The sequence below is a fragment of the Sphingobium sp. 3R8 genome (assembly GCF_020166615.1).
Classification (GTDB): domain Bacteria; phylum Pseudomonadota; class Alphaproteobacteria; order Sphingomonadales; family Sphingomonadaceae; genus Sphingobium; species Sphingobium bisphenolicum.
Genome location: NZ_JAIQXR010000002.1, coordinates 1 through 109,072, shown reverse-complemented (window position 1 = coordinate 109,072; position 109,072 = coordinate 1). Strand labels below are relative to the sequence as shown.

The following is a 109,072-nucleotide window of genomic DNA, read 5'->3' as shown; positions in this document are numbered from 1 at the left end:
GCCCTCGGGCGTTTCGCCGGGTTCGACCGGCAGCAGCATCCAGTCGGGACGGGCGGCCAGGAAGCGTTCGACCTGTTCTTCGCCCTCGGCCCGCTCCAGCGAACAGGTGGCGTAGATGAGCCGGCCGCCCGGCTTCAGCCAGTCGGCGGCGCGGGCGAGCAGTGCGCCCTGCACCTCGGCCATCTCCGCAATCTGGCGCGGGCCGATGCGGTGCAGCACGTCGGGATGGCGGCGATAGATGCCGGTCGCGGTGCAGGGCGCGTCGAGCAGGATCGCGTCCACCGGTGCATCCGGCTCCCATGTCCGCAGATCGGCGGTCGTAACCTCGGCGGTCAGGCTGGTGCGCGCGAGATTTTCGGTCAGCCGCTCCAGCCGCTTCTTTGACTGGTCGATCGCGGTAACGCGCCAGCCGGCCGCGGCCAGCTGCATCGTCTTGCCGCCCGGCGCGGCGCACAGGTCCAGCACGGCACGGTCGTCGCCCGGCCCCAGCAGGCGCGCGGCGCAGGCGGCGGCGATATCCTGCACCCACCAGGCGCCTTCCGCGAAGCCGGGCAAGGCGGGTATGGCCGCGCTTTCGGACAGGCGCACATGGCCGGGGGCGAAGGACGTGCCATTGAGTTGGGCTGTCCATGTCGCTGTCTCGGCCGGATCGCGCAGGCTGATGTCGACCGGCGGCCGGATCGCATAGGCGTGGGCGGCGGCCTGCGGCATAGCCTCGCCCCATTGAGCGCTCCAGCGTTCGGCGACCTGCGCGGGCAGGGTCGGGGGCGAGGGCAGGGCGGGGTCGCCGCGCGTCACCGTGCCGAACACGCCATGGACCAGCTTGCGCGGCCCGCCATCGACCAGCGGCAGCGCCGTGGCGATGGCGGCATGGGCCGGGGTGTCGAGCACCAGCGTCTGGACGAGCGCGATGCGCAGCACCATCCGCGCCTTCGCATCAGGCGGCAAAATCTGCTTGGTCGCGCCGTCGATCAGCGCGTCGAGATCGGGCAGGTGCCGCAGCGTTTCGGCCGCGATCGCATGGACCAGCGCGCGATCGGCAGGCGGCAAGCCCTGCGCCGCGCCATGCAGCGCCAGTTCCAGCGGATCGCCCCGGCGTAGCACCGCATCGAGCAGCTTGAGCGCCGCGCGGCGGGCGGGCAGGCCGGGGACATCTTCGGGGCGGATTGCGGGACGGCGGGACATGGGCGGCCCCTACGCGCTTTCGCCATCAAAGAAAATGGGAGACGCCAAAGCCCAGCCCCAGGAACAGCGCGATCCAGGACAATATGCCGACCCAGAGCGCCAGCCAGTCCGACCGGCGCGGGCGTGCGGACACGCCCTTGGGCACGGTTCGCAGTGAGGAAGGAATGCGGCAGCGCCCGACCGTCACCACCGCGATCAGCCGCCGGCCCACGCCATGGAAGAAGCGTGCGGTGTGACGGGAAAAGACATGATCGACGGTCAGATCGACGACAAAGCCACCGGCATGGCGCAGGACCGCGCCCGCCACATCGACGACGACCTCGCCGATTTCGTCGACCATATTAGCGCCCGTGCGGGTCGAGCGCGCTGCGGCGGCGTGGGGGCGGCGCTATCGGGGAAAGCGCGGAGGCGCGCGGCGCGGGCTTCATCGCGGGCGCGCCCATCTCCGCCGCCATATCCTGCAGCGCGGCGATGCGTTTTTCCGTGGCAGGGTGGGTGGAGAAGAGTTCGCTGACATGGGTCGGCACGATATAAAGCTGCGCCGCGGCCGGATTGCGCTCCGCCACCGGATTGGGGATGCGTTGCGCCTGCCCGGCAATCTTGGCGAGGGCGGAGGCGAGGGCACGGGGATTGCCACTGATTTCCGCCCCGGCCCGGTCGGCGCCATATTCGCGGGTGCGGCTGATCGCCATCTGCACGATCATCGCGGCGAAGGGGGCGACGATTACCGCCATCAGGCTGGCGATCATATTGCCATGGCCCTCTTCCCGGCCGCCGCCGCGGAAGAGCAGGCCGAAATTGGCCAGCATCGATATCGCGCCCGCGATCGTCGCGACCATCGTCATGATGAGGGTGTCGCGATTCTGCACATGGCCCAGTTCATGCGCCATCACGCCCGCCACCTCGTCGCGGCTCAGCGTCGCCAGCAGGCCGCTGGTGGCGGCGACGGCGGCGTTTTGCGGGTTGCGCCCGGTTGCGAAGGCGTTGGGCGCGTCCTGGTCGATGATATAGACGCGCGGCATGGGGAGTTGCGCCCGCTGCGCCAGGTCGCGCACCAGATTGTAGAAATCGGGGGCGCTTTGCGCATCGACCTCGCGCGCGTCATGCATCCGCAACACGATCTTGTCGGCGTTCCAGAAGGTGAAGAGGTTCATGCCCGCCGCTGCCAGCAGCGCGATCACCGCGCCCCCGCTGCCACCCAGCGTATAGCCCAGCGCCATGAATAGCGCGGTCAGCGCCGCCAGCAGCATGGTCGTCTTCATGCCATTCACTTGCACTTGCCTCCTTGTCGGCCCAGATAGCCTGTCAGTCCTGAATATGGGGGTGATATCGCCCCGTCGCAATCGAAAGGCCGCCACCATGGGAACCTTCAACGGCCAGCGCCCCGCGCATGTGAAGCCGCCCGCCCATCTGTCCAAGAATCCGCCCGTACCCCAGCCCGATCCGCTGGACCGTCCCACGCCGCATGACGAGGCGATGAGCCCGGTGCGCTATGGCGATTGGGAGCGCAAGGGCATCGCGATCGATTTCTGACGACCGGCACCCGGCGAAACCGCCTGTCGCCCGCCTGTCGCCCGCCTGTCGATCGCCCCGGTCGTGCGGCTCTAAACCCTTGATCCCGCTGGCCCGACTCGGCTCGCCGTCGATTTTGCACGGCTGCCGATGGCCCGTGCCGCCGCTGCGGGGAGCCAACGCCATCCCTCTGGTCTTTTGCCCCGCAAACCCGGAAGGCTTGGGCCAAGAGGAGATATCGGGGCGTGGGCGTACAATTGGTTTCTGACGTGAATGTGAAGGCGGTTTCGGATTATGCGCCGGAGGATGCGGCGCTGCTCTGCGCGGTCGGGCGTCTGGTGTGCGCCTGGACGATGCTGGAACAGAGTCTGGAGGCGAAGATCGGCCTGCTGCGCGACGCCATGGGCGACGTGCGCACCGTAGGCGCCCGGACCCGGCCGAGCATGGCCAAGCTGATGACCGAATTGCGCACGATGGTGGCGATGCGCGACCGGCGCAACGCCAGCGCGCTGACCGAAATTTCCGCGATCGAGCGCGACATGCAGCGGATCGATCGCTTTCGGGCGCTGATCATCCAGGGTTTTCACCAGCCAGAACCGGGCGGTTTCACCTGTCGCGACAGCCGCAACAATATCCAGCATGTCGCGTTTGATTATCTCGATGGCGAAATCGCGGCGCTGGAAGGCGTCGCCAGCCGTCTCCTCGCCGTATAGGGCGGTGATCGATCGATCTTGATCGGTCGCGGCCTTTCTTGTCTTTGTCTTTCCATCCTGCACGCTTCGACTGTTCAGTCGGCGTCAGAAAGCTCTAACATATGCGCGGCGCTTGACCTTTTTTGCACGGGCGGCAATCCAAGGCCCGATCGCGTCCGCGTGAAGGGGATTCCAACTTGACCAAGCCGATTCGTAAAGCCGTTTTTCCTGTCGCCGGCCTTGGCACGCGCTTCCTGCCCGCCACCAAGGCGGTGCCCAAGGAATTGCTGCCGGTGGTCGATCGCCCGCTGATCCAATATGCGGTGGACGAGGCGCGCGAAGCGGGGATCGAGCAGTTCATCTTCGTGACCGGTCGCGGCAAGGGCGCGATCGAGGATTATTTCGACATCGCGTTCGAATGCGAGACCTTGCAACGCGAGCGCGGCAAGGATCTGTCGGCGCTGGAGGGGACGCGGCTCGATCCGGGCAATGCCGTCTTCCTGCGCCAGCAGGAATCGCTGGGCCTGGGCCACGCCATCTGGGTGGCGCGCGACATCATCGGCGACGAACCCTTCGCCATCCTGCTGCCCGACGAGTTCATGAAGGGCGCGCCGGGCCATGGCTGCATGAAGCAGATGGTCGACGCCTATGACAAGGTCGGCGGCAATCTGGTCTGCGCGCTGGAAATCCCGATGGACCAGACGCCCAGCTATGGCGTGATCGATCCGGGCGCGCGCGACGGCGTGCTGACCGAGGTGAAGGGCCTGGTCGAAAAGCCCAAGCTGGGTACTGCGCCGTCCAACCTGATCCTGCCGGGCCGCTATATCCTCCAGCCCGAAGTCATGAAGATCCTGGAAACGCAGGAAAAGGGCGCGGGCGGCGAAATCCAGCTGACCGATGCGATGGCGTCGCTGATCGGCAGCCAGCCCTTCCACGGCGTGACCTTCGACGGCCGCCGCTTCGACTGCGGGTCGAAGGCGGGCTATATCGAGGCCAATCTGGCGCTGGCGCTGGAGCGGGACGATCTGGGCGACCATATCCGCGCCTTCGCGACGGAAGAACTGGCGCGCTGACCGACGCAGGACAGGCCATGAAAAAGGGCGGCTTCCCATGGGAAGCCGCCCTTTTTCATGGCTATAGGCGATGCGCTCAGAACGGCACTTCATCGTCCAGATCATTGTCGAAATTGGGGCTGCCCGCCCGGCCGCCGCCAGCCGCGCCGCCGCCCTGCGAGCGTCCGCCACCAAAGCCGCCGCCCTGGCCACCACCGGCGCCGCCGCCGAAATCGTCATAGTCGCCGCCGCCAAAGCCGCTCGACCCGCCCTGCCAGTCGCTCACGCCCTGCTGCGACCGGCCACCGCCACCGCCGCCCTGGCTGCCGCCCGGCGCGCCGTCCAGCATGGTCAGCACCGCGCCCGGACCCGACAGCGCCACCTCGGTCGTGTAGCGGTCGTTGCCCGACTGGTCCTGCCATTTGCGGGTACGCAACTGGCCCTCGACATAGATTTTGCTGCCCTTGCGCAGGAAGCGCTCGGCCACGCCGACCAGGCCTTCGCCGTTGATCACGACATTATGCCATTCGGTGCGCTCCTTGCGCTCCCCGGTCATGCGGTCCTTCCAGCTTTCGGACGTCGCAATGCGCAGATTGCATATCTTGCCGCCATTCTGGAAGCTCTTGACCTCCGGGTCGGCGCCCAGATTGCCGACCAGAATGACCTTGTTGACAGACCCTGCCATGATTCCTCCGAAAGCTAATAAAGCCGCTCTTATAGACCCGCCGCTTTCGCCGTCTAGGCGGAAGAAGCTATCCCAAACCCAACGCCGTCGCGGTCCAGTAGGTTATGCCCGCTGCGACATAGGCCAGCGCGAACAGATAGCCGACCATGAACAACGGCCATTTCCAGCCGTTCGTCTCGCGCCGGGTCACGGCGATGGTGGATATGCACTGGGGCGCGAAGATGAACCAGGCGAGGAAGGCGAGCGCGGTGGGCAGCGGCCACTGGTCCTTCAGCCGGTCGCCGAGACTCCGTTCCAGCAGCGCCTCGTCATCGCCCGCGTCGATCGAATAGACGGTGGCCAGCGCCGACACCGCGACCTCGCGCGCTGCCATCGCCGGGATCAGCGCCAGCGAAATGTCGCGGTTGAAGCCGATCGGCTCCAGTATGACGTTGAGGCCGCTGGCGATCCGGCCGGCGATCGAATGGTCGACCTGGCTGGTGGGATCGCCGTCGGGCACGCGCGGGAAGCTCAGGAGCAGCCACAAGATCACGGTCGAGGTGAAGATGATCGTGCCGGCGCGCTTAAGGAAGATCACCGCGCGCTGCCACAGGCCAAGCAGGATATCCTGCGGCCGGGGCCATTGATATTTGGGCATTTCCATCAGGAAGCCGCCGCTTGCGCCCTTGGTCACGGTGAGGCGAAGCACCAGCGCCACCAGCATCGCGCCGACGATACCGGCGAGATAGAGGCAGAAGAGGACGAAGCCCTGCAGGCCGACGCCCGGAAACACGTCGCGCGCGGGGATGAAGGCGCCGATGATGACGGCATAGACCGGCAGTCGCGCCGAACAGGTCATCAGCGGCGCGATCAGGATCGTGGTCAGCCGGTCCCTGGGGTCGGCGATGGTCCGCGTCGCCATGATGCCGGGAATGGCGCAGGCGAAGGAGGACAAGAGCGGGATGAAGGCGCGGCCGGACAGGCCGACCCTGGCCATCAATCCGTCCATCAGGAAGGCGGCGCGGACCATATAGCCGGTCGCTTCCAGCATCAGGATGAAGAAGAAGAGGATCAGGATCTGCGGCAGGAACACCACCACCGATCCGACGCCGTTGATGACGCCATCGACCAGGAAGGAGCGGAAGATGCCGTCGGGCAGGGCGCCGCGCACCATATTGGCCATGGCTTCGGCCACGCCCTCGATCATCGCGATCGGCGCTTCGGACCAGCTATAGACGGCCTGGAACATGACGAACAACAGGCCGAGCAGCAGCAGCAGCCCGAAAACGGGATGCAGCGCCACCCGGTCGACTGCGGCGGTCAGCCGGCGCGAGGGCGTTTCGCGCACGATGGCGGCGCGGGCGATGCGGCCGGCCTCCTTGCGCACCGCGTCGAAGCCCCGTTCGGGTCCGGTCGGATAGGTCGGCGGCGCGCCGTTCAGCACCCCTTCCAATTCCTGGCGCAGATGGTCGAGGCCACGCTTGCGCACCGCCACGGTCGATATCACCGGCACGCCCAGTTCGCGCGACAGCACGGTGGCGTCCAGTTCCAGCCCGTCGCGGGTGGCAAGGTCGACCATGTTCAGGGCGACGACGGTCGGCAGGCCGAGCGCCAGCAATTCCAGCGTGAAGCGCAGATGATTGTCGAGATTGGCGGCGTCGACCACGATCACCAGGGCGTCCGGCCGCTTTTCGCCCGCCTGCTTGCCCATCACGACGTCGCGCGTGACCTGTTCGTCCGGGCTGTTGGGGTCGAGGCTGTAGGTGCCGGGCAGGTCCACCAGTTCGACCGGGCGGCCGTCGGGCAGGGCCAGCCGCCCCGCCTTGCGCTCGACGGTGACGCCGGGATAATTGCCCAGCTTTTGCCGGGCGCCGGTCAGGGCGTTGAACAGCGCGCTCTTGCCGGCATTCGGATTGCCGACCAGCGCGACGAGCGGCAGCGCGCTCATGCGGCCTTCTCCGGCCCAATAGCCTCCGGTCCGGTGCGTACCGTCACCGCGGCGGCATGGCTGCGCCGCATGGCGATGGTCATGCGGCCGATGCGGCAGGCGATCGGGCCTTTCAGGATCATGCCGCCATGGTGCAGCGCCTCCACGCTCGCCCCTTCGCACAGACCGAATTCGCGCAGGCGCTGGCCTTCGGACGGGGTGATGGCGGACCAGTCGATCAGGTCGACATAGGCGGGCTGGCGCAACGGCAGGTCGGTCAAACGCAAGGGGATGATACTCGCAGGCTATTTCTGCGAGTGACTATCAATACCTTTACCAAATGACCAGCGCGAATCGCCTGCGGCCACGGCAGATCACACCGCGGGATAACGCAGCCGGCCGATGAAGCGCGACAGGCTCAGCCGCTCGCCACCGCCCGCGCCCTTGACCTTCGCCTTGAACTTTTCGAAGCGCATCACATCCTCGATCCGGCGGGCCAGGAAGGCGCGGCTGTCCGCATGGTCCTCGCTCTCGTCATCCACGAACACCAGCAGGGTGGCGGCATAGACGGCGGTCAAGGTCGTGCGCTTGCTGTAATGGGCCAGATCGGTGGCGCTATCGCCCACCGCGCGCCACATGACGTCGGCCGCGCGCCAGCCCAGTTTTCCAGCGCGGACCGCGTTGGTCGGCAGCGCCAGGATCGCGATCGCGCGGCGCAGCGCCTCCCGATCGGGCGCCAGCAGCGCCAGTCGCGCTTCGACCAGCGCCATTATCTTTTTGCGGATCGACAGCGCCGCCAGCGCATCTGCCGGCAGCGCCTCGACCATGCGCGCATCGATGCCGGCGAACCAGGCGTCGATCATGTCGATCGCGCCATCGGCGAAGGCGAGGGCGGCGATGTCCGCATCGATGCCCTGTTCCGCCGCGGCCATCGCCACCGCCGGAGGCCGCCAGCCATCGAAGGCGGCGTGGCGCGGCAGGGCCGGAGCCAGAAGCGCGCGGATTTCGTCGAGGGTGCGGTCCGATGTTTCGCTCATAAAGCGTATCTAGGCCCGCGACGGCAGGCGCACAAGCACCAGCGCCGCCGCGACCGCCGCCGTGCCGACCATGTCGATCGGGCTGAGCCATTCGCCAAACAGCAGCCAGCCCAGCGCCGCCGCCACCGCCGGTTGCAGCAGCAGGCTGACGCCCAGCACCAGCGGGGAGAACCAGCCGATCGCATAGGTCAGCAGCCCCTGGCCGATCAGCTGGCTCGACAGCGCCAGCACAATCAACGGCGTCCAGTCGCCCGGCATCACCGTTTCACCCAGCGCCAGCGCGCATAGCAGCAGCGCCGGCGCGCTCACCACGCTCGACACCGTCAGCACCGACCAGCTGTCCAGCCGCCCGCGCACCCGCTGCACGATCAGCAGATAGGCGGTGTAGAGGATGCCTGCGACCAGGCAGAGCAGGTCGCCTTTCAGATTGCCGATCGACAGCTCATAGCTGCCGCCCATCATGACCAGCGCCCCGGCGCCCGCCAGCGCCAGCGCGGCCGCTTGCAGGCCGCGGGGTTTCTGGCGCAGCACCAGCATGCCCCAGGCGGGCAGGAACAGCCCGCTCATATTGCCGAAGATCGTGGCATTGGCGACCTTGGTATAGAGAATGCCGACATGCCAGGCGGCGAGGTCGGCGGCGAAGACCAGGCCCGCCAGCACCAAAGCCATCCATTCGCCCCGCGTCGGCGGCGTGCGCCGGATGCCTGGTCGCGCCAGCAGCAGCAGGAAGGGCAGGGCCAGCGCGAGCCGCCAGAAGGCCGCCGCCACCGGTCCGACATCGGACAGGCGCACCAGCACCGGACCCAGCGGCAAAATCAGATTGGCCAGCACCAGCGCCGGAAAGGCGAGGCGCGGCATATCGATCCGCGCGACGGGGGTTGAACTCGACATGCCGGCTCCCTAGCTGGCTTTACGCATCAAGTCCCGTTGCAAATTGCAACTATGATGGAGGAGATTTTCATGACGACCCTGTTCGATCCCGTCCAGATCGGCGCCGTCGATGCGCCCAACCGCATCCTGATGGCTCCGCTGACCCGCGGCCGCGCCACCCGCGACCATGTGCCCACCCCGATCATGGTGGACTATTATCGCCAGCGCGCCTCGGCGGGCCTGATCATCAGCGAAGCGACCGGCATTTCGCGCCAGGGACTGGGCTGGCCCTATGCGCCGGGCATCTGGTCCGACGAGCAGGTTGCCGCATGGCGGCCGGTGACGCAAGCCGTCCATGATGCGGGCGGACGGATCATCGTCCAGCTCTGGCATATGGGGCGTCAGGTTCATAGCAGCGTGACGGGCGAACAGCCGGTATCGTCCAGCGCGACTGCAACCGCCGGCGACGCGCATAGCTATGAGGGCAAGAAGCCGTTCGAAACCGCACGGCCGCTCGGCCTGGACGAAATTCCCGGCCTGATTGACGCTTATGTCCGCGCCGCGCACAACGCGATCGCTGCCGGGTTCGACGGGATCCAGATACATGCCGCGAACGGCTATCTGATCGACCAGTTCCTGCGCGACAACGCCAATTTCCGCACCGACCAATATGGCGGCGGCGTCGAAAATCGCGTGCGGCTGCTGGCGGAAGTGACCCAGGCGGTGGTGGATGCGATCGGCACCGATCGGGTATCGGTGCGCCTGTCCCCCAATGGCGAGAGCCAGGGCGTGAACGACAGCGACCCCGCCAGTCTGTTCGCCCATGCCGCCGCTGTGCTGGACGCGATCGGCATCGCCTCGCTGGAATTGCGGGAGCCGGGGCCGGACGGCACCTTCGGCCGGACCGACGTGCCGCGCCAGTCGCCGCTCATCCGCCAGCATTTCAAGGGGCCGCTGATCCTGAACAGCGATTATGATAGCGACCGGGCGCAGGCGGATCTGGCCAGCGGCCTCGCCGACGCGATCAGCTTTGGCCGCCCGCTGATGGCCAATCCCGATCTGGTCGAACGGTTCCGCATCGGCGCCCCGCTCAACCCGACGCAGCCGATGGCGACATGGTACGGGCAGGGCGAGGCAGGCTATACCGACTATCCGACGCTGGCGCAGGAAAAGGCGGACGCCTGAACCCCGCACGCCTACCGAAGAAAAAAAGGGGGCTCGTTAAGGAGTCCCCTTTTTTGTCACATGCCGAAGCGTTCGCGCAAGGCCAGCATGGCGATCGCCGCCTTGGCCGCTTCGCCGCCCTTGTCCTTTTCGGTCGGCTTCGCGCGGGTCAGCGCCTGCGCTTCATTCTCGACCGTCAAAATGCCGTTGCCGATCGCGATCGCATCCATGCTCAGCGCCATCAGGCCGCGCGCGCTTTCGTTCGACACCACTTCGAAATGATAGGTTTCGCCGCGGATCACCACGCCGATCGCGACGAAGCCGTCATAACGGCCGCTTTCCGCAGCCAGCGCGATCGCGCCGGGGATTTCCAGCGCGCCCGGCACCGTCACCACATCATATTTATGGCCTGCCTCGTCCAGCGCGGCTTTAGCGCCTTCGATCAACAGGTCGTTCAGATGGTCGTAGAAGCGGGCTTCGACGATCAGGAATTTTGCCATGGCGATATATCCTTTTACAGCTCGATCGGGCGCTGGCCAACCACGGCCAGGTCATAGCCGTCAAGCGCGATCAGGCTGTGATGGCTGTTGGTCAACAGGATCATGTCGTGCACGCCCAGATCCGCCAGGATCTGCGCGCCCGCGCCATAGTTGCGCAATTCATCCATGTCGCCCTGCACGATGCCGGCATTATGCTGTAGCATCCGGGTCAGCATGTCGGGTTCGTCGCCGCGCAGGATGACGATGATGCCCGCGCCTTCCTCACCGATGATTTCCATGCATCGGGGCAGCAGGCCGGCGCGCGCGCCCAGCTTGCCGAACGTGTCGCTCAGCGGCGACATCTGATGCATCCGCACCAGCGTCGGCTTGTCGGGATCGACATGGCCCTTCTGCAGCACCAGCTGCTCGGTCTGGGTCGCCTTGTTATAGAAGCTGATCGCCTTCCAGTCGCCGCCCCAGCGGCTGTCGAAGCTGGTTTCGGCGCGCCGCTCGATCATATGGTCGTGGCGGCGGCGATAGGCGATCAGGTCGCGGATCGTGCCGATCTTCATCTTGTGTTTCTGGGCGAAGGGGATGAGGTCGTCGAGACGCGCCATCGTGCCGTCGTCCTTCATCACTTCGCAGATCACGCCCGACGGGTTGAGGCCCGCCAGCCGCGCGACGTCCACCGCCGCCTCGGTATGGCCGGTGCGCACCAGCACGCCGCCATCCTTGGCGATCAATGGGAAGACATGGCCGGGCGTGACGATATCGACCTTGCCCTTGGACCCGTCGATCGCCACGGACACGGTGCGGGCGCGGTCGGCCGCGCTGATGCCGGTCGTCACGCCTTCGCGCGCCTCGATCGACACGGTGAAGGCGGTTTCATGCCGGGTGCCGTTGTTGCGGCTCATCAGGTCCAGGCCCAGTTCCTCGGTCCGGCTCTTGGTCAGCGCCAGGCAGATGAGGCCGCGGCCGTGCGTGGCCATGAAATTGATCGCGTCGGGCGTCGCCATCTGCGCGGGGATCACCAGGTCCCCCTCATTCTCGCGATCCTCGTCGTCGACCAGGATGAACATGCGGCCGTTGCGGGCTTCGTTGATGATTTCTTCCGGGCTGGCGAGCGCGGTGCCGCCCTCGCGCTTGAGCAGGTAGGATTCCAGCTTGCCCAGCGTGTCGGCAGTCGGGTTCCAGTCGCTTTCGCCCAGCTTGCGCAGCGAATTGGCGTGCAGCCCGGCGGCGCGCGCCAGACCGGAACGGGACATGCCGCCGTCGGTGACGAGATTGCGGACGGTATCGATAAGGGCAGAGGACATGGAACGACTCCTTCCCACAAGCGGGATGGCGTCGCATATCACACTGTAGTGTGATTAATTCAAGCTATAATCACATGCTGCGGTTGCAAAGGCTTTGCATCCGGTCCAGATACCGCGCCAGCACGTCGATCTCCAGATTGAAGGTGCGACCCTCCGGCAGCGCATCCAGCGTGGTCGCGGCGGCGGTGTGCGGGATGATGTTCAATCCGAAATGCACGCTGCCGTCGGCCTGGTCGTCGACGCTGTTGACCGTCAGCGAAATGCCGTCCAGCGTGATCGATCCCTTGGCGGCGAGCGCGGCGGCGAGGTCGGCGGGCGCCTTGATCGTCAGCCGGGTCGAATCGCCTTCGCGCACCGCCGACACCAGATGGCCGATGCCGTCGACATGGCCGGTCACGATATGCCCGCCCAGTTCGTCACCGACCTTGAGCGCTCGTTCCAGGTTCAGCCGGCCGCCCTCGTCCCACAGGCCGGGCGCGGTGCGCGCGACCGTTTCGGCCGACAGGTCCACCGCGAACCAGTCCGCACCCTTTTCCACCACCGTCAGGCAGGCGCCCGAACAGGCGATCGACGCGCCGATGGCGACGCCGTCCATATCATAGGCGCTGCCGATGACGAGTCGCAGGTCGCCGCGCTGTTCATGGCTGCGGATGGTCCCGATGTCGGTGATGATGCCGGTGAACATGTTGCCCCAATCCAATCTTCCGTTCGCCTTGAGCGAAGTCGAAGGGTGCGGCCGACCATGGGAGGCCACTTCGCTTCGCTCAGTGATAGGCTTCGACTTCGCTCAGCCCGAACGGGTGAGTTTGGGGCTGATCTAAGCGCTCCGAACCGCCTCGTAAACCTCCAGCCGATCGACCCCCAGCGCACGGCTGTCGGTCATGCGCCAGCGGCCATGCGCATCGGCCAGATCGAACAGCCCGATGTCGCCGATCCCGGCCAGCCCCGACCCGATGACGATCGGCGCGCGATAGAGCAGCAGCCTGTCGACCAGCCCGGCGCGCAGGAAGGCGGCGGCCGTCTCCGCCCCGCCCTCCACCAGCAGATGATCGACCCGCTCCAGCGCCGCAATCTCCTCCGGCGCGCCGATCCGCGTCCAGCCATCCGGCGCATCGCCCCGGCTCATCAGCACGCGGCGCGGCGACCGCGCTTCCAGCCCCGCCAGCCGTACGTCCAGCTTCGGGGCATCCGCCCTTAAGGTGCCGCCGCCTACCAATATGGCGTCGTGCCGCGCCCGCTCCATATGGGCATGGGCGCGCGCGTCCGGCCCGGTGATCCATCGGCTCGATCCGTCCGCCAGCGCGATTCGCCCGTCGAGCGAGAGGCCGAGCTTAAGCGTAACATGCGGCCGCCCCAGCGTCTGGCGCAGCACGAAACCGGCCATGGCGCGCGCGGCGTCGTCCGCCATCAGGCCCATCTCCACCTTGACGCCCCGGTCGCGCAGCCAGGCCGCGCCCTGTCCGTCGGTGCGCGGATCGGGATCGCGCAGGGCGATCACCATGCGGGCGATGCCGGCGCGCGCCATCAGGTCGGCGCAGCGCGGCCCACGCGGAGACAGGTGGAAACACGGCTCCAGCGTCACATAGGCGGTCGCGCCGGCGGCCCGGTCCATCGCCTGGTCCAGCGCCTGCGCCTCGGCATGGGGGCGGCCGCCCTTCTGGGTCCAGCCGCGCCCCACGATCCTGTCGTCGTGGACGATCAGGCAGCCGACATTGGGATTGGGGGTGGAAAGGCCGCGCCCGCGCCCCGACAGAGCGATGGCGGCGCTCATATAGCGCCGATCCTGAGCGGGCGTTACCTGTGGGTGTGGGGACGCGTCGTTCAGGGCCGGGCGGCTCCCGCCGGCGCAACGACCGGCGTCTTCTCGGTCGCTTCGGCCTTGGCCAGCCGCTCGTCCAGCAGCGCGTCGATCTGCTTGACCGCTTCCTTGCGGCGGGCGGTGTTGCGGGCTTCCTCGTCGCGCCATTCGATGCCGAAGGCGTCGGCGAAGCCCTGCATCTTCTTCTGCTGCTTCTGCAGCGCGGCCTCCCGCTTGGCGAAGTCGATCTTCTGCTGCAGGATGATCGCGGCGTCGGACCGGTTCGCGTCCCAGCTCTGGACATAGATGATCTTGTTGCGCGTCGGCATCGTGTTGGTGTTCGCATCGACCACGAACGTCCAGATGATGACATAGGTCAGCGCAACGGACACGCCCAGCAACGGCCATTTATGCTGCCGCTGCTGCTTGAAATAGCCCCAGAAATCGCCAAGCGCATTTTTGGGGGAAACGGGACGGGGAAAGATCGCCATGCCGCCCTTATAGGACAGGGCGGGCGCAGATGCAAAATGGTCCATGATGCGTCCCTTCATTGAGCGGAGAAGCGTAATGTCGAGAGGTTGCGTTCAGCAGAAATCGACGGTCATAAGCGTGGGGTGTGCGGATTTGCGCGCGATCTGGTTTGCCTGATCCCGGTCGATCCGGGAAAAGGCGGTGATCGTCACAAGCTTGACACCGCGTCCTTTTCGCTGGCCGGTGCCAGCGATCCGCCACAGCGACAGGCCGCATCTACCTTGCGCGACCGCCTGCCAACTTTTCCTTGCGAAGTTCCGATAAGTATCCGGCCCATCCTCGACCATAGCCCAGTCCGTGAACCGGGCATCGGCCGAGAAGACGCCGACGCGGCCGACTTGCGCCAGATAGCCACTGACCGGCACCGTGGATGTTCCACAGCCTGCCACGGCGCAGGAAAGGGGAAGAAGAAGGTAGCGCATATCTTCCCCTTTACGGTACTGGCCCATCAGCTATGGGCTTATCGCGGCGGCCTTCCCCTATCGCTCCGTCAGGGTGAACCGCACCGTTAATATCTTGGTCGAACCGATCGCCACGCCGTCGCGGGTCGCAGGGCGGAAGCGCCATTTGCGCAGGGCGTGGCGCTGGGTCGCCACCCAGAAGCTCTCGTCCGTGGCGGAGACTTTCTCGATCGCGGTGACGCGGCCCTCGGGGCTGATGGTGACGCGCACCGTGACCGTGCCTTCCAGCCCTTGCCGGATCATCGCGCCGGGATAGTCGGGCTGGAACGCGCCCATTGAACGGGGATCGATCGCCGGTTCGGTCAGCACCGGCGGGCGGGGTGGATCGATCGGAGGCAGGATGATCGGCTTGACCGGATCGAGCCCGCTGTCGGTGCTGCCGATAACCACCGGATCGCCCTTAGGCAGGATGATTTCGGGATCGGTGGCGGTGGGCCGTTGCGGCTGGGGCTGGGTCGGAAGCTTGGCATCGACCTGCGATTCCGGCGTCTGTTCGGGTGGCGGGGGATCTTCCGTCACCGGATAGGTGATGATCGGTGGCGTGGGCGTGACGAACTGGATCACCTCCTTGGGAATCAACAGGAAGGCGCCGATCAGCAGCGCATGGACCGCCACCGTGCCGCCCAATCCCAGCGGCGATTTGCGCCCGGCGCCATAGCGCGATGGCCCGCCCGCGTCCGTCGTCCGATTCGCTATAGTCTGTCCCATTGCCGATAGGGTCATGAGTCGCATCGTCTCGCTCCTCGTCTGTCGCATCCTCTCGCCGATGCCGGCTCTTCTTGCCCGAACCAGTCTTCGTCGATGACATGATACAACATCATTTAATGATATGTTGCAACATCATTTTTTACGGTCTGCAACATTGCCGCTGCATCGCGACATATGGCGGCAAAGCGCAGGTGCGAGGAGAAGGGGAATCCCGCTTCCAGGAGCCTCCATGCCTTTGCGTCATTGCCTTTCTACTGTCTCGCTCGCTGTCTCGCTTCTGGCCTCTGCGCCGCTTCCGGCGCAGCCGCCCGCTGCTCCCGAAACCGGTCCCTGGGCCGCCGATGCCGATGGCGACGGCCGGATCACCCGCGACGAGATGCGCGCCTATATGGAGCGCCGCTTCGGCCTGATGGACCAGGACAGCGACGGGCTGGTGCCGGTTCAGGCGATGCAGCGGATGTTGGGCCATGAGCGGCAGGCGCGCGCCCCTGCAGAGGACAGCACCGGGAAAGAAGGCGGGCCCGGCAAGAGGCATGGCGGTCCCGGTGGTGGTCGAGAAGGCCCTGGTGGCGCAGGCGGTCCGCCGCCCGGTGGCCGTCCGCCTCGCGGCGATCGCGCCGATGCGGCACCGCCGCCGCCAGGCCGCGCCATGCCCTGGCCCGAGGACAGCAATGACGATGGCCAGATCGATCGCGCCGAATTTCTCGCCCCCGCGCTTGCCCTGTTCGCCGATCAGGACCGCAGCGGCGATGGCGTGCTGACCGCAGACGAACTGCCCCCGCCGCCCGGTGGCGAGGCGCGTCGCGAAGACTGAGTTTGCCAGTCAGGAATCGGCCGCCTCTCTCTCCTCTGCGCGGCCGGTTCCGCCGGGGCGTGTCGTTTGGCCCGACGCGCCCCGGCACATCGGCCGAAGCGCATGCCAGGACGGTACGGCTCTCCTAAAAAAACCGATCGACCGTATGGATCGCCAGGCCGACCAGCCCGCCGACCAGCGTGCCGTTGACGCGGATATATTGCAGGTCGCGCCCGACCGCATTTTCCAGCCGGCTGGTGACCGTGCCCGCATCCCATCCGCGCACCGTGTCGCTGACCAGCCGCACGATCGCGTCGCCATAGGTGGCGGTCGCGCCGACCGCGGCGCGGCGCACGAAGCGGTTGATGACCAGCCGCAACCGCGCTTCCTGCTGCAACGTGCCGCCGAGCTGGCGCAGGGCTTCGCCCAGTCGCCCTGCCATCGCCTTGCCCGGATCGCGCACCGCGCGCAGCAGGCCGGCGCGCGCCTGTTCCCACATCCCCTCGATCCAACGCTGCATCGCCGGATTATCGACGATCTCGTCGCGGATCTTGGCGACCTTGGCCTGCATCTCCAGGTCGAACTGCAGGTCGAAGGCCAGCTTGGCCATGCCTTCTTCCGCCTTCAGGCGCAGGCTGTGGCCCGGATCGGCGGCCATCTCCGCCAGCATCTTGCGCAGGCCCGACAGGATGGCGTTGGCCAGATTCTCGTCCAGACCGGTCCAGCGCAGCACCTTGCCCGCCCTTTCCTGCACCATCTGGCGGATCAGATGCTCGTTCGCTTCCAGCGTGCGGTCGGCCCAATGGATGATGCCGTCCATCACCGGGGCATGGCGACCGTCGCGCATCGCCGCCTCGATCGCCTGCCCCGCCAGCGGGCCGACGTTGATCGCGCGCAGCCGCTGGCCGATCGCGCCCTTGACCATGCCGCCCAGCCGTTCCTGGTCCAGCGCTTCCAATATGTCGGCGATCAGGCGCGATGCGCCCTCGCGCAATCGCCCGTCGCCTTCGGACGGACTGGCCAGGAAGCGGCCGGCGGCGGCGGCGACGTCCATGCCGCGCATCCGCCGCGCGACGACTGCGGGGGTCAGGAAATTGTCGCGCAGGAACAGGGCCAGCGTGTCGCCGATCCGGTCCTTGTTGCGCGGGATGATGGCGGTATGCGGGATGGGCAGGCCCATCGGGTGCCGGAACAGGGCGGTGACCGCAAACCAGTCGGCCAGCCCGCCGACCATCGCCGCCTCGGCAAAGGCCTGGACGAAGCCGATGGCGGGGTGGAGGTGGACGGTGGCGCGCGCGGTGATGAACACCACCGCCATCGCCACCAGCATCCCCGTCGCCACCAGCCGCATCCGCCGCGCGGGGTGCGGTGCGAATTCGCCTCTGGGCCGGGGGATGCGAAGCAGCGTCATGGCCGTCCAACGGTTACGCCGCCGTTTCGTTCAGGCAAAGCCTTCTTTTACCGGCCTCACTCGGCGGGGTGCGGATGCCCCGGCCGGTCCTTGTCGTCGCCCGCCTTGTAGGTCAGCAGGCCCCGGCCCAGCCGCGGTCCGATCCAGCTTTCGATCCCGACCGCCAGGCTGAAGGTCGCCGGTACGATCACCAGCGTCAGCACCGTCGACAGCAGCAGGCCGCCGATCACGGTGATGCCCATCGGCGCGCGCCAGGCACCGTCGCCCGACAAAGCGAGCGCAGTCGGCACCATGCCCGCGACCATCGCCACCGTGGTCATGACGATCGGCTGGGCGCGCTTGTGCCCGGCATCGACGATGGCGTCGAACTTGGGCACGCCCTTCTCCATCTCCTCCAGTGCGAAGTCGATGACGAGGATCGAGTTCTTGGCGACGATACCCAGCAGCATCAGCAGGCCAATCAGCACCGGCATGGAAATGGGTTCTCCGGCGATATGCAGCGCCAGCGCGCCGCCCAGCGGAGCGAGCAGCAACGAGCCCAGATTGACGAAGGGCGGCATGATCCGCTTGTACAGCAGCACCAGCACCGCCAGCACCAGCAGAATGCCGGATGCGACCGCGATCATGAAATTGGTCAGCATTTCCGCCTGGAACTTGCTGTCGCCGGCATTGATCTTCTGGATGCCCTGGATCTTGCCCTCATTGATCGCCTTCATCAGCGGCAGTGCGTTGATCTTTTGCGTCGCCTGGCTGGTGACGATGCCCGGCGCCAGGTCCGCGCCCACGACGATGCGGCGGATCTGGTTGTAGCGGCGGATCTGCGTCGGCCCTGCGCCGAAATGGATGTCGGCTACGACCTTGAGCGGCACCGATCCGCCGCTGACGGTCGGCACCGGCATGTTCTGGATCGTCGCGATATCCTTCCGACTATCCTCGGCGATCGACACGCGGATGGGGATCTGGCGGTCGGACAGCGAGAATTTGGCGCTGTTCTGGTCGATGTCGCCGATCGTCGCGATGCGGATGGACTGGCTGAGCGCGGCCGTGGTCACGCCCAGGCTGGCGGCCAGGTCGAGGCGCGGCGTAATGATGATTTCGGGCCGCTGCATGTCGCCCTGCACGCGCGGCGCGCGCAGTTCTGGGATGCGCGCCATCTCCGCGACGAGCTGGTTGGCCGTGCGTTCCAGCTTTTCCGGGTCGTCCGACCCGAACATCATGATGATGTCGCGGCCAAAGCCGCCGCCCGACTGCGACTGGAAATTGACCCGCGCGTCGGCGATGGTCTGGAATTGCGGCGCGATCTTGCGTTCCCAGTCGACCGAACTGATCGGTCGCGTCTTCTTGAGCGTCAGGAAGATGTCGGCGGTGGTCGGCTCGATATCAGCGAAAGCGGCTTCCACGACGTCGCTATCCGCCGCCAGCATGTCCGCGACCTTGCGGGTGATGGCGGTAGTCTGCGCCAGCGTGCTGCCCGGCACCGTTTCGATCTTCACCTGGCTGAAATCGGTGTTGGTGGTCGGCTGGAACGTCATCGGCAGTGTCGCGAAGGCGGCGATGGTGGCGATGAACGCCAGGAAGCCGATTCCCACCGTCCACATCCTGTGATCCAGCAAGATGCCGGTGAAGCGTCGCCAGCCACCCCGCGCGCGATGGGCGATCGCCCGGCGCTCGTCGAGCGACCAGCGCAGCACGCTCATATAGCGGTCCATCATCCAGCCTTCGCCATGGCTTTCCTCGCCATGGGCTTTGAGGAAATAGGCGGCGATCATCGGTGTGATAAGGCGGGCGACCGCCAGGCTCATCAGCACCGACACGACCACGGTCATCCCGAACTGGATGAAGAACTGGCCCGATATGCCGGGCATCAGCGCAACCGGCAGGAATACCGCGACGATCGCCATGGTGGTGGCCAGCACGGCCAGGCCGATCTCGTCCGCCGCGTCGATCGACGCCTGATAGGCGGATTTGCCCATGCGCATGTGGCGTACGATATTCTCGATCTCCACGATGGCGTCGTCGACCAGCACGCCCGCGACCAGGCTGAGCGCCAGCAGCGAAATGCCGTTCAGCGTGAAGCCCATCATCTCCATGAACCAGAAGGTCGGGATCGCCGACAGCGGGATCGCCAGCGCCGAAATCATCGTCGCGCGCCAGTCGCGCAGGAACAGGAAGACGATGACGACCGCCAGCACCGCGCCCTCGATCATCGCGGCCATGGCCGAATGATATTGTTCCTTGGTATAGCCGACGCTGGTGTAGAGTTCTTTGAACTGAACTTTGGGATTTTCGACCTTCAGCTTGTCCAGCACCTTCATCGCATTGTCGTAGACGGTGACGTCGGAAGAGCCCTTGGCCTTTTCCATGCTGAAGCTGGTGACCTGCCGCCCGTTCATCAGCGACAGGTTGCGCTGTTCGGCATACATGTCGCGCACGTCGGCAATGTCGGCCAGCTTGACCGTGCGGCCGCCGCTGATCGCGATCTGGGTCGCGCCCAGGTCGCGGGCGTTGCGGGCGTTGCCCAGCACGCGGATCGACTGTTCGGCGCCGGCGATTTCGGTGCGACCGCCTGCCGCGTTCAGGTTCACCTGTTGCAACTGGGCGTTCACCTGCGCCGCGGTGATGCCGAATGCCTGCAGCTTGGCCGGGTCCAGTATGACCCGGATTTCGCGGCTGACGCCGCCGCCGCGATTGACCGCCGCCATGCCGCTGACCGACAGCAATCGCTTGGCGACCGTATTGTCGACATACCAGGACAGTTCCTCCAGCGTCATGTCGGTGGCCTCGGCGCTGAAATAGGCGATGGGGCCGCCATCGATGTCGATGCGCTGGACCTGCGGTTCCAAAATGCCGTCGGGCAAGTCGCTGCGGATCTGGTCGACGGCGTTCTTGACGTCGTTGACCGCGCGATCGACCGGGGTGCCGATCTGGAACTGGACATTGGTCAGCGACCGGCCTTCGGACGCGAAGGAGGTGATTTCGTCGACGCCGCTGATGCCGCGCACCGCCGCCTCGACCCGCTGGGTGACCTGCGTCTCCAGCTCGGTCGGCGCCGCGCCCGGCTGTAATACGGTGACGCTGACCATCGGGAAGCTGATGTCGGGGTTGTTGTTGACGTCCATGCGCATGAAGCTGACGATGCCCGCCAGCATCAACGCGGCGAACAGCACCAGCGGCGTCACCGGGTTGCGGATCGCCCATGCGGAAATGTTACGAAAATTCATGACGGGCTTCCTTCACCGGACGCGCTGGCGCGTCCGTCCAACCTGTGCTGGACGCAGCAGCGCGTCCCTTCGACCTGTTCGGCGCGTCCATGGCGCGCATTCTGCCGTCCGGGGGACGCGCGCGGCCGGCGTCGGCCGCGCCGTTTCCTAGCGGCCTTTCAACAATTCCGGCTTCACCTTCTGCCCCGGCGCCAGGAAAGCGCCGGCGGAGGTGACGATGCTTTCCGTGCCGTCGATGCCGCTGGTCACGGCAACGCCGGCGTCGGACACCTGGCCGACGCTCACGCTGCGGCGCTCGACCTGATTCTTGGCGTTGACCACATAGACATAGCTGCCTTTGGCGTCGCTCTGCACCGCCGATTCGGGCAGCAGGGGGGCGCTGCCCGATCCGCTGGTGATGGTCGCGGAGGCGAAGCCGCCCGGCCGGATCGCCGGATTATAGGCGATGGCGATGCGGGCGATGCCCTGGCGCATCTGGGGATCGACCACCGGCGATACCTGCCACACGCGTCCGGCGAACTGGTCGCTATGGCCGATCGGCGTCACGGTCGCGCTGTTGCCCGGACGCAGCGTCGCCAGATCACCCTCGGCCACCTGCGCCTGCAACTCCATCTCGCCATCCTTGGCCAAACGGAAGAGCACGCCGCTGCCCGCCTGGACGATCTGGCCCGGCTCGACCGCGCGGGTCAGGACAAGGCCGGATGCCGGAGCGCGAATGTCCAGCCGCCCGGTGCGGGCGCGCTGTTCGGCGAGTTGCGCCGCGGCGACGTTCACGCGTGCCACCGCCGCATCGCGGGTCGCGGTGCGCTGATCGATGTCGGCGGCGCTGATGAAGCCGCGACTGACCAGCGCCTTGGCGCGGTCGAGCTGGGCCTGGGCGAGCTTGGCGTCCGCGCGGGCCACGTCCACCTGCGCGGCGAGCGAGCGCACCTGTTCCACCTGGACCGACCGTTCGATGATCGCCAGCGGCTGGCCAGCGCGTACCCAGTCGCCCGGTTGCACCAAAACCCGCGTGACCATGCCGCCTTCGCCGACAACGCCGACCGGCATGTCGATCCGCGCCGCGAGCGATCCCGTCGCGCTGACGGTGCGCGACACGACCGACTGGCCGGGGCGGATCACGGTCACGACCGGCACCTGCGCCGCAGGAGCGGTGGGGGCGGCGGCGGTGTCGCCGCGCATCGATATCCAGGCGGCCGCGGCGACCAGCAGAACGGTCACGCCGCCGCCGATCAGCAGCAGGCGTTTGCGCCGCCGGCGCGCCTCATCTTCGTCGATGACGACCATCGAGTCGCCCACCAGCTGGGTTTCGTAATTCATGCCGCTTCTCGTCTCTCCGGCGCATCGCCATTTCGGCAACTGTGTTATATGAATATAGCACCGCTCTCAACCCCCAATATCATGGTTCAAAGGCGGACGGCAAAGCGATTATGCGCGATGGAAAGCGCCGGAATGGCGATATGTCGTTGTCATCCCTCCCCTTGGAACACATTGACTTGCCAAAGGCTCAGGATTGTGGCGCAATGATCGCCCGCGCGGCACCCGCCGCCGAGGAGCGCGCCATGGACTTGCTGGGATGGATCGTGGTCGGCCTGCTTGCGGGCGCTATCGCGCGGCTGATAATGCCCGGCCGTGATCCGGGCGGCTGCGTCGTCACCATCTTGCTGGGCATTGCCGGGGCGTTGTTGGCCGGGTTCGTCGGTCGGCTTGCCGGCTTTTATGCGACCGGCGAGCGCGCTGGCTTCTTCGCCGCCATCGTCGGCGCGATCGCGGTGCTGGCGCTCTACCGGTTTTTCGCGGCGCGCCCCTGAGTGGACGCAAAAAAAGGGCCGCGCCGTGGCGCGACCCTTTTGGTTGAGCGGGATTTGCGTTTAACGCATCGACCCGCGGCGAACCAGATTGACGATCGCCAGCAGGATGATCGCGCCGACCAGCGACACCAGGAAGCTGTACAGCGTCAGCCCTTGGTTGATCGATCCGCCGCTGAAGATCAGGCCGCCGATGAAGGCGCCGACGATGCCGACCACGATGTTAAGCAGGATGCCCTGCTGTGCGTCGGTGCGCATGACCATGCTGGCGAGCCAGCCGATGATGCCGCCGACGATAAGCCACAAGATGATGCCCATATTACTCTCCTTGACCACGCCCCCAGCGGGTTGGGTGCTGCATTCAACGGAGGAGAGGGCGTCGCGTTCCATGGACGTAAAAATGATTCCGGACTGGAAACCATCTTGGCTTTGCGCCGTTTGAACGCCCCCGGCGGTCGATTTCCCGCTCGCAGAGCCAAAGGGCCGCCGGATTTGCATCCGGCGGCCCTTTGGCTCCATCCTGACGGCGTGATCGCCGGTCAGTATTTCTGCTGACGCTCGTAGAGCGACTTATAATATTGGATGCGGGTGACGCGCAGGCCATGCATGCCCGACCGGTCGACCGCCCGCTGCCAGCCGGCAAATTCCTCCAGCGTCAGATTGTAGCGCGCACACGCTTCGTCCACGCTCAGCAGGCCTCCATTCACCGCTGCGACGACTTCCGCCTTGCGCCGCACCACCCAGCGTGTGGTGTCGGCCGGCGGCAGGCTGTCCAGGGTCAGGGGTTCCCCAAGTGGCCCGACGACCTGAGCCGGCTTGATTTTCTGGTTCTCGATCATTCTTACCCTCAAAGTGCGGCACTGGCGTTACCGAATTCAACAGTGAAACCCTTATCTGCTTCAGCCCTGAAGAACGGCTAAAGCGCCACGGTAAACACTGCCTTCATCATTCCTGCCCCCTGGCTAAACGGCTCGCGATCAACGGGTTGAAACTTCCCGCGAGGCGCACGGCTTCGATCTTGCCGCCGGAACGTGGCGCGAAAATGCCCGCCAGTTCCTGAATCCAGTCGTCGCTTCCGCCCTGCCCCCGCAGGACGCCCGCCACCGCCTGCGCGGTCGGACTGGCCGCCTGCGCCGCCGCCGTAGCGGCCCGCAGAAACGGCCAGGCCGGCACGCGCGGCCGGCTGAGGGGTCTGGGAGTGCCGGGCTTCAGCCCGCCACCCCGAAGGAAACTCAGATCCATGCCCCCTGTGTAGGGGGTAATGAATAAGGGTCGGTAAACTCGAAGACGCTTTCGTGACTCGTCCGGCCCCCGTTTCGCGTCGATCCGTCCCGATTATGGGCAAAGCGGCGCTACCTTTTGTTAACTTTTGCGCCGCGGCCGTCGCTGCATTATAGGGCCGCCCATGCAGCCTCAGTTTCAGCTCCCCCAATTCCAGCTTTCTGGCCCGCTCGCCGAGCGGCGCATCGTCGTCGCCATGTCGGGCGGCGTGGACAGCAGCGTCGTCGCCGCGCTCGCCGCGAAGACCGGCGCCGAAGTGATCGGCGTCACGCTCCAGCTTTACGACCATGGCGCGGCGGTCGGCCGCACCGGGAGCTGCTGCGCCGGGCAGGATATCCGCGACGCCCGCGCGGTCGCCGACCGGATCGGCATCGCGCACTATGTCTTTGATTATGAAACGGCCTTTCGCGATTCGGTGATCGCCGACTTCGCCGATGAATATATGGCCGGGCGCACGCCCATCCCCTGCGTGAAGTGCAATATGGGGGTGAAGTTCACCGACCTGTTCCAGATCGCGCGCGACCTGGGCGCCGACTGCCTCGCCACCGGCCATTATGTGCAGCGGGTCGAGGGGCCGCATGGTGCGGAACTGCACCGCGCCACCGATCCCGCCCGCGACCAGAGCTATTTCCTGTTCGCCACGACTCAGGCGCAGCTCGACTATCTGCGTTTCCCGCTAGGCGGATTGCCCAAGCCGATGGTGCGCGAGATTGCCGCCGAACTGGGTCTTTCGGTGGCGCTCAAGCCCGACAGCCAGGACATCTGCTTCGTCCCCGACGGCGATTATGCCAAGATCGTGCGCAAACTGCGCCCCGATGCGGACGAGGGCGGCGACATCGTTCATATCGACGGCCGGGTGCTGGGCCGGCACAAGGGGATGATCCATTTCACCGTGGGCCAGCGCAAGGGGCTGGACATCGGCGGCCAGCCCGACCCGCTCTATGTCGTGCGGCTGGATGCGGCGTCGCGTCGCGTAATCGTGGGGCCGCGGGCGGCGCTGGCGGTGTCGGGCGCGGTGTTGAGCGACATCAACTGGCTGGGCGGCGACTTCACCGGGCCGCTGACCGCCAAGGTGCGATCGATGGCCAAGCCGGTGCCGTCGCGGCTGGAGGGCGATCGGCTGCTGTTCGACGCCCCCGAATATGGCGTCGCGCCGGGGCAGGCGGCGGTGTTGTATGCGGGCGAACGCATATTGGGCGGCGGCTGGATCGCCAGCACCCAGGCGGCGATGGCGGAAGCGGCCTGATGCAACAGGATTGGGATCAGCGTCAAAATTGGCTCGTCATTGGAACGGCCTATCGCGTCGCCAGTGATGCGCCAAGCTTTCCAGCCGGATCAGATTTCCGCGCTGGAGAAGCAGTCTGCCTCCAGCATGTTGAGTACGCCCGATATGACGGTTGCCATATCTATCGCTTTCAGGCGGAGAATGAGGTCAAATCCTATTGGCTGAGCGATGATGCGCCGATCGACGATCTGACGAATGTTTTTGTGGAGATGCTCCCTCCAGCCCCTCTCCCTTGAGGAAGAGGGTTGCGCAGCATTGGCGAGCGGAGCGAGCTTAGGCGAAGCTGGGTGGGGGGGGGGCACCGCTCGATCGGTATGGGTTCGCTGCACCCGCGCGCCCTCATCCAACTCCGCCTAACTTCGCTTCGCTCCGTAAGGCTCCATATCCTTCTCCCCAAGGGAGAAGGTTTGTTGAGATTCCCCAAACCTTGCCCTTTCGCGCCCCCGCGCGTAAGGCCCGCGCGTCATGACTCGCCCGCTCACCTTCGCCATCCCCAAGGGCCGCATCCTCGATGAAGCGCTGCCCCTGCTCGCAAAAGCCGGTATCGAACCGGAGGCGGAGTTTCACGACAAGAAGAGCCGGGCGCTGCGCTTCGCCACCAACCGGCCCGACGTGTCGATCATCCGCGTGCGCGCCTTTGACGTTGCGACCTTCGTCGCCCATGGCGCGGCGCAGATCGGCATCGTCGGTTCCGACGTGGTGGAGGAGTTCAGCTATTCCGAACTCTACGCGCCGGTCGACCTCGACATCGGCCATTGCCGCCTGTCGGTGGCCGAGCCGATCGACGCCGCGGACGAGGATCAGGCCGCGATGAGCCATGTCCGCGTCGCCACCAAATATCCGCACCTCACCCGCCGCTATTATGAAGCGCGCGGCCTCCAGGCCGAATGCGTGAAATTGAATGGCGCAATGGAACTCGCCCCTTCGCTTGGCCTGTCGCGCCGCATCGTCGATCTCGTCTCGTCGGGCGCGACGCTGAAAGCCAATGGCTTGGTCGAAACCGACATCATCATGCAGATCAGCGCCCGCCTGATCGTCAACCGCGCCGCCTACAAGATGCGCTCGGCGGAACTCTCGCCGCTGGTCGAGGCGTTTCGCGCCGCCGTGGGGGTGAAAGATGCCGCTTAGGCTCGACAGTCGCGACGCCGGTTTCGCCGCCGCCTTCACCGCCCTGGTCGATGCGCGTCGCGAAGCGGATGAGGATGTCTCGCGGGACGTCACCGCGATCCTGAAAGCCGTACGCGCCGGGGGCGACGCCGCGCTCGCCGATTATACGCAGCGGTTCGACCGCCACGACCTGAACGTCAGTGGCTGGGCCGTGACCCCTGCGGAAACCCGCGCAGCGCTGGACGCTCTCTCCACGGACTTGCGCGACGCGCTCGAACTCGCCGCCGCGCGCATCACCACCTATCACGAAAAGCAGCGCCCGCAGGACAGCGACGGCGTGGACAGCGCTGGCGTGCGCCTCGGCGCACGCTGGAGCGCGGTCGATGCCGCCGGTCTTTATGTGCCGGGCGGGCGCGCCGCCTATCCCAGCTCGCTGCTGATGAACGTCATCCCCGCCAAGGTTGCGGGTGTCCGCCGTATCGCCATGGTGACGCCGACGCCGGGTGGCGAGATCAATCCGCTCGTCCTGGCCGCCGCGCAGATCGCCGGAATCGAGGAAATCTGGCGGGTCGGCGGCGCACAGGCCGTCGCCGCGCTGGCCTATGGCACTGACCGGATCAGGCCGGTGGACGTCATCACTGGCCCCGGCAACGCCTGGGTCGCCGAAGCCAAGCGCCAGCTCTACGGCGTCGTCGGTATCGACATGGTCGCAGGGCCATCGGAAATCGTCGTCGTCGCGGACGGCAAGAACGACCCGGAATGGACCGCCGCCGACCTGCTCAGCCAGTCGGAACATGACCCGACCAGCCAGTCGATCCTCTTCACCGACGACGCGGCCTTCGCCGATGCCGTCGCGCAAGCGGTCGATCGCCAGATTCCGGCGCTCTCCACCAGCGCCGTCGCCCGCACCAGCTGGGACGCCAATGGCGCGATCGTCCTGGTCCGCGACCTGGACGAGGCCATGCCGCTGGTCGACCGGCTCGCGCCGGAACATCTCGAACTCGCGGTGGACGATCCCGATCGCTATTTCGCGCAGGTCCGTCATGCCGGATCGGTTTTCCTCGGCCGCATGACGCCCGAAGCCGTGGGCGATTATGTCGCCGGGCCGAACCATGTGTTGCCCACCGGCCGTCGCGCCCGTTTCTCATCGGGCCTGTCGGTGCTCGATTTCATGAAGCGCACCAGTTTTCTCAGCCTGGACGCCGCCGCAGTTCGTGCGATCGGCCCCGCCGCCGTCGCGCTGGCGCAGGCGGAAGGGCTGCCCGCGCATGCCGCTTCTGTGGCGCTGCGCCTCAAACATCATTAGGAATATCCCATGAACGACCGCTCCAAATCCCGCTCCGCCGCGCGCCTTGCCGCGGTCCAGGCGCTCTACCAGCTCGAAATGGAGGGCACGCCCGTCCATGTGCTGCTGCATGAATTCCACCAGCATCGGCTGGGCGCGACGATCGAGGACGTCACCTACGCCCCGGCGGAGGAGCCGTTCTTCGACGATGTCGTGACCGGCGTGGACAAGCGCCGCGATGAGATCGACGCGCTGATCGCCGCCCGCCTGTCGAGCGGCTGGAGCCTCGATCGGCTCGACAAGCCGATGCGCCAGATCTTGCGCGCGGGCACCTATGAACTGCTGGCGCGGCAGGATGTCGGCACCGGCACCGTCATCAGCGAATATGTCGACGTCGCCCACGCCTTTTACGACAAGCGCGAATCCGGCTTCGTCAACGGCCTGCTCGACGGCGTGTCGAAGGACGTGCGGAAATAAGCGTGGCAGGCTCCTGCGTAGGCAGGAGCAGGCTGATCGGCTAGGCATCGGCCATGTCCGGCGAATCCCGCTTCCTCACCCTGTTGCGCCTCCTGGCGAACGACCCCGCGGCGCAGGGGCTGGCCGACGATGTCGCCATCCTGCCGGTCGGCGACGCCCGCCTGATCCTGACCAGCGACACGATGGTCGAGGGCGTCCACTATCTTCCTGCCGATCCGCCCGCCGACATCGGCTGGAAACTCGCCGCGGTGAATCTGTCCGATCTCGCCGCCAAGGGCGCGAAGCCGGTCGGTTGCCTGCTGAACTACGCCTTGTCCGGCAACGATGCGTGGGATGAGGCCTTCGTTGCGGGGCTGGGCGAGGCGCTCGACCGCCACGCCATGCCGCTGCTGGGCGGGGACACGGTCAAGATGCCCGCCGGATCGGCCCGCAGCTACAGCCTGACCGCGATCGGCGAGGCGACTGGTGCCGTCCCCACCCGCAACGGGGCGCAGCCGGGCGACCGGCTCTATCTCACCGGCCCGGTCGGCGACGCTGGCATTGGCCTCGCCCTCGCCAGCGCCGATCCGGCAGCGACCGGGCCGTTGGTGGAGGCCTATCGCCGCCCGCGCCCGCGCCTGGCCGAAGGCGCGCTGCTCGCGCCCCATGCGACCGCGATGATGGATGTGTCGGACGGCCTGCTGATCGACGCATCGCGCATGGGCCAAGCGAGCGGCGTCGCGATCACCATCGACCACATTCCGCTGTCCCCTGCGCTGGAGCGGGTGCGCGGCGCCAGCACCGCGGTCCAGATCGCCGCGGCGCGCGCGGGCGACGATTATGAACTGCTCTTCACCCTCCCGCCGGGGCTGGCGCCGCCGGTGCGCGCCATCCCGGTCGGCCATGTCGCGACGGGTTCAGGCCTGACCCTCAAGATCGACGGCGCGGTCATCCCGCTGCCCGACAGTCTGGGTTGGGAACATGATTGAGTCTCAGCCGCCGCCCAGCACATTGATGGTGAAGGCCAATATGCCGAGGTTGAACAGGAAGGCCGCCAGGCACTGGAACAACACCGTACGGCGCATCGCGGTCGCCGTGATCGACACGTCGGACGTCTGGAATGTCATGCCCAGCGTGAAGGCGAAATAGAGGAAATCCCAATAGCCCGGCTCGTCCTCGTCCGGGAAATCCAGCCCGCCCCGGTCCTTCCCCACCTTGTCGGGCAGATAGAAGATATGCGCATAATGCATCGCATAGACGAGGTTCGAAAACAGCCAAGCGATCAGCAAAGTCGCCAGCAGCAGCGCGATCATCGCCCCGTTCGGCCCGCCATGCTGGCTGATCGCCACTCCCACCGCGACCAGGATCACCAGGCTGACGATCCCCGTCAGCAACAGCATCAGTTCCCGGTTGGCGTCGTTCGCCGCGGCCTTGCGCCGCATCGACGCGGCATCGGCATCGATCAGCGGCACGACCGAGATCATGAAGGCAAGGGCGGCGAGGTCGAACCCCGCCATCACCGCTTCATGCCAGGGCATCCACAAGGCCAGTGGCGCGGCCGGCGCCAGCAGCACCAGGAACATGCCATAGCGCCAGGGGAAGAGGGACGAGGACCGCATGGCCCGCATCAAAGGCGCAGCCGCGCCATCTGGCAAGCGCTTATAGCACCGCCGCGATCAGCCCCAGCGCCTGCGCCTCGTTCGCCTCCATATACCAGTTTTCCGGCGCCCGCTGGAGCAGTTGCTCCATCGTCACCTGCGACCCCAGGATCAGGTTCGCAAACCCCTCATTCTGGATCGCGATCGACGATTCGATCTCGTTCAGCGTCGCCTTCAGGGTCGCGATGCAGGTGGAGAGCGGCCCGGCGAGCTGGATATTCTTGGTGATGACGCGTTCGTGGATCATCAGCCGCGTGCCGCGCGTCAGATAGCGGTTCTCGGTCGCGAAGAAGCTCATGAAGGTCGCGCCCGCCGAATAGACCGCGGTCCGGCCCAGAAACACCAGCCGCCGGTCGGGATAGAGTTCGGAATGGAAGCGAATATCCTCGCCCATCAGCCGGGCGATCTCCGGATCGCCGCCCAGCGTGGCCAGTTCCACCACCACCAGCCCCTGTTGCGGCGCGGTGGACAGGCAGTTCTTGAAATGCAGATACATGCCATGGTCGACCACGCCCGACAGCATGATCGCAGGAAATTCGAAATCCTTCGGCGAAAGCATCGGGGCCGTCATCAGCATCCATAGGTCCTTAAGTGGGTGAGGTTGCGCTGCTCTACGCACGGGACAGCAAAAGGTGCCGCGCTTTTGACTGGCGCGGGGCGCGACAGGCTGTAAAGAACAGATCATGACCATAGGGCGGGACGCCGAAGGGCAGGGCAGATGATCGCGAAACTCAAGGGCTTGCTGGACAGCACGGGCATCGACCACGCCGTCATCGACGTGGGCGGGGTCGGCTATCTGGTCGGCGCGTCGTCGCGCACGCTGGCGGCCCTGGGGCCGGTCGGCGAGGCGGTGACGATCCACACCGAAATGCTGGTCGCGGCGGATTCGATCCGGCTGGTCGGCTTCGCCCGCGCCGAGGAACGCGACTGGTATCGGCTGCTCACCCATGTGCAAGGCGTGGGATCGCGCGTCGCGCTGGCGATCCTCTCCGCGCTCGAACCGCTGGAGCTGCACCGCGCCGTGGCGATGGGGGACAAGGCGATGATCGCGCGTGCCAACGGCGTCGGCCCGAAACTCGCCCAGCGCATCGTCAATGAATTGAAGGACAAGATCGGCACGGCCCCGGCCGGCAGTCCGATCGGCATCGGCGGCGTAGTGGCGCTCCCGAGCGGCAGCTTCGCCGCCGACGCTTTGTCCGCGCTCCAGAATCTGGGCTTCAAGCCGCATGAGGCCAGCACCGCCGTCGCCGCCGCCGAAGAGGAACTGGATGACAATGCCAGCCTCGACGCGCTGGTCAGATTGGCGTTGCGGAAGGCGGCGAAGTGACGGACGACGACCGCCTCATCACCCCCGCGCGTCGTCCCGAGGATGTCGATGCCGCGCTGCGCCCGAAATCGCTCGACGAATTTATCGGCCAGCAGGCCGCGCGCGAAAATCTGCGTATCTTCATCCAGGCGGCCCGATCGCGTGGCGATGCGCTCGACCATGTGCTGTTCTTCGGGCCGCCGGGCCTGGGCAAGACCACTTTGGCGCAGATCGTCGCCAAGGAAATGGGCGTCGGTTTCCGCGCCACCTCCGGCCCGGTGATCGCCAAGTCGGGCGATCTGGCTGCCTTGCTCACAAATCTGGACGAGGGCGACGTGCTGTTCGTGGACGAAATCCATCGGCTCAATCCCGCGGTCGAGGAAGTTCTCTATCCCGCGATGGAGGATCGCGCGCTCGACCTGATGATCGGGGAGGGGCCGTCCGCCCGCTCGGTCCGCATCGATCTGCCGCCCTTCACCCTGGTCGGGGCGACGACGCGGCAGGGGCTGCTCACCACGCCGCTGCGCGACCGATTCGGCATCCCGGTGCGATTGCAATTCTACACGGTGGACGAACTGGAACTGGTCGTGCGCCGCGCCGCGCGGCTGCTCGACCTTGCCATCACATCCGACGGCGCGGTCGAGATCGCCCGCCGATCGCGCGGCACCCCGCGCATCGCCGGTCGCCTGCTGCGCCGGGTGCGTGATTTCGCCAATGTCGCGGGCGTGGCCGCGGTCGACGCGAAGGTTGCCGACGCCTCGCTGATGCGGCTGGAGGTCGATCATCTCGGCCTCGACCTGATGGACCGCCGTTACCTGATGATGATCGCCGATATCTATCGCGGCGGGCCGGTCGGCGTCGAAACGCTCGCCGCGGGTCTTTCCGAAGCGCGCGACACGATCGAGGAAGTGGTCGAGCCCTATCTGATCCAGCTCGGCCTCATCGCCCGCACGGCGCGCGGCCGCTGTCTCAATGGTCCCGGCTGGAAGCATCTGGGCCTCAATCCGCCGCAGGATGTCCAGAACGGGCTTTTCGACTAGGAAACCCTTCAAACCTCTTGGCCGTTACGGCAAGGCACCGTTATAGCCTTGCCAGGAGCATTTCCGAGCCGGGGCTTCGTCCGGCGACTTTGGAAATGCGGCAAACAATGGACATTCAGGCGCGCATCAGATGCGCCGGAAACCGCAGGAGTCGAGCCTTGAGGGCCATCGAGAAATTTCCCAACCTCGTCACCATGTTCTTCGCCCGCGCCCAGGAAAAGGGCGACGCGCCCTTTCTCTGGCGCAAGAGCGGCGGCACCTGGCACAGCCAGAGCTGGGCAGAGATCGCGCGCCAGGTCGCGTCGCTCGCCGCCGCCTTGAAGGCGCAGGGTCTGAAGCCCGGCGATCCGGTGATGCTGGTCAGCGAAAACCGGCCCGAATTCTGCGTCGCCGACCTGGCGATCATGGCGGCGGGGTGCATCACCGTGCCGACCTACACCACCAACACGACGCGCGATCACCAGCATATATTGACAGACAGCGGCGCCCGCGCGGTGATCGTGTCGACCGCCAAGCTGGCGCAGGCGCTGATGCCCGCGGTCGTCCGGTCGCAGGCCAGCTTCATCATCGGCATGGAGCCGCTCCGCGGCGCGCAGGGGACATGCGCCTGCCATTTGTGGAGCGACTTGCTCGCCGCGCATCCCGCCGACGTGGGCGCGATCGCGGCCGCCCAGAGCGCAACGCGCAACGATCAGGCCTGCATCATCTACACCAGCGGCACCGGCGGCGCCCCGCGCGGCGTGATGCAACATCATGGCGCGATCCTCGCCAATGTGGAGGGCGCAGGCAAGGTCGTGGCGGAGGATTTCGGCTGGGATGACGAGGTGTTCCTGTCCTTCCTGCCGCTGTCCCACGCCTATGAACATAGCGGCGGTCAGTTCCTGCCTATGCTGCTGGGCGGGCAGATCTATTATGCGGAAGGGCTGGAAAAGCTCGCCTCCAATATCGAGGAAGCTCGCCCGACCATCATGGTCGTCGTCCCGCGCCTGTTCGAAGTGCTGCGCACCCGCATCGTCAAGTCGATCGAGAAACAGGGCAAATTCCCGACCTATCTGCTCGGCCAGGCGCTGCGCATCGCGGCAAAGGAGCAGGCGGGCAGGGGATCGATCCTCGATCTGCCGATGAAGGCGCTGCTGTCGCGCACGTTGATCCCCAAAATCCGGGCGCGTTTCGGCGGGCGGATGAAGGCTTTGGTGTCGGGCGGAGCTCCGCTCAATCCAGACGTCGGCCTCTTCTTCCACGCCATGGGGCTGACGCTGTTGCAGGGCTACGGCCAGACCGAGGCCGGCCCGGTGGTCAGTTGCAACCGCCCCGCAGCCGGCATCGCGATGGACACGGTCGGCCCGCCGCTCGACGGGGTGGAGGTAAAGATCGCCGATGACGGCGAAATATTGGTGCGTGGTGAACTGGTCATGCACGGCTATTGGCGCAACCCGGCGGAAACGGAAAAGGCGTTGAAGGACGGCTGGCTCCACACCGGAGACATTGGCGAGTTCGACGCCAAGGGCCGCATCCGCATCACCGACCGCAAGAAGGATCTGATCGTCAACGACAAGGGCGACAATGTCTCGCCGCAGAAGGTCGAGGGGATGCTGACGCTGCAAAGCGAGATCGGCCAGGCGATGGTCCATGGCGACCGCCGCCCCCATCTGGTCGGGCTGATCGTCCCCGACGCCGAATGGACCCGGGAATGGGCCGCGGCGCAGGGCGTGGCCGTGGACGGCGTCGCGTCGAACCCGGCCTATATGGCGGTGCTCCGCGCGGCGGTGGACCGGGTGAATGACGACCTGTCGGTACTGGAACGCGTCCGCCGCTTCATCTTGGCCGACGAACCCTTCACGATCGAAAATGAGGAAATGACGCCGTCGATGAAGATCCGCCGCCATGTGATCCGCAAACGCTATGCGGATAGGCTGGACGCGCTGTATAAGGGATGAGAGGTCAGGCGGCGCGGCGCGTTATGCGGTCTAGGTCATCACCATGGGCGCGCCGCTCTTCCTCCAGATCGTAATCGATCTGAAGGCCAAGGAAAAATCCTTCGCTTACACCGAAATAGCGGGCAAGCCGCAAGTCGATATTGGCGTCGATCGGCGCAATTTCCGCCAAAATTGCTTCTAGCCGGTCATGCGTGATGCCAGCCCCTTTGATGACTTCATCGATAGGGACATCGCTGCCGATCATAAAATCCTCGCGCAAGATGGAGCCGGGATGGATATTGTCCAGCCGGTCATCATCCTCTGTGATAGTCCTCGATCCGGACATTCTCTGCGCCTCCATCTGACCAGCCGAACGTGATGCGCCACTGGTCGTTGATCCGCAGACTATATCGCAAAGGCGTGAAGCCTTTCAACTGCTCGAACCGATTTCCTGTCGGTACGCGCAGATCGTAGAGATTTAGCGTGCGATGGATCTGCCGCAATTTCCGCCGGGCAGTCTGCTGAATGTCAGGCGGCAGCTTGCGGCTGCGCTCGCCCCGCCAGATTTTCTCGGTTTCTGGATCGGCAAAGGAGCGGATCATTTGCCTCGCCCCACTTGTACGGCAAGCAAAGTCAAAGTTGCCACTGCAAGGACGGTGTTGACGATTTCAAATGCAGTCATGGTTGCTCTCCTGTCTGAGCAGCGACCATGTAGGTTTGATGCACGTGTTCCCTCTTGTGGGATTTCCGCCGCTGGATGTTGCATCCGAAAGCGAGCTCAGGAAGGCGGAATTGACCAAGTAGCTATCCCTTCGATTTGAACCTGTCCTGGTGTGACAGGATTACAAACTCAGGTTTATACCCCTCAGCCATATCTCATGGGGCGGTTCCGGTGGTGCCTACCGCCCGAACTTCTTCTGCACCTTCCCGTACCGCAATTTCCGCGTCCCCGGCTTGCCCTCGGTCGCGCGTCCGCGCGGCGCGGCAACCTGCTCATGCGCCGGCAACCCAAGCTCCTCCGCTTCCAGCTTCCTGATCTCGTCGCGAATCCGCCCGGCTTCCTCGAACTCCAGGTCCGCCGCTGCCGCGCGCATCTTCTTTTCCAGATCCTCGATATAGGCGCGCAGATTATGGCCCACCAGATGCGGCCGATCGTCCAGCCCGGTATCGACCGTCACCTGATCGCGGCTCGACACATGGGCGATGATGTCGCCGATATTGCGTTTTATCGTGGTCGGCGTGATGCCGTGCTCCAGATTATAGGCTTCCTGCTTCTCGCGCCGCCGCCCGGTTTCGTTGAGCGCGCGCTCCATGCTGCCGGTGATGCGATCGGCATAGAGGATCACCCGCCCCTCGACATTACGCGCCGCGCGGCCGATCGTCTGGATCAGTGAGGTTTCGGAGCGCAGGAACCCTTCCTTGTCCGCATCCAATATCGCCACCAGCCCGCATTCGGGAATGTCCAGCCCCTCGCGCAGCAGGTTGATGCCGATCAGCACGTCATAGACGCCCAGCCGCAAATCGCGGATCAGTTCGATACGCTCCAGCGTCTCGACGTCGCTATGCATGTAGCGGACCTTGATCCCCGCCTCGTGCATGAACTCGGTCAAATCCTCGGCCATCCGCTTGGTCAGGGTGGTGACGAGCGTGCGATACCCCTGCGCCGCCACCTTGCGGCATTCGTTGATCAGGTCGTCGACCTGGTCCTCGACCGGCTTGATCTCGACCGGCGGGTCGATCAGGCCGGTGGGGCGGATCACCTGTTCGCTGAACACGCCGCCGGTCTGGTTCATCTCCCACGGGCCGGGGGTAGCCGATACGCTGACCGTCTGCGGCCGCATCGCGTCCCATTCGTTGAAGCGCAGCGGCCGGTTGTCGATGCAACTGGGCAAGCGAAACCCATATTCGGCCAACGTGATCTTGCGCCGATGGTCGCCGCGCGCCATCGCGCCGATCTGCGGCACGGTCTGGTGGCTTTCGTCTACGAACAGCAAGGCGTTTTCGGGCAGATATTCGAACAGGGTCGGCGGCGGCTCGCCCGGCAGGCGGCCGGTCAGGAAGCGCGAATAATTCTCGATCCCCGCGCAGCTGCCGGTGGCCGCGATCATCTCCAGGTCGAAATTGGTGCGCTGCTCCAGCCGCTGCGCCTCCAGCAGCTTGCCCTCGGCCTCCAGTTCCTTCAGTCGCTCGGTCAGTTCGTGGCGGATCGCCTCCATCGCCTGCTTGAGCGTCGGGCCGGGCGTCACATGGTGGCTGTTGGGAAAGACCTTCACATAGTCGAGGCTCGCCACCTTCTTGCCGCTCAAGGGATCGAACTCGACAATCTCCTCAATCTCGTTGCCAAAGAAGCTGATGCGCCAGGCGGTATCCTCATAATGGGACGGGAAAATCTCCAGATTGTCGCCCTTCACGCGGAAATTGCCGCGCGCGAAGCCCGCATCGTTGCGCTTATACTGGAGCGCGACCAGCTTGCGGATGATCTCCCGCTGGTCCTCGATCCCGCCCTTTTTCATTGTGAAGGTCATGGCCGAATAGGTTTCGACCGACCCGATGCCATAGAGGCAAGAGACCGACGCGACGATGATGCAATCGTCCCGCTCCAGCAGCGCGCGGGTGGCCGAATGGCGCATCCGGTCGATGCTCTCGTTTACGCTGGACTCCTTTTCGATATAGGTGTCCGACCGCGCGACATAGGCTTCGGGCTGGTAATAGTCGTAATAGCTGACGAAATATTCGACCGCATTGTCGGGGAAGAAGCTCTTGAACTCGCCATAGAGTTGCGCCGCGAGAATCTTGTTCGGCGCCAATATCAGCGCAGGCCGCTGCAACGCCTCGATCACCTTGGCCATGGTGAAGGTCTTGCCGGAACCGGTGACGCCCAGCAGCACCTGATCCTTCTCACCGGCCAGCGCCTGCTCCACCAGTTCGGGGATCGCCGTGCGCTGGTCGCCCGAGGGCTCGTAATCGCTCACCAGGGTGAACGGCCGGCCGCCCTCGCTCTTTTCGGGGCGGGCCGGGCGATGGGGCACGAATCCTTCCCCGGTTTCCGGTTCATCGAGCGTAGTGCGGATCTGAATCGACATGGGAGCAATATGGGGTCTTCGAGCAGCGAAGCAATCCGCGTCGCAAGAGGTCAGGGCTTAAGTTCGAACGCGGTTCTGGGCATAGGCGGATAGACCACCGGCTTGTCGCCGAAACGCGCGAGCAATGCGGCTTGGCGGCGTTCCATGCTGATAGTTTCGACTTTCACCTCATCAGGATATTTGAAGCTGACGTCGAACTTCCCGTCCTTGATCTCATATTCCATGATCGACCAGCGCTTGATACCGCTTTCTTCGGACTCGGCATACCAAGCCTCCCAAAGAAGATCGGACAGTGTTTCATTGTCATTAAGATATCGGATTTGATGCCCTTCGTCCTTGAAGACATTCGGGCTGATCCAGCCTTCACCGATCTCGACGTAAAGAAAAATGCCATCGGGAGTGCCACCGACGATATCGACCAGTTCCCCGCCGATCTCGTTGAAGAGCGGACCAAGAATGTCCAGCTTATCTTTTGCCACTGGCTCTGCCTTTCGCTTGGTTGGGGAATTTTTGGATGGTTCTTTGACCATCGACCTCCCAACTGACATTGATTTGATAGGGCCGTTTCGAAGTTCCTTCATAAAGCGGTTCGATGTCCACGAACACCTTGTGCCCCGCGCGCAATTCCCTGGCCCATCCATCTTCCATTGCTCGATAGCTGCCACGGTTGAAGTTTGCATTCTGGGCGAAATAATTGAAGCTGTCGCTGGGCCCATTGAAGCGAGCAGCGATGAAATGACCCCCATCATCATCGCCAAGCCGGTCGGGCTTGCCAGCCTGTGCCTGAAAGACGTCAGTTCGCCCGGCGAAGTCCGCCGCATCAAAACTCTCCCTAAAGCTCGACGCCGTTGCTGTAGCAGGCCAATAGGAACAAATAAAGAACAAATAACCCTTGCGTCCCGTCATTGAACCTGCGCGTGGCGCTGTTATGATCGGCGTAAGAACACGGAAACAGGGAGGAATGATGATGCGCCGGACATTTTTGACGCTACTGCTGGTGACCGCCAGCGTCGCCGCCTGTAGCGACAAGCCCGGCGACAAACCCGGCGACAAGACGGGCGAGATCGCAGCCACCGACGCCATGAGCAAGCAGGAGGTGAAGGCGCAGGTCGATAAGGTGCAACTCAGGCCCGGCCAGTGGGAGGGCCGCTTCACTGTCAAGGATCTGGACCTTGGCAACATGCCCGGCGCCCCGGCGAACATGAAGGATCAGATGAAGAGCGCGATGAACCAGACATCGCTCAAATATTGCGTCACGCCCGAGCAGGCCGCCAATCCGAGCGGAGAAATGTTCGCCGGACAGGAGAATGAGAACTGCACCTATGGCGGCTTCGAGGCGAAGGGCGGCACGGTGAAGGGGCAGGTGTCGTGCAAGTCGCAGGGCGGCACGATGAACGCGACCATGTCCGGCGCCTATGCGCCTGAAACCTATGCGATGGACATGGATATGAAGATGGTGGGCGGCCCGCAGGGCATGACCATGGCGATGACCGCCCGGTCGGAGGGCAAATGGATCGCGGACCGTTGCACGCAGGGCGAATGAGACGGCGATTGGCGGCTTGCGCGTCCGCCACCTTGTGGCTCGCCGGGCTGGCGTCTGCCGCCGCTTCGGCCCAGCCGGCCCAGGATGGCGACATGATCGTGGTCGAGGGCCAGCGCCTGACCCGCGAGCAAGTCCGCGCCAAGGCCAATGATTTCGTGCGCAAGCTGGGCGTTGTGCAGGGCGACCGCAGCGTCGCCCGCTGGGTGGAAGGCATCTGCCCCAAGGTGATGGGCCTGTCGCCGGATCATGGCCGGATCGTGACCGACCGGCTGCGCGCGACCATCAGGACGATCGGCGCGCCGCTGGCGAAGACGGATTGCGACACCAATTTGCTGGTCGCCTTCGTCAGCGATGGCAAGGATATGGTCGCCATCATCAACGACAGGCGTCCCAGCCGCATGGCGCAGGTGGAGGGGCCGGAACGCCGCGCGCTGCTGGAAAGCGATGCGCCGATCCGCTGGTGGTATACGATCGGTATCGGGTCGGGCGACGGCGCAATGACCGGGGCGACCCCGTCTCCGGTCACGGGCGGCAATAGCGAATCGGGGTCTTCCATGCTGCCCGACGGCGTGCCGATGGGCGGCTCCTTCGCCTCCAGCCTGATCCGTACCCAGGCGGTCCGCATCCTGTCAGCCGCGACCGTCGTCATCGATGTCCATTGCGCGGAGGGCGTGTCGCTCAATGCCGCCGCCGACTATGCCGCCTTCGTCGGATTGGCCGAAGTGCGGGGCAAGGCGCAGCCGCCGGTGCCGTCCGTCCTCAACCTGTTCGCGCTACAGGACCGGGCGCGCAATCTTACCGATTGGGACCGGCGCTTTCTGATCGAACTGTACGACCTGCCGCTCAACCGGTTCGGCCGCAGCCAGCGCGGCCATCTGGTGAAGGCGCTGGTGGACGAGGATGGGACCGGCCCTGCCGACTGAGGCGCCGGCCGCCTGCTGGCTCTGCGCCCGTCCGCTGGGCCGCCGGGTAGAGTGGCACCATCCGCTGCCCAAAAGCCGGGGCGGGCGCGACACGGTGCCGCTCCATCCGATCTGTCATCGCGTCATTCACGCGACCCTGCCCAACGCCGATCTGGCACGCGCCTATGGCGATGCCGCCGCCCTGCGCACGCATCCCGCCATCGCCCGCTTCCTGGCCTGGGTCGCCGACAAGCCAGCCGATTTCCACGCCCCCACCCACCGCCGCCGATAATCGCGCGCAGGCGTCATTTCCGCTTGCGCTTTGGCGTCGGCGGGTAGAGCCTCCTGCCGTTCCGATCAGAGAACGGCGTCAAAAACAGGGGACGAGGATATGCGCATGAAACTGCTGGCGGCGGTGCCGCTCGGATTGACCCTCGGCCTTGGCGCCTGTGGCGGCGATCCGGTCCCCGCGCCCCAGGCGGAGGAAGCGCCGGTGCTGATGCAGGCGGGCGAATGGACGATCACCCGCAAGACCACCGGCTACAACACCCCCACCGTCACGCCCGCCGAATATCAGGCGGCGCTCAAGCAGATCGGCGAGGAGAAATTGTGCATCGCCGTGGACGCAAAGGGCTTGCCCGACGCGAACGCGCTGGCGGGCAAGGAAGGCACGGCCTGCAGCTACAAGGACCAGATGGTGCGCAAGGGGCGGTTGATCGCCACCCTGTCCTGCACCGCCGGGACCGGCACCTCGGAAATCGTGGTGGAGGGCAATTATACCGCCGACACGCTGACCCTGGGCACCACGATGACCAAGATGCAGGGTGGCAGCGCGGTGTTGCGCACGACGCATGACGTCACCGGCAAGCGGGTGGGGGATTGTCCCAAGGCCGGCTGACGGCCCGTTAGGCTTTCGGTAATCGCCCGCCCCCACTGTGCATCGGCCAGATGAGGGGAAGGGCGATGCGGCGGGTCGGATGGACGTTGATGGCAGGGCTGCTGGCGACCGGCGCCCTGACGGACTGCGCGCGCCAGGTGGACGATCCCGACAATCCGCCGCGCCTGGGCCATTGGCGCGACGAGACGCGGGCGATCGGGGTGACGCTGGACGATCGTTCGGTGCCGCTGGAGGATGTGCCGCCAGGCCTGCACGCGCAACTGGCGCAGGCGACCAGGACGGAGGAGCTGTGCGGCGAACCGCGGCTGCGCAATCGGGACGAGGCGACCCGGCTGATCGCGGCGCGCCTGCCCGATTGCAGCCTGGAGGAATGGACCCTGGAAGGGCATAGCGTATCCGGCCTTGCCCGCTGCGCGCCGCGCACTTGGGGCGCGACCGCGGTGACCCCGACCGTCCGGGTCGAAGGCGCGATGGGCGCGACCTATATCCGCCTCGACATCCAGAGCATCGCGCGCATTCCCGAACCGTCGGGCAACACCCATAGCGCCGTCTTCCGCCTGCGCCGCACGATCGAACGCACCGGGGACTGCTGATCCTCATTCCAGCGCCCGGATCGCCCGTTCGTCGCATCGCTTCGGCCCGATCGGCACCGGGCTGACGGTCGGCACCGGCAGCGACTGGCCGATGCGCAGCGGGGCGAAGCGCTTGCGCGCGATCCCCGCGCAGCGCAGCGCCAGTTCCAGCATCCGGGGCGGCGTGTCCCATTGTTCGTAGGACAGGCGGAACGTGCCCCAGTGGATCGGGATCGCGGTCGACGCGCCCAGTCGCCGGAATACGTCCACCGCCTGCAATGGGCCGATATGCGCGTCCGACTGCATCTGCCCCTTCCAGAACCGGAATGCGCCGATCGGGATCAATGCCAGCCGGATCGGGCCATAGCGCCGCGCTTGCATGGGCCAGCCCATGTCGCCCGCGCCGGTGTCGCCGGCGAAGAAGATATTGCCCGCCCGCGTTTCGATCACGAAGCTCGACCAGAGCGCCCGGTTGCGGTCCGTGCCCCAGCGGCTGCCCCAATGATGGTTGCGGGTCACATGCACCTGATAGTCGGGACAATGTTCGTAACTGCCGCACTGGATCACCGCTTGCGGCGCCAGTCCGTTCAAAGCCGCGCCGCTGACCGACTGGCCCCAGTCCAGCGCCGTCGCCGGAATGCCGTGCGCCTTCAGGATCGTGTCATTGCCCAGGCTGGTGACGATCTTGGGCCGGTCCCGCTCCCACAGCCGCTTGAGCGTGGGCAGGTCCATATGGTCGTAATGATTGTGGCTGAGCAGGATCAGGTCGATTTTCGGCAGGTCGTCGAACTTTATGCCCGGCCGCGCGATCCGCTTCGGGCCGAGCGGGGGGAGGGGGCTGGCATAGTCGGACCAGATCGGATCGGTCAGGATGTTGAGCCCCGCCGCCTGCACCAGCACCGTCGCATGGCCGACCCAGGTCGCCACCATGCCCCGCGGCGCGGCGAAGGGGGCGGGACGCGCGGGCTTGACCGCGATCCCCAGCGGCCATTCCGGCCGGTCGTCATGGCCGATCAGCCAGCGCGCGATGAATCCCTGCCGACTGGTGCCGGGCGGGGCGGGGCTTTCGATCGCGCCATCGGGATTGAAGAAATGCGCGCCGTCATAATGGCGGCTCACCGGTCCCTGATAATAGATGCGGTCCAGGAAGGGCGGCAGACATATGATCGCCAGGCACAGGCCGATGACGGCGAACAGCAGCGCGATCCCTACCCCCTGGACGATGCTGACAAGGCGACCCATGGCTGCTCCCGCGTTGATGATTTCCAGCGACATAGCGCAAGGCGAGGATGGGGCAAGGGCGGAAGGTCGCCTATGGGTGGGAAGGGGACGCCCCATCCTTATACCGTCATCCCCGCGCAGGCGGGGGCCATCTCCAGCCTTCGGGTCGTGTCGAGAGGTTGGGAGATGGGTTCCCGCCTGCGCGGGAATGACGAAAACGGGGTGGGTAGCAGCCTGTCCGCTTTAGGAGCATAAAGAGGCGAACCGGATACAAGAGGTCCAATCGCAAATGTTTTGGGAATCAAACCCATGGAAGTCGGGCTTTTTGCGATCTCGTTCTATGAAGAAGGGGTATTGCGAACGCGCAAGCTGGCCACTTACTTGGCGGCGCGCGGGCTTAAACGACTGGCCCGCCATATCTGCACTCGGAGACGACTACGATTGGACGCGAAAGATAGGAACGGGGTTCGTCGCCGAATTTGGAAATGAAGTCTTGTTTTTGATTGATCGGGATTGGTTTGGCTGGCCTGATCCGCCCGAATGGGGACTGGCGTCGTTCGATATGGCTAATGTAAAGTGGAACCTGTGGGGTAACTTTTCAGATTTGCCTTCTGCGTGGACTGTTCCTGAACCCCTATATGGACCGGAACTAAATCCTGCTTAGTTTGGTCCTGGAATTGATTTATTTGCAATTGAACGACCGCTTTGGTCGTTTTCGTCGCCCCCAATACGCTGCAACGCGCGCAACCCTTGCCCGCTGCCTCAGCTCTGGTCCTGATAGGCCATCTGCAATATGCCCCAATGGCGGCCCTTCACATGGATGGACGCGATTACCTGTTTCAACAGGATGACGTCGCCCTGCGCGGTCAGGCGGCGATAGGCCTTGATGCAGAAGGGTTTTGTGATCTTCGCCTGTTCGCGGGTATCGGGGAAATCGAAGATTACGCCCTGGCGCGCATATTCCAGGTTCCAGGTTTCGTCGCCGGGGCGCTGCTGCTGCGCGCGTTCGGGCATGGCGACCGCGCCATAGGCGTTGCGATCGGTGAAGGTCATGCCGAACAGGCCGGGAAAGCCGCGGGCCTTTTCCTGCGCGGCGCGGGCGGCGGGCAACATCGCATCCTGCACCGGATGGGTGAAGAGTGGCGGGTTGGTGCCGGTGATCGGCGCATAATAGTCGCTGAAGATCGCCGCTTCGCTGATCCTGCCTTCGTCGATCGCGCGTTCGATCGCGTCGCTGACCTGCTGCGCGCTCTCCAGGCTGAAGCGGATATAGGGCGAATCGGGAATATCGACACCACTTTCGGCGAGATATTGCAGCAGTTCGTTGGTGTCGTCGCTGGCGGTGGAAACGCGGCCCGACAGGCGCTGGAGCCCGTCGGCATTGTCGGTGGACGTGCTGGCGAGCGCCGCCAGCCCGCCGCGAATCTCGCCCGCGGAACCCACCATCGAGGCAATGCGCTCGGCCACCGCCTCGCTATTGTGCGACAGGCCCTGCATCAGCGTACCCAGCCGATCGACCAGAGTCTCGATATTCTTGGTGTCGTTGAGCGCGGTGCGCGCGGTCTGCGCGCCATGGGTGATGCTGGCCAGTATCCCGCCCGCCTCGCCGGTCAGCGCCGCGATCGACTGTTCGATCGTATGGGTCGCCGCCGCGGTCTCCTGCGCCAGTTTCTTCACTTCGGACGCGACCACGGCGAAACCGCGTCCCGCATCGCCGGCGCGCGCGGCCTCGATCGTGGCGTTGAGCGCGAGCAGATTGGTCTGGCTGGCGATGCCGCTGATGACGCTGGTGACATGGGCCACGGTCTTGAGCGCCTCGCCGAAACCGTCCAGCCGGCTGTGGACCTGCTTCACCTGTTCGATCAGATCGACGAAATTATGGTTGGCCGCGGACAGTTGCCGCCCCGAATCGTCGATGATGCCACGGGCGGCCACCGCCTGCGCGCGCGCTTCCTGGCCTGCCATCGCCACGCTGTCGCCGTCGCGCGACAATTGCGCCGCCGCGCCGCTGATCGCCTCGATCGTGCGGGCCTGATGCGTCACCCGGTCGGCCAGCTCGCTGATGTCCGCTTGCAGATCGAGCGTGCGGATGCCCAGGTCGCCAGACAATTTGGCGACCTTCATCACCGCTCGGGCGACGTTCTCGGAGTGCGCTTCTTTTCCCACATGGGAAGGGCTAGCAGGCCATGGTAAAGGAAAGCTTAGCGCTGGGGCGCGCGGCTCACAGCGCGCCCGCCAGCGCCAGCGCCACGCCGCTCACCACCAGCAGCAGGCCCGCCGCCTCGCTCCGCCGCATCCGCTCCTTCAGGTAGAAATGGCCGAACGCCATGGTGAAGGCGACTTCGACCTGGCCCACGATCCGCACCAGCGCCACCGGTGCGGTGGCGAAGCCGGTGAACCAGCAGGCGCTGCCCAGCGCGGACAGCAGGCCAACCTGACCCGATACCCGCCAGCTTGCAAGCACCCGCCGCATCTCGCCCGGCTCGCGCGCCATCAGCCAGGCGCCCTGCATCAGCGTCTGGACCAGCACCGTAGCGACCAGCACCAGCAGCGCGGCGAGAATGCGGTCGTCCCCGCCCACCGCCTGCGTCGCCCGGCGGATGCCGATCGCGGTCAGCGCGAAGAAGAAGCCCGACGCGATGCCGGCCCGCGCCGCCGGTTGCCCCAGGGCGCGCAGGACATCGCCCGGCCCCATGCGCTTGCCCCCGATGGACAGCAGCATCACGCCGATCACGCCGCAGCCGATCCCGGCCCAGGCCAGCGGGTGCAGCCGTTCCCCCAGCAAAAGGAAGGAGAGGACAGCGCCCTGCACCGCCTCGGTCTTGGAATAGGCAGTGCCGACGACGAAATTGCGATGGTGGAACGCGGCGATCAGCAAGTTCGTGGCGACGATCTGCGCTAGCCCGCCGCCGACGCAGAAGAGCAGGAAATCGGCCTCGATCGCCGGCGGTCGCGCAGCGAAGAGCAGGGCATAGCCGCCCAGCAGCAGCAGGGTGAAGGGGATGCCGTACAGATAGCGCACCAGCCCTGCGGCATTGATCGACAGGCTGTGGCTGACGCGCCGTTGGATCGCGGTGCGCCACGCCTGCACGGCCCCGGCGACCAGCGTCGCGGGCAACCAGATCGGGGATGTGATCATCGCGGGCGCTATAGCGCGTCCCGTCCCCACGTCACCCCATCATCACCAGGAAGGTGAAGAACAGCGACAGCGACACGCAGGCGAAGCCGTAGAGCAGGGGCAATCGCCACAATGCGCCCATGCGCGACAGGGCATAGGCGTCCTTGAACTGGCGATACATGTGCCAGGTGGCGAAGAGCAGCAGCGCCAGCGTCACCAGCCCGCTGGTCGCATGGACGGTCGTGAGGATCATCGACAGCGAAAAGAGCAGCGACATGAAGGCGATCGAATAGGTGATGTAGATCGCATGGTCGTACATCTTGTAGCGGCGGCTGAACGGGAAGAGCAGCCAGATGAAGGGCAGCGAAATCAGGATCAGCGCCCAGGAGAATTTATAGGCATTGGCCTTGAGCTTGTAATAAGCGAATTCAGGATTCTTGGCCACGGCGCTGATGGTCTTGCCCACGGTCTGCGCCACTCCGCCGCTCATGCCTTCGCCCCGCAGCGAATCGGTGATGCCGCTCGCCAGCGTCAGCCCGTCGCGCTCCTCCCGCGCCTCCGCCAGATTTTCGGTCAAGGCCTCCTTGCGGCTGGCCGAAATCCCCGGCTGCGCCAGCTTCGCCTCGATCTTGCGGATGTCGGCGTCGGCTTTGTCCTGTTCCTTGCGCAGCTCGGCCTGCGCTTCCTTGTTCATCCTGACGCCCTGCGCCTTGTCCTCCGGGCCGTGGCTGGTGAAGGAGAAGATCGCGTACATCAGGAAGGCGCTGAACAGGAACAGGGCGAAGGGCGACACGAATTTCGCCCGCTCGCCGTGGATATAGCGCCGCGTCAGATGGCCCGGCCGCAGCGCCAGTTCGGGCAGCGTGGTCCAGATCTTGCCCTCGAAATGCAGCACGCCATGGGCCAGGTCATGGCCGATCGCGGCGAAGCTGCGATGCAGATGCGCCGCCTGCCCGCATTGTGCGCAATAATTGCCGTTAATGGTCGCGCCGCAATTGCGGCAGGCGCCATGGCCGGCCGCATGGGCCTCGCCATGGCCCGGCTCCACCGCGCGCGCCAGCATCCCCCCGGTGATCGCATCACCCGCCGCTTCGATTTCCCCCGTCATGGGACCGGAGGATATCAGGGCTGTGGGGCGGACACCAGACGGCTTGCGTCGATATCAACTCGGCTTGGTGCCCGGCGGCAGGCCATGCGGCAGGCCCTGCCGCCCCATCGTCCAGTTCGCCTCCAGCCGTACCAGCGGATTGGGGGCGCACCAGATTTCGCCCGATTCGCTCAGGCCTGTCACCCAGATCAGATTATGTTCCTGCCCATAATCGATGACCGCCAGGGCATAGCCCTTCCCCTTGCCTTCTACATGGACGGGTAGGGGCGGGTCGAGCTGGGTGAAGGACATGGGACATGCTCCGGCATGAGGGGTGCCGAAAAGAATGCGGCGCACGAACCGGAGTTCCCGGGTCGCGCGCCGTCTTGATCCGCATCAATCAGATAGTTGGACGGTCTGGCCTTGCGCAGCAGCGGGTTCCGATATCCTGTCAGGCGATCGGCCGCGCCATGGTAAAGCCCGGCGGCGCACTGTCTTCCCTATGACGATGATACATGTCCATATAGACTTGCTCGGCCTGGCTGCCGGGGCAGGTCACGCCATAGACATCAACGATATAGCCGAATACGCCCATCCCCACTGATCCGCCGCGCGCGAAAGCAGGGGCCTTGCCATCGGCGCATCGTAGCCGGGACAGATAGGCCCTCTGGCCTTCCGGGCCGTTGGCGCGAACCGGATTGTCCTGGCTGCCCAGCGGAAAAGTGGCCGCCTTGTCGATGGCGGTGCGCAATGCCTTGCCTGACAGGCCCCCACCCAGCGCCTTCATCATGGCGGCCATGTCGTTGGTGTCCTGCGCCATCGCCCCGCCGCTCAGGCAAAGGCCCATGATGGCCAGCGTCAGCCGAAATCCGTTCATCCGCGACATGCGTGTCCCCTTCATGACCCTCCCCATAATGCAATGGGGAGGGTGGGAAAGTCACGCGCCTTCGAGCAGTTTCTCGCGCTTGATCTTTTCCTGCCACACCAGCGGGGCGAGGCGGTGGACATTCTGCCCTTCGCTGTCGACCGCCACGGTCACCGGCATGTCCTGGACATCGAACTCGTAGATCGCCTCCATGCCCAGATCTTCGAAGCCGACGACCTTGGCGCCCTTGATCGCGCGCGCGACCAGATAGGCCGCGCCGCCGACCGCCATCAGATAGGCGCTCTTATGCTTGGCGATGCTTTCCGTCGCCGCCACGCCGCGCTCGGCCTTGCCGACGCAGCCCAGCAGCCCCTGTTCCAGCATCATGTCCATGAAGCTGTCCATGCGGGTCGCGGTGGTCGGGCCGGCCGGGCCGACCACCTCGTCGCGCACCGGATCGACCGGGCCGACATAATAGATGACGCGGCCCTTGAAATCGACCGGCAGGCTCTCGCCCTTGGCCAGCATGTCCTTGATCCGCTTGTGCGCGGCGTCGCGGCCGGTCAGCATCTTGCCGTTCAGCAGCAGCCGGTCGCCATGTTTCCAGCTCTGCACGATTTCGGGCGTCAGCGTGTTGAGGTCGACGCTGATCGCTTCCTTGCTCGGCTTCCAGTCGACCTGCGGCCATTGCGAAATCTTGGGCGCTTCCAGATAGGCCGGGCCGGAGCCGTCCAGCGTGAAATGGGCGTGGCGGGTGGCAGCGCAATTGGGGATCATCGCCACCGGCTTGCCCGCCGCATGGCAGGGATAGTCGTAGATCTTGACGTCCAGGATGGTGGACAGGCCGCCCAGGCCCTGCGCGCCGATGCCCAGCGCATTGACCTTGTCGAAAATCTCGATCCGCATCTCCTCGATCTTGTTCTGCGGCCCGCGGAGCTTGAGTTCGCCCATGTCGATGGGCTCCATCAGGCTTTCCTTGGCCAGCGCCACCGCCTTTTCCGCGGTGCCGCCGATGCCGATGCCCAACATGCCGGGCGGGCACCAGCCCGCGCCCATCTGCGGGATCATCTCCAGCACCCAGTCGACGATCGAATCGCTGGGGTTCATCATCTTGAACTTGGTCTTGTTCTCCGAGCCGCCGCCCTTGGCCGCCACGTCTACCGTCACTGTGTTCCCCGGCACCATTTCCACGTTCAGCACGCAGGGCGTATTGTCCTTGGTATTCTGGCGGGCGAAGGCCGGATCGCGCAGGATGGAGGCGCGCAGGCGGTTTTCGGGGTTCAGATAGGCCTTGCGCACGCCGTCATCGACGATGTCCTGCATGGAACGGCTATTGTCGTCCAGGCGGCAGTCCATACCCCATTTGATGAAGATGTTGACGATGCCGGTGTCCTGGCAGATCGGGCGATGCCCCTCCGCGCACATGCGGCTGTTGGTCAGGATCTGCGCGATCGCGTCCTTGGCCGCCGGATTGGCTTCGGCGTCATAGGCTTTGCCCAGCGCGCGGATATAATCCATCGGATGATAATAGCTGATGAACTGGAGCGCGTCGGCGACGCTCTCGATCAGGTCGGCGGTTTTGATGAGCGTCATCTACCCTGGTCCTTATGTGCGGCCAGCCTCTGCACGGCCGGTCCCTGCAAGGGGCAGCGGCTAGTGCGTAATCGGCCCCAAGTCCAGCATCAGCCGTCCGCAAAGGGGAAGAGGTGCCACCAGGGCTGCTTCTCCTCCAGCACGCGGGCGACGCTCGGTCGCGCCCCCAGCCGCGCCAGATAGGCCGCCAGCCCCGGAAAGTCCGGCGTTAGCGGCACGATCCTGTCGGCGTAGAACAGCGCCGGGGCGGCGGCGCAGTCGGCCAGGGTGAAGGCTTCGCCCACCGCCCAGCGCCGCCCGGCCATTCGCGCCTCGATCAGCGCATAGGCCTTGGCCAGCAAATCGCGTGCCTGCGTCACGCCCAACGAGTCGCGCTGTTCTTCGGGCCGTAGCCGGTCGGCCACGATCGCCTGCATCGGCGCCATCACATAATTGTCGAACAATCGATCCATCAGCCGCACCTCCAGCGCCGCGTCGGGATCGGCGGGGATGGGGCGAAAGGTGCCGGCTTCATGCTGGGCGAGATATTCGATGATGACGCTCGCCTCGCCGATCGTGGCGTTCCTGGCCGGATCGTGCAGCAGCGGGAATTTGCCGATCGGCCACAGCGCCATCCACTCCTGCGCGACCTCTCCATCCTCCAGCATCCGGCCCGCAAAGGGCGCGCCATTTTCGTAGAAGGCGATCAGCACCTTCCAGCAATAGGAGGAGAGGGGGTGGTAATAGAGAATCATCGAACATCCTCCGCACATCCGCAGCATCCTGCGCATCTGGCCATATCCGGCATAGCGCGCCCCGGCCATGACGGGCGGCATTGGCGATCGAGGGTCGCAAGCCTTTAGACCTTCGTCTGAATTTGGCTGACAAGCGAAATTTATTTTTCAGCCTGCATATCCCCCTTGCCTTTTTTGGGGGCAAGGCAAGTCCATGCGTCGCCCGCGTGCCAGGCGGTGAAATGACTCCGATCGGCGACGAACCGAGTCTTTCAATTGTCATTTACCCTCTTGCGCCTGCAACCGGCTATGGCACTATCTGTGGTATCGGGTTAACGGGGGTTACCCAACAGATTGTGATTGCGTCGCTGGCTGATTTTCCGGTGCGGGGGGATTTTTGTCCCTGCGATTGCTCGGTTGGGCCCTTTTCCGTCCCCGGAGTGGTGCGGTTCATGCTAGGATGCGCGGCTTGTCGCGACCCGCTTGACCGAATCGAACGGAACAGGAACATCGGGGGCTCGCATGGATTTTCGGGATAGTGGACAAGGTGCTGGCGACGTGGCGACTGTGATGGACGATCTTTTGGATGATATGAAGGCGCAGGCCTCGGCCGCGCCCGTGGAAACGCGGGCGGAGCCGGAGGTGCTGACCTCCTCGACCGTGCAGGCGCGGCGCTTCGCCGTCACGACCGATCCGTCGCGCGACGCGCTGCTGACGGAGTTCGGCAAGGACACGCTGAACGACCGATATCTGCTGCCTGGCGAATCCTATCAGGACCTCTTCGCCCGCGTCGCCGCCGCTTATGCCGACGACGCCGCGCATGCCCAGCGCGTCTATGATTATATTTCGCGCCTCTGGTTCATGCCCGCGACGCCGGTCCTGTCGAACGGCGGCACCGGGCGCGGCCTGCCGATCAGCTGCTATCTCAACAGCGTGGACGACAGCCTGGAAGGCATCGTCAACACCTGGAACGAGAATGTCTGGCTCGCCTCGCGCGGCGGCGGCATCGGCACCTATTGGGGCAATGTCCGCGGCATCGGCGAACCGGTCGGCCTCAACGGCAAGACCAGCGGCATCATCCCCTTCGTCCGGGTGATGGACAGCCTGACGCTCGCGATTTCGCAGGGGTCGCTGCGTCGTGGCTCCGCCGCCTGCTATCTCGATGTCTCCCATCCGGAGATCGAGGAGTTCCTCGAAATCCGCAAGACCAGCGGCGACTTCAACCGCAAGGCGCTGAACCTGCATCATGGCGTGCTGCTGACCGACGAGTTCATGGAAGCGGTGCGCGACGGTGCGGACTTCCATCTGCGCAGCCCCAAGGATCAGTCGATCCGCGGCACGGTCAATGCCCGCGCCCTGTTCCAGAAGCTTGTCGAGGTACGGCTGGCCACCGGCGAGCCCTATATCGTGTTCAACGACACGGTGAACCGCATGATGCCCAAACATCATCGCGATCTGGGGCTGAAGGTATCGACCTCCAACCTCTGCTCGGAAATCACGCTGCCCACCGGTCGCGACCATCTGGGCAATGATCGCACGGCGGTCTGCTGCCTGTCGTCGATGAACCTGGAAACCTGGGACGAGTGGAAGGATCATCCGACCTTCGCCGAGGATATCATGCGCTTCCTCGACAATGTGTTGCAGGATTATATCGACCGCGCCCCGCCCGAAATGGCGCGCGCCAAATATAGCGCGATGCGCGAACGCTCGGTGGGTCTGGGCGTCATGGGCTTCCACAGCTTCCTCCAGGCGCGTGGGCTTCCCTTCGAAGGCGCCATGGCCAAGTCGTGGAACCTGCGCATCTTCAAGCATATCAACGCTCAGGTGAACGAAGCGTCGATGATGCTGGCGCAGGAACGCGGCCCGTGCCCCGACGCCGCCGATCAGGGCGTGATGGAGCGCTTTTCCTGCAAGATGGCGATCGCGCCGACCGCGTCGATTTCCATCATCTGCGGCGGCACGTCGGCCTGTATCGAACCGATCCCGGCGAACATCTACACCCACAAGACGCTGTCGGGCAGCTTCTCGATCAAAAATCCCTATCTGGAAAAGCTGCTGGTCGCCAAGGCGAAGGACAGCAGCGCGGTGTGGAACTCGATCCTGGAGAAGGGCGGCTCGGTCCAGCATCTCGACTTCCTGAGCCAGGAAGAAAAGGACACGTTCAAGACCAGCTTCGAAATCGACCAGCGCTGGCTGCTCGAACTGGCCGCCGACCGCACGCCCTATATCGACCAGGCGCAGTCGCTGAACCTGTTCATCCCGGCCGATGTGGAAAAATGGGATCTGCTCATGCTCCACTTCCGCGCCTGGGAACTGGGCATCAAGTCGCTCTACTATCTGCGGTCGAAATCGGTCCAGCGCGCGGGCTTCGCCGGCGGCGTGGAGGCCGACAATACGATCGACGCACCCAAGTTCGAAATCGGCGAGACCACCGACTATGACGAGTGCCTCGCCTGTCAATAAGGGTTTGACGCCGGGCGCGACGGCCTATGCCGCCGCGCCCGCGCATTCAGGCTTCTTCTTCGAACGTCACCGCGACGTCGGCATTGGCGGAAAGCCGCACCGTGCCGTCATCCTCGACCGCCGCGATCAGGCCCTGGCTGATATAATGATGATGCCCCTTATGGCTGCCTTCCCCGCTGTCCTTCTTGGTCAGTTTGATCCGGTCACCGTCCATATGGTCGACGGTGCCGACATGGACGCCATCGGCGCCGATCACTTCGGCATGTTCCTGAATGCTGTTGAGGTCGACCATGATATTTCTCCTGTGCGGGGGGTAGCGACGTCTCAACGTCCCGTCCCCGCCCGGGTTGCAACCGCCCTTCATTCGTAACGATTTCGCCCGGAGTTCCGTCCCATGCCTCTTCTTCAAGCCTCCAAGGTGTACAAGCCCTTCGAATATCCCTGGGCCTATGAATATTGGAAGCGCCAGCAGCAGCTCCACTGGTTGCCCGAGGAAGTGCCCTTGGGTGAGGATTGCCGCGACTGGGCGCAGAAGCTGTCCGACCATGAGCGCAACCTGCTGACGCAGATTTTCCGCTTCTTCACCCAGGCCGACGTGGAGGTGCAGGATTGCTACCACGAAAAATATGGCCGCGTGTTCAAGCCGACCGAGGTCAAGATGATGCTGACCGCGTTCAGCAACATGGAAACCGTCCACATCGCCGCCTACTCGCATCTGCTCGACACGATCGGGATGCCCGAAAGCGAATATAGCGCTTTCATGCAGTATAAGGAGATGAAGGACAAACACGACTATCTGCAACAGTTCGGCGTCGACACGGACGAGGATATCGCCCGCACGCTCGCCATGTTCGGCGGCTTTACCGAAGGCTTGCAGCTCTTCGCCTCCTTCGCGATGCTGATGAACTTCCCGCGCTTCAACAAGATGAAGGGGATGGGGCAGATCGTCACCTGGTCGATCCGCGACGAAACGCTCCATTGCGAAGGCATCATCAAGCTGTTCCACGCCTTCTGCGCGGAACGCAATTGCCTGACCCCTGCGGTCAAGGACGATATCATGGACATGTGCCAGAAGACCGTCCGGATCGAGGATGCCTTCGTCGATCTGGTCTTCGAAATGGGTCCGGTGCCCGGCATGACGCCCAAGGACATCAAGAAATATGTCCGCTACATCGCCGACTGGCGTCTGGGACAATTGGGCCTGAAGCCCATCTACATGATCGACGAGCATCCGCTCCCCTGGCTCGCGCCGATGCTGAACGGCGTGGAGCACGCGAACTTCTTCGAAACCCGCGCGACCGAATATTCGAAGGGCGCGACGCGCGGCCAGTGGAACGACGTCTGGGACGCCTTCGACCGCCGCCAGAAGATCAAGGGCAGCGACGCGGCCAACACCGACGACACCGACCCGGACATGTTCAAGGCGGCGGGCATCGCGGCGGAGTGACAATGATCGAAGGTGGCGCCTGCGATGGCGCCACCTTTACGCTTCCAATATGCCTTCGACGGCGGGACCCGTGCTTTGCGTCCATAACGGACCCATCTCGCGCCAAAACGGCGCGAATCGCTTTATGCTCGCCCCATGACCGAGCCAGCCCCACCCCTCACACATCCCGCCATCACAGCTATATCTGCAATGTCTGCGGCAGCGACCATGTCACGCGCGACGCCTGGGCGGCGTGGGACATGGCGGCGCAGCATTGGGTGCTGGAGGTCGTCTTCGACCAGTGCTGGTGTCATCGCTGCATGAGCGCCACGCGGCTCGACCGGGTCGTGCTGACCAGCCCGATCACCTTTGCCCCCCCCGATCCGGCCCCGATCCCGCAAAGGACCGCGTCGCCGGGGTGAAGCTTCCTTAACCCCGCTCGCTTATCATGCGCGCCATGTTCTTCGGCGTCCGCCTCCGCTCGATCTTCACCAGCCGCTGGTTCGCGCTGCTCTGGGCGCTGCTGGTGATCCTGACCGCCATCCAGTTCGTCGGCTCCGGCGACGACAGTCCCGGCGCGCAGGACGACAACGCTGCCGCCGACGGCCTCACCAACGACCAGCGCGCCGCCCTCGCCAACGCGCTCTGACGCCGTTGGCGCCCTAGGCGCATCCGGCCGATCCCGTCCGCGCTGTCCTACATGCCGCCGCTACGCTATGCTCTGCCCGTTCCTTCGCATCGTCAGACCGCATCCCGCCGTGCGAGGGGGAAATCGTCCTGCAAAAAACTTCCCAGGGTCGACAGGCATGAAGTTCCGGAAGTTCCGGTCGCCCGCGCCGCTCCTTACGCCCCTGTCCCCCGACTGAACGACGCGTTTTGTTCCGTTCATGCAACATCCCCTAATCTCGCGGGTTCTACCGCCACGATACCCAGAGGGAAGGAGTCCCACCCGTGAGATTTTCGTTGCACAAGGCCATCGCCGCCCTGTCGCTCGGCGCAATCGCCCTGACCGGCGTCGCCGCCACCCCGGCCTTCGCCCAGCCCGGCCAGCATAATCGGGAGCATCGCCAGGAACGGCGCGAGGATCGCCGCGAATTTCGCCAGGAAAAGCGCGAGGACCGTCGCGATTTCCGCCAGGATCGTCGCGCCGATCGTCGCGATTTCCGGCAGGATCGCCGGGAAGACCGCCGCGATTGGCGCCAGGATCGCCGCGCGGACAATCGTCGCGCCGACTATCGCCGTCCCGGCCGTCCGGTCTACAGCTATGACTGGAACCGTCCCGATCCGCGCTATGGTCGTTCCTATCGGCCCGACCGCTATTATCGCACCGGCTACGCCCCGATCCGGGTCGATCGCCGCACCCGTATCTACCGCGGCTATGACGACCGCTATTATTGCCGCCGGTCGGACGGCACCACCGGTCTGATCGTGGGCGCAGCTCTGGGCGGCCTCCTCGGCAGCCAGATCGACCGTGGCCAGTCCAATGTCGCGGGCATCCTGATCGGCGGCGGCGCCGGCGCGCTGCTGGGTCGCGAGATCGACCGCGGCGGCGTCAACTGCCGCTAAGTCGGCACTAGCACCAGGGGTGGCGGCTGCCATCCCAGCGTCGGGCCAGTCCTTCGGCGACCAGTTGTTCGCCGATCGACTGGCCCCCGCGCGTTACCAACCGCAAGGCCCGGCCATAGCGGTCGCTGTCGCGATCGCCGCTTTCCAGCGAGAAAGCCCCTTCATTCATCAGCGCCTGCAATCGCCGTGTCGCACGCGCGCCCAGTTCGCCCTCCGCCAGGCAGCGCGGGCCATGGGTTTCGGGCGTGTCGATGTCGGCGATGCGATATTTCTCGCCGCGGAACCAGAATGTGTCGCCATCGACAACGCAATTGGTCCCGCCGCCGCTATGGCAGAAGGCGAAATCGGCCCGCAGGCCGTCGGCCGCAACCTCCGGCGCTGGCGCAGCGATCGGAGGCAGGTCGATCCGCGCGATCCAGTCCGGCCCATACCAGCCAAGCAGCAAGCCCAGGCACAGCATATAGAGAAGCGCCGGCCCGCTAAATCCCAACCGGACCTGCCGGCCACGCGCATATTTCTGTCTCGCCATGCCCCGCTCTAGCGAGCGTCCGGCAAACAGGGCGTTAAAGCCGATCCAGCTTTTCACCGATCCGGCGACGATCCGATTTGACGCCGGTCAACGCCATGGACCGGCGCACTATCATCCCGGCCGGGATCATCCGAAACGGCGCTTAAAGGATGAACACCGTCGCCAGCGCCCAGCGCTATTCGTCCTCCTCGGTCGGCCCCATCTCATCTTCCTCATCGTCCATTTGCGGCTCGCCGGCATAGGCGTCCATGTCGATCCGGCCGGACCGGTCCATCTCGGTCATCTTGTCGACCAGATCGGGCACGTCGTCGGGGATGATCTGCGCCGGGTTGGCGCGCCCGCCATGTTCGCTTTCTTCGGCAAGGTCGGTGGAGCGCGCCCGCGCATCATCCGCGACATCCTGCGCCTGGGTGCCGGCCTCGGCCTGTTCCTTATTGTCTTCCAGTTCGCGGTCGGGGGTAGGGCGGTCCATCGCATGTCTCCTTGGGGCCTGATGCCCGATCCTTCCCCAACGGCCTTGCGCGCCCGCCGTTCCGGGGAAATGACTGGCCCGGAAATGACTGGACAGTCTTTCGTCAAGGAGGCAAAGGCCGCTCTGATCCTTTCGCACTGCAGCAGGAATCTCCCATGCCCCGCCAGCTCATTTCCTCCGGCTCGCCCTTCGAGGCGCAGGTCGGCTATTCGCGCGCCGTCGTCCAGGGCGACTGGTGCTTCGTCGCCGGCACCACCGGCACCGATCCCGAAACCAAGACCATGCCGGAATCGGTTGTGGAGCAGGGCCGGAATGCGCTCAAGGTCATCGGCAAGGCACTGGACGACGCGGGCTTTTCCTTCTCCGACGTCGTGCGCGTGACCTATTATATCACCGACGCGGCCTATTGGGATGTGATGGGCGATATCGCCGGCCCTGTGTTCGGCGACATCCGCCCCGCGGCCAGTTGCGTCATCGCCGGCCTCGTCAAGCCGGAGATGAAGATCGAAATCGAAGTCACCGCCTTCAAAGGGTAACAGGAGCACCGCATCATGATTACCATGTATGGCATCAAAAATTGCGACACGATCAAGAAGGCCCGCAACTGGCTGGACAATGAGCGGGTCAGCTACAGCTTCCACGACTATAAGGTCGCCGGCGTCGACAAGGCGAAGCTGGAAGAATGGGTGATGGAACATGGCTGGGAAACCATCCTCAACCGCTCCGGCACCACCTTCAAGGCGCTGGACGCCGGGGACAAGGCGCATATCGATGCGGACAAGGCGATCCTGCTGATGATCACCAACCCTTCGATGATCAAGCGCCCGATCCTCGACACCGGCCGCGAAACTCTCGTCGGGTTCAAGGCGACGACCTATGAAAATGCACTACAGGGCGTGAAGGCATGATCGGGCGGGGGCTGGCGCGCATCGGACTGTATCTGTTGATGAGCCTCATTCCCCTCTCTGCGGTTCATGCCGAACCGATCCTGATCGCCCATCGTGGCGCCAGCGGCGAACGGCCCGAACATACGCTCGCCAGCTATGAGCGGGCGATCGATCAGGGCGCCGACTATATCGAGCCGGACCTGGTGTTGACCAAGGACGGCGTGCTGGTCGCCCGGCATGAAAATGAGATAGCCGGCACCACCGATGTCGCCGAGCATCCTGAATTCGCCGATCGCAAGACGACGAAGACGATCGACGGGGTCGCCATGACGGGTTGGTTCACCGAGGATTTTACCCTCGCCGAACTGCGCACGCTGCATGCGCGCGAACGGCTGCCCGATGTCCGTCCGGCCAATCGGCGTTTCGACGACCTTTATCAAATCCCGACCTTCGAGGAGATATTGAAGCTGGTCCGCGCGAAGGAGGCCGAAACCGGCCGCCGCATCGGCCTCTATCCCGAAACCAAGCATCCCGGCTATTTCGCGGGGCTGGGGCTGCCGCATCAGGCCGCGCTGCTCGATCTGCTCGGCCGCTACGGCTATCAGAGCGAGGCCGACCCGGTCTTCATCCAGTCGTTCGAGGTCGGCAATCTGAAGGCCCTTCGCGCCGCGACCCGGCTGCGCCTGATTCAACTGGTCGATGCGGAGGGCGGCCCGGCCGACCTGCCCGGCACCAGCTATGCGGACATGCTGACGGTCCAGGGCCTGACGGAGATCGCCACTTACGCCGATGGCATCGGGCCTTCGGCGGCGCTGATCATCGCGCCCGAAGGCCCGACCGCGCTGGTTGGCCGCGCCCATGATGCGGGCTTGCAGGTTCATGTCTGGACGCTGCGGATGGAAAACAGCTTCCTGCCGGCCCAATATCAGCGCCCCGACGATCCGCAGGGTCGCGGCGACTTCGCCGGCTGGGTCCGTGCCATCGCCGCCACCGGGGTCGATGGCGTCTTCAGCGACTTTCCCGCGCAGGCGCGCGCGGCTCTGTCCGCCACCGCACCCTGATCGGCGATGGCGCGCCAAGCGAAAACTTCTTTCTCTCTCGCCTCGCTTGACTTGCCAAAGCGGGTGCGCGGGCGAATAACGGACCCATGTTGTCCCAGAAGACCCGTTACGCCATCCGTGCGCTTCAGCATCTCGCCGATCGCTACCGCCAGGGTCCGGTACCCCTCAATGAAATCGCGACGCGCCAGAATATCCCATCCAAATTCCTGACCGTGATCCTGTCCGAACTGTCGCGCGAAGGACTGGTCGCGACGCAGCGGGGCAGGGACGGGGGCTATTGGCTGGCGCTGGCGCCGGTGGACGTCAGCTATGGCGACATCGTCCGGCTGACCCGCGGCTCGCTGGCGCTCACCCCCTGCGCCAGCCGCTTCGCGCATGAAAGCTGCACCAACTGCCTGCCCGAATCGGAATGCCGCCTGCACCGCGTGATGCTGCGCGTCCGCGACGAAACCGCCAAGGTGCTGGACAGCATCAGCCTGGCGGAGCCGTTTGCGGTCGAGGCGGGAGAGTAGATCGTGGTAGGATTGGGGATTGTGTTGGCGCTGGCATCCACACATGGATCTGCTTTAGCGGACGATCGACCATCGGCGCATGCTTGTTGGATTGAACGCGCAGTCATTGAAAATGCCGATATTCGGATTTTCTTCGACAGCGATGCCCCACTTGAACGGTCTGAAATGCATGAGATGGTGGCAAAGGTTGGGTCCATCCTATCCCCTCTTGCGACCCATCATAGCGGGTGCACTATTTCCGTTGAGCGAAGGGATGGAAGTTTAGGTCTGAAGGTGGAAGCATATGACGCACTGCCGGGTCTGCCAGTGCAGCGCTTTGAAGAATGGATTCCAGCGCTTCAGGCCCGTTCGCCCTGAGTCAGTCGAAGGGCTGTTCTTCTGCTTCCAATAAAGGACAGGGCTTCGACAGGCTCAGCCTGAACGGCGGAGGGGTTGCGCATGGTCCACCTGTCCGCCACATCAGCCGCATGACCACGCCGCCGCTCAAAGCCGTCCTGATCCCCGTCACCCCGTTGCAGCAGAATTGCACCCTCTTCTGGTGCACGGCAACGATGCGCGGCGCCTTCGTCGATCCGGGTGGCGACCTGCCGGTGCTCAGGAAGGCGGCCGAGCAACATGGTGTGACGATCGAGAAGATCCTCGTCACCCACGGCCATATCGACCATTGCGGACAGGCTGGCGTGCTGGCGCGCGACCTGAATGTCCCGATCGAGGGGCCGCATGAGGATGATCGTTTCTGGATCGACCGGCTGCCGCAGGATGGGGAGCGCTGGGGCCTGCCCGGCGAGAGCTTCGAACCCGATCGCTGGCTGGTCGACGGCGATCAGGTGACGGTCGGCCAACTGATCTTCGATGTCTATCACTGTCCCGGCCACACGCCTGGCCATGTCGTCTTCCACCATGCGCCCAGCAAGCTGGCGATCGTGGGCGATGTCCTGTTCCAGGGATCGATCGGCCGCACCGACTTTCCGCGCGGCAATCATCAGCATCTGATCGACGCCATTACGGGCAAGCTGTGGCCGCTGGGCGGCGAGACGGCCTTCGTGCCCGGCCATGGCCAGATGAGCAATTTCGCCCATGAGCGGCGGACCAACCCCTTCGTCGCCGATTCGGTGCTGGCGGGATAATTACCCCCGCGCCGCCATTGCCGGCGGCACGGGCATTGCCCGCGTCGCGCTATAGGCGATCGTCAGCGCGGTGATGGCCATCGCGACCATCACGCCCCAGGTCAGCAGCGCGCCGCCCGCGCGCCAGACCGTGGGCTGGTCGGCGTCCATGCCGAACGCATGGGCGACCCGCGCCACCACATAGACCAGTGCGCCGATCCACAGCCAGAGCGACGCGCCCACGGCCAGTTCGACCAGCGCGAAGAGAATCAGCACGATCGGCGTATATTCCACGAAATTGGCATGGGCGCGCATCCGCCGCGCCAGCAGGCTGTTGCCCGCATCGCCATGCATCACCTTGTCGGCGATGCGAATGCGCGCGCAGCGAGTCGCGATCCACAGGTTGAGCAGCGCGCAGGCCGCGGCAAAGGTCAGGGTGATCGGCAGCAGCATGGAATATCCCCTCGTTTCAGGCGCCATATCCTAGACGGCATGGACGACCGGGCAAGGTCAAAGGGAAAGGCCAATGGGAAAGGCCAATGGGAAAGGAAAGCCTTGCACCCCCGACAAAAAGCGCTATAGGCGCAGGGCTTCGCGATCACCCGGGCCGCATGGGTCTGCGGCGCCGTTGGCGTCAGCTTTTCTGTTCGGAACTGGCCGGTCGTACAACTTGATATTATACGGAACAAGGTGCCGACATGGCTGTCCCCAAAAGGAAAACGTCCCCCTCCAAGCGCGGTATGCGCCGTAGCCACGATTCGCTGCGCGTCGAAGCATTTCAGGAATGCTCCAACTGCGGCGAGCTGAAGCGTCCCCACAATCTGTGCGACGCCTGCGGGCATTATAACGGCCGCGAAATCGTCGCCGTCGGGGCGTAAGCCCATCCCCATCTCCGCAAAGGGGTGATCTGAGTGTCCAGTCAGCCGCGAATCGCAATAGACGCGATGGGCGGGGACGAAGGCGTGCGCGTGATGATGGCAGGCGTGGCTTTGGCCCGCCACCGTCATGACGGGCTGCGCTTCACCCTGTTTGGCGACGAGACGCAGATCAAGGCTGCGCTCGATCATCACCCCAACCTGCGCGCGGCGTCGGAAATCGTCCATGCCGACACCGTCGTGGCGGGTTCCGACAAGCCGAGCGTGGCGATCCGCAAGAAGAGCAGCTCGATGAGCATGGCGATCGCCGCCGTGAAATCGGGTCAGGCGGGCGCGGCCGTGTCTGCCGGCAATACCGGCGCGCTGATGGCGATGGCGAAGCTGGCGTTGCGCACCATGCCGGGCGTCGATCGTCCCGCCCTGGCGGCCTTGCTGCCGACGCTGGGCGACAATGACGTCGTCATGCTGGACCTGGGCGCCAATACCGAGTGCGACGCCCGCAACCTCGTCCAGTTCGCGGTAATGGGCGCGGCCTATTCGCGCATCGCCTTCGACCTTGAACGGCCGCGCGTGCGCCTGCTCAACATCGGCACCGAAGACCTCAAGGGCACCGACGAGATTCGCGACGCCGCCGCCGTGCTGCGTAGCGCAAAGACTCTGCCGCTCCAGTTCGACGGATTCACCGAAGGCGACAAGATCGCGCGCGGCGACGCCGACGTGATCGTGTGCGACGGTTTTTCCGGCAATGTGGCGCTCAAGACGGCGGAGGGCACTGCCCGTTTCGTCACCGATGTGCTGCGCAAGGCGTTCACCAGTTCGATCCGCTCGAAGATCGGCTTCCTGATCTCCAAGCCCGCCATGCACCTGCTCAAGCATCATCTCGACCCCAACAACCACAATGGCGCGGTCTTCCTCGGCCTCAACGGCGTGGTCGTGAAGAGCCATGGCAGCGCGAACGACAAGGGCGTGGCCAACGCCGTCCATGTCGCCGCGCGCCTGCTGGAGGAAGACATCACCCGCCGGATCGCCGCCGACATGGCGGGCATCCAGTCGCTGTCGGCCGCCGCGTCCAAGCTGGAGCAGCCCGTCAAGTGATCCGCCGCTCCATCCTGCTCGGCACGGGCTCGGCCCTGCCCGTTCGTGCGGTCAGCAATGCCGAACTGGCGCAGACCGTCGACACCAGCGACGAATGGATCGTCGAGCGCACCGGCATCCGCAACCGCTATATCGCGGGCGAAGGCGAAACTACGGCCAGCCTGGCCGCCGACGCTGCGCGTCAGGCGATCGAAGCGGCGGGCATCGCCGCGCAGGATATCGACCTCATCATCCTGGCGACGGCGACCCCCGACCAGACCTTCCCGGCCGCCGCGACCAAGGTGCAGGCGGCACTGGGCATCGACGATTGCGTGGCGTTCGATGTAGCGGCGGTCTGTTCGGGCTTTCTCTACGCCGTGACCGTGGCCGACAGCATGATCCGATCCGGCGCGGCCAACCGTGCGCTGGTGATCGGGTCGGAAACCTTCAGCCGCATCCTCGACTGGGAAGACCGCACGACCTGCGTCCTGTTCGGCGACGGCGCCGGCGCCGTGGTGCTGGGGGCGGAGGAGAGCGCGGACGGCGCGCGGGGCATCCTCGCCGCCAAGCTCCATGCCGATGGCCGTCACAACCAGCTTCTCTATGTCGACGGCGGCCCGTCCACGACCCAGACGGTGGGCAAGCTGCGGATGCGCGGCCAGGAAGTCTTCCGCCACGCCGTGGTCAATCTCGCCTCGGTACTGCGGGAAGTGATGGACATTGCGGGCCTCACCACCGACGAGATCGACTGGCTGGTGCCGCACCAGGCCAATGCCCGCATCCTCGACGCAACTGCGCGCAAGCTCAAATTGTCGCCCGACCGGGTGGTGGTGACGGTTGATCGGCACGCCAATACTTCCGCCGCGTCCGTGCCGCTGGCGCTCGACCATGCGGTGCGCGACGGCCGGATCAAGGCGGGCGATCTGGTCGTGCTGGAAGCGATGGGCGGCGGCTTCACCTGGGGCGCGTGCGTCCTGCGGCTTTAGGCCTGCACGCAGGATAGGCGGCGCTTGCCAAAGCGCTGCGAATCGATCACATTTCAGACAGATCATCCGCGAAGATGGTCGCTGGGGCCATGAAGTGGGGATGTTCGATGACCGGCAATGCAACCTTGACGCGGGCGGACCTGGCTGAAAGCGTGAACCGCCATGTCGGCCTGTCGCGGGCGGAAGCCGCGGCGCTGGTCGAATCGATCCTCGAACATATGTCCTGCGCGCTCGAACGCGGGGAGAATGTGAAGATTTCCAGCTTCGGCACCTTCGTCCTGCGCGACAAGACGGAACGTATGGGCCGCAATCCCAAGACCGGCGTCGAAGTGCCGATCGAACCGCGCCGGGTGCTCACCTTCCGCGCCAGCCAGACAATGCGCGACCGGGTCGCCGCAGTTTAAAGTGCGGCTGGCCGCTTTTCCAGCATTACCATTGCTTTACCATAGTTGACGTCCGGTCGATTATGGGTGCAACATCGCTGTCATGGAAAAGGCAGAGGGTGCATTTCTGACCATCAGCGAGCTGGCCGGCGAGCTTGGTCTTCCCCAGCATATATTGCGCTATTGGGAAACGCGTTTCCCACAACTGCGTCCGCTACAGCGATCGGGCAACCGCCGCTATTATCGGCCCACCGACGTCGCGCTTGCGCGCCGCATCCACCAATTGCTCAATGTCGAGGGTTTCACCGTCAAGGGCGCGCAAAAGGCGCTGGTGGATGGCAATGGCCATGCGCCCGCCATGCCCGTCGTCAAGGCTGCGCCGCTGGATCCTTCGGACCTTCTGGCCCGCCTTATGGCCGTCCGTACCGCCCTCGCCAGAGCGATCGGCGACTGACCCTGTTTATGGCTTCGGTGCGCGATAGGGTATGAAGTCGCCCAGCGCGCAGGCGCCGGTCGTGATGCCCGTCTGCAAATTGGCGGTGGTGGTGAAGTCGCCCCGGCACATTTGCGATCCATAGCTGCGCACGATCATCGTGTCGCCATAGGTCAGGCCGCTGCAACTGCCGATCAGGTCATTCTTGTACACCAGCTTGCGGTTGACCTTGTAGAGCAGGACATTGTTGCTGATGACCGTCAGGTTGGTCTGCGGTTCGCGATTGATGCAACTGACCTTCTCGCCCGCCACCTTGCCGGCCAGCGCCTTGTCGAGTTTCGTGGCCTGCTTGTCGGTCAGCGGCGTCGGCTTATAGCTGCCGGTGCAGGCCGCCAGCAGCAGCGGCGCCATCCCAATCCATCCGCGCATCGCGATTCTCCATCATCTCCGCATCTAGGACGCCGCCATAGCGCAAAAACCGTCAGGCCGCGTCCTTTGCCGCGCGCCGTTCGGCCAGTTCCGCCACATTGCGCGCGCGCATGAAGATATTCGTGTCCCGCTCCAGCCCGATGCTGGTCGGCACCGTCGCCTCGCCGCGCGACCGCGCCGCCTCCACCGCCGCGACCCGTCGTGCCAGCGCGGCGTTGCCCGGCTCCACGCCCAGCGCAAAGCGGCCGTTGGAGAGCGTATATTCATGCGCGCAATAGACGATCGTGTCGTCCGGCAGCGCGGCGAAGCGCGTCATATTGCTGAACATCTGCGCCGCCGTCCCTTCGAACAGCCGGCCGCAGCCCATGGCGAATAGCGTGTCGCCCACGAACAGGATCTGATCGTCGGCCAGATGATAGGCGATATGCCCCGCCGTATGCGCCGGCACCGCCATCACCGCAGCGACATGGTCGCCGATCCGCACGCTGTCGCCTTCGACCACCGTCCGGTCCAGCGTGCCGATCTTCTCGGCCTCCGCCGCCGGGCCGGTGATGATGCATCCGCCCCATGCCTCTGCTGCCGCCTTGATCGCCGCATTGCCGCCGACATGATCGCCATGCCAATGGGTGTTCCATATCTGGCCGATGGTCCAGCCGCGCGCGGCCGCCGCCTGCAACACCGGTTCCGCCACCGCCGGATCGATGGCGACGGTTTCGTCGCTTGCCCCGTCGTGGAGCAGCCAGACATAATTGTCGTTGAGCACGGGGATGCGGACAACCTCCAGCATGGCGTTCACCAGACGCCGATATTGGGCATCGACGCCCAGGGCTCGGCCGGTTCCAGCCGCCCGTCCTGCAACAGTTCGATCGAAATAGCGTCCGGCGTCCGCACGAACGCCATATGCCCGTCACGCGGCGGCCGGTTGATCGTGACGCCGGCGTCCATCAGGCGCTGGCAGGTGTCGTAGATATTCTCGACCTGATACGCGATATGGCCGAAATTGCGCCCGCCATCATAGGTTTCGGCCGCGCTGCCATCGCTCGGCGGCCAGTTGTAGGTCAGCTCGACCTGCGCGTCCTCGTCGCCCGGCGCGGCGAGATAGACCAGCGTGAAACGCCCTTGCTCGCTGTCGAAGCGTTTGACTTCCTTCAGCCCCAGCAGGTCGAAAAAGGCGATGCTCTTGCCGACGTCACTGACGCGGATCATGCTATGCAGGAATTTGGGCAAATCTGTCTCCGTTCGTCGCTATAAAGCAACGGTTCATCTCGGCGATCGTAGCTATGTTCCCAAGATAAGGTCGCGCATCCCCGGACGGAAGAGGAAAGCATCAAATGGCGTTGGAAATGCGGGACAAGGTTTTGCTGGGCGGCGCGGCGCTGCTGGCGTTCGGTGCGATCGCGGGCGGCTATCTGCTGGGCGACGGGCTGAAACGGGCCAAGGCGGCGGACCGCTCGGTCACGGTGCGGGGCCTGGCAGAAAAGGACGTGACGGCGGACCTCGCCACCTGGTCGATCAGCTATTCCGCGACCGGCTTCGACCTGCCGACCGTTCGCGCCGAAATCGACAATAACACCAAGGAATTGCAGGCCTATTTCACCGGCCTCGGCTTCAAGCCGGGCGAACTGACCCCGACCGGCGCGGGGGTGAACCAATATCTCAACAATGGCGTCAACAATATCACCATCACCCAGCGGATGCTGCTGCGCACGACCGACATCGCCCGCGCGGAAAAGGCGGTGGCGCAGCAATTCGACCTCGTCCGTCGCGGCGTGACGCTGCAGGAAGGGTCGGGCATGAAATACAGCTTCACCAGGCTGAACGACGTGAAGCCCGACATGGTCGCCGCCGCCACGAAGGACGCCCGCGCCGCGGCCGAACAGTTCGCCAAGGATTCGGGGTCCGGGGTAGGGGGTATCAAGAGCGCCACCCAGGGCTATTTCTCGATCGACGCCCGCGATGGCGAAGGCGGCGACGGATCGAGCGACACGCCTTACAAGAAGGTGCGCGTCGTCACGACCGTCGACTTCTACCTCAAATAACGGCCAGCCTCCCCCTCCGTCTCAGCACCGGCCCCGGCGACGATCCCGACGCGAACAGCGATCTTCCTTGTCGCCGATGACCGCGCCGACGGCGCCACCGATCGCCGCGCCTTCCACTGTGCCAAGACCGGTGGCGCTGCCCACGACCGCGCCGCCGGCGCCGCCGATCAGGCCGCCGCGCGTCGCGCCGCGCGAACAGGCGGTGGTCGCCATCGCACCGACCAGCAGCAGGCCGATCGCCGCGCTTTTCTTCCAATAACTGTCCAACTCGCTGTCTCCTTCACGCAATCCCGCTACGGACGAGCGAACGGGGCGAAGGCGAAAGCGGTTCCGTTACAAAGTCTTGCTGGTGATCTTAACGTGCAGGCTGGGCGACCGGGAGCCGCGACAGATTGTCCGCCGCCGCCTTGCCGGACGGCGCGTCCGGGGCCAGCCTCATCGCCCGCGCCCAGGCCGCGCGCGCAATGTCCTCATGATCGGTCAGGACCGCGATATTGCCCTCCTCCAGCGCCACGGAGGCATCGTCGGGCGACAATTGCACCGCGCGCGCTATATGCGCCTGCGCCAAGCTCATCTCGCCCGACCGGCGCGCCAGCGTCGCCGACAACAGCCAGCCCAGCGGGTCTTTGGGCGCCTGTACCAGTGCGATGTCCAGCGAATCGCGCGCCGCATCCGGCTCGTTCAGCGCCACCAGCGCCCGCGCCCGGTCCAGATGGACCTCGCCCTTTTCCAGCCCGTCGGGCAGTCCGCGCGCCAGCGCCGCATCGAAATCGCCCCGCGCCTTGGGCAGGTCGCCGCTCGCCATCGCGGCATTGCCGGCCTGCGCCCATAGCCGCGCCGCCTCCACCATCTCGCCACTGCGCTCGGCTTCCTCGGCCGCCTGCTCGAAGGCGACGATCGCGGGCGTCCAGCGCTCGGCGCGCGCATAGGCGAAGCCCATACAGTGGCGCGCGTAGAAGCCGCCTCCGTCGATCCGCCATTTCTGGGCGAAGGCGATCCCGGCGTCGGGCGATTCGATCGCCTGGTCCAGGCACGCCTGGAAGGGCGCGGCGAATTTGGCGGGAACGGGGATCTTCCCATCCGCCCGCGCCGGGGCCGTCGCCGCAGGAGACGCCGCCGCCGCCGCTGCAGCGGCGCGCTCTTCCTGCTTCTCCTTGCGGCTGCGGTTCATCACCGCCTCGATCTCGGGATCATAGGCCTGGAGCAGGATCGGCAGGAAAAGGAGCATCAATGGGTATCCACAATTTGGGCCAACAGGCTGGCGACGGTGCGGATCAACAGGGCGATGTCGCCGTCGCGCGACAGACGATGGTCGCCGTCCTTAATCAGCAACGTCTGCACATCCGATGAACGCAGCCGCGCCGCCGCCTTCACCGCCACATACCAGGGCACGTCCTTGTCCTGCTGACCGTGGAGCAGCCGCACCGGGCAATCGATCGCGATCTCGCCCTCCAGCAGCCGCAATGCCTGCCCCGACTGCCAGAAGGCCAGCGTCGTGACATAAGGGTCTTCGCTATATGGTGACGGCTCCTCGATCCGCCCCTCGGTCGTCAGCAGCGCCTTGTCCGCGTCGGTAAAGCCCCATTCGGTGAAGTCGGGCGCGGCGGCGATGCCGACCACCCCCACCACGCGGTTCGGCCGTGCAAGTGCCACCAGCAACGCCAGCCACCCACCCATGGACGATCCGACCAGCACCACCGGCCCCTGCGTCAATGCGTCCAGCAGCAACAGCACATCGTCGCGCCAACTCGCTAGCGTCCCGTCGACAAAGCGGCCTTCGCTGGCGCCGCAACCGGCATAGTCCAGCCGCAGCATCGCGCGACCCTGCTCTGTGGCCCACCGCTCCAGCGCGACCGCCTTGCTGCCCTCCATGTCGGACATGTAGCCGGGCAGGAAGACGATCGTCGGTCCGACGCCACCCTGTCGCCGATAGGCCAGGCGCAGCCCGTCAGGCCGGGCAAACAGCGCGGGCGGGGTGGCGGGAATAGCGTTCACGGTTGCATCCTTCATGATCTTGTGACGACGATTCCGCCTTAGACCGGCTTTTTGCGATGGCGAGAAAAATATTGGAGACAATGCGTTGACAGCATTGGGGGACCCGGTTAGAGGCGCCCTCCTACCCCGTGCCCAGATGGCGGAATTGGTAGACGCACCAGCTTCAGGTGCTGGCGATCGCAAGGTCGTGGAGGTTCGAGTCCTCTTCTGGGCACCATTTGTTCTTCCGGGGACATCCGAGGACGTCCGAAAAGTGGCTGATTTCAGCCACTTTTTGTGCTAAGACCGTCCGGTCAAATCCGGGCTGATCCGGCACCAATCGGGAACAAATATGGTATCCTGCATGGTATCGAAGGCCCCTTATGGACGGGCCGATACCATGGGAAAACTCTACGCGACGACCGTTACGAGCGCCAGGCCGAGGGAGCGCGAATACAAGCTCACCGACGGCGCCGGCCTCTATCTCCTCGTCAAGCCGAACGGCCGGAAGCTCTGGCGGCTGAACTATGCCTATCTCGGCAAGCAGCGCACGCTCTCCTTCGGCGCATGGCCCGATGTCGGTCTCGGCGATGCGCGCGAGCGGCGCGACGAAGCGCGCAAGCTGATCGCGGCCGGCCTCGATCCTTCGCACGAGGCCAAGCTCGCCACCGCGCGCGAAATGCTGTCCGAGGAGAACAGCTTCAAGCTGGTCGCCGAGGAATGGGTCGCCAAGCAGGAACGCGAAGGGATGGCCGAGATCACCCTCAGCAAGATTCGCTGGCTGCTCGACAAGGCCTATCCCAGGATCGGCAATCGCCCCGTCGCCAAGATCACGGCGCAGGAGGTGCTTGTTGTCCTCCGCTCGATCGAGGCCACTGGCCGCTACGAAAGCGCACGGCGCATGCGCAGCGTGCTTGGTCGCGTGTTCCGCTATGCCATCGCGACCACGCGGGCCGAAACCGATCCGGCACGCGACCTGCGCGGCGCGCTCACCGTGCCCAAGGCCAAGCATCTCGCCGCCATCACCACGGACAAGGGCGCGGGCGAACTCATGCGCGCGATCGAAGGCTATACCGGCCATGCCATCACCCTGTTCGGGCTCAGGCTGTCGGCGCACCTGTTCGTGCGCCCCGGCGAATTGCGCCAGGCCGAGTGGAGCGAGTTCGACTTCGACCGTTCGGTCTGGAACATTCCCGAGCAGAAGATGAAGATGCGGCGGCCGCACCGGGTGCCGCTGTCCACGCAGGCAACCAAGCTCTTCGAGCAGCTCTGGGAACTGACAGGCACGGGGAAATACTGCTTTCCCTCCTTCCGCTCGCCGCGTCGCCCGATGTCGGAGAATACCATCAATGCGGCGCTCCGGGCGCTCGGCTTCGGCCAGGAGGAGATGACGGCGCACGGTTTTCGGGCGATGGCGGCGACGCTGCTCAACGAAACGGGCAAGTTCAATCCCGACGCCATCGAACGCCAACTCGCCCATATGGAGACCAACGCCATCCGGCGTGCCTACACCCGCGGCGAATATTGGGACGAGCGCGTGCGCATGATGCAGCACTGGTCCGATCATCTCGACCAGTTGCGCGACGGCGCCAAGGTGCTGAAGCCGAACTTTGCTCGCGGCTGAAAGGCCGATCCTGATCAGGTATCGCGATAGGTCCAGTTCGTGACCTTGGCGATCGATTCGAATATCCCGAGCGGGTCCGACTGAAGCGGGTCATGGAGTGACGCGCGCGCCTCCGCCCATTCCAGCCACTCGCCGGCCGGTTTGCCGTCGATGAGCGACGTGGAGTCCGGGATCGCGGCACGAAGCGCGCCGAGAAAGTCTCGGGCAAGCTCGGCTTCGCGCCACTTGCCGGCATGTTCGAGCAAACGCCGAAAGCGGTTCTCCTCGAGCTTCCGTTGCTGCTGCAGCTCATATCGGCGGCGCTCCTCGATTTGTCGCAGCCGTTCCCGCTCCTCCGCCCGTTCGCGCGCCATCGCCATCAAGGGGAATGCGGCAAGCAGGGTCACCAGGATATCACCAGCCATTGTCTCGATCGTGCCCTTGCGACCGTCCTGCCATTTGTGCGGCAAGTCGCCGGGCAACCAGCGTTTGACCTCGAAAACCAGCGTATCGGTCTCGACCAGTTCGCGCCTGTATTCTTTGCCGGCGTACCATCGCCTCTCCTCGGGGGTGAGCGGTTGCCGCACCTCCTTAAGCTTGGGCTTCACCTGAAATTCGATCTCGTCTCGTCCGCACCGGGCAACGAGTCCACGCCGACCGTTCTCGGTGACTACGACCTGCGCCGCCTCCAGCGCCTTGAGCAGTGCATCGAGTAGCCTGAGACGGCGCCGTTCGGTTGGCGTAAAAGGCGCGGCAGGAACCGGTCGGTTGGCCCAGATGTCGGCGACCGACCGTCCCTTCGCGATGGCCTCCTTTCGATCCGCAAGCCAACCGGCAATGATGGGATGCGGATCCGACAGACGCTCGGTTACGTGTACCGGCCTGGCGTTTTGGCGCGCGGCCGCGAGAGCGCTGTGCCCGACTGGCGTGACGCCTCCAGCAGTGGGCGGGACAATCGTGATCGTCTCGTCCGTGCCGGTCCTGGCAGGCGGCAATGCCGGCGTAGCGATGCCTTTGCCTGCGGCGATCTTGTTCCAATGCCCGGCTCGAGGACGTGGAATGTCGAACCGATCGCAAATCTTGGCCAGCCCTTGGTCGGATATCCCGAACCGCTTGGCGAGATGGCTGACGGGATGTGCCCAGACCAGCGCATGAAGTTCCTGGCGGGTCAGGCTGGCGGGACCAACCGGGTCACTTTCTGAATTCGTCCGTTTCGCACTGTTCACTGCCATCTCACCAACAAGACTGCCCTTCATCCTATGTCGCCTGACGGCAGACACTTCAGGCGCGATCATCCCTGGTAATTTCTCGCGAAAGTTTTTCCGCACCCGAGTGGCCGGCAATCGGCGTTTCATGCGTTGGCCAGGACGCCTGATCGTCCACGCCGCGGGCCGATCACAACCCGAAACCCCGGGCTTGCTTCTCTTCGATCCTGCATTAGTCTGATCTGGCACCGCTTTTTTGGCGGTGCCGAGGCGTGAGAACCTCGCATGGGATGATTTACCCGCCATCGTGCGGCCGGGTGGCCGACGCGCATGTCCAAGCCGTTCGCGGCCAAAGGCGTCGGCGCGTGTTCTCATGTCAAATGGACCGAGACGGCCTACGAACGTGGCAGTGAGGCAGGCTCCTCCCACTGGACCGGCATCCTGACGATCCTGACCAAGCCGCCGGTATCGGCCGACACGCTCCGCAAGAACCCGCTCGGCATCTACATCGACGCGATCGACTGGAGCCGCGAACTCGAGCCTGCGGCGTCGACTGCTCCAGCGCGCAGCGCGCAGCCGCCCAGCAACGTGCCGCTCGGCTCGCCGCTCGACCCGAACCTTGCCGCTCAACCGACAGCTAATCCGGAGACCCAGCCATGACCAGAACTCTCGCAACCGCCGCGCTGTTGGCGCCTTGCCTGTTCCTTGCTGCCCAACCCGCCGAGGCGACCACACACAAAACCACGCCGGTCGCCGCGGCCAACCGCGCAGCGACGATCGAACCCGTCGCGCAGGGCTTCATCAGCGCCGTGCAGGTCTATCCATTCGCCGATGGCGCCATCTATCATGTCATCACTGCCCCCGAGCGGGTGACTGACATCGCGCTGCAACCGGGTGAGACGCTGATCGCCGTCGCCAGCGGTGACACGGTGCGCTGGGTGATCGGCGATACCACCAGCGGATCGGGCACGGAGAAGCGAACCCATGTGCTGGTCAAGCCGTTCAGCGCCGGCCTGTCCACGAATCTCGTCATAACCACCGACCGGCGCAGCTATCATATCGCGCTGACCAGCATGGCGAAGACGGCGATGGCCGCGCTCTCCTGGACCTATCCCCAGGATGCGCTGATCGCACTGAAGCGCGCCGCCGAAGCGACCGAGGCGGCGGCTCCAGTGGCGGCCGGGATCGAGGTCGAGCAGCTTCACTTCAATTATGCCGTATCGGGCGATCGACCGGCCTGGCGGCCATTTCGTGCTTTTGACGACGGGCGGCAGACCTTCATTGAATTCCCGGCGACGCTGGCCGTCGGCGAGGCACCGCCCATCTTCCTGGTGGACAGGAAAGGCGATGCCCAGCTCGTCAACTATCGCGTGAAAGGCCGCTACTACGTCGTCGATCGGATCTTCGACGTCGCCGAGCTTCGCCTTGGCACGAAGCACCAGCAGATTGTCCGCATCAGCAGGGTGGCGGAAGGCGCACCCAAGCGGAGGGGATCATGACCGTCGAGGCGGCAGCCCCACCGGTACCCGAAACCCCCGCCGCACCGGGCAAGGTGGATCCGGAAACGCTGGCGCTTCGCGCCCAGCCTGCGCGGGCGATCCGCTTCAAGCGGGGAGCCGTCGTGGCCATCGCGGCGCTCGGCTCCGTCAGCCTGATCGCGACGGCCTGGGTCGCGCTGCGGCCGTCCGCGCTGCACCTCGCTGGACAAAGCGACGACCGGACGGTCGCGGCGAAGGCGCCGGCCGATACGCTGAGCGGACTGCCGGGGAGCTATGACGACGTGCCCAAGCTCGGACCGCCATTGCCGGGCGATCTCGGCCGGCCGATCCTCGATCATCAGCGCGCGATGGGCATCGCGCCGGCGAGCGGAGAAACCGGTCGCGCGGAACAGGCCCCCGCGACCGAACGCGATCGGCGCGCGGCGGAGCTGAAGGCGGCGCGCGAGTCGAGATTGCTGGTGCAATCCGGCAATCGCACCGATCCGACCCGCAGCGCCGATGCGGCGCCATCCTCGCCACCGGTCGCAGTCACCGATGCGTCGCGGCTCGCTATAGATCCTGATCGCGATCCCAATGCCCAGCAGCGCAAGGCCGACTTCGTCGCAGCGCGCGACACCGGCGGCGACGTCAACGAGCATCGGTTGAGCCCGCCAGCGTCGCCAAACATGCTGTCCGCCGGCAGTGTCATCGCGGCGAGCCTGATCACCGGACTCAGGTCCGACCTCCCCGGCCTCGTCACCGCCCAGGTGACCGAACGCGTCTTCGACAGCGCAACGGGCAACATCCTTCTCATTCCGCAGGGCGCGCGGCTGATCGGCAGCTACGATAGTGTAGTCGCCTTCGGGCAGAAGCGCGCGCTGGTGGTATGGCAGCGGATCATCTTGCCGGACGGCAGTTCGATCCGGCTCGACAACGTGCCCGCAACCGACCCGTCGGGCTATGCCGGGCTCGCCGACAAGGTCGATTTCCACACCTGGACATTGCTCAAGGGCGTCGCGATCTCGACCCTGCTTGGCGTGGGCGCGAACGTGACCTTCGGCGGGGAGAGCGATCTCGTCCAGGCGATCCGCGAATCCACGCAGCAGAATGTGTCCCGCGCCGGCGATCAGATCACCTCCCGCAATCTGCAGGTCCAACCGACCATCACGATCCGGCCCGGTGCCCCGGTCCGGCTCGTCGTCCATCGCGATCTCATTTTGACTCGCTGGAAAGAATAGGAGGAAAGACATGGCCGAACTCAAACTCGGGAAGCTGCCCGACCGCACACCCGTGAAGCTGACGATCTCCGTTCTACCGGAACTGCAACAGGCGCTTGCCGATTACGCCGCGCTCTATGCCGAAGCCTACGGACGCGAAGAACCGGTCGCAGAGCTTATCCCCGCGATGCTGACGGCTTTTCTCGAAAGCGACCGCAGCTTCGCTCGTTCGCGGACCAGATCATGACCCGCGGGTTGAGTGACGACGAGCGTCGCAAGCAGGCGCTCGAGGCGATAGCCGAGCAGGATGCACTGCCGATGGAACCGCTCACCGTTCGGATCAAGACGGCGGTCAAGTTGACGGGTATCGGCCGTTCGACGCTCTATGAGCTTATCCAATCCGGCGAGATCGAAACCGTCAAGATCGGGCGGTCCACGTTCATCCCCTACCGATGCATCAAGCGATTGGTAGAGCGCTAGCTGGTGAGAGCTTCAAGATAAGGCCGCATGATACGCCATGCGCCGCCGGCGATGGCCGCTTGCGCGATCACGCCCGGGGTCGCTCTGCGCTGGGCAAGGGCCGCGCGCAGCCCCTCCACCGCAATGGAGCGTTCGACCAGCCTGGAGTTTCGAAACAGATCGGCGAGCGTTTTCGGAACCGAGTAGACCGGGACGCTGACGCCCGAAATCATGTGATGCTCGACGCCTTGATGGAGATATTTCTCGCTGAGCCGGATAATCCGCGTGGGAGGATAGAAAGCGACGGGCGACCAGTCTCCACGGCCGATCGCAACCCACACTCTGCGCGGCATCTGGTCGGTGAGTTCGTGGAATGCGAGCGCCGAAACCATGGCGATCACCCCCTTCGGGATTTTCTTCACGGTCTCTGCAAGCGCATGAGCAGCATCAATCGGCGCTTCCGGGCGCTGATAGAGTCCACGCGCTACACGCTCGATCTCGCCGGCCTTCACTGCACGCGCGATCGTTTCCGAGGCTATTCCGGCGCTGCGAAGTTCCCGAGCACGCACAAGGGCGCTGCATTGGAGCAAGCGCGTCAGGCGATCACGCTGGTTCGCGGTCTTAATGGTCATGTGACAATTCCTATGTAAAATTAGAATATGTCAGAGGTTTTGTCACATGGGTTTTCTCGGGCTGATTTCGTAGAGTTGCCATGAAATTCCCGAGCGGGAATAATTCAGCCCTTCGAAGATCCGTGCGTCAGATAATTTCCCGATCGGGAATAATTGCCTTGTTTAGGCTGGCGGGATCGATTATATTCCCGCTCGGGAAAATGGATAGCAACGCACTCGGCAGGATCGTTCGGGAAGAACGCAAGGCGCAAGGGTTGCGGCAGCAAGAACTCGCCGCAGCTTGCGGTGTCGGAGTGCGCTTCATCGTCGATCTGGAGGCAGGCAAGCCGACGCTGCAATTGGGCAAGGCATTCCAGGTTCTTGCGACCCTCGGCTGCGATGTTTCAATTGCAACGCCAGCACGCATCAAATGAGCAAGCAGCTTTCCATATGGTGGGGCGGTAAGGTCGCCGGATTCCTGCACCTCAACGACTATGGCGACATGGGGTTCAGCTACGCACCCGAATGGCTCGAAGACGCCGACGCGCCAGCGCTGTCTTTCTCGTTGCCAAAGCAGGTCGAGCCGTTTGGCAGACGGGTATGCCATTCCTTCTTCGGCGGTATTCTGCCGGAAGAGGGGCAGCGTAGCGCGATCGCCAGGGCATTAGGCGTTTCGGCCGGGAATGAATTCCAGTTGCTGGAGCATCTCGGTGGCGAAGTCGCCGGCGCACTGATGCTGTTACCGGAAGGTCAGCTTCCACCAGCACCTGCGAGCGGAGCGCCCGACATTCTTGATGATGAGCATTTGCTGCAATTACTGCAGCATCTGCCGATGAGACCCATGCTCGCCGGTGAAGGCGGTCTGCGCCTATCCCTGGCGGGCGCGCAGTCCAAGCTGCCCGTCCTGCTGATCGACGATCATATCGCGCTCCCGGCACCGGGGCAGCCCACCAGCCATATTCTCAAGCCACCGATCCCGCGGTTCGAGCAGACGACCGAGAACGAATATTACTGCATGACCTTGGCCCGAGAGATCGGGCTGGACGTGGCGTCGGTCACCATGCGGAGGGTCCGGGATCAATCCTTCCTGCTGATCGAGCGTTACGACCGAACTCGGGACGCCGACGGCCGATTGGTTCGCCTTCATCAGGAAGATTTTGCCCAGGCGTTGGGCATCCCGTCACAGCGCAAATATGCCAGCGAAGGCGGCCCAACGTTCAAGGACAGCTTCGCTCTGCTACGCCAGGCCGCCACCCGCCCCGCGCGCGACATATTGAAGCTGGCGGATGCAGCCGTCTTCAATCTGATCATCGGCAATGCCGACGCGCACGCCAAGAATTTCAGTCTGCTGCACATCGACGGGGCAATCCGGCTTGCGCCGCTCTATGACCTACTTTCCACGGTCGCCTATCGCGATCTGTCGCCCAAGCTGGCGATGAAAATTGCGAAGAAGGCAACGCTGGAAGAGATCGAGTCGCGCCACTGGGATCAGTTCGCGGAGGACGTCAATATTGGTGCCCCTTATCTTCGGCGTCGCATACGGCAGTTGTGTGAAGTGACCTTGGCGCAATTGGAGACGCCCGACAGCAGCCTGAAACAGAGGCTGCCAGGCAGTGAGAACTTTGTCAGGTTTGCCGATCTGATTGCTGATCGGGCCAGGCGCTTGCTCATCAAGGCGGGATGACTCGGCCAGCCTCTGGGCTTGGGTCGATCTGCCTGGGACGTTCGGATTTTAGGTTATTGTGTTGCGCGGAAATTAGGTTTTTGCGCCGACCAACGCCTGGAGCGAATCACGCCGCTGACGGACTCAATTTCGCGCTTGAACATGCGCCGAGGGACTCGAACCTCCGAAGCAAAAAGTCCCAGGGTATCGATTATGGTATCGACCGATGACAGCCATAGTAAGATACTGAATTATAGAGATAAATGTGGCGTTTTCGAGTCCTCTTCTGCTCGAAGTCCGTGGACGTTCAGCAGCGTCCGGCCATGTCCAGAACGGCGCTTGCGACTTGAGGCGGTATGACCCCCGATTCCCTGTGATGTCATCAGCCCGCTGGGTAAGCAGGTGCCGACCTTCACCGCACGGGTGAGGTCGGCATCAAACCGTTACATGCGATAATTCAGCGTCACGCCGATGGTGCGGAATGAGTTCGGGCCGAAATTATGCCAGTAATTGCCGCCCAATGCACCGTCGCTCACCCCCGAGGGACCAGTATAGAAATTGGCGACTGGATCGGCAAGGATGTAGCTGGGCACGCGTTTGTCGAACAGGTTGCGCACAAAGGCCGTCACGGACAGCCGGTCATCGGAGGTGCGGGCACCTATCGAAAGGCCGACAATCGCATTTGCTTTGACGCGCGTTTGCGGATCGTTTGTCTGGGAGAATTTGAGGGAGCTGCGGTGGTAGACGTCACCCTGCAAGAAGCCGATCCAATCCCCCAAGACCGGATGCTCGTAACGAGCGGTAGCTGTCGTGCTCCATCGCGGCGCATTCGCGAGCTGGTTCCCGCTCACGTCTGTCGTGCCGTTGGGCAGGCAGACGTTCGTGCCACTCGTGCCTGTCGGTTGACCGTAGTAACACGGAACGCCGGACAGGTTCTTGTACTCCGTATGATTGTAGGTGGTGCCACCACTGATCGTCATCCCTTCGAAGGGCAGCGCGGTAAACTCGACTTCGGCACCCCTGGTCTTCAATTGACCCGCGTTGAGAGTCATGAAGCCGGCTGCGGTACCCTGTTTCTGCGCCTGAGTTTGATATCCATCGAAGGTCGTGTCGAACAGCGCCACGTTTAACCGGAGCCTACGGTCGAGCAGCGTCGACTTGAGGCCGAGCTCGATGCTCTTGGGTATCTCGGGATTGACGACGGTCCCACTGAGCTGGTCGAACGTTGGACCCTTATAACCTCGCGAGTATGTAGCGTAGGCAAGCACATCCGGCGCGATTTTATAGTCGATACCAAAGCGATAGGATAAATTATTCTTGGTGAGCCGACGTGTATAATGGGTGTCGGGGCCATATAGCGGCAGGATGGCCAGAGGGTTGGTTATGTCTAGCTTATAGCCGATATCGTCATGTGTGTAGCGGGCGCCCGCGGTCAGCCCCAGGTCCTCCGTGATTTTGAATTGACCCTCGAAAAACCCAGCATAGCTTTTGGTCGGGGACACGCCGTCTATATTTCCCCCGAGGAGCGACAGCCCGGGGGGAACGGGTGCCCCGAGGTTTGCGCCCTGTAGGAGAAACTCCCGAGCGACAAGGTTCAGATAGAAGAACCCCAGCTGGTAGCTGAACCGGCCGGCCTGTGGTGATGAAAGACGCAGTTCTTCGGTAGTTTGATGGCGCGTTTGGCCGCCGGTGTTGACACTGAATAGGTCGGCCGTAGTCGTATCGGTGTCGATCGAGGTGTTCATCTTATAGTTGCGGTATGCAAGTATGTTGGTCAGCGTATAGCCGCCGCCCAGCTCGACTTCCGCTTTGAGCTGTACGCCATACACGTCGGAGTCGTTGTCATTGGGGACATCGGTGGCCATGCTGGTGTTCTTGGGGGACGCGAAAACGCCATTGGACGCGTTGATCGTGTCGATCAAACCACCCGGCGCAGTAAAGCGATGCACGAGCACACCTTCACCCGGTCCTTTGGAACGCTGGTAGTCGCCCGCGAGCGTCAGCCGGATCGCATCGCTCGGCTCCCAAAGAAATTTGAGGCGGCCACCATAAGCCGTATTGCCGAGGTTCTGATTGAGAGTAACGTCCCGAACATAAGCATCCTGACGTGTGACGAAAGCGGAAAGCCGAAGCGCTGAATTGCTCGTGACAGGAAGGTTGGCTGCTGCCTGGAGCGTAGCGACATTGCCGGATCCCGGCGCGTTCGTGTTGCCGTACTGGGCGTTGGCCAACAGCTCGGTGCGCCCCAGTTTCGGCTGCGTCGTAACGATATTGATCAGGCCGGCTGCGGCGTTTTTCCCGAATAACATCCCCTGAGGCCCGCGCAGAACCTCGACACGCTCAAGATCGAAAAACTGGATGTTGCCGAATTGCGGGCGGCTCATGGCGACATCGTCGATGACGATACCGACGCTCGACTCGACTTGGGGCCCGAAGACGGTCGTTCCGACACCGCGAATAGTGAAGTTGACGGCACCAGTCTGCTGATTGCTCGATTGCACCTGCAAGCTTGGGGTCAGGTTCACGAGCTGGTAGGCATTGAGAACCTGATGCTGCTCAAGGGCAGTAGCGCTTACAACGCTGACGGCAACGGGAACGGTCTGGGCGCTCTCGCTGCGTCGGCGTGCCGTGACGATGATGTCTTCCAGCCCTTTGCCGCCGGTGGATGCCGCTTGCCTTGCTCCAGTTGGCGCAGAAGTGGCGGACATGGCCTGCGATGGGCTGGAAGTCAGCTCGGCATCCGCCGCCGGAGCCGCTGCCTCTGCCGTCATCTGCGCATGTGCAGGTGCAGAGACCGCTCCCAGCATGCCGACCACACCGACACTGCCCAGCAGGGCGCGCTTGCTTTTCATTTGAATCCTCCCGTTCATTTTTTTGCCAAACTCAAGTGGTCATCCTCGCTACAATAGGAATATATATTCTGTCAATTATATAGATGGAACAGTGACTCCAGATGGGCCGCTTCTGAAACCCGACATTGACTGGGCCAGGTCGGGCTATTGTAGCAGGCGGACGCGCTCGGCTTGGGATGACCTTGTTACATGACCGGAGCAGGGATTCCCTGAGTGAAATCGAGGTGCTTAGATGGCGTCCTTGGCCGACGGCTCAATGCCGATAGACGCGGGGGCATCAAGAGATTGGGCGAAGGCCAATGGGGGATGCGCAAAGGCGAGACGTCCTATCGTCGCCGATGGCGCAAGGTACATTGGCGACCGGCACCTGGTTGGCTGATCGCTCCTCGCTTCGTTGCTTGTGTTGAGTTTAGCATTGAGGAGTCAGCGAAATGAGTCGAAATTCCGGCGGCGCTCTTGACGGAATAAAAATTCTATTTCATCCTGGTCGGGATGGTGAGCTGCAAAGAGGATATGAACGCATTGCCGCGACGGCGCGTATCTAGTGCGCGAGGGCGTGTTCGGGCAACGTCGCAGACTCGCTGATCGAATGCGACATGGTCAGAAGCGGCGGAACTGAATGCGGCTCACACCAAGCGGTTCGTAGCGCGGCGATACCGCGAACAAGAAAGTAAGGATCGATGGAGAGAGAGATGACGAAGCAGGCCTCTATCGACCGGCTGGAGCGGGCAATGGCGGTGACCGTGGAAGCCGACATGCCGGTGCCGATGCGCGATGGCACCATCCTGCGCGCCGACGTTTACACGCCGGAAGGTCCGGGGCCGTGGCCTGTCCTGCTGTCGCGCACGCCCTATGGCCGGGCGGCACCGGATCACCTGATGGTTCTGGAACCTGTTCGCGCGGCGCAAAAGGGCTTCATCATCGTGCATCAGGACACCCGCAGCCGCGGCGGGTCCGAGGGCGAGTGGATGCCGTTCCGCCACGAATATGACGACGGCCATGACAGTGTCGAATGGGCGGCCCGCCTGCCCAAGGCGAACGGTCGCGTCGGCATGTTCGGCGGCAGCTATGTCGGCAATACCCAATGGATGGCCGCAGCGGCGCAGCCCCCGTCGCTCGGCGCGATCTCGCCGATGGTGACGTGGTGCGATCCAATGGACGGCCTCTACGGCCGTGGCGGCGCGATCGAATGGGGCGTCGAACTGCCGTGGACGATGCAGATGGGGTTCGAATATATCGTCAAGCACCCTACGCTCCCGCCCGAGGAGAAGGCGCGCCTGGGCGGGGAGCTGCTCGCCGACGTCGACGGCATGAAAGACCGGGGCTATTGGGATTTGCCCGTTCGCCGCAGCCCGACGCTCGAAAAATACAAGCTGCCGGGCCTGGGCGCGATCCGCGCGATCGACGAGCCCGAGACGGTGGCATGGTGCCGGGTGGCCGGTCAGCATGACCGGATCGACGTGCCGAGCCTCCACTGGGGTGGCTGGTATGACATCTTCCTGCAGGGCACGCTGGACAATTACGTCGCGATGGCGGCGGCCGGCAAGGATGCGCGGCTTCTGGTCGGCCCGTGGACGCACGGCATCTTCCGCGATCCAATCGGCGACCTGTGCTTCGGCGCGATGGCGTCGCGGCTCTATGCCCCCGTCCATCCGCACGGCGACACGAATGACTTCCAGCTGGCGTGGTTTCGGCGCCACTTAACACCCGATGCCGAGGTGGCGCTACCCGACACGCCGGTGCGGATCTTCGTGATGGGTCGTAATGAATGGCGCGACGAGCCAGCCTGGCCACTGGAGCGCGCCCGCACCGAGCAGCATTTTCTGCGCAGCGGCGGCGGCCTGACGACAGGCAAACCGGATGCCGCGGAGGACGTCTCGACCTTCACCTACGATCCTGCGGACCCTGTGCCGACGCTCGGCGGTCCGCTCGTTATGGCGGCCGCCTATCCGGCGGGGCCGCTGGACCAGGCGCCGGTCGAGGCGCGCGACGATGTGCTGATCTTTACCTCCGCGCCACTGACGGAGGAGGTCGAAGTGACTGGCCGTATCCGCGTCGTCCTGCACGCGGCGAGCTCGGCGCCATCGACCGACTGGGTCGCGCGGCTGTGCGACGTGCATCCCGACGGACGCTCGATCATCCTGGCCGACGGCATCACGCGCGTCGTGACCGGCGCGGACGCGATCGATCGCCACGAGATCGACCTATGGTCGACCAGCAATGTGTTTCTGCCCGGACATTGCATCCGCGTGCAGGTGACCAGCAGCTGCTTCCCCCGCTGGGACCGCAATCTCAACACCGGCGATCAGGACGGCACCGCGATGCGCGTCGCGCAGCAGCGCATCTTCCATGATGCCGATCGGCCCTCCTTCATCGAGCTGCCCGTGGTCCCGGTCAGCGGAGAGATGTCAGCATGAGCCGCCAGGACTATAGCATAGCGGCGGCCAGTTTCGATGCAGCGGCGGCGCTGGCATCGGTGGCGATGGACTCCGCCGGGCATATGAACGCGGCGGAGGTCTGCTGCGATCGTCATGCCGGTGACGGAGACCGGGTCGCGCTGCGTCAGCGCGATCCGGCCGGCGAAACCCGCAACTGGACATTCGCCGAACTGAAACGGCGGTCGTCGCAGTTCGCGCATGTGCTGGCGGAACTGGGTGTGGGCAAGGGGGACCGGGTCGCCGGTCTGCTGCCGCGAACGCCGGAGCTGATCATCACCATCCTGGCCGCCTGGCGGCTGGGCGCGGCCTATCAGCCGCTGTTCACCGCGTTCGGGCCAAAGGCGATCGAACATCGTCTCACGTTCGCTGAAACGCGGGTGGTGGTTACGGACGGGGCGAACCGACCGAAGCTGGCCGGGCTGGAGCATCTGGCGGCCATCGTTCAGGTCGGCGCGACGGCGGGATCGGGCGATCGTGACTTCTGGTCGTCGCTCGAAGGCCGCGATGAAGGGCTGGAGCCGGTTGCGTGCGATGCACAGGACCCGTTCCTGATGATGTTCACATCGGGCACCACTGGACTGCCCAAGCCGATGTTCATCCCGCTGCGCGCGGTCGCCCCGTTCATGAGCTACATGCGCGACGCTGTCGGCCTGCGCGAGGATGACCGCTTCTGGAACCTCGCCGATCCCGGCTGGGGCTATGGTCTCTATTATGCCGTCATCGGTCCCCTGGCGATGGGCATTGCCACCCTGTTCCACGAAGGAGCGTTCAGCGTCGAGTCGACCTATGCGACGATCGCCGACCATGGCATCACCAGCCTCGCCGGATCGCCTACCGCCTATCGCATGTTGATGGCCGACGGCCCGGAGAAGGCGGCGAAGATCAAAGGGCAGTTGCGCACGGTGAGCAGCGCGGGCGAACCGCTGAACCCTGAGATCATTCGATGGTTTGACCAGAATCTCAGTGTGACGATCCACGATCATTACGGCGCGACCGAACTAGGCATGGTCCTGTGCAACCATCACGGCCTCGATCATCCGGTACGGATCGGATCGGCCGGCTACGCCACGCCTGGGCATCGGGTGGTCGTGCTGTCGCCTGAAGAAAAGGAGCTGGGCATAGGCGTGCCGGGCGAACTGGCGCTCGACATCGCCGGCTCGCCGATGATGTGGTTCACGGGCTATCATGGTCGCGAAACGCCTGCTCTGGGCAAGGCCTATTTTCGCAGCGGCGACATGGTCGAGTTGAACGACGATGGCAGCATCTCGTTCGTCGGGCGCGCGGACGATGTCATCACGACGTCCGGCTACCGGGTCGGCCCGTTCGACGTCGAAAGCGCGCTGCTCGAACATGAGGCGGTGACCGAGTCGGCCGTCATCGGCAAGCCCGATCCCCAGCGGACCGAGATCATCAAGGCGTTTGTCGTGCTCCAGCCAGGCTATGAGCCGGGCACGGAACTGGCTGATCAGTTGCGGCTCCACGTCCGCTCGCGCCTGTCCGCCCACGCCTATCCGCGCGAGATCGAATTCGTCGCGGACCTGCCCAAGACGCCGAGCGGCAAGGTACAGCGTTTCCTGCTGCGCAACCAGGAAATCGCCAAGACCAAGGCACCGGCATGAGGCCGACCGTCCTTTGTATCGGCGGCGGCGAAGCTATGTCGATGGCTTTCGAGCAGGTGGTTTGAGTGATGGCGGAACCCGATAAGACCGTTTCCGCCTACGACGCGGTCGGCGACCGTCGCTCCGTGCGCGCCTTCCTCCCCACCGCCGTAGCCGATGAGGCGATCGACCGGATACTCGTGGCGGCGTCGCGCGCGCCGTCAGGTCAAAACATGCAGCCCTGGCAGGTCCACGTCGTGACCGGCGACACGCACGCCCGACTGTGCGCCGAGGTTACCACCGCAGCGTCCGCCGGGGAGCGCAGTGATGAATATCCCTATTTCCCAGCCGACATCCGTGAGCCTTACCGCAGCCGTCGGCGCAAGGTCGGCTTCGACCTCTTCGCGATCTACGGTATCGGTCGAGACGATCTGGCGGGGAGACAGCGCGCGCTGTTGCGCAATTTCGACTTCTTCGGCGCGCCGGTAGGGCTGTTCTTCACGATGGAGCGTGACTGGGGCTATGGTGCCTGGATCGACATGGGCAATTTCATGACCAATGTAATGACGTTGGCACCGGCGTTCGGTCTCGCCACCTGCCCGCAGCAGGCCTGGGCGGAATATGGTGCCGCGGTCCGGCGCGTCCTGCCGGTGCCGGATGAACAGGTGATCGTCTCTGGCATGGCACTGGGCTATGCCGATCCGGGGGCCGTTGTGAACGGGCTGGTGACCGAGCGCGTCGGCATCGACGAGTTCGTCGTTCGACATCGCTGAGCGTTCGCAGCAGGATGCAATGCTGGCCATCGCGCAGTCAGTCATCGCGGCCGCAATGATGTCGCTAGGAGCCGGTGCCTGTAATCTTGCGGCTGGCAAGCCCTATCGCAAGGGATTGCGCGAGACACATTGATGCCGCCAGAGAACGGAAGCCGCGGACTTCGGACTCGCGAACCTGGAGAACCAGCGCATCCTCCTTGGTAATGGCACCGATGACGCTGTCGGTGATAGCGATCACTGCGCCATGACCGGCGAACGCATCGACGAGGGCAATCGTTTCGAGGCTGTACGGCGCATAGCTGATTGCCACCAGGACGTCCCCGTCGCGCACGCCGCGGGCTTGCTGCAGGTGAAGGCCGCCGACCCCGTCGACAAGCACAGTCCGTTTGTCAGCCTGCGCAAGCATGTAGGTGAGATAGCTGGCGACGGGGAAAGAGCGACGAAAACCGGCGACATAGACCGTGTCGGCCTGCTCGATGAGGTCGATGGCCTGGGTCAGTTCGCGCATTCCCACCGAGTGGTTCAAATTCTCCAGCGCCAGGATGTTGCCCTTGACGAATTCGGACAGTAGCTCGCGCGGCCCCTCCGCCTCTCCGGCAGCGGCATAACGATGCTGTCGTATTCGCTCGGCATAGCCAAGCGATCGGTCCTCCTTGAGCAGTCCGTCCCTGATCAGGCGCTGCATCGGGCTGGCACCGGAAAACCCGAACGCCTGCGCGAATCGGACAATAGCCGAAGGCTGCACGTTGCTGCGTTCGGCCACGACGGCCACCGTTTCGAAAGCAAGGTCGTTGGGTTCGTCCAGAATGTGCCGGGCTATGCGCTGCAAACGATCGCTCAGCGCATCATAGCGCTCGCGTATGGCGGAAAGGAAGGCCTCAAGGTCCTCAGGCGGGGTGTTCATCGTTTGCATCACGCCGACATTGACCATGAAATGGATTTCGGAACAACCATTTCATAATCGCTCTCGATATGGCATTCGTGCCAATCGCCCCCTCGGCACCGCGTGCACCACCTGCGCCTAAGCGACGGTGAACGCGGCACGGAAAGCGTCGAGCGCGACGGCGGGATCGCCCGATGCCCAGCCTTCCAGCCCGACAACGCCGTCATAGCCCATGTCTGCCAGCGCGCGTGCGATTGCGGGATAGTTGATCTCGCCCGTTCCAGGTTCACAGCGGCCCGGCACGTCGGCAACCTGGATCTCACCGATATAGGGCAGCGCCTGGCGGCATAGCTCGATCAGATTCCCCTCACCGATCTGCGCGTGATAAAGGTCGAGCATCAGGCGAAGCGAGGGGCTATCGACGAATGCGATCAGCTCCAGGCATTCGGCTGCCCTGCCGAACGGCACGCCAGGATGGTCGACAGCGGCGTTCAGATTCTCCCGCACGAAGGTCACGCCGGCTTCCTCGCCCAGGTCGGCACAGCGTGTCGCCCGCCTGCAGCCACATGACGCCCGTCACTTCGGTCGCCGGTCGCGGCGGCAGGCCGTCGCCGCCTAGCCCGGTGCCGTGCAGGTTGAGGCGGGGCACGCCCAGCCGTTTGGCGACCGCCACAGATTTGCGCGCCGTCGTCAGCAATTCATCGGCGCCGTCGCGGTCAGCGAGGCGACCGCGGACGTAGCCCGTCATCGATGAGAAGGTGGCGCCGCTCGCCGCCAGCGCGTCGATATCGTAGCGCGTCCAATCCCATATCTCCACCAGGAACCCGGCTGCATCGATCCTGCGCACGCGCTCCAGCGGCGGCAAATCGACGAACAGCATCTCGCTTGACGCCGCGAGCGGAAAGGAGACGCCTGAAAAGCGGCCTTTGTCGGCGCTCATTGGTCGCTCCCGGCTCCAAGTGCCACCACGCTGCCGGTGCGCGCGGACTGTTCTGCTGCCTGTGCAAGCAGCAGCGCCCCGACGCCGTCGTGCTGGTCCGCCAGCGGCGTCGCCTTGCCTTCCACCATGTCGGCGAAATGGTCCATCTCGATTCGATAGGCGTCGGCATAGCGGTCGAGGAAGAAGTTTTCGAACGGTGCCTTCTTCGCACCTGGCTCGGTCCAGCTTTCTACTGTGGTTTCCAGCACATTGTCGGCGCGAATCAGTCCCCTGGACCCGAAGGCTTCGATTCGCTGGTCATAGCCATAGCCGCTGCGCCGACTGTTGGAGATGACGCATAGCTTGCCCGTGACGGTGCGCAGGATGATCTTGGCGCTGTCAAAGTCGCCAGCCGCGCCGATTTCCGGATCGACCAGCACTGAGGCCGAGGCAAAGACACTCTCGATCTCCTCGTCCAGCAGCCAGCGCGCCATATCGAAATCGTGAATCGACATGTCCTTGAAGATGCCACCCGAAGTTTTGATGTAGGCTGGCGGTGGCGGAACGGGATCGTGGCTGATGATATGGAGCGTCTCCAGCGCGCCCACCGCGCCTTGTGACAGTTGCGCGCGCAGGCTGGAGAAATTCGGGTCGAAGCGGCGATTGAAGCCGAGAAGCACCTTCGGCCCGACTTCCTCCAGTTCCTTCAACGCCCCCAGTGCGCGATCGACATCCTGATCGAGCGGCTTTTCGCAGAAAACATGCTTCCCGGCCCGGGTCGCGGCGAGCGTGTAATCGAGGTGCGTGTCGGTCGAACTCGCGATCACGACGCCAGCAACCTCGGGGTCGGCCCAGACCTGCTCTACGTCGGCGCTCTGCGCAGCATGCATCCGCGCCAGCCCAGCGGCATCGCCATAAGGGTCGACGACATATTTCAGCGACAGTCGCGCATTTCCCGCCGCGTTGGCGGCGTGGATCTTGCCGATCCGACCGGCCCCGATGACCGCAATAGCATTCATGTCCGACCCTCATAAAAATAGAATTTATATTCCGTCAATCTAGCCATCGGATGTCCCGTTGGAAAGGGGAATATATCCAAAACATACCACATCGCCCGGAAATTAATAGAATTAATATTCTATTTCTTTATTGACAGATATTCCCGTTCCTATAGCCTGCACGGGAGAGGAAAATGCGATGGCCGAAATGATCGGATTCACCGTGTCGGCGCGACAGGCGAGGCTGCTGCGTTCGAAAACAAGGCGCTTGGCCATTTTGCTGTTCCTCGCCTATGCTTCCCTCATCACTATCTTCCAGGGTGTGCAGAACATCTTGCTGCCCCCCGTCGTGCAACGGCTTGCGCCTGACGCCAAGGTGTCGACGATGGCGCTGCTGATCACCCTCGCATCGGTCACCACGGTCATCTCGCTTTTTGCGGGGGGCATCGTGTCGGATCGGACGCGATCGCGCTGGGGGCGGCGGACGCCGTCGCTGGTGCTCTCGTGGCTCGCCAGCGTCATCCTGATGCCGATCATGGGCATCGCCGACTCCATCGTGCTCCTGGCGGTGGTGCTGCCCATGCTGTGGTTCGCGCTCAACTATTACCAGTCGGTTCTTCTGGCCGCGCTGCCCGATCGCATCGCGAAGGATGAACTCGGCTTCGCATCGGCCGCGATCGGCCTCGGCGCGCCGGTCGGAATCTTCTGCGGCGTCAATCTGGCGGCATTCGCGTCGAACACGCTCGCAGGCTACATTCTTCTGGCGGTTCCCTTCACGATCCTGACCTGGACACTGGTATTGCTGGAACCGGAGGCATCGTCGGTCGACATGCCGGTCCCGCCCCGACATCCCATGTCACTGACCAACTTCCTAGCGCAATTCTCCAGCGTTCGGGAACGCAATTTCGCGCTGGCGCTCGCGTCGCGCTTTCTGATGTTCCTGTGCTATTTTGCGGTCAGCGGGTATATGTTCTACATCGTGCAAGATTATATTGGTGCGGAGAATACACCCTTTGGCAGCGCCGCAGCGGGGGTCAGCATCCTGCTGAGCGTGATGACGGTCACTTGGCTGGTGGTCACGTTCGGATCGGGATATTTCGCCGACCGGATTGGTCGCACCGCGCTTGTCGTCGCACTCGCTTCCTTCGCCGCCGCGATCGTCACCCTGCTGCCAGCGGCAAGCGCGAGCTGGCCAATTATGCTCGCTTTCGCTCTTGGCATCGGGCTGACCTTCGGCGCCTATTTCGTACTGGACCTAAAGCTTGCCACCCTCGTCCTGCCGACGCCGGAGACCGCCGGACGCGACCTAGGTATCCTTCTTGCGGCGGGGTCCGCCCCCGGGGTCATCTCCCCTGCGATCGCTGCGTCGATCATCGAAGCCGGCGGCTATCCGGCGTTGTTTGTTTTCGGCGCGGCAATCGCCGCGCTGGCGGGCGTGTGCGCGATCCGGATTCGCATCGCGCGCTGAACGCAAAGCGCGGTTCAAACATTGCAAGCTTGCAGTAATTGTTCTATTAATATATATTATAGAAATATCATTCTGGAGTTGGTCTCGACATGCAAGTGGTGACGGAACGGTCGTATCTCGACGCGTCGACGGTCGACAGCGCAGCTGGCTGGGCGCCTATCGATGCGATGATCCGCGACGTGGTCGATCGCGGGCTGCTCAGTGGCGCCGTAACGCTGGCTTGGCATGGCGGCGGACTGGCGCATGACTCGGTAATCGGATGGCAGGACGTGGCCACGACCACGCCGATGCGGCGGGATACCATTTTCCGGCTTTTCTCTATGACCAAGCCGGTCATGGCGGCTGCGATGATGATCCTGCGTGATGAAGGGCGGTGGGCACCCGAGGACCGGCTGGAGGACCATCTTCCGGAGCTTGCAGGGTTGCAGGTGCTGCGCGGCGTCGACGAGGACGGCGTTGCAATTCTCTCACCGCCGCGAAACCCGCTGCTGATCGAGCATGTAATGACGCATCGCGCCGGTTTTACCTATGGCTTCAGCGACGAGCCAGTCGATCGCGCGTTCCGCGCGGCGGGAGTCCCAAGCCTCCCGCACAGCCTGCCGCTTGCCGACTATCTCGCGCGGCTCGCGCGCGCGCCGCTCGCTTTCGATCCGGGCACGGGATGGCGTTACGGCGTCGCCATGGATGTGCAGGGGGCCTTGGTCGAGCGGCTGAGCGGTGTGTCGCTCCGCGACTTTATGATGGAACGAATTTTCGCGCCGCTCGGGATGGTCGATACCGACTTCCTCGTGCCGGAGCCAAAACGCGACCGCTTCGCCAGCCTGTATGTGCTGCCGGGCGACGCCCTGGTGGAAGCGAGCGTCGACGGGCCGATGCCCTACGACAACATGGCGCATGTCCCGGCGCGCGACCTCGTGCTGCCCTACGAGCGCAGTCCCGCCTTTGCGTCTGGGGGCGGGGGGCTGGTGTCGACGGCGGGCGACTATCTGCGCTTTGCACGGATGCTGCTCAATCGGGGCGAACTCGAAGGCGCGCGCATTCTGAGCGCCGGGGCGGTCGCGGAGATGACGCGCAGCCACACGCCATCAGACCTCCTGACCGGCGAATTCGGCACGGCACCGCATGTCCTGCGTCCAGGCTACGAATATGCCTATAACGGTGTGGTCGTCACCGATCCGGTGGCGGCGGACGTTCGCCTGGGACGCGACACCTATTTCTGGGACGGGGCGGCGGGGTGCTGGTTCTGGATCGACCCGACCAACGATATTGCGTTCGTTTGCCTGATCCAGCTGCTGGCGGATGCCGAGCGTCTGTCACTGCAATTCCGCAGCCGCGGGCTGGTGGCCGATATCCTGTCAGCCAAAGCGGGCCAGTGGCAACAAGGGGGAGAAGTCGGATGAGCGAAACAGTGGCTGCGGCCAGACCTCTGGACCTCATCGCCCTGGGCCGGTCCAGCGTCGACCTTTATGGCGAGCAGATCGGCGGTCGGTTGGAGGACATGGGTAGCTTCGCCAAATATATCGGCGGCAGTCCTACGAATACGGCGGTGGGCGCTGCGCGGCTGGGGCTGAGGACGGGGTTGATCACCCGTGTCGGCGCTGACCATATGGGACGCTTCATCCGCGAGGAACTCCAACGCGAAGGCGTGGACGTGTCAGGCGTGGTCAGTGATCCCGATCGCCTGACCGCGCTCGTCCTCCTCGGCATCCGCGATCCCGACAGCTTCCCGCTGATCTTCTATCGCGAAAACTGTGCGGACATGGCGCTGTGCGAAGCGGATATCGACCCGGAATTCGTCGCTTCGGCCGGCGCGCTTCTCATCAATGGCACGCATCTGTCGCGCCCCGACGTGCGCGCCGCGAGCCTCAAGGCGGCGCGGGCGATCAAGGCCGCTGGCGGACAGGTGATCTTCGATATCGACTATCGGCCAGTGCTGTGGGGGTTGGCGCAAAAGGACAATGGCGAGGACCGTTTTGTCGCGAGCGCGGTCGTGACCAGCAAGCTGCAAAGCGTGCTGCCGCTTTGCGACCTGATCGTCGGCACCGAGGAGGAGATTCATATTCTAGGCGGCACGACCGATACGCTGGCGGCGCTGCGGACGATCCGGGCGGCTACTGACGCGTTGCTGGTCTGCAAGCGCGGCGCCGACGGGTGCGTGGCTTTTCCGGGCACCATACCGGACAGCCTCAATGGCGGCATCGTCGGGCGCGGTTTCCCGATCGAGGTGTTCAACGTGCTGGGCGCGGGCGACGCCTTCATGGCCGGGTTCCTGCGCGGCTGGCTGCACGGCGAATCGTTCGAGACCTGCTGCACCTATGCCAATGCGTGCGGCGCGCTTGTCGTGTCGCGCCACGGCTGCGCGCCCGCCGAACCAAGCTGGGCGGAATTGCAGACGTTCCTCGGGCACGCTGACTGGCCGCGGCGCCTGCGCGATAGCGTGGTGCTGGAACAGGCGCACTGGTCGACCAACCGTCACCCGGATTATCCGGACCTGAACGTCCTCGCGATCGACCATCGCAGCCAGTTCGCCGAGATGGTCGAGGCGCTGGGAACTGAAAACCTCGACCGCGTGCCGCGATTCAAGGAACTGGCACTACATGCGCTGGAGCGTGTGGCGTGCGAGAATCACGGCTTTGGCCTGCTGGCCGACAGCCGCTACGGTTCCCGCGCGCTGGAGGCGGCGGCGGACACGCCCTATTGGATCGGCCGACCGATCGAGTTGCCCGGCTCGCGTCCCCTGCAATTCGAGGGTGGACGCGAAGCGGCGACGATCCTGGCCGACTGGCCGCTCGACCATGTCGTCAAGTGCCTGGTTTTCTATCATCCTGACGACGCACCAGCGCTGCGCGAGGCCCAGGATCGCCAGATCTTGCGGCTGTTCGAGGCATGCCGACACACGCGGCACGAATTGCTGCTGGAGGTGATCGCATCCAAGCATGGCTCGATAACTACCGCGACAATGGCTGATCTGGTGGACCATTTCTATGCGCTTGGCGTATATCCGGACTGGTGGAAACTGGAGCCGGCTAGTGAACCGGCGGCCTGGACTGCGGTGGAGGCGGTGATCCGCAAGCATGATCCCCATTGCCGTGGTATCCTGCTGCTGGGTCTGGCCGCTACGCAGGACGCACTTATCACCAGCTTCGCCGCGGCGGCGAACAGTTCGATGGTAAAGGGTTTCGCCGTCGGACGGACGATCTGGGCAGAACCGGCAGCACGATGGCTGCGGGGCGTCATCAATGATGAGCAGGCTGTAGACGAGATGGCTGCAAATTTTCACGCGTTGGTGATGGGCTGGCGGACAGCCCGTGCGAAGCAGGCCGCATGAGTGCCTTAACGATCCGATTGACGACTGCGCAGGCGCTGGTGCGCTGGATGGCGGCGCAACATGTCGCCACTGACGCAGGCGAGGTGCCGTTCTTCGCCGGCATATGGGCGATCTTCGGCCATGGCAATGTCGCAGGGCTGGGCGAGGCGCTGGCCGACGTCGGCGACACGCTGCCAACCTACCGCGCACACAACGAACAGGGCATGGCCCACGCCGCCATCGCGTTCGCAAAGGCGCACCGGCGCGAGCGGGCGATGGCCTGCACCACCTCAGTCGGGCCAGGCGCCACCAACATGGTGACCGCCGCCGCGCTGGCGCACGTCAATCGCCTGCCTGTCCTGTTCCTGCCCGGCGACGTCTATGCCAGCCGTCGCCCCGATCCTGTGCTCCAGCAGATCGAGGATTTCGGTGACGGTACGGTCAGCGCGAACGACTGTTTCCGCCCGGTCAGCCGCTATTTCGACCGCATCACCCGGCCCGAGCAGATACTCGACGCGGCGCCGCGTGCGATGGCGGTGCTGACCGATCCGGTATCCGCAGGGCCGGTGACGCTGGCTTTGTGCCAGGACGTGCAGGCGCAAGCCTATGACTGGCCGGAAAGCTTTTTCGTGCGGCGCGTGTGGCGGCGGCGGCGGCCCCGGCCCGACGAGGGGGAAGTTAGTGCGCTGGTGGACGCGATCCGCGCGGCGGAGCGCCCGCTGATCGTCGCTGGCGGCGGCGTCCTCTATTCGCGCGCCGAAGCCGCGCTGGCGGCGTTGGCGCAGGCAACGGGTGTACCCGTCGCAGAGACCCAGGCGGGCAAGGGCGCGCTGGCATGGGATCAGCCCGAGGCGCTCGGTGCGATCGGTGTCACCGGCACCAGCGCCGCCAATCGGGCGGCGGCGGCGGCGGACCTGGTGATCGGCATCGGCACGCGATTGCAGGATTTCACCACCGGCTCACGCACGCTGTTCGGCGGCACGCTATATCAGGTCAACGTCGCTCCGCACGACGCGGCGAAACACCATGCGCACGCCGTGGTCGGCGATGCCCGCGCGGTGATCGAGGCATTCGCGACGCAACTGGAAGATTGGCAGGTGCCGACCGACTGGCGCGAGGCCAATGCCGCTGCGTTGACGACATGGAACATCGCCTTCGAGGCCGCGACAGCGCCCGGTGACACGCTGCCGTCGGACGCACAGGTGATCGGTGCGGTGTGGCGACAGGCGAACGATGACGCGGTGGTCGTCAGCGCAGCAGGCGGCCTGCCCGGCGAGTTGCACAAGCTGTGGCGCACGCACCGGCCGGGCGGCTATCATGTCGAATACGGCTTTTCCTGCATGGGTTACGAGATCGCAGGCGGGCTGGGCGTGAAGATGGCCGATCCTTCGCGCGACGTGGTCGTGATGGTTGGCGACGGCAGCTATCTGATGCTCAATTCGGAACTGGCGACCTCGGTCATGCTGGGACTGAAGGTCACGGTCGTGCTGCTCGACAACCGCGGCTATGGCTGCATCAACCGATTGCAGCAGGCGACCGGCGGACGGCCGTTCAATAACCTGCTCGCCGATACGCGGCACGACATGCTGCCTGCGATCGACTTCGCCGCCCATGCCCGCAGTCTGGGCGCGGGGGCGGAGAAGGTGGCGAGCCTGGCCGAACTCGATGCCGCGCTGGCGCGCGCCGCGGCGTCACCGATCAGCTATGTCGTCGTGATCGATACCGATCCGGTTCCGACGACGGCGGCCGGCGGCCACTGGTGGGATGTCGCCGTTGCGGAGGTGTCCACACGCCTGGACGTGCTGACAGCGAGAGCGCACTACGAGGATTCCAGGAAGGGACAAGTGAAATGACGATCCGTTGGGGTGCCAGCCCGATCGCCTGGGCCAATGATGACCTGCCCGAACTGGGCGGCGACACGACGCTCGACGCGCTGCTGACCGATGTGAAGGAGATCGGTTTTGACGGTGTCGAACTCGGCAACAAATTCCCGCGCGACGCCGCCACGCTGAAGCCGATCATGGCGGGGTACGGTCTCGACATCGTCGGCGGCTGGTATTCATCCAGCCTGCTGACCCGCGACGCCGATGCCGAGATCGAAGCGATGGCGGATCATCTCGCGCTGCTGGAGGCAATGGGATCGAGCGTGTTCATCCTCGCCGAAACCTCCAACGCGGTGCACGGCGACCGGTCGAGCCGGCTCGACACCCACCCGCAGCTTGCCGACGATGCGTGGGTGCGTTTCGGCCAGCGGCTGGATGCGGTCGCGGCCCATGTCAATGAACGTGGCTTGCGCTTCGCTTACCATCATCATTGCGGCACCGTCGTCGAGACCGCCGCCGAACTCCGCCGTTTCTTCGCGGTGACCGGCGACCATGTCGGACTGGTGCTTGACACCGGCCACGCATATTGCGGCGGCATCGACCCGCTCACGGTCGTGCATGAGCGGCTGGAACGCGTGAACCACGTCCACTGCAAGGATGTGCGCGCCGCCCGGCACCAGGCGTTCCTCGCCGACGGCAGTAGCTTTCTCGACGGGGTGGTCGGCGGCATGTTCACGACGCCGGGCGATGGCGATTACGACTTTGCGCCGTTCATGCGGGCGCTGGCCGGGGTCGACTATACCGGCTGGATCGTTATCGAGGCGGAGCAGGATCCTGCGATCGCCAATCCCCGCACGTACCAGCAGCTGGGCCTCGACACGCTCAGGCGTCTCGCCCGCGATGCCGAGCTGGTCATATGAGCCTGCGCGTTCGCAGCCAAACGCCCGACGCCAGCGGCGTCGTGCTGGACATCACGCCGGAGAGCGCGGGCTGGCGCTATGTCGGCTTTCGGGTCGTCAGGCGGATGCCCGGCCAGGCCTATGACGGGATTGAGCATGGCCGTGAGGCCTGCCTCGTCATTCTATCGGGCACGATCGACGTCATCGGCAACAATGAGCGATTCACGGGCGTCGGTGGACGCAAGGACGTGTTCAACGGCCCGGCCAGCTCGGTCTATGTGCCGGCAGGAACGCCCTATCGGATTGAGGCGGGCAGCGTTGCCGAGATCGCCATCTGCACCGCACCCGCCACGGGCAAGGGCCGACTGCGCCTGATCCCGCCGGAGGATGTCGGCCTGGAAACGCGAGGGCAAGGCACCAACACCCGCTTCGTGCGCAACATTCTCGACGACAAGGCGGAGGCCGAGAGCCTGCTCGTGGTCGAAGTGATAACCCCCGGCGGGCATTGGTCGAGCTATCCGCCGCACAAGCATGATCGCGACGCCTATCCCGAGGAGACCTTCCTCGAGGAGACCTATTATCACCGCTTGTCGCCACCGCAGGGCTTCGCCTTTCAGCGCGTCTACACCGACGACCGTTCGATCGACGAGACGATCGCGGTCGAGGATGGCGACGTCGTCATGGTGCCGCGCGGCTATCATCCGGTGGGGGCCGCGCATGGCTACGACCTCTATTATCTGAACGTGATGGCAGGCCCGCGTCGTAACTGGGTCTTCGCCAACGACCCGGCGCACGCATGGATCGTGCGCGCTCCCGTGACAGACAACGCAACAGGAGAGTGACGATGGCTCTAGACCCCATATTGCAGCAGATGCTCAATCAGATGCCGATCCCCGCGTCAGAGAAATTGGATATCGCGGCCTACCGCGCGGCGGCTGAGGCGTTCCGCCCGATGATGGTCGGACCCGAGGGGCCGATAGCCGTGGCATCGATTGAGGATCGCACGCTGTCCGGACCGCGCGGTGACATTGCCATACGCATCTATCGCCCCAGCGGCGCGGTCGAAGGCACGCTTCACCACTATTATGGTGGCGGCTGGTCGGTCGGCAACATCGACATCATCGATCCGATCGCGCGACGGCTGGCGCGCGACCTGTCGATGGTGGTGGTGACGAGCAATTATCGCCTTGCGCCGGAGAATCCCTTCCCGGCGGGTCTCGACGACTGTCTCGTCGCGGCGCGCTGGACGCTCGATCATGCCGGGGAACTAGGCGGCGGCGATCAGCCGGTGGTGGTGAGCGGAGAGAGCGCCGGCGCCAATCTCGCCGCCGTCGTGGGGCTCGTGCTGCGCGATGAGCGGCCGGGCAGAAGCTTCGACGCCCAGTTGCTCGTCCATCCGGCGGTGGACCTGCGCGACACCAGCTTTCAACGCGCCTCGGTCCTGGCGGATGCAGACCCCTCGCTGCGCAGCCATTCGCTCCGCCAGCTTTATCCCTTGTACAGCGCCGGGCACGACCACGCCGACCCGCGCCTCTCGCCGCTGGCGGCGGACGACCTGTCCGGGCTGCCGCCGGCAGTGATCGCCGTCCTGACGGTCGATCCGCTGCGCGACGAGGCCGTGGAATATGCCGATCGGCTGCGTGCCGCCGACGTGCCGGTGGAGCTGATCGAGTTCGGTAACCTGACCCACGGCTTCACGGGCCTCACGGTCGTGGTGCCTGCGGCGGATCGCGCGTTCACGCGAACTTTGGCCGGATTACGACACATGCTCGCGCGCAAGAGCGCGACGACCGCCCGGTCCTGACCCCCCTTCAAGGAGAAAGACATGATTACGTCCCCCGTCCGCGAGGTGGAGCATTTTATCGGCGGCGCGTCCGTGCGATCCTCCTCCGGCCGCGCCGCCGACGTGTTCGATCCCAACACCGGGCAGGTCCAGGCGGGCGTCGGGCTGGGCGGGGCCGCCGATCTGGACGCGGCGGTCGCTGCGGCACAGGCGGCGCAACCGGCGTGGGCCGCGGTCAATCCGCAGCGGCGCGCACGGGTGATGTTCGCCTTCAAGCAGCTGGTGGAAACGGAGATGGAGTCGCTCGCGCGGCTGCTCGCCTCCGAACATGGCAAGGTGGTCAGCGACGCCAAAGGCGACATCCAGCGCGGCCTTGACGTGGTCGAGTTCGCCTGTGGCATCCCGCACCTTTTGAAGGGCGACTATACCGAGGGTGCCGGGCCGGGAATCGACGTCTATTCGATGCGCCAGCCGATCGGTATCGGCGCGGGGATCACGCCGTTCAACTTCCCAGCGATGATCCCGCTGTGGATGAGCGCGGTGGCGATCGCATGCGGTAACGCCTTCATCCTGAAACCATCGGAGCGCGACCCGTCGGTGCCGGTGCGTCTCGCCGAACTGTTCAGCGCGGCGGGCCTGCCCGATGGCATTTTTCAGGTCGTGCACGGCGACAAGGAGATGGTGGACGCGATCCTCGATCATCCCGCGATCGGCGCGGTCAGCTTCGTCGGCTCGTCCGACATCGCCCAATATGTCTATTCACGCGGCGTCGCGGCGGGCAAGCGCGTGCAGGCGATGGGCGGGGCCAAGAACCACGGCATCGTCATGCCCGACGCCGACCTCGACCAGACCGTCGCTGACCTGTGCGGCGCGGCGTTCGGCTCGGCGGGCGAGCGCTGCATGGCGTTGCCGGTCGTGGTGCCGGTCGGCGCGGATACAGCAGAGCGGCTGAAGGCGAAGCTGATCCCGGCGATCGCGGCGCTGCGCGTCGGCGTTTCCACCGATGCCGACGCGCATTACGGGCCGGTCGTCACCGCCGAGCACAAGGCGCGGATCGAACGCTGGATCCAGACCGGGGTGGATGAGGGCGCGGAGCTGGTGGTCGACGGCCGCGGCTTCACCCTGCAGGGGCATGAGGACGGTTTCTTCATCGGTCCCAGCCTGTTCGACCACGTTACGCCCGACATGTCCGCCTACCGCGAGGAGATATTCGGTCCGGTGCTGCAAATCGTCCGCGCTTCGAGCTTCGAAGAGGCAATCACGCTACCCTCCAGGCATCAATACGGCAACGGCGTAGCAATCTTCACGCGTAATGGCGATACCGCGCGCGAATTTGCACAGCGCGTCAACGTCGGCATGGTCGGCGTCAACGTGCCCATTCCCGTGCCAGTAGCATATCACAGCTTCGGCGGCTGGAAGCGTTCGGCATTTGGCGATCAAAACCAGCACGGGATGGAAGGCATACGCTTCTGGACCAAGGTCAAGACCATCACCCAGCGCTGGCCTGCCGGCGGCGCAGTCACGGATTCGAGCTTTGTCATGCCGACGATGTTGTGAACACCATTCGTGGCAAGCGACGGCAGTTCGCTTATACCAAAAGTTATTTGGGACTCTTCGCAGATCGGACCAGGGATCACGGACGCCTCGCGTGTGGCCATTGTCGAAGCCAATGGCCTGAGACTTAGGGAAATTGCAACAATTGGTGGTGCGCCATGAGCTTTGATGAACTCAGTCACGTCGTCGGCGTCTCAGAGCCGCCGCTGCTTGAGCATGTGATCGGCGAAGCGCTGGAGCGGGCGACACAGCGCTGGCCGGAGGCCGAGGCGCTCGTATCGCGCCACCAGAATATCCGCCTTTCTTGGGCCGGGCTCAAGGCGGCGGCCGATGCCTTTGCGGCAGGGCTGCTGGCGCTCGGCCTTCGTCCCGGCGATCGGGTCGGCGTCTGGGCACCGAACTGCGCCGAATGGACGATCGCCCAGTTCGCCACTGCCCGCGCCGGCATGATCCAGGTTAACATCAACCCGGCTTACCGCACCTCCGAGCTCGAATATACGCTGCGGAAAGTCGAGGTGAAGGCGCTCGTTTGCGCGGCCTCGTTCAAGACGAGCGACTATGTCGCCATGGTGGAGACGCTGCTCCCGTCGGTTGCAAGCGCGGGCGAGGCCAGGTCGGACCGCTTGCCGGCACTGGCCCATATCATCAAGATCGGCGGCGACCGGCGCCCTGGCTGGCTCGAGTTCGAGGAGGTGGCAGCGCTTCGGACCGACGCATCCGAGCGGGAACTTGTGTCCCTGGCCGCAGGTCTTCAGCCAAACGACCCCATCAATATCCAGTTCACCAGCGGCACCACCGGATCGCCCAAGGGCGCGACGCTGTCGCACAGGAATGTGCTCAACAACGCTTATTTCTGCGGTCTTGCCATGGGCCTGCGGGAGGGCGACCGGCTGTGCGTTCCGGTGCCTCTCTATCACTGCTTCGGCATGGTGATGAGCAACCTGGCCTGCCTCGTTCACGGCGCGACGATGGTCTATCCGTCGCCCGGCTTCGAGCCGCTCGCCGTTCTCGAAGCGGTCGAAGCCGAACGTTGTACCGCGCTGCACGGTGTGCCCACCATGTTCATCGCCGCGCTCGAGCACCCTGAATTCGCTCGTTTCGACCTGTCGAGCCTGCGCACCGGTCTGATGGCCGGATCGCCGTGCCCGGTCGAGGTGATGCGCAAGGTCATGACCCGCATGCATATGCGCGACGTCGGCATAGCCTATGGCATGACCGAGACCAGTCCGGTCAGCTTCCAGACCGCGCTCGATGATCCGATCGAGCGACGCGTCGGCACGATCGGGCGGGTTCAGCCTCACCTTGAGGTAAAGATCGTCAACCCGGACACGGGCGAGACTGTACCGCGCGGCCAGCAGGGTGAGCTGTGCACGCGCGGCTATTCGGTCATGCTTGGCTATTGGGAGGATCCCGAAATGACTGCCGCCGCTGTCCGCGACGGCTGGATGCACACCGGCGACCTCGCCGTCATCGACGAGGCGGGGTACGGCCGCATTGTCGGGCGTATCAAGGACATGATCATCCGCGGTGGCGAGAACATCTATCCGCGCGAGATCGAGGAATTCATCTACAGCCACCCTGCGGTCGAGGATGTGCAGGTGATCGGCGTGCCCGACGCGAAGTTCGGCGAAGAGGTGCTCGCCTGCATCAAGCTTCGCGCCGGTGCGGCGCAAGATGCCGACGAGATCATTGCTTTCTGCCGCGGGAAGATCTCCCACTACAAGGTTCCGCGCTACGTCCGCTTCGTCGAGGCCTTCCCGATGACCGTCTCCGGCAAGGTTCAGAAATATCTGCTGCGCGAAGCGATGATCGCCGATCTCGGGGAGAGCTGAAAACGCCATGCTCAAGCTTTATCATTGCCGGGAGACACGTTCGCTGCGCCCGCTTTGGGCACTGGACGAGATGGAAATCCCCTACGAGCCGGTCCTGCTTCCCTTCCCGCCCAGAGCCCTTGCGAGGGAATATCTGGACATCAATCCGATCGGCACCATTCCCTTCCTGAAGGACGGCGATGTCCGGATGACGGAGTCGACGGCTATCTGCCTGTACCTGACTGCGCGCTACGGTCCGACGCCGCTTGCGCTGTCTCCAGACGAAAAAGACTATCCGCTGTTCCTGAACTGGTTGTTCTACAGCGATGCGACGCTGACTTTCCCGCAAACCATCGTTTTGCGGTACCGGCAGCTCGAAGCGCCTGAGAAGCGAGCCGAACAGCCGGCCGCTGATTATGAAAAATGGTTCAACGGTCGGCTCAGGGCAGTAGAGTCGGCACTGGCGGATCGGGAGTGGCTGTGCGGCGGGCGGTTCACGATCGCGGATATCGCAATTGCCTACGCCTTGTATCTCGCAGACCGCGTTGTCGGTCTTGGGGCGAATTTCGGACCGCACGTCCGCGCTTACCTCGAAAGGGCGTGCGCGCGGCCAGGTTTCAAGCGCGCGAGCATCGTGGACGCGCAGGCGCCCGCCTGGCGCTAGGGCGCGCTTGGGCGGAGAGCATGAAGGCATCGCAGTTCTATCGCGAAGGTTCCGACGATCTCCTTTTCTGCGGCATGGAAACCAGTCAGCGCAAGGGGATCAACCCAACGCTGATCCTCATTTCCGGATAAAAACGTCAAGTCCGCGTCATCTTTTCTAGTTTTGCGAGGAAGAAGCGTTCGCTCCATAATTCCAGCGATTTCGCCTCCGCCGGACGCAGGAATCGCCTGACATCATCAGCGGCGGCCTTCCAGTCGACAGCGGCTATGCTGTTGCCCAACGTGTGCTGCAGCCATGCCATGTCGATCGTGAGGTCTTCCTGCCCCGCCCATGGGCCAGCCTGGATCAGGGCGGCCTCGAGATGCATCAGATTGGGAGACACCCCGTTCGAGACATACCAGGAAAAGTCATACCAATCCCTGCCCTTCAGATATCCTCGGCAAAGAAGTGCATGGATTTTCAGCGCGAGGTTGGAAGGCAGATCCTGATGCCGCACCTCGTAATCGGCGGGAAAATCGAGAAAGGTGCTGGCTTCGCCGGATCGCGGCGGCGGATTGTTGTCGATCTCCAGCTTGATCTTGATCGTCCTGCGACGTCCCGTGCCTGCAAAGGCCAGATCGAGCTGACTTGCGATGGAATCATCCTTGAGCACCGCCTCCCGAACCGCCTTGTCCATCCTCTCCTTGGGCTGGGCGTCAAGCTTCAATCCAAACTGCGCGAAAACCTCGACCAGAATTTTGAGATAGGGAGCCCAGTCGAACTCGGGGTTCGGTGACCGGAGCATAAAATCGAGATCTTCGGAAAATCTAGGCAGGCGGTGCAGAATGCGCAGGCTGGTGCCACCCTGGAAAAGAGCGATATCGAAAAAATCGCCACGCCAGAGCGCGTAGAGAGCGATCTCCTGCACGATCTCCTTGGTCGCATTCTCTTCCTCGACTGCGTTGGTCGCTCCATACTGGCGGAGCTTCTCCTGAATAATTTCAATCATCCGTAAGACGTCCTTTGGCCGCGCCATTGATCGTCAGAATAGCCTCTTCGAGTGAATGGAGGAACATGTTGGCGGCCTTGTGCCTATAAACGGGCCGGAGCGCGTAGAAATCCTTGCGCCTGAGCGATCGCAGCCGGTCCTCGTCGATCCGCATGCCCTCGGTGAGCCAGTCCAGGCCGGACCAATGCTCCTTCCGTAAAGCGACAAGATCGATCAGTGCCCGTAAGGGTTGTGCGACAAATGCCGTGAGCTTGCCGAACTTTTCGCGATCCACGCTCGTCAGGAATTGGTATTTCTGGAGCGCAAGCGGGTGAAAGCTGAATTGTCCGTAGGATGGCGTATCATGGGTGATCGTCTTTCGGCCGGGTGAAACGCTTGCCGTGGTGAAGACGGCCTCCGGAATCCAGCCATGGTAGGCCAGAGCCGTCTCGAAAGAGACGTAACTGCCCGGCAGGAGCGCCTGCGCCACGACAAAGGGATGGATGGCATCGTTGCTGGTGCGCCGACCGAGCAAATAGGTGGCCCGTTTGAGACGGATCAACGAACCGTCCTTCAGCGCCCTATGAACCAGAGCATAGCGGCGGGCATCGCTGCCGCCCAGAAGGTCACGAAGCTGACCTTCACTGAAGATCCGATCAGCAAGGCTTGATTGTGTGACCTGATCAGCAAGCGCGTTCATAAAATTCCAGATACTTTCAAATAGTGAAAGTTTCAAGAATTTCTCGAAACGGCGTGAGTGATATCTTCCTGTCCAACACAGCCTCGCCGAATCACCTGCCGACGCACATGATTTTGGAGGCTTGGGGACTCACATCATTCCGACAAAAAGTCCCAAGGTATCGAGCATGGTATCGCCCCGTGATGACTCTCAAAAAATGGCGGTTTTCTGCGTCGGAACAGGCCGTTTTTGAGTCCTCTTCTGGCACCAATACTGGCTCTGGATACGTCCAGATAAGTCCAGTAAGCGGCTGGTTTCACAGCATTTCTTGACCGAGAATCGCCAGACACCGTCCGGCGAAATCCGTCTAGAGGCATGTGCAGCGACCACAAATGCTGCCCTTTTTGTTGCCCTCGGATCGACCCGGCCTTGCTGGGAAAACGACCATGCTGACCTACATCCAGATCAATGCCGCCAAGCCGAGAGCGAAGGCTTGGAACCTATCTTCGGATCACCGATAGGGCGAAGGATGTCATCAAGTCCGGCGGCGAATGGATTAGCTCGATCGATATCGAGAATGTCGCGGTCGCCTGTCCGGGCGTGCGCTTTGCCGGCGTGATCGCCGTCTATCATCCGAAATGGGAAGAGCGTCCCCTGCTGGTCGTCGAGCCTCAGCCGGGCGCTGTAGTTACGCCCGACGAGGTACGGTCATTTCTTTCGGAGCGGATCATCAAATGGTGGCTGCCCGATACGATCCTGATTTCCGACATGCCGCTCACCGCGACCGGGAAGGTAGATAAAAAGCGCCTGCGCGAAATACACGCCAAGCAACCATCTCACAGCGAAGGAATTGTTCATGCCGAGTAACCCGATCGACGGCTTTGAGGTCGATCCGGCAAGTCTCGCGTCGATCGGCCGGGACCTGCAGCGCCCCGAATGCATCCTCGCCGAAGCCGACGGCACGATATGGTCCGCCGATGCGCGCGGCGGCGTGGTGCGGATCGCCACCGATGGTTCGCAGACGCTGATCGCCCAGGGGGACGCCGTCCCGGCGAGCGCGACCGAACAGTTCACGCGGATAGTCAACGACACCCTGCCCAACGGCATGGCCTTCGCGCGCAACGGCGACATACTGATCGCTAATTTTGGCACCGACCGGCTCGAAGTGATGAAGCGTACGGGGGAGAGCTCCGTCCTGTATGATGCCATCAACGGCAGGCCGTTCGGGCGGGTGAACTTCGTCCTGCGCGATAGCCGCGACCGGCTGTGGCTGACCGTGTCGACCCGTGTGCCCGACCTTATCATGTCGATGACCCCTTCGGTGCGGGACGGCTACATCGCGCTCGCCGACGAAAAGGGGATCCGCATCGTTGCCGACGGCCTCCATTTCACAAACGAAATCCGCCTCGATGCCAAAGAAGAGTGGCTCTACGCCGTGGAAACGTGCGGAATGAGGGTCACCCGATTCCGCGTCGCCGACGATGGCGCGCTCAACAGCCGCGAAACTTACGGCCCGGACAATCATGGCCGGATGATCGACGGTATCGCCTTCGACAGTTTCGGCAATCTCTGGGGCACGCACATCTTTACTGATCGGATCTTCGCGATCACTCCGGATGGCGATCTGCGTATCATCCTGGACGACGACCGCGACTCCGAAGCTGGACGGCAATTGCTCCAGGCCTATGCCGAGGAGCGGCTCACGCCAGAGCTAATGCTTGCCTGCGGCAGCGCGCTGGCGCCGTGGATGGCGAGCGTCACGTTCGGCGGGCCGGACCTCAGCACCGTTTATATCGGCAGCCTGAGAGGCACGACGATTCCCTTCTTTCGTTCGCCCGTGGCTGGGGCGCCCCCGGTCCACTGGGCCGATCAACGTCTGGAGCGCCGCTGATGACGACGAGCCTCGGCTTGGCGGGAAAGCGCGTTCTCGTGACCGGCGCCGCCAGTGGGATCGGACTAGAGACGGCACGATTGCTAGCAGAGGAACAGGCCGTCCTCATTCTGATGGATCGCGACCAAGAGGCGCTCGCGAGCATCACCCGCGAACTCGGCGCGGTGGCGAGTGCTGGCGGCGACGTGACGCGGGAACAGGATTGCGAGGCGATGGTCGCTGCGGCGACCGCCGCGGCCGGTGGCCTCGACGGGCTGGTGCATTGCGCCGGTGTCAGCGACCGCGTCGCGAAGGCCTTCGAGATCGATATCGACGAGTGGCAACACATAGTCGATGTCACGCTTCGCGGCACCTTCCTCGCCTGCCGCGCCGCAGCCCGCGTGATGATGCCGCAGCAGCGCGGATCGATCGTAGCGATGTCGTCCATAAGAGGCCTGATCGGTAGTCCGCGGCGCCACGCTTACGGCCCTGCCAAGACGGCGGTTGCGATGATGGCCAAGAATCTCGCCTGCGAATGGTCGTTAAGCGGGGTTCGCATCAATGCGGTAGCGCCGGGCTTCATCCGGACGCCGATGACTGACCGTCTAATCGCGGAAGGCAAACTTGACGAGAAGCTCCTCACCGATCGCACGCCGATGGGCCGGCTGGGGGCGCCAGCCGAGATCGCGCGCGCGACCGCGTTCCTGCTGTCGGACTGGTCAAGCTACATTACTGGCGTGACGTTGCCCGTCGATGGCGGATGGGTCGCCTATGGCGGCGCCGGTCCAGTCGAAACGCATTGACCATGTTCGTCACAGCATTTTGCAAAACAGGAGAGCCCTCGTGAAGCTGGCGACATTTATCAAGGACGGTCAGGCGGTGCCTGGCGTCGTCGCCGATGGTGGCGATGCGCTGATCGACATCGTAGCGGCCGCCACTGCTCAGACCGGCTCGGCGCCACGTCATCTCGCCAGCATCCAAGCCATTGTCGAGGCGGGCGATATGGCGCTCGCCGATCTTCGTACCATCGTTCGCCAGTCCGGGACGGATCATCGGGTCGCCCTCGCCGATGTGCGGCTGCTCGCGCCGATACCGCGCCCTGTACAGATCCGCGACTTTCTAGCCTTCGAGAAGCACATGATTCAGGCCTATGACGGCATACGCCGGCTTCGGGCGAGCCTGGCGGACGATCCGCCAGCCTACATGGAGATGATGGAACGCAAGGGTATCCTTCGCGTGCCCGACGCCTGGTACGAGAACCCGCTATACTATCGTGTAAATCCTGCAAATGTATGTGGAACCGGCACCGACGTGCACTGGCCGGCTTACAGCAACAAGATGGATTTCGAGTTCGAGTTCGCCTGCGTCATCGGCAAGCGAGGCAAGGATATTAGCGTCACCGACGCGCGAAGCCATATTTTCGGCTACATGATATTCAATGACCTGTCCGCGCGCGATGAACAGGCACGAGCCATGCCTGGGCAGATGGGGCCGGGCAAGGGCAAGGATTTCGATAATTCCAAGCCCATGGGACCGTTCCTGGTGACAGCGGACGAGATCGGCGACCCTTATGCGCTCGCCATGACCGCGCGCCTGAATGGTGAATTGTTTGTCACGGCCTCCTCGTCCGAAATGAATTGGCGGTTTGAGGAACTCATTGCTTACATCTCGCAATCGGAAACCCTTGAGCCTGGGGAGATCTTCGGATCGGGCACGGTCGGTGACGGATGCACTATCGAGACTGGCCGGGTGATAGCTGACGGCGACGTCGTAGAACTCGAAATGGAAAAAATCGGCGTTCTGCAAACGCGCTTCATCGCCAATGCGCACGAAGGCGTACGGCGCGTTTCTGTCATGCCGCACAACGTTGTCGGCGACGTGAGCGCCGTCGCATGACCCAGAACAAATCCGGCTGCGACATCACGATTGCGCAACTCGACTGGGATCGAGCGCTTGTCTGGCACTTCAAGGAGCACGCTACGCATGCCCGGTAACAAACAGGTCCTCGTTGCGGGCCGACCTGCGGCCATTCCGCAGGCCGAGCATTTCGAGATCGTCGACAACGAACTGCCTGCTGCCGCACTAGGCGAAATACTGGTCCGCAACCTTTTCCTCTCGGTCGATCCCGCCATGCGGGGCTGGCTGGCCGATACCAGCAACTATTCCCAACCGATTGAAATCGGATCGGTAATGCGCTCGTTGGCGGTGGGCGAGATTGTCGAAAGTCACGTGCCCGGCTTCGTGGCGGGTGAACGAGTAAAGGGTTGGTTCGGGTGGCAGCAGTTCGCTGCCGTGACGTCGGATGCGGTGATCCGCAAAGTCGAGGATTTCGATCTGGCGCCGTCGCTCGCCTTGGGCATTCTCGGTCTCAACGGCGTCACCGCCTTGCTGGGCCTGGAGAAAGTCGGGCGGCCGAATGCCGGCGATACGGTCGTCGTTTCGACCGCCGCAGGTGCGGTCGGCTCAGCAGTTGGTCAGATCGCCAAGCTTCTCGGCTGCCGGACGGTCGGCATAACGGGCGGGCCGGAGAAGCTTGCCATCTGTCGCGATGAGTTCGGTTACGACGTGGCGATCGACTATCGGGCCCCCGACCTCGATCGGAGCTTGGCTGCTGCCTGCCCGCAGGGCGCAAATGTCTATTTCGACAATACGGCTGGCCCGATCAGCGATGCGGTCTATCGGCAACTCGCGCTTCGTGCTCGCGTCGTCACCTGCGGAACGGCCTCCGTGGCGTCCTGGAGCCCTGCCCCGAGCGGTCCGCGCGTCGAGCGCATCGTCATGACGCGACGCGCGCAGATCGGCGGATTCGTGGTTCTAGACTATATGGACGAGTTCAAGTCCGCCGGCGTTCGGCTCGCCCAGTGGGTGCGCGAGGGAAAGTTGAAGTATCGCGAGGAGATCGTGAACGGGATCGAGCAGTGTCCCGGCGCAATCGCCGACCTCTACCATGGCCGTAACTTCGGCAAGCGGCTTATCCGGCTGGTCTGATGGCGGATCTGGCGAAATCCACTCCCGCGTCGGGGCCACTGGCGGGCCTGCGCGTGATCGAGTTTGCGGGCATCGGCCCCGGTCCGCATTGCGCGATGCTTCTGTCGGACATGGGCGCCGACGTTCTCCGTGTCGATCGCGAAGGTGGAAATGGTTGGCCAAATCCAGTCGTTGATCGTGGACGGGCTACTGCGGTCGTCGATATTCGCAGTGCTGAAGGGCGCGCATTTTGCCTCGACGCGAGTGACCATGCCGACGTTGTGATCGAGGGCTTTCGTCCGGGGGTCATGGAACGCTTGGGCCTCGGCCCCGAGGTGATGCGTAAGCGCAATCCGCGCCTGATCTATGGCCGGATGACGGGCTGGGGACAGGATGGGCCGCTCGCATCTACCGCCGGACACGACATCAACTATATCGCGCTGTCCGGCGCACTGGCGGCGATCGGAAAGCTTGGCGCCCCGGCGACTGTGCCTTTAAACCTCGTTGGCGACTTTGGCGGCGGCTCCATGTTCCTCGCCGTTGGAATATTGAGCGCCTTGTGGGAGCGTGGGCGATCTGGCGAGGGACAGATTGTGGACGCGGCTATCGTCGACGGGGTGGCCTCGCTGATGACCATGTTCGCCGGCCTTCTCCCTGCAGGACGCATATCGCTCGCACGGGAAGATAATGTCCTCGGCGGCGCGGCACCTTACTATCGCACCTACCTTTGCGGCGACGGTAGGGAGATTTCCGTCGGTGCCATTGAACCCCAGTTTTTCGCAGCATTTCTCGAGAAGCTTGGGCTTGACGCTTTCTTGCCGGATCAGCACCGCAAGAAGCGCTGGGGTGCTTTGACACAGTCGTTGGAAAAGATCTTTCTCACGCACCCGAGAAGCTATTGGACGGAATTGTTTGCAGGGACCGACGCCTGCGTAGCGCCTGTATTGGAACTGCACGAAGCATTTTCCCAGCCGCATTTGCAGGCGAGAAACTCCTACGAAATGCGCGACGGCGTCATGCACGCGAGGCCCGCTCCCCGCTTCTCCCGCACGCCGAGCGCGATCCGTGGCTCAGCCGACGGCGCGAACCTGCTTGCCGGTTGGAAGGCCGCGAGTTCAACCGAGGCAACCGCTGCGACGGGCACACATAGCGTGCACGAGGATCAGTCCGACAAACCAGAGGAAATCGACCTGTGACTATCACGCCCGACAGACAGGCAATCGACGTCGGCATTCTCGTGTCTGACATCGATCGTAGCCTCGCTTTCTACCAGACGATTCTCGGCCTCGAAAAGGTCGAGGAAATCGAGGTTTGGTTCGGTCGCTTTCACCGCCTCCGCTTCGGCGAGAGCTTCGTCAAGCTCGTCGATCCGCTTGTGCCTGCAGCCGCCAACCGGCCGAAAATCGAGGACCAGAGGGGCATCCGCTATTTGACCTTCCCCGTCCGAAACATCGACCAGATTTGCGCCACTTGCGAGCAGGCTGGAGTGCCGTTCGAAAAGCACAGGTTCGAGCTTCGTCCGGGGGTGTTCATTGCGATGGTCCGCGACCCTGACGGCACGATCATCGAATTCGTTGAACGGCGATAAGCTCTATTACGCTCACTCCAGACCGGTCGAGCCAACCCCTGCAGTATAGGAACACCTCATATGGCACAGCCTCGCAAGGTCATTATCTCCTGCGCCATCACCGGATCGATTCACACGCCGTCGATGTCGCCCTTCCTTCCGATCACCGCCGCAGAGATCTCAGAGTCGGCGATTGGTGCGGCGGCAGGCGTCAGCGCGCTTGGGCTCCAATCGCTGCTTAATGCTTTTCGGGATTACCAAAAGGACGTCGAAAACCTGATCCCGGCTCCGGTTGAGACCCTAGCCGGTGCAGTTGGCGAGGGCATGGCAGGCGCGAAGGTCGAACTCGATCGGGACGATGAAAGCGCCCAGAGCATTCTCCTTTGGTATCCAAGCGTGACCGCCGAGTCCGATGGCTACATCCGAAAAGCCGTCAAAATAGAATCCGGGGCCAAATCCGCTCTCGACCCTCATGCCCGCCATAGTGTCGTCCCTTATCTCGCCGATGATCTGCCCGGCCTCGATCTAACGGTCGCCAACGTGACCATCGTCGAAGCGGAACGGACCTTCTGGGACAAGGTCGTCATTCTCCATGGCCTGCGCCGCTGGTTCGACGCCCGGCAGGTTCTGCGTGCGGGTGGCCAGCGCGTCTCACGCCACTATTACGACATACATCAACTGATGATCGCCGGAACGGGCGCTTCTGCGATGGCCAACCCCGAGCTCGGAAGGGATTGCGTCGCGCACGCCCGGATGTTCTTCAATAGCCGCGACCTCGATCTCGCCCATGCTGAGCCCGGCAGCTTCTCCATGACGCCGACCGATGCGATGATCGCTGACCTCCGCCGCGACTATGGTGCCATGGCCGGCATGATCTTCGGCGATGTGCCCGACTTCGATGCCGTCCTCGCGACCGTCGAAACACTCCAGCGCTCGCTGAACGAACCGGCTGCATAATTATTACGGGCGGCTTCGCTCTTTGTCCGAAATTTGTAGGCGTATTTCAGACAAAGAGCAGCCGGATGCCCGAAAAGACTCGAACGATCCCGTCATTCGGGTCCAAGCTCGTTTACCGGCGCCCAGATACCCAATGATTTGATCGGCATAGCACGGCCCAATGATGTCCTTCTGAGGCATCTTGTTAACTGCGCAATTCGCCATCTAGGATTAGTGGTTTCACGAATGCTTCCGACCAAAATGCGTCGTTTGCCAAGCGGGCCTCGAATGGCAGCGTCTGCCATAA

At 64.3% G+C, this 109,072-nt stretch carries 122 protein-coding genes and 1 tRNA gene (1 of these 123 cut by a window edge); 67 read left to right on the top strand and 56 right to left on the bottom strand.

Annotation, left to right across the window (positions count from 1 at the left end):
* The 3 genes in view from K9B33_RS02530 to htpX are tightly spaced (at most 25 nt apart) and all read right to left on the bottom strand, a layout consistent with a single transcriptional unit that may run on beyond the window.
* Window positions 1–1,185, bottom strand: partial view of an RsmB/NOP family class I SAM-dependent RNA methyltransferase gene (locus K9B33_RS02530; protein WP_224546444.1) — the 5' portion only. 108 nt of this gene lie to the left of the window's left edge; only the first 1,185 of its 1,293 coding nucleotides appear in the window; its start codon is at window positions 1,183–1,185; its stop codon lies beyond the left edge, outside the window.
* A gap of 25 nt (window positions 1,186–1,210) precedes the next feature.
* Window positions 1,211–1,525, bottom strand: a complete 315-nt coding sequence (locus K9B33_RS02525) for a hypothetical protein (protein WP_224546443.1) — start codon at window positions 1,523–1,525, stop codon at window positions 1,211–1,213.
* 1 nt (window position 1,526) lies between these two features.
* The gene (gene htpX, locus K9B33_RS02520; RefSeq protein WP_224546442.1) at window positions 1,527–2,456 is read right to left on the bottom strand and encodes a zinc metalloprotease HtpX; all 930 of its coding nucleotides are present in this window, start codon (window positions 2,454–2,456) and stop codon (window positions 1,527–1,529) included.
* A gap of 88 nt (window positions 2,457–2,544) precedes the next feature.
* Between htpX and K9B33_RS02515 the strand changes: the two genes are divergently transcribed.
* The 3 genes from K9B33_RS02515 (at window position 2,545) to K9B33_RS02505 (ending at window position 4,462) form a co-directional block, all read left to right on the top strand.
* Window positions 2,545–2,718 (top strand): DUF1674 domain-containing protein, encoded by a 174-nt coding sequence (locus K9B33_RS02515; RefSeq protein ID WP_224546441.1) that lies wholly within the window; start codon window positions 2,545–2,547, stop codon window positions 2,716–2,718.
* A gap of 224 nt (window positions 2,719–2,942) precedes the next feature.
* Entirely contained in the window at window positions 2,943–3,410 is a 468-nt protein-coding gene (locus K9B33_RS02510) for a hypothetical protein (protein WP_224546440.1), read from the top strand.
* 176 nt (window positions 3,411–3,586) lie between these two features.
* The gene (locus tag K9B33_RS02505; protein WP_224546439.1) at window positions 3,587–4,462 is read left to right on the top strand and encodes a UTP--glucose-1-phosphate uridylyltransferase; all 876 of its coding nucleotides are present in this window, start codon (window positions 3,587–3,589) and stop codon (window positions 4,460–4,462) included.
* 76 nt (window positions 4,463–4,538) lie between these two features.
* On the opposite strand, the gene ssb is transcribed toward K9B33_RS02505, so the two are convergent.
* The 5 genes from ssb to K9B33_RS02480 all read right to left on the bottom strand — a co-directional run bounded on the left by ssb (window position 4,539) and on the right by K9B33_RS02480 (window position 8,960).
* Window positions 4,539–5,126 carry a single-stranded DNA-binding protein gene (gene ssb, locus K9B33_RS02500; protein ID WP_263499443.1) on the bottom strand — a complete coding sequence of 196 codons (588 nt, stop codon included), beginning with the start codon at window positions 5,124–5,126 and terminating at the stop codon, window positions 4,539–4,541.
* Between the two features lie 67 nt (window positions 5,127–5,193).
* On the bottom strand, window positions 5,194–7,053 hold the full coding sequence (gene feoB / locus K9B33_RS02495; RefSeq protein WP_224546438.1) for a ferrous iron transporter B: 1,860 nt from the start codon (window positions 7,051–7,053) through the stop codon (window positions 5,194–5,196).
* Window positions 7,050–7,319, bottom strand: a complete 270-nt coding sequence (locus tag K9B33_RS02490) for a ferrous iron transport protein A (protein WP_224546436.1) — start codon at window positions 7,317–7,319, stop codon at window positions 7,050–7,052. The genes feoB and K9B33_RS02490 overlap by 4 nt, the downstream gene beginning before the upstream one ends.
* An 87-nt stretch (window positions 7,320–7,406) precedes the next feature.
* Complete coding sequence (locus K9B33_RS02485) at window positions 7,407–8,069, bottom strand: COQ9 family protein (RefSeq protein WP_224546434.1); 663 nt, start codon at window positions 8,067–8,069, stop codon at window positions 7,407–7,409.
* 9 nt (window positions 8,070–8,078) lie between these two features.
* Window positions 8,079–8,960, bottom strand: coding sequence for a DMT family transporter (locus K9B33_RS02480; protein WP_224546432.1), 882 nt, complete (start codon window positions 8,958–8,960; stop codon window positions 8,079–8,081).
* A 69-nt stretch (window positions 8,961–9,029) separates the two neighbouring features.
* Between K9B33_RS02480 and K9B33_RS02475 the strand changes: the two genes are divergently transcribed.
* Window positions 9,030–10,124 (top strand): alkene reductase, encoded by a 1,095-nt coding sequence (locus K9B33_RS02475; protein WP_224546431.1) that lies wholly within the window; start codon window positions 9,030–9,032, stop codon window positions 10,122–10,124.
* Between the two features lie 56 nt (window positions 10,125–10,180).
* On the opposite strand, the gene ribH is transcribed toward K9B33_RS02475, so the two are convergent.
* The 7 genes from ribH to K9B33_RS02440 all read right to left on the bottom strand — a co-directional run bounded on the left by ribH (window position 10,181) and on the right by K9B33_RS02440 (window position 15,420).
* A complete protein-coding gene (gene ribH, locus K9B33_RS02470; RefSeq protein WP_224546430.1) occupies window positions 10,181–10,603 on the bottom strand; it encodes a 6,7-dimethyl-8-ribityllumazine synthase in 423 nt (140 codons plus the stop codon).
* A gap of 14 nt (window positions 10,604–10,617) precedes the next feature.
* On the bottom strand, window positions 10,618–11,898 hold the full coding sequence (gene ribB, locus K9B33_RS02465; protein WP_224546429.1) for a 3,4-dihydroxy-2-butanone-4-phosphate synthase: 1,281 nt from the start codon (window positions 11,896–11,898) through the stop codon (window positions 10,618–10,620).
* 70 nt (window positions 11,899–11,968) lie between these two features.
* The gene (locus K9B33_RS02460; RefSeq protein WP_224546705.1) at window positions 11,969–12,583 is read right to left on the bottom strand and encodes a riboflavin synthase; all 615 of its coding nucleotides are present in this window, start codon (window positions 12,581–12,583) and stop codon (window positions 11,969–11,971) included.
* A gap of 132 nt (window positions 12,584–12,715) precedes the next feature.
* A complete protein-coding gene (gene ribD / locus K9B33_RS02455) occupies window positions 12,716–13,723 on the bottom strand; it encodes a bifunctional diaminohydroxyphosphoribosylaminopyrimidine deaminase/5-amino-6-(5-phosphoribosylamino)uracil reductase RibD (RefSeq protein ID WP_261936673.1) in 1,008 nt (335 codons plus the stop codon).
* On the bottom strand, window positions 13,720–14,232 hold the full coding sequence (locus K9B33_RS02450; RefSeq protein ID WP_224546427.1) for a hypothetical protein: 513 nt from the start codon (window positions 14,230–14,232) through the stop codon (window positions 13,720–13,722). The genes ribD and K9B33_RS02450 overlap by 4 nt, the downstream gene beginning before the upstream one ends.
* A 48-nt stretch (window positions 14,233–14,280) precedes the next feature.
* A complete protein-coding gene (locus K9B33_RS02445; protein WP_224546426.1) occupies window positions 14,281–14,676 on the bottom strand; it encodes a hypothetical protein in 396 nt (131 codons plus the stop codon).
* Between the two features lie 30 nt (window positions 14,677–14,706).
* Complete coding sequence (locus K9B33_RS02440; protein WP_411973977.1) at window positions 14,707–15,420, bottom strand: TonB family protein; 714 nt, start codon at window positions 15,418–15,420, stop codon at window positions 14,707–14,709.
* A 205-nt stretch (window positions 15,421–15,625) separates the two neighbouring features.
* On the opposite strand from K9B33_RS02440, the gene K9B33_RS02435 reads away from it, so the two are divergent.
* On the top strand, window positions 15,626–16,210 hold the full coding sequence (locus tag K9B33_RS02435) for a hypothetical protein (RefSeq protein WP_224546425.1): 585 nt from the start codon (window positions 15,626–15,628) through the stop codon (window positions 16,208–16,210).
* A 124-nt stretch (window positions 16,211–16,334) separates the two neighbouring features.
* On the opposite strand, the gene K9B33_RS02430 is transcribed toward K9B33_RS02435, so the two are convergent.
* The 3 genes from K9B33_RS02430 to K9B33_RS02420 all read right to left on the bottom strand — a co-directional run bounded on the left by K9B33_RS02430 (window position 16,335) and on the right by K9B33_RS02420 (window position 22,141).
* Window positions 16,335–17,600 carry a DUF445 domain-containing protein gene (locus K9B33_RS02430; protein WP_224546424.1) on the bottom strand — a complete coding sequence of 422 codons (1,266 nt, stop codon included), beginning with the start codon at window positions 17,598–17,600 and terminating at the stop codon, window positions 16,335–16,337.
* A 56-nt stretch (window positions 17,601–17,656) separates the two neighbouring features.
* Window positions 17,657–20,821: an efflux RND transporter permease subunit gene (locus tag K9B33_RS02425; protein ID WP_224546422.1), complete on the bottom strand. Its 3,165-nt coding sequence runs from the start codon at window positions 20,819–20,821 to the stop codon at window positions 17,657–17,659.
* 147 nt (window positions 20,822–20,968) lie between these two features.
* A complete protein-coding gene (locus K9B33_RS02420; RefSeq protein ID WP_224546420.1) occupies window positions 20,969–22,141 on the bottom strand; it encodes an efflux RND transporter periplasmic adaptor subunit in 1,173 nt (390 codons plus the stop codon).
* A 242-nt stretch (window positions 22,142–22,383) separates the two neighbouring features.
* Between K9B33_RS02420 and K9B33_RS02415 the strand changes: the two genes are divergently transcribed.
* Window positions 22,384–22,632 (top strand): GlsB/YeaQ/YmgE family stress response membrane protein, encoded by a 249-nt coding sequence (locus tag K9B33_RS02415; protein ID WP_224546702.1) that lies wholly within the window; start codon window positions 22,384–22,386, stop codon window positions 22,630–22,632.
* Window positions 22,633–22,692: 60 nt separating this feature from the next.
* Here K9B33_RS02415 and K9B33_RS02410 read toward each other — a convergent pair whose 3' ends face one another.
* The 3 genes from K9B33_RS02410 to K9B33_RS02400 all read right to left on the bottom strand — a co-directional run bounded on the left by K9B33_RS02410 (window position 22,693) and on the right by K9B33_RS02400 (window position 23,871).
* Window positions 22,693–22,947: a GlsB/YeaQ/YmgE family stress response membrane protein gene (locus tag K9B33_RS02410; RefSeq protein ID WP_224546418.1), complete on the bottom strand. Its 255-nt coding sequence runs from the start codon at window positions 22,945–22,947 to the stop codon at window positions 22,693–22,695.
* 221 nt (window positions 22,948–23,168) lie between these two features.
* Window positions 23,169–23,468, bottom strand: coding sequence for a DUF1153 domain-containing protein (locus K9B33_RS02405; protein ID WP_056690643.1), 300 nt, complete (start codon window positions 23,466–23,468; stop codon window positions 23,169–23,171).
* A gap of 106 nt (window positions 23,469–23,574) precedes the next feature.
* Window positions 23,575–23,871, bottom strand: coding sequence for a hypothetical protein (locus tag K9B33_RS02400; RefSeq protein WP_224546416.1), 297 nt, complete (start codon window positions 23,869–23,871; stop codon window positions 23,575–23,577).
* Between the two features lie 163 nt (window positions 23,872–24,034).
* Between K9B33_RS02400 and mnmA the strand changes: the two genes are divergently transcribed.
* The 6 genes from mnmA to thiL all read left to right on the top strand — a co-directional run bounded on the left by mnmA (window position 24,035) and on the right by thiL (window position 29,032).
* Entirely contained in the window at window positions 24,035–25,156 is a 1,122-nt protein-coding gene (mnmA, locus tag K9B33_RS02395; RefSeq protein ID WP_224546415.1) for a tRNA 2-thiouridine(34) synthase MnmA, read from the top strand.
* On the top strand, window positions 25,156–25,431 hold the full coding sequence (locus K9B33_RS02390; RefSeq protein ID WP_224546413.1) for a hypothetical protein: 276 nt from the start codon (window positions 25,156–25,158) through the stop codon (window positions 25,429–25,431). The genes mnmA and K9B33_RS02390 overlap by 1 nt, the downstream gene beginning before the upstream one ends.
* Before the next feature lie 229 nt (window positions 25,432–25,660).
* Entirely contained in the window at window positions 25,661–26,323 is a 663-nt protein-coding gene (gene hisG / locus K9B33_RS02385) for an ATP phosphoribosyltransferase (RefSeq protein WP_224546411.1), read from the top strand.
* On the top strand, window positions 26,313–27,608 hold the full coding sequence (gene hisD / locus K9B33_RS02380; protein ID WP_224546409.1) for a histidinol dehydrogenase: 1,296 nt from the start codon (window positions 26,313–26,315) through the stop codon (window positions 27,606–27,608). The genes hisG and hisD overlap by 11 nt, the downstream gene beginning before the upstream one ends.
* A 9-nt stretch (window positions 27,609–27,617) precedes the next feature.
* Window positions 27,618–28,064: a transcription antitermination factor NusB gene (gene nusB / locus K9B33_RS02375; protein WP_224546407.1), complete on the top strand. Its 447-nt coding sequence runs from the start codon at window positions 27,618–27,620 to the stop codon at window positions 28,062–28,064.
* A 53-nt stretch (window positions 28,065–28,117) separates the two neighbouring features.
* Entirely contained in the window at window positions 28,118–29,032 is a 915-nt protein-coding gene (gene thiL / locus K9B33_RS02370) for a thiamine-phosphate kinase (RefSeq protein WP_224546405.1), read from the top strand.
* Between the two features lie 3 nt (window positions 29,033–29,035).
* On the opposite strand, the gene K9B33_RS02365 is transcribed toward thiL, so the two are convergent.
* Window positions 29,036–29,662, bottom strand: a complete 627-nt coding sequence (locus tag K9B33_RS02365; protein ID WP_224546404.1) for a DUF1345 domain-containing protein — start codon at window positions 29,660–29,662, stop codon at window positions 29,036–29,038.
* A 40-nt stretch (window positions 29,663–29,702) separates the two neighbouring features.
* On the bottom strand, window positions 29,703–30,278 hold the full coding sequence (locus K9B33_RS02360; RefSeq protein WP_224546403.1) for a peptidase S14: 576 nt from the start codon (window positions 30,276–30,278) through the stop codon (window positions 29,703–29,705).
* A gap of 141 nt (window positions 30,279–30,419) precedes the next feature.
* On the opposite strand from K9B33_RS02360, the gene ruvA reads away from it, so the two are divergent.
* The 3 genes from ruvA (at window position 30,420) to K9B33_RS02345 (ending at window position 33,984) form a co-directional block, all read left to right on the top strand.
* Window positions 30,420–31,028, top strand: coding sequence for a Holliday junction branch migration protein RuvA (gene ruvA, locus K9B33_RS02355; RefSeq protein ID WP_224546402.1), 609 nt, complete (start codon window positions 30,420–30,422; stop codon window positions 31,026–31,028).
* The gene (gene ruvB, locus K9B33_RS02350; RefSeq protein ID WP_224546401.1) at window positions 31,025–32,047 is read left to right on the top strand and encodes a Holliday junction branch migration DNA helicase RuvB; all 1,023 of its coding nucleotides are present in this window, start codon (window positions 31,025–31,027) and stop codon (window positions 32,045–32,047) included. Before ruvA ends, ruvB begins: the two co-directional genes overlap by 4 nt.
* Window positions 32,048–32,241: 194 nt before the next feature.
* Window positions 32,242–33,984 (top strand): AMP-dependent synthetase/ligase, encoded by a 1,743-nt coding sequence (locus tag K9B33_RS02345; RefSeq protein ID WP_224546701.1) that lies wholly within the window; start codon window positions 32,242–32,244, stop codon window positions 33,982–33,984.
* 4 nt (window positions 33,985–33,988) lie between these two features.
* Here the strand turns inward: K9B33_RS02345 and K9B33_RS02340 are convergent, their stop codons facing one another.
* The 5 genes from K9B33_RS02340 to K9B33_RS02320 all read right to left on the bottom strand — a co-directional run bounded on the left by K9B33_RS02340 (window position 33,989) and on the right by K9B33_RS02320 (window position 37,952).
* Window positions 33,989–34,309, bottom strand: coding sequence for a HigA family addiction module antitoxin (locus K9B33_RS02340; RefSeq protein WP_224546700.1), 321 nt, complete (start codon window positions 34,307–34,309; stop codon window positions 33,989–33,991).
* Entirely contained in the window at window positions 34,278–34,565 is a 288-nt protein-coding gene (locus tag K9B33_RS02335) for a type II toxin-antitoxin system RelE/ParE family toxin (RefSeq protein WP_224546400.1), read from the bottom strand. The genes K9B33_RS02340 and K9B33_RS02335 overlap by 32 nt, the downstream gene beginning before the upstream one ends.
* A gap of 297 nt (window positions 34,566–34,862) precedes the next feature.
* The gene (uvrB, locus tag K9B33_RS02330) at window positions 34,863–37,046 is read right to left on the bottom strand and encodes an excinuclease ABC subunit UvrB (RefSeq protein ID WP_224546399.1); all 2,184 of its coding nucleotides are present in this window, start codon (window positions 37,044–37,046) and stop codon (window positions 34,863–34,865) included.
* Between the two features lie 50 nt (window positions 37,047–37,096).
* Window positions 37,097–37,525 carry a hypothetical protein gene (locus tag K9B33_RS02325; protein ID WP_224546398.1) on the bottom strand — a complete coding sequence of 143 codons (429 nt, stop codon included), beginning with the start codon at window positions 37,523–37,525 and terminating at the stop codon, window positions 37,097–37,099.
* Window positions 37,512–37,952, bottom strand: a complete 441-nt coding sequence (locus K9B33_RS02320; protein WP_224546397.1) for a DNA/RNA non-specific endonuclease — start codon at window positions 37,950–37,952, stop codon at window positions 37,512–37,514. The genes K9B33_RS02325 and K9B33_RS02320 overlap by 14 nt, the downstream gene beginning before the upstream one ends.
* 61 nt (window positions 37,953–38,013) lie before the next feature.
* Between K9B33_RS02320 and K9B33_RS02315 the strand changes: the two genes are divergently transcribed.
* The 5 genes from K9B33_RS02315 (at window position 38,014) to K9B33_RS02295 (ending at window position 40,982) form a co-directional block, all read left to right on the top strand.
* A complete protein-coding gene (locus K9B33_RS02315; RefSeq protein WP_224546699.1) occupies window positions 38,014–38,589 on the top strand; it encodes a DUF3617 domain-containing protein in 576 nt (191 codons plus the stop codon).
* Entirely contained in the window at window positions 38,586–39,512 is a 927-nt protein-coding gene (locus K9B33_RS02310) for a hypothetical protein (protein ID WP_224546396.1), read from the top strand. The genes K9B33_RS02315 and K9B33_RS02310 overlap by 4 nt, the downstream gene beginning before the upstream one ends.
* Window positions 39,490–39,783: an HNH endonuclease gene (locus K9B33_RS02305; RefSeq protein WP_224546395.1), complete on the top strand. Its 294-nt coding sequence runs from the start codon at window positions 39,490–39,492 to the stop codon at window positions 39,781–39,783. The genes K9B33_RS02310 and K9B33_RS02305 overlap by 23 nt, the downstream gene beginning before the upstream one ends.
* A 99-nt stretch (window positions 39,784–39,882) precedes the next feature.
* Window positions 39,883–40,389: a DUF3617 domain-containing protein gene (locus K9B33_RS02300; protein ID WP_224546394.1), complete on the top strand. Its 507-nt coding sequence runs from the start codon at window positions 39,883–39,885 to the stop codon at window positions 40,387–40,389.
* 65 nt (window positions 40,390–40,454) lie between these two features.
* Window positions 40,455–40,982 (top strand): hypothetical protein, encoded by a 528-nt coding sequence (locus tag K9B33_RS02295; RefSeq protein ID WP_224546393.1) that lies wholly within the window; start codon window positions 40,455–40,457, stop codon window positions 40,980–40,982.
* Between the two features lie 3 nt (window positions 40,983–40,985).
* Here the strand turns inward: K9B33_RS02295 and K9B33_RS02290 are convergent, their stop codons facing one another.
* The 8 genes from K9B33_RS02290 to K9B33_RS02255 all read right to left on the bottom strand — a co-directional run bounded on the left by K9B33_RS02290 (window position 40,986) and on the right by K9B33_RS02255 (window position 49,579).
* Window positions 40,986–42,203, bottom strand: a complete 1,218-nt coding sequence (locus K9B33_RS02290) for an MBL fold metallo-hydrolase (RefSeq protein WP_224546392.1) — start codon at window positions 42,201–42,203, stop codon at window positions 40,986–40,988.
* A gap of 741 nt (window positions 42,204–42,944) precedes the next feature.
* Window positions 42,945–44,306, bottom strand: a complete 1,362-nt coding sequence (locus K9B33_RS02285) for a methyl-accepting chemotaxis protein (RefSeq protein WP_224546391.1) — start codon at window positions 44,304–44,306, stop codon at window positions 42,945–42,947.
* 97 nt (window positions 44,307–44,403) lie between these two features.
* Window positions 44,404–45,321 (bottom strand): DMT family transporter, encoded by a 918-nt coding sequence (locus K9B33_RS02280; RefSeq protein ID WP_224546390.1) that lies wholly within the window; start codon window positions 45,319–45,321, stop codon window positions 44,404–44,406.
* A 31-nt stretch (window positions 45,322–45,352) separates the two neighbouring features.
* Window positions 45,353–46,408, bottom strand: coding sequence for a DUF3667 domain-containing protein (locus tag K9B33_RS02275; protein WP_224546389.1), 1,056 nt, complete (start codon window positions 46,406–46,408; stop codon window positions 45,353–45,355).
* Between the two features lie 54 nt (window positions 46,409–46,462).
* Window positions 46,463–46,699, bottom strand: coding sequence for a hypothetical protein (locus K9B33_RS02270; protein WP_224546388.1), 237 nt, complete (start codon window positions 46,697–46,699; stop codon window positions 46,463–46,465).
* A gap of 139 nt (window positions 46,700–46,838) precedes the next feature.
* The gene (locus tag K9B33_RS02265; protein ID WP_224546386.1) at window positions 46,839–47,288 is read right to left on the bottom strand and encodes a hypothetical protein; all 450 of its coding nucleotides are present in this window, start codon (window positions 47,286–47,288) and stop codon (window positions 46,839–46,841) included.
* Between the two features lie 36 nt (window positions 47,289–47,324).
* Complete coding sequence (locus K9B33_RS02260; RefSeq protein WP_224546385.1) at window positions 47,325–48,845, bottom strand: fumarate hydratase; 1,521 nt, start codon at window positions 48,843–48,845, stop codon at window positions 47,325–47,327.
* A gap of 89 nt (window positions 48,846–48,934) precedes the next feature.
* A complete protein-coding gene (locus tag K9B33_RS02255; RefSeq protein ID WP_224546384.1) occupies window positions 48,935–49,579 on the bottom strand; it encodes a glutathione S-transferase family protein in 645 nt (214 codons plus the stop codon).
* Window positions 49,580–50,080: 501 nt separating this feature from the next.
* On the opposite strand from K9B33_RS02255, the gene K9B33_RS02250 reads away from it, so the two are divergent.
* A complete protein-coding gene (locus K9B33_RS02250; RefSeq protein WP_390902377.1) occupies window positions 50,081–52,021 on the top strand; it encodes a ribonucleoside-diphosphate reductase subunit alpha in 1,941 nt (646 codons plus the stop codon).
* A gap of 46 nt (window positions 52,022–52,067) precedes the next feature.
* Here K9B33_RS02250 and K9B33_RS02245 read toward each other — a convergent pair whose 3' ends face one another.
* Complete coding sequence (locus tag K9B33_RS02245) at window positions 52,068–52,313, bottom strand: DUF2171 domain-containing protein (protein ID WP_224546382.1); 246 nt, start codon at window positions 52,311–52,313, stop codon at window positions 52,068–52,070.
* 102 nt (window positions 52,314–52,415) lie between these two features.
* On the opposite strand from K9B33_RS02245, the gene K9B33_RS02240 reads away from it, so the two are divergent.
* The 4 genes from K9B33_RS02240 (at window position 52,416) to K9B33_RS02225 (ending at window position 55,013) form a co-directional block, all read left to right on the top strand.
* Window positions 52,416–53,468: a ribonucleotide-diphosphate reductase subunit beta gene (locus tag K9B33_RS02240; RefSeq protein WP_224546381.1), complete on the top strand. Its 1,053-nt coding sequence runs from the start codon at window positions 52,416–52,418 to the stop codon at window positions 53,466–53,468.
* 239 nt (window positions 53,469–53,707) lie between these two features.
* On the top strand, window positions 53,708–53,869 hold the full coding sequence (locus K9B33_RS02235) for a hypothetical protein (RefSeq protein WP_224546380.1): 162 nt from the start codon (window positions 53,708–53,710) through the stop codon (window positions 53,867–53,869).
* Between the two features lie 26 nt (window positions 53,870–53,895).
* Window positions 53,896–54,096, top strand: coding sequence for a hypothetical protein (locus K9B33_RS02230; RefSeq protein WP_224546379.1), 201 nt, complete (start codon window positions 53,896–53,898; stop codon window positions 54,094–54,096).
* 302 nt (window positions 54,097–54,398) lie between these two features.
* Window positions 54,399–55,013 (top strand): glycine zipper 2TM domain-containing protein, encoded by a 615-nt coding sequence (locus K9B33_RS02225; RefSeq protein WP_224546378.1) that lies wholly within the window; start codon window positions 54,399–54,401, stop codon window positions 55,011–55,013.
* Between the two features lie 7 nt (window positions 55,014–55,020).
* Here K9B33_RS02225 and K9B33_RS02220 read toward each other — a convergent pair whose 3' ends face one another.
* On the bottom strand, window positions 55,021–55,542 hold the full coding sequence (locus tag K9B33_RS02220) for a thermonuclease family protein (protein WP_224546377.1): 522 nt from the start codon (window positions 55,540–55,542) through the stop codon (window positions 55,021–55,023).
* Window positions 55,543–55,717: 175 nt separating this feature from the next.
* On the bottom strand, window positions 55,718–56,014 hold the full coding sequence (locus K9B33_RS02215; protein WP_224546376.1) for a hypothetical protein: 297 nt from the start codon (window positions 56,012–56,014) through the stop codon (window positions 55,718–55,720).
* Window positions 56,015–56,169: 155 nt separating this feature from the next.
* Here K9B33_RS02215 and K9B33_RS02210 point away from each other — a divergent pair, with 155 nt between their 5' ends.
* From K9B33_RS02210 to K9B33_RS02185, 6 genes are all read left to right on the top strand, one after another.
* A complete protein-coding gene (locus K9B33_RS02210) occupies window positions 56,170–56,550 on the top strand; it encodes a RidA family protein (protein ID WP_224546374.1) in 381 nt (126 codons plus the stop codon).
* Window positions 56,551–56,565: 15 nt separating this feature from the next.
* Entirely contained in the window at window positions 56,566–56,922 is a 357-nt protein-coding gene (locus K9B33_RS02205) for an ArsC family reductase (protein ID WP_224546372.1), read from the top strand.
* Window positions 56,919–57,962, top strand: a complete 1,044-nt coding sequence (locus tag K9B33_RS02200) for a glycerophosphodiester phosphodiesterase (RefSeq protein WP_224546370.1) — start codon at window positions 56,919–56,921, stop codon at window positions 57,960–57,962. Before K9B33_RS02205 ends, K9B33_RS02200 begins: the two co-directional genes overlap by 4 nt.
* 86 nt (window positions 57,963–58,048) lie before the next feature.
* Window positions 58,049–58,474, top strand: a complete 426-nt coding sequence (locus K9B33_RS02195) for an RrF2 family transcriptional regulator (protein WP_224546368.1) — start codon at window positions 58,049–58,051, stop codon at window positions 58,472–58,474.
* 21 nt (window positions 58,475–58,495) lie between these two features.
* Window positions 58,496–58,831, top strand: coding sequence for a hypothetical protein (locus tag K9B33_RS02190; protein ID WP_224546366.1), 336 nt, complete (start codon window positions 58,496–58,498; stop codon window positions 58,829–58,831).
* 110 nt (window positions 58,832–58,941) lie between these two features.
* Entirely contained in the window at window positions 58,942–59,601 is a 660-nt protein-coding gene (locus tag K9B33_RS02185; RefSeq protein WP_224546364.1) for an MBL fold metallo-hydrolase, read from the top strand.
* On the opposite strand, the gene K9B33_RS02180 is transcribed toward K9B33_RS02185, so the two are convergent.
* Window positions 59,602–60,033 carry an MAPEG family protein gene (locus K9B33_RS02180; RefSeq protein ID WP_224546362.1) on the bottom strand — a complete coding sequence of 144 codons (432 nt, stop codon included), beginning with the start codon at window positions 60,031–60,033 and terminating at the stop codon, window positions 59,602–59,604.
* A gap of 245 nt (window positions 60,034–60,278) precedes the next feature.
* Between K9B33_RS02180 and rpmF the strand changes: the two genes are divergently transcribed.
* The 5 genes from rpmF to K9B33_RS02155 all read left to right on the top strand — a co-directional run bounded on the left by rpmF (window position 60,279) and on the right by K9B33_RS02155 (window position 63,352).
* On the top strand, window positions 60,279–60,458 hold the full coding sequence (gene rpmF, locus K9B33_RS02175; RefSeq protein WP_066606737.1) for a 50S ribosomal protein L32: 180 nt from the start codon (window positions 60,279–60,281) through the stop codon (window positions 60,456–60,458).
* 33 nt (window positions 60,459–60,491) lie between these two features.
* Window positions 60,492–61,550 (top strand): phosphate acyltransferase PlsX, encoded by a 1,059-nt coding sequence (gene plsX, locus K9B33_RS02170; protein WP_224546360.1) that lies wholly within the window; start codon window positions 60,492–60,494, stop codon window positions 61,548–61,550.
* The gene (locus tag K9B33_RS02165; RefSeq protein WP_224546358.1) at window positions 61,547–62,515 is read left to right on the top strand and encodes a beta-ketoacyl-ACP synthase III; all 969 of its coding nucleotides are present in this window, start codon (window positions 61,547–61,549) and stop codon (window positions 62,513–62,515) included. Before plsX ends, K9B33_RS02165 begins: the two co-directional genes overlap by 4 nt.
* 107 nt (window positions 62,516–62,622) lie before the next feature.
* A complete protein-coding gene (gene ihfA / locus K9B33_RS02160) occupies window positions 62,623–62,919 on the top strand; it encodes an integration host factor subunit alpha (RefSeq protein WP_224546356.1) in 297 nt (98 codons plus the stop codon).
* Between the two features lie 82 nt (window positions 62,920–63,001).
* Entirely contained in the window at window positions 63,002–63,352 is a 351-nt protein-coding gene (locus K9B33_RS02155) for a MerR family transcriptional regulator (RefSeq protein ID WP_224546354.1), read from the top strand.
* 6 nt (window positions 63,353–63,358) lie between these two features.
* Here K9B33_RS02155 and K9B33_RS02150 read toward each other — a convergent pair whose 3' ends face one another.
* The 3 genes from K9B33_RS02150 to K9B33_RS02140 are packed head-to-tail and all read right to left on the bottom strand — an operon-like array spanning window position 63,359 to window position 64,987.
* A complete protein-coding gene (locus K9B33_RS02150) occupies window positions 63,359–63,760 on the bottom strand; it encodes a hypothetical protein (protein ID WP_224546352.1) in 402 nt (133 codons plus the stop codon).
* A 52-nt stretch (window positions 63,761–63,812) separates the two neighbouring features.
* Window positions 63,813–64,547 carry a hydroxyacylglutathione hydrolase gene (gene gloB, locus K9B33_RS02145; RefSeq protein WP_224546350.1) on the bottom strand — a complete coding sequence of 245 codons (735 nt, stop codon included), beginning with the start codon at window positions 64,545–64,547 and terminating at the stop codon, window positions 63,813–63,815.
* Window positions 64,548–64,552: 5 nt separating this feature from the next.
* On the bottom strand, window positions 64,553–64,987 hold the full coding sequence (locus K9B33_RS02140) for a VOC family protein (RefSeq protein ID WP_224546347.1): 435 nt from the start codon (window positions 64,985–64,987) through the stop codon (window positions 64,553–64,555).
* Between the two features lie 104 nt (window positions 64,988–65,091).
* On the opposite strand from K9B33_RS02140, the gene K9B33_RS02135 reads away from it, so the two are divergent.
* Entirely contained in the window at window positions 65,092–65,799 is a 708-nt protein-coding gene (locus K9B33_RS02135) for an SIMPL domain-containing protein (RefSeq protein ID WP_224546345.1), read from the top strand.
* Between the two features lie 21 nt (window positions 65,800–65,820).
* Here K9B33_RS02135 and K9B33_RS02130 read toward each other — a convergent pair whose 3' ends face one another.
* From K9B33_RS02130 to K9B33_RS02120, 3 genes are all read right to left on the bottom strand, one after another.
* On the bottom strand, window positions 65,821–66,066 hold the full coding sequence (locus K9B33_RS02130; RefSeq protein WP_224546343.1) for a hypothetical protein: 246 nt from the start codon (window positions 66,064–66,066) through the stop codon (window positions 65,821–65,823).
* Between the two features lie 88 nt (window positions 66,067–66,154).
* Window positions 66,155–67,027, bottom strand: a complete 873-nt coding sequence (locus tag K9B33_RS02125; RefSeq protein WP_224546341.1) for a tetratricopeptide repeat protein — start codon at window positions 67,025–67,027, stop codon at window positions 66,155–66,157.
* Entirely contained in the window at window positions 67,027–67,809 is a 783-nt protein-coding gene (locus K9B33_RS02120; RefSeq protein ID WP_411973976.1) for an alpha/beta hydrolase, read from the bottom strand. The genes K9B33_RS02125 and K9B33_RS02120 overlap by 1 nt, the downstream gene beginning before the upstream one ends.
* A gap of 115 nt (window positions 67,810–67,924) precedes the next feature.
* Here K9B33_RS02120 and K9B33_RS02115 point away from each other — a divergent pair.
* Together K9B33_RS02115 and K9B33_RS02110 are read left to right on the top strand one after the other, a co-directional pair.
* Window positions 67,925–68,011 (top strand) — tRNA-Leu (locus tag K9B33_RS02115).
* 162 nt (window positions 68,012–68,173) lie between these two features.
* Window positions 68,174–69,397 (top strand): tyrosine-type recombinase/integrase, encoded by a 1,224-nt coding sequence (locus tag K9B33_RS02110; protein ID WP_224546337.1) that lies wholly within the window; start codon window positions 68,174–68,176, stop codon window positions 69,395–69,397.
* 14 nt (window positions 69,398–69,411) lie between these two features.
* Here K9B33_RS02110 and K9B33_RS02105 read toward each other — a convergent pair whose 3' ends face one another.
* Window positions 69,412–70,632 (bottom strand): hypothetical protein, encoded by a 1,221-nt coding sequence (locus K9B33_RS02105; RefSeq protein WP_224546335.1) that lies wholly within the window; start codon window positions 70,630–70,632, stop codon window positions 69,412–69,414.
* 279 nt (window positions 70,633–70,911) lie between these two features.
* On the opposite strand from K9B33_RS02105, the gene K9B33_RS02100 reads away from it, so the two are divergent.
* The 5 genes from K9B33_RS02100 to K9B33_RS02080 are packed head-to-tail and all read left to right on the top strand — an operon-like array spanning window position 70,912 to window position 73,756.
* Window positions 70,912–71,241 carry a VirB8/TrbF family protein gene (locus K9B33_RS02100; protein WP_318011071.1) on the top strand — a complete coding sequence of 110 codons (330 nt, stop codon included), beginning with the start codon at window positions 70,912–70,914 and terminating at the stop codon, window positions 71,239–71,241.
* Window positions 71,238–72,080, top strand: a complete 843-nt coding sequence (trbG, locus tag K9B33_RS02095) for a P-type conjugative transfer protein TrbG (RefSeq protein WP_224546333.1) — start codon at window positions 71,238–71,240, stop codon at window positions 72,078–72,080. Before K9B33_RS02100 ends, trbG begins: the two co-directional genes overlap by 4 nt.
* Window positions 72,077–73,297 carry a TrbI/VirB10 family protein gene (locus tag K9B33_RS02090; RefSeq protein ID WP_224546331.1) on the top strand — a complete coding sequence of 407 codons (1,221 nt, stop codon included), beginning with the start codon at window positions 72,077–72,079 and terminating at the stop codon, window positions 73,295–73,297. Before trbG ends, K9B33_RS02090 begins: the two co-directional genes overlap by 4 nt.
* Window positions 73,298–73,307: 10 nt before the next feature.
* A complete protein-coding gene (locus K9B33_RS02085; protein WP_224546329.1) occupies window positions 73,308–73,523 on the top strand; it encodes a DUF2274 domain-containing protein in 216 nt (71 codons plus the stop codon).
* A complete protein-coding gene (locus K9B33_RS02080) occupies window positions 73,520–73,756 on the top strand; it encodes a helix-turn-helix domain-containing protein (RefSeq protein WP_318011070.1) in 237 nt (78 codons plus the stop codon). Before K9B33_RS02085 ends, K9B33_RS02080 begins: the two co-directional genes overlap by 4 nt.
* On the opposite strand, the gene K9B33_RS02075 is transcribed toward K9B33_RS02080, so the two are convergent.
* The gene (locus tag K9B33_RS02075; protein ID WP_224546328.1) at window positions 73,753–74,367 is read right to left on the bottom strand and encodes an AbiEi antitoxin N-terminal domain-containing protein; all 615 of its coding nucleotides are present in this window, start codon (window positions 74,365–74,367) and stop codon (window positions 73,753–73,755) included. The two genes, K9B33_RS02080 and K9B33_RS02075, sit on opposite strands and share 4 nt — an antisense overlap.
* A gap of 80 nt (window positions 74,368–74,447) precedes the next feature.
* Between K9B33_RS02075 and K9B33_RS23125 the strand changes: the two genes are divergently transcribed.
* Both K9B33_RS23125 and K9B33_RS02065 read left to right on the top strand, forming a co-directional pair.
* Window positions 74,448–74,780 (top strand): type II toxin-antitoxin system Y4mF family antitoxin, encoded by a 333-nt coding sequence (locus tag K9B33_RS23125; protein ID WP_318011069.1) that lies wholly within the window; start codon window positions 74,448–74,450, stop codon window positions 74,778–74,780.
* Window positions 74,777–76,030 (top strand): type II toxin-antitoxin system HipA family toxin, encoded by a 1,254-nt coding sequence (locus K9B33_RS02065; protein ID WP_224546327.1) that lies wholly within the window; start codon window positions 74,777–74,779, stop codon window positions 76,028–76,030. Before K9B33_RS23125 ends, K9B33_RS02065 begins: the two co-directional genes overlap by 4 nt.
* Before the next feature lie 422 nt (window positions 76,031–76,452).
* Here K9B33_RS02065 and K9B33_RS02060 read toward each other — a convergent pair whose 3' ends face one another.
* Window positions 76,453–78,861, bottom strand: a complete 2,409-nt coding sequence (locus K9B33_RS02060) for a TonB-dependent receptor (protein WP_224546326.1) — start codon at window positions 78,859–78,861, stop codon at window positions 76,453–76,455.
* A gap of 692 nt (window positions 78,862–79,553) precedes the next feature.
* Between K9B33_RS02060 and K9B33_RS02055 the strand changes: the two genes are divergently transcribed.
* From K9B33_RS02055 to K9B33_RS02045, 3 genes are all read left to right on the top strand, one after another.
* Entirely contained in the window at window positions 79,554–81,278 is a 1,725-nt protein-coding gene (locus tag K9B33_RS02055) for a CocE/NonD family hydrolase (protein ID WP_224546325.1), read from the top strand.
* Window positions 81,275–82,918, top strand: coding sequence for an AMP-binding protein (locus K9B33_RS02050; RefSeq protein WP_224546324.1), 1,644 nt, complete (start codon window positions 81,275–81,277; stop codon window positions 82,916–82,918). Before K9B33_RS02055 ends, K9B33_RS02050 begins: the two co-directional genes overlap by 4 nt.
* Before the next feature lie 68 nt (window positions 82,919–82,986).
* A complete protein-coding gene (locus K9B33_RS02045; protein WP_224546323.1) occupies window positions 82,987–83,670 on the top strand; it encodes a nitroreductase in 684 nt (227 codons plus the stop codon).
* 64 nt (window positions 83,671–83,734) lie between these two features.
* Here K9B33_RS02045 and K9B33_RS02040 read toward each other — a convergent pair whose 3' ends face one another.
* From K9B33_RS02040 to K9B33_RS02020, 5 genes are all read right to left on the bottom strand, one after another.
* Entirely contained in the window at window positions 83,735–84,601 is an 867-nt protein-coding gene (locus tag K9B33_RS02040; RefSeq protein WP_224546322.1) for a MurR/RpiR family transcriptional regulator, read from the bottom strand.
* A gap of 90 nt (window positions 84,602–84,691) precedes the next feature.
* Window positions 84,692–85,060, bottom strand: coding sequence for a TIM barrel protein (locus K9B33_RS02035; RefSeq protein ID WP_318011075.1), 369 nt, complete (start codon window positions 85,058–85,060; stop codon window positions 84,692–84,694).
* A complete protein-coding gene (locus K9B33_RS02030; protein WP_224546321.1) occupies window positions 84,969–85,493 on the bottom strand; it encodes a hypothetical protein in 525 nt (174 codons plus the stop codon). Before K9B33_RS02030 ends, K9B33_RS02035 begins: the two co-directional genes overlap by 92 nt.
* On the bottom strand, window positions 85,490–86,491 hold the full coding sequence (iolG, locus tag K9B33_RS02025) for an inositol 2-dehydrogenase (RefSeq protein ID WP_224546320.1): 1,002 nt from the start codon (window positions 86,489–86,491) through the stop codon (window positions 85,490–85,492). The genes K9B33_RS02030 and iolG overlap by 4 nt, the downstream gene beginning before the upstream one ends.
* A gap of 111 nt (window positions 86,492–86,602) precedes the next feature.
* The gene (locus K9B33_RS02020) at window positions 86,603–86,746 is read right to left on the bottom strand and encodes a hypothetical protein (RefSeq protein ID WP_224546318.1); all 144 of its coding nucleotides are present in this window, start codon (window positions 86,744–86,746) and stop codon (window positions 86,603–86,605) included.
* Between the two features lies 1 nt (window position 86,747).
* Between K9B33_RS02020 and K9B33_RS02015 the strand changes: the two genes are divergently transcribed.
* The 10 genes from K9B33_RS02015 (at window position 86,748) to K9B33_RS01970 (ending at window position 99,779) form a co-directional block, all read left to right on the top strand.
* Window positions 86,748–87,938 carry an MFS transporter gene (locus tag K9B33_RS02015; protein WP_224546317.1) on the top strand — a complete coding sequence of 397 codons (1,191 nt, stop codon included), beginning with the start codon at window positions 86,748–86,750 and terminating at the stop codon, window positions 87,936–87,938.
* Window positions 87,939–88,027: 89 nt separating this feature from the next.
* A complete protein-coding gene (locus K9B33_RS02010; protein WP_224546316.1) occupies window positions 88,028–89,338 on the top strand; it encodes a serine hydrolase domain-containing protein in 1,311 nt (436 codons plus the stop codon).
* Window positions 89,335–91,266, top strand: coding sequence for a bifunctional 5-dehydro-2-deoxygluconokinase/5-dehydro-2-deoxyphosphogluconate aldolase (locus K9B33_RS02005; protein ID WP_224546315.1), 1,932 nt, complete (start codon window positions 89,335–89,337; stop codon window positions 91,264–91,266). Before K9B33_RS02010 ends, K9B33_RS02005 begins: the two co-directional genes overlap by 4 nt.
* Window positions 91,263–93,098, top strand: coding sequence for a 3D-(3,5/4)-trihydroxycyclohexane-1,2-dione acylhydrolase (decyclizing) (gene iolD / locus K9B33_RS02000; RefSeq protein WP_224546314.1), 1,836 nt, complete (start codon window positions 91,263–91,265; stop codon window positions 93,096–93,098). The genes K9B33_RS02005 and iolD overlap by 4 nt, the downstream gene beginning before the upstream one ends.
* Window positions 93,095–93,988, top strand: a complete 894-nt coding sequence (iolE, locus tag K9B33_RS01995) for a myo-inosose-2 dehydratase (protein ID WP_224546313.1) — start codon at window positions 93,095–93,097, stop codon at window positions 93,986–93,988. Before iolD ends, iolE begins: the two co-directional genes overlap by 4 nt.
* On the top strand, window positions 93,985–94,809 hold the full coding sequence (iolB, locus tag K9B33_RS01990) for a 5-deoxy-glucuronate isomerase (RefSeq protein WP_224546312.1): 825 nt from the start codon (window positions 93,985–93,987) through the stop codon (window positions 94,807–94,809). Before iolE ends, iolB begins: the two co-directional genes overlap by 4 nt.
* A 2-nt stretch (window positions 94,810–94,811) precedes the next feature.
* Complete coding sequence (locus tag K9B33_RS01985) at window positions 94,812–95,771, top strand: alpha/beta hydrolase (RefSeq protein ID WP_224546311.1); 960 nt, start codon at window positions 94,812–94,814, stop codon at window positions 95,769–95,771.
* 21 nt (window positions 95,772–95,792) lie between these two features.
* Window positions 95,793–97,307, top strand: a complete 1,515-nt coding sequence (locus K9B33_RS01980; protein ID WP_224546310.1) for a CoA-acylating methylmalonate-semialdehyde dehydrogenase — start codon at window positions 95,793–95,795, stop codon at window positions 97,305–97,307.
* A gap of 155 nt (window positions 97,308–97,462) precedes the next feature.
* Window positions 97,463–99,136, top strand: coding sequence for an AMP-binding protein (locus K9B33_RS01975; RefSeq protein ID WP_224546309.1), 1,674 nt, complete (start codon window positions 97,463–97,465; stop codon window positions 99,134–99,136).
* Window positions 99,137–99,143: 7 nt separating this feature from the next.
* Window positions 99,144–99,779: a glutathione S-transferase family protein gene (locus K9B33_RS01970; protein ID WP_224546308.1), complete on the top strand. Its 636-nt coding sequence runs from the start codon at window positions 99,144–99,146 to the stop codon at window positions 99,777–99,779.
* A gap of 136 nt (window positions 99,780–99,915) precedes the next feature.
* Here K9B33_RS01970 and K9B33_RS01965 read toward each other — a convergent pair whose 3' ends face one another.
* Complete coding sequence (locus K9B33_RS01965; protein ID WP_224546306.1) at window positions 99,916–100,767, bottom strand: nucleotidyl transferase AbiEii/AbiGii toxin family protein; 852 nt, start codon at window positions 100,765–100,767, stop codon at window positions 99,916–99,918.
* Window positions 100,760–101,446 carry a hypothetical protein gene (locus K9B33_RS01960; RefSeq protein ID WP_224546304.1) on the bottom strand — a complete coding sequence of 229 codons (687 nt, stop codon included), beginning with the start codon at window positions 101,444–101,446 and terminating at the stop codon, window positions 100,760–100,762. Before K9B33_RS01960 ends, K9B33_RS01965 begins: the two co-directional genes overlap by 8 nt.
* Before the next feature lie 447 nt (window positions 101,447–101,893).
* On the opposite strand from K9B33_RS01960, the gene K9B33_RS01955 reads away from it, so the two are divergent.
* The 8 genes from K9B33_RS01955 to K9B33_RS01920 all read left to right on the top strand — a co-directional run bounded on the left by K9B33_RS01955 (window position 101,894) and on the right by K9B33_RS01920 (window position 108,786).
* Entirely contained in the window at window positions 101,894–102,292 is a 399-nt protein-coding gene (locus K9B33_RS01955; RefSeq protein ID WP_224546303.1) for an AMP-binding enzyme, read from the top strand.
* Window positions 102,282–103,316 (top strand): SMP-30/gluconolactonase/LRE family protein, encoded by a 1,035-nt coding sequence (locus K9B33_RS01950; protein ID WP_224546302.1) that lies wholly within the window; start codon window positions 102,282–102,284, stop codon window positions 103,314–103,316. The genes K9B33_RS01955 and K9B33_RS01950 overlap by 11 nt, the downstream gene beginning before the upstream one ends.
* Entirely contained in the window at window positions 103,316–104,098 is a 783-nt protein-coding gene (locus tag K9B33_RS01945; protein ID WP_224546301.1) for an SDR family NAD(P)-dependent oxidoreductase, read from the top strand. Before K9B33_RS01950 ends, K9B33_RS01945 begins: the two co-directional genes overlap by 1 nt.
* Window positions 104,067–105,191: a fumarylacetoacetate hydrolase family protein gene (locus K9B33_RS01940; protein WP_224546300.1), complete on the top strand. Its 1,125-nt coding sequence runs from the start codon at window positions 104,067–104,069 to the stop codon at window positions 105,189–105,191. Before K9B33_RS01945 ends, K9B33_RS01940 begins: the two co-directional genes overlap by 32 nt.
* A gap of 87 nt (window positions 105,192–105,278) precedes the next feature.
* The gene (locus tag K9B33_RS01935; RefSeq protein WP_224546299.1) at window positions 105,279–106,283 is read left to right on the top strand and encodes an NADP-dependent oxidoreductase; all 1,005 of its coding nucleotides are present in this window, start codon (window positions 105,279–105,281) and stop codon (window positions 106,281–106,283) included.
* A complete protein-coding gene (locus K9B33_RS01930; protein WP_224546298.1) occupies window positions 106,283–107,458 on the top strand; it encodes a CaiB/BaiF CoA transferase family protein in 1,176 nt (391 codons plus the stop codon). Before K9B33_RS01935 ends, K9B33_RS01930 begins: the two co-directional genes overlap by 1 nt.
* The gene (locus tag K9B33_RS01925) at window positions 107,455–107,850 is read left to right on the top strand and encodes a VOC family protein (protein WP_087575460.1); all 396 of its coding nucleotides are present in this window, start codon (window positions 107,455–107,457) and stop codon (window positions 107,848–107,850) included. Before K9B33_RS01930 ends, K9B33_RS01925 begins: the two co-directional genes overlap by 4 nt.
* Window positions 107,851–107,910: 60 nt before the next feature.
* Window positions 107,911–108,786 (top strand): nucleotidyl transferase AbiEii/AbiGii toxin family protein, encoded by an 876-nt coding sequence (locus tag K9B33_RS01920; protein WP_224546297.1) that lies wholly within the window; start codon window positions 107,911–107,913, stop codon window positions 108,784–108,786.
* The last annotated feature ends 286 nt before the right edge of the window (window positions 108,787–109,072 follow it).

Excerpts from the sequence above, each read along its gene's own strand:
- K9B33_RS02105 (WP_224546335.1), bottom strand. The coding sequence starts at position 70,632 with ATGAAGGGCAGTCTTGTTGGTGAGATGGCAGTGAACAGTGCGAAACGG.
- K9B33_RS01960 (WP_224546304.1), bottom strand. The coding sequence starts at position 101,446 with ATGAACGCGCTTGCTGATCAGGTCACACAATCAAGCCTTGCTGATCGG.
- K9B33_RS02405 (WP_056690643.1), bottom strand. The coding sequence starts at position 23,468 with ATGATCGAGAACCAGAAAATCAAGCCGGCTCAGGTCGTCGGGCCACTT.
- K9B33_RS02230 (WP_224546379.1), top strand. The coding sequence starts at position 53,896 with ATGCGCGCCATGTTCTTCGGCGTCCGCCTCCGCTCGATCTTCACCAGC.
- K9B33_RS02515 (WP_224546441.1), top strand. The coding sequence starts at position 2,545 with ATGGGAACCTTCAACGGCCAGCGCCCCGCGCATGTGAAGCCGCCCGCC.
- K9B33_RS01970 (WP_224546308.1), top strand. The coding sequence starts at position 99,144 with ATGCTCAAGCTTTATCATTGCCGGGAGACACGTTCGCTGCGCCCGCTT.
- K9B33_RS02055 (WP_224546325.1), top strand. The coding sequence starts at position 79,554 with ATGACGAAGCAGGCCTCTATCGACCGGCTGGAGCGGGCAATGGCGGTG.
- K9B33_RS02040 (WP_224546322.1), bottom strand. The coding sequence starts at position 84,601 with ATGGTCAATGTCGGCGTGATGCAAACGATGAACACCCCGCCTGAGGAC.
- K9B33_RS02425 (WP_224546422.1), bottom strand. The coding sequence starts at position 20,821 with ATGAATTTTCGTAACATTTCCGCATGGGCGATCCGCAACCCGGTGACG.
- K9B33_RS02430 (WP_224546424.1), bottom strand. The coding sequence starts at position 17,600 with ATGACGCTGCTTCGCATCCCCCGGCCCAGAGGCGAATTCGCACCGCAC.
- K9B33_RS02315 (WP_224546699.1), top strand. The coding sequence starts at position 38,014 with ATGCGCCGGACATTTTTGACGCTACTGCTGGTGACCGCCAGCGTCGCC.
- K9B33_RS02260 (WP_224546385.1), bottom strand. The coding sequence starts at position 48,845 with ATGACGCTCATCAAAACCGCCGACCTGATCGAGAGCGTCGCCGACGCG.
- K9B33_RS02050 (WP_224546324.1), top strand. The coding sequence starts at position 81,275 with ATGAGCCGCCAGGACTATAGCATAGCGGCGGCCAGTTTCGATGCAGCG.
- feoB (WP_224546438.1), bottom strand. The coding sequence starts at position 7,053 with ATGAGCGCGCTGCCGCTCGTCGCGCTGGTCGGCAATCCGAATGCCGGC.
- K9B33_RS02285 (WP_224546391.1), bottom strand. The coding sequence starts at position 44,306 with ATGAAGGTCGCCAAATTGTCTGGCGACCTGGGCATCCGCACGCTCGAT.
- K9B33_RS02390 (WP_224546413.1), top strand. The coding sequence starts at position 25,156 with ATGCAACAGGATTGGGATCAGCGTCAAAATTGGCTCGTCATTGGAACG.
- ruvA (WP_224546402.1), top strand. The coding sequence starts at position 30,420 with ATGATCGCGAAACTCAAGGGCTTGCTGGACAGCACGGGCATCGACCAC.
- K9B33_RS02475 (WP_224546431.1), top strand. The coding sequence starts at position 9,030 with ATGACGACCCTGTTCGATCCCGTCCAGATCGGCGCCGTCGATGCGCCC.
- K9B33_RS02200 (WP_224546370.1), top strand. The coding sequence starts at position 56,919 with ATGATCGGGCGGGGGCTGGCGCGCATCGGACTGTATCTGTTGATGAGC.
- K9B33_RS02310 (WP_224546396.1), top strand. The coding sequence starts at position 38,586 with ATGAGACGGCGATTGGCGGCTTGCGCGTCCGCCACCTTGTGGCTCGCC.
- hisD (WP_224546409.1), top strand. The coding sequence starts at position 26,313 with ATGCCGCTTAGGCTCGACAGTCGCGACGCCGGTTTCGCCGCCGCCTTC.
- K9B33_RS02300 (WP_224546394.1), top strand. The coding sequence starts at position 39,883 with ATGCGCATGAAACTGCTGGCGGCGGTGCCGCTCGGATTGACCCTCGGC.
- K9B33_RS02065 (WP_224546327.1), top strand. The coding sequence starts at position 74,777 with ATGAGCAAGCAGCTTTCCATATGGTGGGGCGGTAAGGTCGCCGGATTC.
- K9B33_RS02525 (WP_224546443.1), bottom strand. The coding sequence starts at position 1,525 with ATGGTCGACGAAATCGGCGAGGTCGTCGTCGATGTGGCGGGCGCGGTC.
- K9B33_RS02295 (WP_224546393.1), top strand. The coding sequence starts at position 40,455 with ATGCGGCGGGTCGGATGGACGTTGATGGCAGGGCTGCTGGCGACCGGC.
- K9B33_RS01975 (WP_224546309.1), top strand. The coding sequence starts at position 97,463 with ATGAGCTTTGATGAACTCAGTCACGTCGTCGGCGTCTCAGAGCCGCCG.
- K9B33_RS02320 (WP_224546397.1), bottom strand. The coding sequence starts at position 37,952 with ATGACGGGACGCAAGGGTTATTTGTTCTTTATTTGTTCCTATTGGCCT.
- K9B33_RS02215 (WP_224546376.1), bottom strand. The coding sequence starts at position 56,014 with ATGGACCGCCCTACCCCCGACCGCGAACTGGAAGACAATAAGGAACAG.
- K9B33_RS02125 (WP_224546341.1), bottom strand. The coding sequence starts at position 67,027 with ATGCTCCTTTTCCTGCCGATCCTGCTCCAGGCCTATGATCCCGAGATC.
- ribH (WP_224546430.1), bottom strand. The coding sequence starts at position 10,603 with ATGGCAAAATTCCTGATCGTCGAAGCCCGCTTCTACGACCATCTGAAC.
- K9B33_RS02180 (WP_224546362.1), bottom strand. The coding sequence starts at position 60,033 with ATGCTGCTGCCGATCACCCTGACCTTTGCCGCGGCCTGCGCGCTGCTC.
- K9B33_RS01940 (WP_224546300.1), top strand. The coding sequence starts at position 104,067 with ATGGCGGCGCCGGTCCAGTCGAAACGCATTGACCATGTTCGTCACAGC.
- K9B33_RS02120 (WP_411973976.1), bottom strand. The coding sequence starts at position 67,809 with ATGAAGGATGCAACCGTGAACGCTATTCCCGCCACCCCGCCCGCGCTG.
- K9B33_RS02245 (WP_224546382.1), bottom strand. The coding sequence starts at position 52,313 with ATGGTCGACCTCAACAGCATTCAGGAACATGCCGAAGTGATCGGCGCC.
- K9B33_RS02100 (WP_318011071.1), top strand. The coding sequence starts at position 70,912 with ATGTCCAAGCCGTTCGCGGCCAAAGGCGTCGGCGCGTGTTCTCATGTC.
- K9B33_RS02485 (WP_224546434.1), bottom strand. The coding sequence starts at position 8,069 with ATGAGCGAAACATCGGACCGCACCCTCGACGAAATCCGCGCGCTTCTG.
- K9B33_RS02460 (WP_224546705.1), bottom strand. The coding sequence starts at position 12,583 with ATGTTCACCGGCATCATCACCGACATCGGGACCATCCGCAGCCATGAA.
- K9B33_RS02345 (WP_224546701.1), top strand. The coding sequence starts at position 32,242 with ATGTTCTTCGCCCGCGCCCAGGAAAAGGGCGACGCGCCCTTTCTCTGG.
- K9B33_RS02340 (WP_224546700.1), bottom strand. The coding sequence starts at position 34,309 with ATGTCCGGATCGAGGACTATCACAGAGGATGATGACCGGCTGGACAAT.
- K9B33_RS02305 (WP_224546395.1), top strand. The coding sequence starts at position 39,490 with ATGGGACCGGCCCTGCCGACTGAGGCGCCGGCCGCCTGCTGGCTCTGC.
- mnmA (WP_224546415.1), top strand. The coding sequence starts at position 24,035 with ATGCAGCCTCAGTTTCAGCTCCCCCAATTCCAGCTTTCTGGCCCGCTC.
- ssb (WP_263499443.1), bottom strand. The coding sequence starts at position 5,126 with ATGGCAGGGTCTGTCAACAAGGTCATTCTGGTCGGCAATCTGGGCGCC.
- gloB (WP_224546350.1), bottom strand. The coding sequence starts at position 64,547 with ATGCTGGAGGTTGTCCGCATCCCCGTGCTCAACGACAATTATGTCTGG.
- K9B33_RS02185 (WP_224546364.1), top strand. The coding sequence starts at position 58,942 with ATGACCACGCCGCCGCTCAAAGCCGTCCTGATCCCCGTCACCCCGTTG.
- K9B33_RS02045 (WP_224546323.1), top strand. The coding sequence starts at position 82,987 with ATGGCGGAACCCGATAAGACCGTTTCCGCCTACGACGCGGTCGGCGAC.
- K9B33_RS02195 (WP_224546368.1), top strand. The coding sequence starts at position 58,049 with ATGTTGTCCCAGAAGACCCGTTACGCCATCCGTGCGCTTCAGCATCTC.
- K9B33_RS01985 (WP_224546311.1), top strand. The coding sequence starts at position 94,812 with ATGGCTCTAGACCCCATATTGCAGCAGATGCTCAATCAGATGCCGATC.
- K9B33_RS02150 (WP_224546352.1), bottom strand. The coding sequence starts at position 63,760 with ATGCGCGGATGGATTGGGATGGCGCCGCTGCTGCTGGCGGCCTGCACC.
- K9B33_RS02410 (WP_224546418.1), bottom strand. The coding sequence starts at position 22,947 with ATGGGCATCATCTTGTGGCTTATCGTCGGCGGCATCATCGGCTGGCTC.
- K9B33_RS01945 (WP_224546301.1), top strand. The coding sequence starts at position 103,316 with ATGACGACGAGCCTCGGCTTGGCGGGAAAGCGCGTTCTCGTGACCGGC.
- K9B33_RS02400 (WP_224546416.1), bottom strand. The coding sequence starts at position 23,871 with ATGGATCTGAGTTTCCTTCGGGGTGGCGGGCTGAAGCCCGGCACTCCC.
- K9B33_RS02010 (WP_224546316.1), top strand. The coding sequence starts at position 88,028 with ATGCAAGTGGTGACGGAACGGTCGTATCTCGACGCGTCGACGGTCGAC.
- K9B33_RS01935 (WP_224546299.1), top strand. The coding sequence starts at position 105,279 with ATGCCCGGTAACAAACAGGTCCTCGTTGCGGGCCGACCTGCGGCCATT.
- K9B33_RS02250 (WP_390902377.1), top strand. The coding sequence starts at position 50,081 with ATGGATTTTCGGGATAGTGGACAAGGTGCTGGCGACGTGGCGACTGTG.
- rpmF (WP_066606737.1), top strand. The coding sequence starts at position 60,279 with ATGGCTGTCCCCAAAAGGAAAACGTCCCCCTCCAAGCGCGGTATGCGC.
- K9B33_RS01950 (WP_224546302.1), top strand. The coding sequence starts at position 102,282 with ATGCCGAGTAACCCGATCGACGGCTTTGAGGTCGATCCGGCAAGTCTC.
- K9B33_RS02235 (WP_224546380.1), top strand. The coding sequence starts at position 53,708 with ATGGCGGCGCAGCATTGGGTGCTGGAGGTCGTCTTCGACCAGTGCTGG.
- K9B33_RS01920 (WP_224546297.1), top strand. The coding sequence starts at position 107,911 with ATGGCACAGCCTCGCAAGGTCATTATCTCCTGCGCCATCACCGGATCG.
- K9B33_RS02290 (WP_224546392.1), bottom strand. The coding sequence starts at position 42,203 with ATGGGTCGCCTTGTCAGCATCGTCCAGGGGGTAGGGATCGCGCTGCTG.
- iolB (WP_224546312.1), top strand. The coding sequence starts at position 93,985 with ATGAGCCTGCGCGTTCGCAGCCAAACGCCCGACGCCAGCGGCGTCGTG.
- K9B33_RS02275 (WP_224546389.1), bottom strand. The coding sequence starts at position 46,408 with ATGACGGGGGAAATCGAAGCGGCGGGTGATGCGATCACCGGGGGGATG.
- K9B33_RS02365 (WP_224546404.1), bottom strand. The coding sequence starts at position 29,662 with ATGCGGTCCTCGTCCCTCTTCCCCTGGCGCTATGGCATGTTCCTGGTG.
- hisG (WP_224546411.1), top strand. The coding sequence starts at position 25,661 with ATGACTCGCCCGCTCACCTTCGCCATCCCCAAGGGCCGCATCCTCGAT.
- K9B33_RS02280 (WP_224546390.1), bottom strand. The coding sequence starts at position 45,321 with ATGATCACATCCCCGATCTGGTTGCCCGCGACGCTGGTCGCCGGGGCC.
- K9B33_RS02255 (WP_224546384.1), bottom strand. The coding sequence starts at position 49,579 with ATGATTCTCTATTACCACCCCCTCTCCTCCTATTGCTGGAAGGTGCTG.
- K9B33_RS01980 (WP_224546310.1), top strand. The coding sequence starts at position 95,793 with ATGATTACGTCCCCCGTCCGCGAGGTGGAGCATTTTATCGGCGGCGCG.
- K9B33_RS02085 (WP_224546329.1), top strand. The coding sequence starts at position 73,308 with ATGGCCGAACTCAAACTCGGGAAGCTGCCCGACCGCACACCCGTGAAG.
- K9B33_RS02240 (WP_224546381.1), top strand. The coding sequence starts at position 52,416 with ATGCCTCTTCTTCAAGCCTCCAAGGTGTACAAGCCCTTCGAATATCCC.
- K9B33_RS02020 (WP_224546318.1), bottom strand. The coding sequence starts at position 86,746 with ATGGCCAAGCGCCTTGTTTTCGAACGCAGCAGCCTCGCCTGTCGCGCC.
- K9B33_RS02450 (WP_224546427.1), bottom strand. The coding sequence starts at position 14,232 with ATGGACCATTTTGCATCTGCGCCCGCCCTGTCCTATAAGGGCGGCATG.
- K9B33_RS02135 (WP_224546345.1), top strand. The coding sequence starts at position 65,092 with ATGGCGTTGGAAATGCGGGACAAGGTTTTGCTGGGCGGCGCGGCGCTG.
- iolD (WP_224546314.1), top strand. The coding sequence starts at position 91,263 with ATGAGTGCCTTAACGATCCGATTGACGACTGCGCAGGCGCTGGTGCGC.
- iolE (WP_224546313.1), top strand. The coding sequence starts at position 93,095 with ATGACGATCCGTTGGGGTGCCAGCCCGATCGCCTGGGCCAATGATGAC.
- trbG (WP_224546333.1), top strand. The coding sequence starts at position 71,238 with ATGACCAGAACTCTCGCAACCGCCGCGCTGTTGGCGCCTTGCCTGTTC.
- K9B33_RS01955 (WP_224546303.1), top strand. The coding sequence starts at position 101,894 with ATGCCGCCAAGCCGAGAGCGAAGGCTTGGAACCTATCTTCGGATCACC.
- K9B33_RS02090 (WP_224546331.1), top strand. The coding sequence starts at position 72,077 with ATGACCGTCGAGGCGGCAGCCCCACCGGTACCCGAAACCCCCGCCGCA.
- K9B33_RS02270 (WP_224546388.1), bottom strand. The coding sequence starts at position 46,699 with ATGTCCTTCACCCAGCTCGACCCGCCCCTACCCGTCCATGTAGAAGGC.
- K9B33_RS02075 (WP_224546328.1), bottom strand. The coding sequence starts at position 74,367 with ATGACCATTAAGACCGCGAACCAGCGTGATCGCCTGACGCGCTTGCTC.
- K9B33_RS02440 (WP_411973977.1), bottom strand. The coding sequence starts at position 15,420 with ATGCGACTCATGACCCTATCGGCAATGGGACAGACTATAGCGAATCGG.
- K9B33_RS02030 (WP_224546321.1), bottom strand. The coding sequence starts at position 85,493 with ATGAGCGCCGACAAAGGCCGCTTTTCAGGCGTCTCCTTTCCGCTCGCG.
- ihfA (WP_224546356.1), top strand. The coding sequence starts at position 62,623 with ATGACCGGCAATGCAACCTTGACGCGGGCGGACCTGGCTGAAAGCGTG.
- K9B33_RS23125 (WP_318011069.1), top strand. The coding sequence starts at position 74,448 with ATGAAATTCCCGAGCGGGAATAATTCAGCCCTTCGAAGATCCGTGCGT.
- K9B33_RS01930 (WP_224546298.1), top strand. The coding sequence starts at position 106,283 with ATGGCGGATCTGGCGAAATCCACTCCCGCGTCGGGGCCACTGGCGGGC.
- ribB (WP_224546429.1), bottom strand. The coding sequence starts at position 11,898 with ATGTCCTCTGCCCTTATCGATACCGTCCGCAATCTCGTCACCGACGGC.
- K9B33_RS02220 (WP_224546377.1), bottom strand. The coding sequence starts at position 55,542 with ATGGCGAGACAGAAATATGCGCGTGGCCGGCAGGTCCGGTTGGGATTT.
- K9B33_RS02480 (WP_224546432.1), bottom strand. The coding sequence starts at position 8,960 with ATGTCGAGTTCAACCCCCGTCGCGCGGATCGATATGCCGCGCCTCGCC.
- K9B33_RS02005 (WP_224546315.1), top strand. The coding sequence starts at position 89,335 with ATGAGCGAAACAGTGGCTGCGGCCAGACCTCTGGACCTCATCGCCCTG.
- thiL (WP_224546405.1), top strand. The coding sequence starts at position 28,118 with ATGTCCGGCGAATCCCGCTTCCTCACCCTGTTGCGCCTCCTGGCGAAC.
- nusB (WP_224546407.1), top strand. The coding sequence starts at position 27,618 with ATGAACGACCGCTCCAAATCCCGCTCCGCCGCGCGCCTTGCCGCGGTC.
- K9B33_RS02265 (WP_224546386.1), bottom strand. The coding sequence starts at position 47,288 with ATGAAGGGGACACGCATGTCGCGGATGAACGGATTTCGGCTGACGCTG.
- K9B33_RS02360 (WP_224546403.1), bottom strand. The coding sequence starts at position 30,278 with ATGCTGATGACGGCCCCGATGCTTTCGCCGAAGGATTTCGAATTTCCT.
- K9B33_RS02080 (WP_318011070.1), top strand. The coding sequence starts at position 73,520 with ATGACCCGCGGGTTGAGTGACGACGAGCGTCGCAAGCAGGCGCTCGAG.
- K9B33_RS02210 (WP_224546374.1), top strand. The coding sequence starts at position 56,170 with ATGCCCCGCCAGCTCATTTCCTCCGGCTCGCCCTTCGAGGCGCAGGTC.
- K9B33_RS02435 (WP_224546425.1), top strand. The coding sequence starts at position 15,626 with ATGCCTTTGCGTCATTGCCTTTCTACTGTCTCGCTCGCTGTCTCGCTT.
- K9B33_RS02110 (WP_224546337.1), top strand. The coding sequence starts at position 68,174 with ATGGGAAAACTCTACGCGACGACCGTTACGAGCGCCAGGCCGAGGGAG.
- K9B33_RS02155 (WP_224546354.1), top strand. The coding sequence starts at position 63,002 with ATGGAAAAGGCAGAGGGTGCATTTCTGACCATCAGCGAGCTGGCCGGC.
- uvrB (WP_224546399.1), bottom strand. The coding sequence starts at position 37,046 with ATGTCGATTCAGATCCGCACTACGCTCGATGAACCGGAAACCGGGGAA.
- K9B33_RS02420 (WP_224546420.1), bottom strand. The coding sequence starts at position 22,141 with ATGAATTACGAAACCCAGCTGGTGGGCGACTCGATGGTCGTCATCGAC.
- K9B33_RS02335 (WP_224546400.1), bottom strand. The coding sequence starts at position 34,565 with ATGATCCGCTCCTTTGCCGATCCAGAAACCGAGAAAATCTGGCGGGGC.
- K9B33_RS02060 (WP_224546326.1), bottom strand. The coding sequence starts at position 78,861 with ATGAAAAGCAAGCGCGCCCTGCTGGGCAGTGTCGGTGTGGTCGGCATG.
- K9B33_RS02205 (WP_224546372.1), top strand. The coding sequence starts at position 56,566 with ATGATTACCATGTATGGCATCAAAAATTGCGACACGATCAAGAAGGCC.
- iolG (WP_224546320.1), bottom strand. The coding sequence starts at position 86,491 with ATGAATGCTATTGCGGTCATCGGGGCCGGTCGGATCGGCAAGATCCAC.
- K9B33_RS02415 (WP_224546702.1), top strand. The coding sequence starts at position 22,384 with ATGGACTTGCTGGGATGGATCGTGGTCGGCCTGCTTGCGGGCGCTATC.
- K9B33_RS02445 (WP_224546426.1), bottom strand. The coding sequence starts at position 14,676 with ATGGGCCAGTACCGTAAAGGGGAAGATATGCGCTACCTTCTTCTTCCC.
- K9B33_RS01965 (WP_224546306.1), bottom strand. The coding sequence starts at position 100,767 with ATGATTGAAATTATTCAGGAGAAGCTCCGCCAGTATGGAGCGACCAAC.